This window comes from Streptomyces paradoxus, from assembly GCF_014202475.1.
In the GTDB taxonomy this organism is placed as follows: Bacteria; Actinomycetota; Actinomycetes; order Streptomycetales; family Streptomycetaceae; genus Streptomyces; species Streptomyces paradoxus.
Genome location: NZ_JACHGV010000009.1, coordinates 113,208 through 224,665 on the forward strand (window position 1 = coordinate 113,208; position 111,458 = coordinate 224,665).

108 protein-coding genes (2 of these 108 cut by a window edge) are annotated in these 111,458 nt (G+C 71.4%); 44 read left to right on the forward strand and 64 right to left on the reverse strand.

Annotation, left to right across the window (positions count from 1 at the left end; translation table 11 throughout):
* The 3 genes from dapD to HNR57_RS27475 form a co-directional block, all read right to left on the reverse strand.
* A protein-coding gene (gene dapD / locus HNR57_RS27465) for a 2,3,4,5-tetrahydropyridine-2,6-dicarboxylate N-succinyltransferase (protein WP_184563971.1) crosses the window boundary here: on the reverse strand, positions 1–257 show its 5' portion. It extends 733 nt beyond the left edge of the window; 257 of the gene's 990 nt are visible here — the first part of the coding sequence; its start codon is at positions 255–257; the stop codon falls past the left edge of the window.
* A 144-nt stretch (positions 258–401) separates the two neighbouring features.
* Entirely contained in the window at positions 402–950 is a 549-nt protein-coding gene (locus HNR57_RS27470; RefSeq protein ID WP_184563973.1) for a TetR/AcrR family transcriptional regulator, read from the reverse strand.
* Positions 950–1,270 (reverse strand): DMT family transporter, encoded by a 321-nt coding sequence (locus HNR57_RS27475; protein ID WP_184563975.1) that lies wholly within the window; start codon positions 1,268–1,270, stop codon positions 950–952. Before HNR57_RS27475 ends, HNR57_RS27470 begins: the two co-directional genes overlap by 1 nt.
* A 181-nt stretch (positions 1,271–1,451) precedes the next feature.
* Here HNR57_RS27475 and HNR57_RS27480 point away from each other — a divergent pair, with 181 nt between their 5' ends.
* On the forward strand, positions 1,452–2,285 hold the full coding sequence (locus tag HNR57_RS27480; RefSeq protein WP_184563977.1) for an AbfB domain-containing protein: 834 nt from the start codon (positions 1,452–1,454) through the stop codon (positions 2,283–2,285).
* 56 nt (positions 2,286–2,341) lie between these two features.
* On the opposite strand, the gene HNR57_RS27485 is transcribed toward HNR57_RS27480, so the two are convergent.
* The 8 genes from HNR57_RS27485 to HNR57_RS27520 are packed head-to-tail and all read right to left on the reverse strand — an operon-like array spanning position 2,342 to position 8,874.
* A complete protein-coding gene (locus HNR57_RS27485) occupies positions 2,342–2,674 on the reverse strand; it encodes a metal-sulfur cluster assembly factor (protein WP_028809645.1) in 333 nt (110 codons plus the stop codon).
* Entirely contained in the window at positions 2,671–3,141 is a 471-nt protein-coding gene (gene sufU / locus HNR57_RS27490) for a Fe-S cluster assembly sulfur transfer protein SufU (RefSeq protein WP_033310795.1), read from the reverse strand. The genes HNR57_RS27485 and sufU overlap by 4 nt, the downstream gene beginning before the upstream one ends.
* A 15-nt stretch (positions 3,142–3,156) precedes the next feature.
* Positions 3,157–4,413, reverse strand: coding sequence for a cysteine desulfurase (locus tag HNR57_RS27495; RefSeq protein ID WP_184563979.1), 1,257 nt, complete (start codon positions 4,411–4,413; stop codon positions 3,157–3,159).
* A complete protein-coding gene (sufC, locus tag HNR57_RS27500; RefSeq protein ID WP_184563981.1) occupies positions 4,410–5,174 on the reverse strand; it encodes a Fe-S cluster assembly ATPase SufC in 765 nt (254 codons plus the stop codon). The genes HNR57_RS27495 and sufC overlap by 4 nt, the downstream gene beginning before the upstream one ends.
* 7 nt (positions 5,175–5,181) lie before the next feature.
* Entirely contained in the window at positions 5,182–5,499 is a 318-nt protein-coding gene (locus HNR57_RS27505) for a non-heme iron oxygenase ferredoxin subunit (protein ID WP_030852669.1), read from the reverse strand.
* Complete coding sequence (gene sufD / locus HNR57_RS27510) at positions 5,496–6,680, reverse strand: Fe-S cluster assembly protein SufD (protein ID WP_184563983.1); 1,185 nt, start codon at positions 6,678–6,680, stop codon at positions 5,496–5,498. Before sufD ends, HNR57_RS27505 begins: the two co-directional genes overlap by 4 nt.
* A gap of 53 nt (positions 6,681–6,733) precedes the next feature.
* A complete protein-coding gene (gene sufB / locus HNR57_RS27515) occupies positions 6,734–8,155 on the reverse strand; it encodes a Fe-S cluster assembly protein SufB (RefSeq protein ID WP_033310787.1) in 1,422 nt (473 codons plus the stop codon).
* Complete coding sequence (locus HNR57_RS27520) at positions 8,152–8,874, reverse strand: helix-turn-helix transcriptional regulator (protein ID WP_184563985.1); 723 nt, start codon at positions 8,872–8,874, stop codon at positions 8,152–8,154. Before HNR57_RS27520 ends, sufB begins: the two co-directional genes overlap by 4 nt.
* Positions 8,875–9,035: 161 nt before the next feature.
* On the opposite strand from HNR57_RS27520, the gene HNR57_RS27525 reads away from it, so the two are divergent.
* From HNR57_RS27525 to HNR57_RS27540, 4 genes are read left to right on the forward strand one after another with little or no spacing between them, the layout of a single operon-like run.
* On the forward strand, positions 9,036–9,848 hold the full coding sequence (locus tag HNR57_RS27525; RefSeq protein ID WP_184563987.1) for an AAC(3) family N-acetyltransferase: 813 nt from the start codon (positions 9,036–9,038) through the stop codon (positions 9,846–9,848).
* 31 nt (positions 9,849–9,879) lie between these two features.
* Positions 9,880–10,803 (forward strand): ABC transporter ATP-binding protein, encoded by a 924-nt coding sequence (locus HNR57_RS27530; RefSeq protein ID WP_184563989.1) that lies wholly within the window; start codon positions 9,880–9,882, stop codon positions 10,801–10,803.
* Positions 10,800–11,576 (forward strand): ABC transporter permease, encoded by a 777-nt coding sequence (locus tag HNR57_RS27535; protein ID WP_184563991.1) that lies wholly within the window; start codon positions 10,800–10,802, stop codon positions 11,574–11,576. Before HNR57_RS27530 ends, HNR57_RS27535 begins: the two co-directional genes overlap by 4 nt.
* 51 nt (positions 11,577–11,627) lie before the next feature.
* Positions 11,628–12,635: a COX15/CtaA family protein gene (locus HNR57_RS27540; protein ID WP_184563993.1), complete on the forward strand. Its 1,008-nt coding sequence runs from the start codon at positions 11,628–11,630 to the stop codon at positions 12,633–12,635.
* A 19-nt stretch (positions 12,636–12,654) separates the two neighbouring features.
* On the opposite strand, the gene HNR57_RS27545 is transcribed toward HNR57_RS27540, so the two are convergent.
* The 3 genes from HNR57_RS27545 to HNR57_RS27555 all read right to left on the reverse strand — a co-directional run bounded on the left by HNR57_RS27545 (position 12,655) and on the right by HNR57_RS27555 (position 15,227).
* Positions 12,655–13,770: an amidohydrolase family protein gene (locus HNR57_RS27545; protein ID WP_184563995.1), complete on the reverse strand. Its 1,116-nt coding sequence runs from the start codon at positions 13,768–13,770 to the stop codon at positions 12,655–12,657.
* 148 nt (positions 13,771–13,918) lie between these two features.
* Positions 13,919–14,251 (reverse strand): hypothetical protein, encoded by a 333-nt coding sequence (locus HNR57_RS27550; protein WP_184563997.1) that lies wholly within the window; start codon positions 14,249–14,251, stop codon positions 13,919–13,921.
* A gap of 58 nt (positions 14,252–14,309) precedes the next feature.
* Complete coding sequence (locus HNR57_RS27555) at positions 14,310–15,227, reverse strand: heme o synthase (RefSeq protein WP_184564438.1); 918 nt, start codon at positions 15,225–15,227, stop codon at positions 14,310–14,312.
* Positions 15,228–15,610: 383 nt separating this feature from the next.
* On the opposite strand from HNR57_RS27555, the gene tkt reads away from it, so the two are divergent.
* From tkt to pgl, 5 genes are read left to right on the forward strand one after another with little or no spacing between them, the layout of a single operon-like run.
* Positions 15,611–17,698 carry a transketolase gene (gene tkt, locus HNR57_RS27560; protein WP_184563999.1) on the forward strand — a complete coding sequence of 696 codons (2,088 nt, stop codon included), beginning with the start codon at positions 15,611–15,613 and terminating at the stop codon, positions 17,696–17,698.
* Positions 17,699–17,732: 34 nt separating this feature from the next.
* The gene (gene tal, locus HNR57_RS27565) at positions 17,733–18,851 is read left to right on the forward strand and encodes a transaldolase (RefSeq protein WP_184564001.1); all 1,119 of its coding nucleotides are present in this window, start codon (positions 17,733–17,735) and stop codon (positions 18,849–18,851) included.
* A gap of 4 nt (positions 18,852–18,855) precedes the next feature.
* Positions 18,856–20,379: a glucose-6-phosphate dehydrogenase gene (gene zwf, locus HNR57_RS27570; protein WP_184564003.1), complete on the forward strand. Its 1,524-nt coding sequence runs from the start codon at positions 18,856–18,858 to the stop codon at positions 20,377–20,379.
* On the forward strand, positions 20,376–21,476 hold the full coding sequence (gene opcA, locus HNR57_RS27575) for a glucose-6-phosphate dehydrogenase assembly protein OpcA (protein ID WP_184564005.1): 1,101 nt from the start codon (positions 20,376–20,378) through the stop codon (positions 21,474–21,476). Before zwf ends, opcA begins: the two co-directional genes overlap by 4 nt.
* Positions 21,473–22,258 (forward strand): 6-phosphogluconolactonase, encoded by a 786-nt coding sequence (pgl, locus tag HNR57_RS27580; protein WP_184564007.1) that lies wholly within the window; start codon positions 21,473–21,475, stop codon positions 22,256–22,258. The genes opcA and pgl overlap by 4 nt, the downstream gene beginning before the upstream one ends.
* Before the next feature lie 49 nt (positions 22,259–22,307).
* Here pgl and HNR57_RS27585 read toward each other — a convergent pair whose 3' ends face one another.
* The 5 genes from HNR57_RS27585 to HNR57_RS27605 form a co-directional block, all read right to left on the reverse strand.
* On the reverse strand, positions 22,308–23,147 hold the full coding sequence (locus HNR57_RS27585; RefSeq protein ID WP_184564009.1) for a carbohydrate ABC transporter permease: 840 nt from the start codon (positions 23,145–23,147) through the stop codon (positions 22,308–22,310).
* Positions 23,144–24,505: an ABC transporter permease subunit gene (locus HNR57_RS27590; RefSeq protein WP_184564011.1), complete on the reverse strand. Its 1,362-nt coding sequence runs from the start codon at positions 24,503–24,505 to the stop codon at positions 23,144–23,146. Before HNR57_RS27590 ends, HNR57_RS27585 begins: the two co-directional genes overlap by 4 nt.
* A gap of 6 nt (positions 24,506–24,511) precedes the next feature.
* Positions 24,512–25,837, reverse strand: coding sequence for an ABC transporter substrate-binding protein (locus HNR57_RS27595; RefSeq protein ID WP_184564013.1), 1,326 nt, complete (start codon positions 25,835–25,837; stop codon positions 24,512–24,514).
* Positions 25,838–25,875: 38 nt separating this feature from the next.
* Positions 25,876–27,531, reverse strand: coding sequence for a glycoside hydrolase family 13 protein (locus HNR57_RS27600; protein ID WP_184564015.1), 1,656 nt, complete (start codon positions 27,529–27,531; stop codon positions 25,876–25,878).
* Positions 27,532–27,684: 153 nt separating this feature from the next.
* On the reverse strand, positions 27,685–28,956 hold the full coding sequence (locus HNR57_RS27605) for an ABC transporter substrate-binding protein (RefSeq protein WP_184564017.1): 1,272 nt from the start codon (positions 28,954–28,956) through the stop codon (positions 27,685–27,687).
* 122 nt (positions 28,957–29,078) lie between these two features.
* Between HNR57_RS27605 and HNR57_RS27610 the strand changes: the two genes are divergently transcribed.
* The 3 genes from HNR57_RS27610 to HNR57_RS27620 all read left to right on the forward strand — a co-directional run bounded on the left by HNR57_RS27610 (position 29,079) and on the right by HNR57_RS27620 (position 32,713).
* Complete coding sequence (locus HNR57_RS27610) at positions 29,079–29,594, forward strand: PadR family transcriptional regulator (protein ID WP_033310756.1); 516 nt, start codon at positions 29,079–29,081, stop codon at positions 29,592–29,594.
* A 41-nt stretch (positions 29,595–29,635) separates the two neighbouring features.
* Positions 29,636–30,349: an ABC transporter ATP-binding protein gene (locus HNR57_RS27615; protein ID WP_246555042.1), complete on the forward strand. Its 714-nt coding sequence runs from the start codon at positions 29,636–29,638 to the stop codon at positions 30,347–30,349.
* Positions 30,350–30,430: 81 nt separating this feature from the next.
* A complete protein-coding gene (locus HNR57_RS27620; protein ID WP_184564019.1) occupies positions 30,431–32,713 on the forward strand; it encodes an ABC transporter permease in 2,283 nt (760 codons plus the stop codon).
* A 367-nt stretch (positions 32,714–33,080) separates the two neighbouring features.
* Here HNR57_RS27620 and pgi read toward each other — a convergent pair whose 3' ends face one another.
* From pgi to uvrC, 12 genes are all read right to left on the reverse strand, one after another.
* On the reverse strand, positions 33,081–34,736 hold the full coding sequence (gene pgi, locus HNR57_RS27625; protein ID WP_184564021.1) for a glucose-6-phosphate isomerase: 1,656 nt from the start codon (positions 34,734–34,736) through the stop codon (positions 33,081–33,083).
* Positions 34,737–34,810: 74 nt separating this feature from the next.
* Complete coding sequence (locus HNR57_RS27630; RefSeq protein WP_184564023.1) at positions 34,811–36,079, reverse strand: MFS transporter; 1,269 nt, start codon at positions 36,077–36,079, stop codon at positions 34,811–34,813.
* Between the two features lie 123 nt (positions 36,080–36,202).
* Positions 36,203–36,538, reverse strand: a complete 336-nt coding sequence (locus HNR57_RS27635; RefSeq protein WP_010352468.1) for an RNA polymerase-binding protein RbpA — start codon at positions 36,536–36,538, stop codon at positions 36,203–36,205.
* 208 nt (positions 36,539–36,746) lie between these two features.
* Complete coding sequence (gene secG, locus HNR57_RS27640) at positions 36,747–36,983, reverse strand: preprotein translocase subunit SecG (RefSeq protein ID WP_184564025.1); 237 nt, start codon at positions 36,981–36,983, stop codon at positions 36,747–36,749.
* Between the two features lie 212 nt (positions 36,984–37,195).
* Positions 37,196–37,972, reverse strand: a complete 777-nt coding sequence (tpiA, locus tag HNR57_RS27645; protein WP_033310745.1) for a triose-phosphate isomerase — start codon at positions 37,970–37,972, stop codon at positions 37,196–37,198.
* A gap of 6 nt (positions 37,973–37,978) precedes the next feature.
* On the reverse strand, positions 37,979–39,190 hold the full coding sequence (locus tag HNR57_RS27650) for a phosphoglycerate kinase (RefSeq protein WP_184564027.1): 1,212 nt from the start codon (positions 39,188–39,190) through the stop codon (positions 37,979–37,981).
* Between the two features lie 143 nt (positions 39,191–39,333).
* Positions 39,334–40,341, reverse strand: coding sequence for a type I glyceraldehyde-3-phosphate dehydrogenase (gap, locus tag HNR57_RS27655; RefSeq protein WP_053671195.1), 1,008 nt, complete (start codon positions 40,339–40,341; stop codon positions 39,334–39,336).
* Positions 40,342–40,568: 227 nt separating this feature from the next.
* Positions 40,569–43,523, reverse strand: a complete 2,955-nt coding sequence (locus tag HNR57_RS27660; protein WP_184564029.1) for a M14 family metallopeptidase — start codon at positions 43,521–43,523, stop codon at positions 40,569–40,571.
* Between the two features lie 151 nt (positions 43,524–43,674).
* Positions 43,675–44,664, reverse strand: a complete 990-nt coding sequence (gene whiA / locus HNR57_RS27665) for a DNA-binding protein WhiA (RefSeq protein WP_184564031.1) — start codon at positions 44,662–44,664, stop codon at positions 43,675–43,677.
* Positions 44,655–45,731 carry a gluconeogenesis factor YvcK family protein gene (locus HNR57_RS27670; protein ID WP_184564033.1) on the reverse strand — a complete coding sequence of 359 codons (1,077 nt, stop codon included), beginning with the start codon at positions 45,729–45,731 and terminating at the stop codon, positions 44,655–44,657. Before HNR57_RS27670 ends, whiA begins: the two co-directional genes overlap by 10 nt.
* The gene (rapZ, locus tag HNR57_RS27675) at positions 45,728–46,687 is read right to left on the reverse strand and encodes an RNase adapter RapZ (RefSeq protein WP_184564035.1); all 960 of its coding nucleotides are present in this window, start codon (positions 46,685–46,687) and stop codon (positions 45,728–45,730) included. Before rapZ ends, HNR57_RS27670 begins: the two co-directional genes overlap by 4 nt.
* Positions 46,684–48,759, reverse strand: a complete 2,076-nt coding sequence (gene uvrC / locus HNR57_RS27680; RefSeq protein WP_184564038.1) for an excinuclease ABC subunit UvrC — start codon at positions 48,757–48,759, stop codon at positions 46,684–46,686. Before uvrC ends, rapZ begins: the two co-directional genes overlap by 4 nt.
* Before the next feature lie 254 nt (positions 48,760–49,013).
* Here uvrC and HNR57_RS27685 point away from each other — a divergent pair, with 254 nt between their 5' ends.
* The 4 genes from HNR57_RS27685 (at position 49,014) to HNR57_RS27700 (ending at position 52,458) form a co-directional block, all read left to right on the forward strand.
* The gene (locus tag HNR57_RS27685) at positions 49,014–49,175 is read left to right on the forward strand and encodes a hypothetical protein (RefSeq protein ID WP_167345916.1); all 162 of its coding nucleotides are present in this window, start codon (positions 49,014–49,016) and stop codon (positions 49,173–49,175) included.
* Between the two features lie 258 nt (positions 49,176–49,433).
* Positions 49,434–50,381 (forward strand): hypothetical protein, encoded by a 948-nt coding sequence (locus HNR57_RS27690; RefSeq protein WP_184564040.1) that lies wholly within the window; start codon positions 49,434–49,436, stop codon positions 50,379–50,381.
* Positions 50,382–50,509: 128 nt separating this feature from the next.
* Positions 50,510–51,553 carry a LacI family DNA-binding transcriptional regulator gene (locus HNR57_RS27695; RefSeq protein ID WP_184564042.1) on the forward strand — a complete coding sequence of 348 codons (1,044 nt, stop codon included), beginning with the start codon at positions 50,510–50,512 and terminating at the stop codon, positions 51,551–51,553.
* Positions 51,550–52,458: a carbohydrate kinase family protein gene (locus HNR57_RS27700; protein WP_184564044.1), complete on the forward strand. Its 909-nt coding sequence runs from the start codon at positions 51,550–51,552 to the stop codon at positions 52,456–52,458. The genes HNR57_RS27695 and HNR57_RS27700 overlap by 4 nt, the downstream gene beginning before the upstream one ends.
* Positions 52,459–52,501: 43 nt before the next feature.
* On the opposite strand, the gene HNR57_RS27705 is transcribed toward HNR57_RS27700, so the two are convergent.
* The gene (locus HNR57_RS27705) at positions 52,502–53,368 is read right to left on the reverse strand and encodes a helix-turn-helix domain-containing protein (protein WP_184564046.1); all 867 of its coding nucleotides are present in this window, start codon (positions 53,366–53,368) and stop codon (positions 52,502–52,504) included.
* Positions 53,369–53,470: 102 nt separating this feature from the next.
* Between HNR57_RS27705 and HNR57_RS27710 the strand changes: the two genes are divergently transcribed.
* The gene (locus HNR57_RS27710; RefSeq protein ID WP_184564048.1) at positions 53,471–54,022 is read left to right on the forward strand and encodes a YceI family protein; all 552 of its coding nucleotides are present in this window, start codon (positions 53,471–53,473) and stop codon (positions 54,020–54,022) included.
* A 69-nt stretch (positions 54,023–54,091) separates the two neighbouring features.
* Here HNR57_RS27710 and uvrA read toward each other — a convergent pair whose 3' ends face one another.
* Positions 54,092–57,118 carry an excinuclease ABC subunit UvrA gene (uvrA, locus tag HNR57_RS27715; protein ID WP_184564050.1) on the reverse strand — a complete coding sequence of 1,009 codons (3,027 nt, stop codon included), beginning with the start codon at positions 57,116–57,118 and terminating at the stop codon, positions 54,092–54,094.
* A gap of 222 nt (positions 57,119–57,340) precedes the next feature.
* Here uvrA and HNR57_RS27720 point away from each other — a divergent pair, with 222 nt between their 5' ends.
* The 5 genes from HNR57_RS27720 (at position 57,341) to HNR57_RS27740 (ending at position 61,575) form a co-directional block, all read left to right on the forward strand.
* Positions 57,341–58,033, forward strand: a complete 693-nt coding sequence (locus tag HNR57_RS27720; protein ID WP_184564052.1) for a maleylpyruvate isomerase family mycothiol-dependent enzyme — start codon at positions 57,341–57,343, stop codon at positions 58,031–58,033.
* Positions 58,034–58,042: 9 nt separating this feature from the next.
* The gene (locus HNR57_RS27725) at positions 58,043–58,699 is read left to right on the forward strand and encodes an MBL fold metallo-hydrolase (RefSeq protein ID WP_184564054.1); all 657 of its coding nucleotides are present in this window, start codon (positions 58,043–58,045) and stop codon (positions 58,697–58,699) included.
* A 361-nt stretch (positions 58,700–59,060) separates the two neighbouring features.
* Positions 59,061–59,933: an ABC transporter substrate-binding protein gene (locus tag HNR57_RS27730; RefSeq protein ID WP_184564056.1), complete on the forward strand. Its 873-nt coding sequence runs from the start codon at positions 59,061–59,063 to the stop codon at positions 59,931–59,933.
* Positions 59,930–60,826 carry an amino acid ABC transporter permease gene (locus tag HNR57_RS27735; RefSeq protein ID WP_184564058.1) on the forward strand — a complete coding sequence of 299 codons (897 nt, stop codon included), beginning with the start codon at positions 59,930–59,932 and terminating at the stop codon, positions 60,824–60,826. The genes HNR57_RS27730 and HNR57_RS27735 overlap by 4 nt, the downstream gene beginning before the upstream one ends.
* Complete coding sequence (locus HNR57_RS27740) at positions 60,823–61,575, forward strand: amino acid ABC transporter ATP-binding protein (RefSeq protein WP_184564060.1); 753 nt, start codon at positions 60,823–60,825, stop codon at positions 61,573–61,575. The genes HNR57_RS27735 and HNR57_RS27740 overlap by 4 nt, the downstream gene beginning before the upstream one ends.
* 76 nt (positions 61,576–61,651) lie before the next feature.
* Here HNR57_RS27740 and aroQ read toward each other — a convergent pair whose 3' ends face one another.
* Entirely contained in the window at positions 61,652–62,125 is a 474-nt protein-coding gene (aroQ, locus tag HNR57_RS27745; protein WP_184564062.1) for a type II 3-dehydroquinate dehydratase, read from the reverse strand.
* A gap of 280 nt (positions 62,126–62,405) precedes the next feature.
* On the opposite strand from aroQ, the gene HNR57_RS27750 reads away from it, so the two are divergent.
* Together HNR57_RS27750 and HNR57_RS27755 are read left to right on the forward strand one after the other, a co-directional pair.
* Positions 62,406–63,461, forward strand: a complete 1,056-nt coding sequence (locus tag HNR57_RS27750) for a S66 family peptidase (protein ID WP_184564064.1) — start codon at positions 62,406–62,408, stop codon at positions 63,459–63,461.
* A gap of 95 nt (positions 63,462–63,556) precedes the next feature.
* Positions 63,557–64,831, forward strand: coding sequence for an MFS transporter (locus tag HNR57_RS27755; protein ID WP_184564066.1), 1,275 nt, complete (start codon positions 63,557–63,559; stop codon positions 64,829–64,831).
* Between the two features lie 60 nt (positions 64,832–64,891).
* On the opposite strand, the gene HNR57_RS27760 is transcribed toward HNR57_RS27755, so the two are convergent.
* The 7 genes from HNR57_RS27760 to HNR57_RS27790 form a co-directional block, all read right to left on the reverse strand.
* The gene (locus HNR57_RS27760; RefSeq protein ID WP_184564068.1) at positions 64,892–65,992 is read right to left on the reverse strand and encodes a calcium:cation antiporter; all 1,101 of its coding nucleotides are present in this window, start codon (positions 65,990–65,992) and stop codon (positions 64,892–64,894) included.
* Between the two features lie 72 nt (positions 65,993–66,064).
* Entirely contained in the window at positions 66,065–66,358 is a 294-nt protein-coding gene (locus HNR57_RS27765) for a hypothetical protein (RefSeq protein ID WP_313674932.1), read from the reverse strand.
* Between the two features lie 147 nt (positions 66,359–66,505).
* The gene (locus HNR57_RS27770; RefSeq protein ID WP_184564079.1) at positions 66,506–67,507 is read right to left on the reverse strand and encodes a TerC/Alx family metal homeostasis membrane protein; all 1,002 of its coding nucleotides are present in this window, start codon (positions 67,505–67,507) and stop codon (positions 66,506–66,508) included.
* A gap of 223 nt (positions 67,508–67,730) precedes the next feature.
* Positions 67,731–69,749 (reverse strand): TerD family protein, encoded by a 2,019-nt coding sequence (locus tag HNR57_RS27775; protein ID WP_184564081.1) that lies wholly within the window; start codon positions 69,747–69,749, stop codon positions 67,731–67,733.
* Between the two features lie 79 nt (positions 69,750–69,828).
* Entirely contained in the window at positions 69,829–70,407 is a 579-nt protein-coding gene (locus tag HNR57_RS27780) for a TerD family protein (RefSeq protein ID WP_033310696.1), read from the reverse strand.
* A 139-nt stretch (positions 70,408–70,546) separates the two neighbouring features.
* The gene (uvrB, locus tag HNR57_RS27785; RefSeq protein WP_184564083.1) at positions 70,547–72,688 is read right to left on the reverse strand and encodes an excinuclease ABC subunit UvrB; all 2,142 of its coding nucleotides are present in this window, start codon (positions 72,686–72,688) and stop codon (positions 70,547–70,549) included.
* A gap of 40 nt (positions 72,689–72,728) precedes the next feature.
* Positions 72,729–73,595: an MHYT domain-containing protein gene (locus HNR57_RS27790; protein WP_184564085.1), complete on the reverse strand. Its 867-nt coding sequence runs from the start codon at positions 73,593–73,595 to the stop codon at positions 72,729–72,731.
* Between the two features lie 289 nt (positions 73,596–73,884).
* Between HNR57_RS27790 and HNR57_RS27795 the strand changes: the two genes are divergently transcribed.
* Both HNR57_RS27795 and HNR57_RS27800 read left to right on the forward strand, forming a co-directional pair.
* Positions 73,885–74,757: a glycerophosphodiester phosphodiesterase gene (locus tag HNR57_RS27795; RefSeq protein ID WP_184564087.1), complete on the forward strand. Its 873-nt coding sequence runs from the start codon at positions 73,885–73,887 to the stop codon at positions 74,755–74,757.
* 53 nt (positions 74,758–74,810) lie between these two features.
* The gene (locus tag HNR57_RS27800; protein ID WP_184564088.1) at positions 74,811–75,365 is read left to right on the forward strand and encodes a methylated-DNA--[protein]-cysteine S-methyltransferase; all 555 of its coding nucleotides are present in this window, start codon (positions 74,811–74,813) and stop codon (positions 75,363–75,365) included.
* Between the two features lie 20 nt (positions 75,366–75,385).
* On the opposite strand, the gene HNR57_RS27805 is transcribed toward HNR57_RS27800, so the two are convergent.
* Positions 75,386–75,814 carry a VOC family protein gene (locus HNR57_RS27805; protein ID WP_184564090.1) on the reverse strand — a complete coding sequence of 143 codons (429 nt, stop codon included), beginning with the start codon at positions 75,812–75,814 and terminating at the stop codon, positions 75,386–75,388.
* Positions 75,815–75,922: 108 nt separating this feature from the next.
* Between HNR57_RS27805 and HNR57_RS27810 the strand changes: the two genes are divergently transcribed.
* Both HNR57_RS27810 and HNR57_RS27815 read left to right on the forward strand, forming a co-directional pair.
* Positions 75,923–76,831, forward strand: coding sequence for a pseudouridine-5'-phosphate glycosidase (locus HNR57_RS27810; RefSeq protein ID WP_184564092.1), 909 nt, complete (start codon positions 75,923–75,925; stop codon positions 76,829–76,831).
* Positions 76,828–77,808, forward strand: a complete 981-nt coding sequence (locus HNR57_RS27815) for a carbohydrate kinase family protein (RefSeq protein ID WP_184564094.1) — start codon at positions 76,828–76,830, stop codon at positions 77,806–77,808. Before HNR57_RS27810 ends, HNR57_RS27815 begins: the two co-directional genes overlap by 4 nt.
* A gap of 75 nt (positions 77,809–77,883) precedes the next feature.
* On the opposite strand, the gene HNR57_RS27820 is transcribed toward HNR57_RS27815, so the two are convergent.
* On the reverse strand, positions 77,884–78,675 hold the full coding sequence (locus HNR57_RS27820) for a methyltransferase (RefSeq protein ID WP_184564096.1): 792 nt from the start codon (positions 78,673–78,675) through the stop codon (positions 77,884–77,886).
* Between the two features lie 299 nt (positions 78,676–78,974).
* Between HNR57_RS27820 and HNR57_RS27825 the strand changes: the two genes are divergently transcribed.
* A complete protein-coding gene (locus HNR57_RS27825) occupies positions 78,975–80,102 on the forward strand; it encodes a magnesium and cobalt transport protein CorA (protein WP_184564098.1) in 1,128 nt (375 codons plus the stop codon).
* 56 nt (positions 80,103–80,158) lie between these two features.
* Here HNR57_RS27825 and HNR57_RS27830 read toward each other — a convergent pair whose 3' ends face one another.
* Both HNR57_RS27830 and HNR57_RS27835 read right to left on the reverse strand, forming a co-directional pair.
* Positions 80,159–80,587, reverse strand: coding sequence for a CBS domain-containing protein (locus tag HNR57_RS27830; RefSeq protein WP_184564100.1), 429 nt, complete (start codon positions 80,585–80,587; stop codon positions 80,159–80,161).
* A 192-nt stretch (positions 80,588–80,779) separates the two neighbouring features.
* Positions 80,780–81,421: a nucleoside/nucleotide kinase family protein gene (locus tag HNR57_RS27835; protein ID WP_184564102.1), complete on the reverse strand. Its 642-nt coding sequence runs from the start codon at positions 81,419–81,421 to the stop codon at positions 80,780–80,782.
* A 123-nt stretch (positions 81,422–81,544) separates the two neighbouring features.
* Between HNR57_RS27835 and HNR57_RS27840 the strand changes: the two genes are divergently transcribed.
* From HNR57_RS27840 to HNR57_RS27850, 3 genes are all read left to right on the forward strand, one after another.
* Entirely contained in the window at positions 81,545–82,243 is a 699-nt protein-coding gene (locus HNR57_RS27840) for a DUF2293 domain-containing protein (RefSeq protein WP_184564104.1), read from the forward strand.
* Positions 82,244–82,419: 176 nt separating this feature from the next.
* Entirely contained in the window at positions 82,420–82,899 is a 480-nt protein-coding gene (locus tag HNR57_RS27845) for an anthrone oxygenase family protein (RefSeq protein ID WP_184564106.1), read from the forward strand.
* Positions 82,900–83,033: 134 nt separating this feature from the next.
* Positions 83,034–84,524: a glutamate synthase subunit beta gene (locus HNR57_RS27850; RefSeq protein WP_184564108.1), complete on the forward strand. Its 1,491-nt coding sequence runs from the start codon at positions 83,034–83,036 to the stop codon at positions 84,522–84,524.
* A gap of 26 nt (positions 84,525–84,550) precedes the next feature.
* Here the strand turns inward: HNR57_RS27850 and HNR57_RS27855 are convergent, their stop codons facing one another.
* A complete protein-coding gene (locus HNR57_RS27855; RefSeq protein ID WP_184564110.1) occupies positions 84,551–85,036 on the reverse strand; it encodes a carboxymuconolactone decarboxylase family protein in 486 nt (161 codons plus the stop codon).
* Between the two features lie 47 nt (positions 85,037–85,083).
* Here HNR57_RS27855 and pdxR point away from each other — a divergent pair, with 47 nt between their 5' ends.
* Positions 85,084–86,496, forward strand: a complete 1,413-nt coding sequence (pdxR, locus tag HNR57_RS27860; RefSeq protein ID WP_184564112.1) for a MocR-like pyridoxine biosynthesis transcription factor PdxR — start codon at positions 85,084–85,086, stop codon at positions 86,494–86,496.
* Between the two features lie 23 nt (positions 86,497–86,519).
* On the opposite strand, the gene HNR57_RS27865 is transcribed toward pdxR, so the two are convergent.
* From HNR57_RS27865 to HNR57_RS27875, 3 genes are all read right to left on the reverse strand, one after another.
* Positions 86,520–87,332, reverse strand: a complete 813-nt coding sequence (locus HNR57_RS27865; RefSeq protein WP_184564114.1) for an SAM-dependent methyltransferase — start codon at positions 87,330–87,332, stop codon at positions 86,520–86,522.
* Positions 87,333–87,412: 80 nt separating this feature from the next.
* Positions 87,413–87,667 (reverse strand): DUF397 domain-containing protein, encoded by a 255-nt coding sequence (locus HNR57_RS27870; protein ID WP_033310663.1) that lies wholly within the window; start codon positions 87,665–87,667, stop codon positions 87,413–87,415.
* Positions 87,668–88,528, reverse strand: coding sequence for a Sco1979 family transcriptional regulator (locus HNR57_RS27875; protein WP_184564116.1), 861 nt, complete (start codon positions 88,526–88,528; stop codon positions 87,668–87,670). It lies immediately after the preceding gene.
* Between the two features lie 243 nt (positions 88,529–88,771).
* Between HNR57_RS27875 and HNR57_RS27880 the strand changes: the two genes are divergently transcribed.
* The 3 genes from HNR57_RS27880 (at position 88,772) to HNR57_RS27890 (ending at position 92,065) form a co-directional block, all read left to right on the forward strand.
* Positions 88,772–89,446 carry an ATP-binding protein gene (locus tag HNR57_RS27880; protein WP_184564118.1) on the forward strand — a complete coding sequence of 225 codons (675 nt, stop codon included), beginning with the start codon at positions 88,772–88,774 and terminating at the stop codon, positions 89,444–89,446.
* Positions 89,443–89,877 (forward strand): hypothetical protein, encoded by a 435-nt coding sequence (locus tag HNR57_RS27885; RefSeq protein WP_184564120.1) that lies wholly within the window; start codon positions 89,443–89,445, stop codon positions 89,875–89,877. Before HNR57_RS27880 ends, HNR57_RS27885 begins: the two co-directional genes overlap by 4 nt.
* 232 nt (positions 89,878–90,109) lie before the next feature.
* Positions 90,110–92,065, forward strand: a complete 1,956-nt coding sequence (locus tag HNR57_RS27890; RefSeq protein WP_184564122.1) for an ABC transporter ATP-binding protein — start codon at positions 90,110–90,112, stop codon at positions 92,063–92,065.
* A 9-nt stretch (positions 92,066–92,074) separates the two neighbouring features.
* Here the strand turns inward: HNR57_RS27890 and HNR57_RS27895 are convergent, their stop codons facing one another.
* Together HNR57_RS27895 and HNR57_RS27900 are read right to left on the reverse strand one after the other, a co-directional pair.
* Positions 92,075–92,257, reverse strand: coding sequence for a DUF8839 family protein (locus HNR57_RS27895; protein ID WP_010039591.1), 183 nt, complete (start codon positions 92,255–92,257; stop codon positions 92,075–92,077).
* A gap of 230 nt (positions 92,258–92,487) precedes the next feature.
* Positions 92,488–93,852: an amidohydrolase gene (locus HNR57_RS27900; RefSeq protein ID WP_184564124.1), complete on the reverse strand. Its 1,365-nt coding sequence runs from the start codon at positions 93,850–93,852 to the stop codon at positions 92,488–92,490.
* A 137-nt stretch (positions 93,853–93,989) separates the two neighbouring features.
* Between HNR57_RS27900 and HNR57_RS27905 the strand changes: the two genes are divergently transcribed.
* Positions 93,990–94,943, forward strand: a complete 954-nt coding sequence (locus HNR57_RS27905; RefSeq protein WP_184564443.1) for an endonuclease/exonuclease/phosphatase family protein — start codon at positions 93,990–93,992, stop codon at positions 94,941–94,943.
* Between the two features lie 79 nt (positions 94,944–95,022).
* Here the strand turns inward: HNR57_RS27905 and HNR57_RS27910 are convergent, their stop codons facing one another.
* Positions 95,023–96,918 carry an FUSC family protein gene (locus HNR57_RS27910; RefSeq protein ID WP_184564126.1) on the reverse strand — a complete coding sequence of 632 codons (1,896 nt, stop codon included), beginning with the start codon at positions 96,916–96,918 and terminating at the stop codon, positions 95,023–95,025.
* A gap of 251 nt (positions 96,919–97,169) precedes the next feature.
* On the opposite strand from HNR57_RS27910, the gene HNR57_RS27915 reads away from it, so the two are divergent.
* Positions 97,170–98,123, forward strand: a complete 954-nt coding sequence (locus tag HNR57_RS27915) for an expansin EXLX1 family cellulose-binding protein (protein WP_184564127.1) — start codon at positions 97,170–97,172, stop codon at positions 98,121–98,123.
* Here HNR57_RS27915 and HNR57_RS27920 read toward each other — a convergent pair.
* The gene (locus HNR57_RS27920) at positions 98,110–98,889 is read right to left on the reverse strand and encodes a nucleotidyltransferase domain-containing protein (protein ID WP_184564129.1); all 780 of its coding nucleotides are present in this window, start codon (positions 98,887–98,889) and stop codon (positions 98,110–98,112) included. The two genes, HNR57_RS27915 and HNR57_RS27920, sit on opposite strands and share 14 nt — an antisense overlap.
* A gap of 142 nt (positions 98,890–99,031) precedes the next feature.
* On the opposite strand from HNR57_RS27920, the gene HNR57_RS27925 reads away from it, so the two are divergent.
* Positions 99,032–99,433, forward strand: a complete 402-nt coding sequence (locus HNR57_RS27925) for a RidA family protein (RefSeq protein ID WP_184564131.1) — start codon at positions 99,032–99,034, stop codon at positions 99,431–99,433.
* Between the two features lie 12 nt (positions 99,434–99,445).
* The gene (locus tag HNR57_RS27930; RefSeq protein WP_184564133.1) at positions 99,446–100,051 is read left to right on the forward strand and encodes a gamma carbonic anhydrase family protein; all 606 of its coding nucleotides are present in this window, start codon (positions 99,446–99,448) and stop codon (positions 100,049–100,051) included.
* Position 100,052: 1 nt separating this feature from the next.
* On the opposite strand, the gene HNR57_RS27935 is transcribed toward HNR57_RS27930, so the two are convergent.
* Positions 100,053–100,775: an aspartate/glutamate racemase family protein gene (locus HNR57_RS27935; protein WP_184564135.1), complete on the reverse strand. Its 723-nt coding sequence runs from the start codon at positions 100,773–100,775 to the stop codon at positions 100,053–100,055.
* Between the two features lie 5 nt (positions 100,776–100,780).
* Positions 100,781–102,232 (reverse strand): NCS1 family nucleobase:cation symporter-1, encoded by a 1,452-nt coding sequence (locus HNR57_RS27940; protein WP_184564137.1) that lies wholly within the window; start codon positions 102,230–102,232, stop codon positions 100,781–100,783.
* Positions 102,233–102,408: 176 nt separating this feature from the next.
* On the opposite strand from HNR57_RS27940, the gene HNR57_RS27945 reads away from it, so the two are divergent.
* Positions 102,409–103,062 carry a GntR family transcriptional regulator gene (locus HNR57_RS27945; RefSeq protein WP_184564139.1) on the forward strand — a complete coding sequence of 218 codons (654 nt, stop codon included), beginning with the start codon at positions 102,409–102,411 and terminating at the stop codon, positions 103,060–103,062.
* Here the strand turns inward: HNR57_RS27945 and HNR57_RS27950 are convergent.
* From HNR57_RS27950 to HNR57_RS27960, 3 genes are read right to left on the reverse strand one after another with little or no spacing between them, the layout of a single operon-like run.
* Entirely contained in the window at positions 103,059–103,763 is a 705-nt protein-coding gene (locus HNR57_RS27950; RefSeq protein ID WP_184564141.1) for a uracil-DNA glycosylase, read from the reverse strand. The two genes, HNR57_RS27945 and HNR57_RS27950, sit on opposite strands and share 4 nt — an antisense overlap.
* Positions 103,764–103,797: 34 nt before the next feature.
* The gene (locus HNR57_RS27955; protein ID WP_184564143.1) at positions 103,798–105,150 is read right to left on the reverse strand and encodes an MFS transporter; all 1,353 of its coding nucleotides are present in this window, start codon (positions 105,148–105,150) and stop codon (positions 103,798–103,800) included.
* A gap of 8 nt (positions 105,151–105,158) precedes the next feature.
* Positions 105,159–105,884, reverse strand: a complete 726-nt coding sequence (locus HNR57_RS27960) for a helix-turn-helix domain-containing protein (protein WP_184564145.1) — start codon at positions 105,882–105,884, stop codon at positions 105,159–105,161.
* 122 nt (positions 105,885–106,006) lie between these two features.
* On the opposite strand from HNR57_RS27960, the gene hslR reads away from it, so the two are divergent.
* Complete coding sequence (hslR, locus tag HNR57_RS27965; RefSeq protein WP_221343076.1) at positions 106,007–106,612, forward strand: Hsp15 family ribosome-associated heat shock protein; 606 nt, start codon at positions 106,007–106,009, stop codon at positions 106,610–106,612.
* 99 nt (positions 106,613–106,711) lie between these two features.
* Here hslR and HNR57_RS27970 read toward each other — a convergent pair whose 3' ends face one another.
* From HNR57_RS27970 to HNR57_RS27980, 3 genes are all read right to left on the reverse strand, one after another.
* On the reverse strand, positions 106,712–107,170 hold the full coding sequence (locus HNR57_RS27970) for a DoxX family protein (protein ID WP_184564147.1): 459 nt from the start codon (positions 107,168–107,170) through the stop codon (positions 106,712–106,714).
* A gap of 226 nt (positions 107,171–107,396) precedes the next feature.
* Entirely contained in the window at positions 107,397–108,077 is a 681-nt protein-coding gene (locus HNR57_RS27975) for a class I SAM-dependent methyltransferase (RefSeq protein ID WP_246555033.1), read from the reverse strand.
* Between the two features lie 114 nt (positions 108,078–108,191).
* Positions 108,192–109,103 (reverse strand): acyltransferase domain-containing protein, encoded by a 912-nt coding sequence (locus HNR57_RS27980; protein ID WP_184564151.1) that lies wholly within the window; start codon positions 109,101–109,103, stop codon positions 108,192–108,194.
* 75 nt (positions 109,104–109,178) lie between these two features.
* Here HNR57_RS27980 and HNR57_RS27985 point away from each other — a divergent pair, with 75 nt between their 5' ends.
* Entirely contained in the window at positions 109,179–109,439 is a 261-nt protein-coding gene (locus HNR57_RS27985; protein ID WP_184564153.1) for a DUF6343 family protein, read from the forward strand.
* Positions 109,440–109,455: 16 nt separating this feature from the next.
* Here HNR57_RS27985 and HNR57_RS27990 read toward each other — a convergent pair whose 3' ends face one another.
* The 3 genes in view from HNR57_RS27990 to HNR57_RS28000 are tightly spaced (at most 55 nt apart) and all read right to left on the reverse strand, a layout consistent with a single transcriptional unit that may run on beyond the window.
* A complete protein-coding gene (locus HNR57_RS27990) occupies positions 109,456–109,836 on the reverse strand; it encodes a tetratricopeptide repeat protein (protein WP_033310634.1) in 381 nt (126 codons plus the stop codon).
* A 50-nt stretch (positions 109,837–109,886) separates the two neighbouring features.
* A complete protein-coding gene (gene coaE / locus HNR57_RS27995) occupies positions 109,887–110,507 on the reverse strand; it encodes a dephospho-CoA kinase (protein WP_184564155.1) in 621 nt (206 codons plus the stop codon).
* Between the two features lie 55 nt (positions 110,508–110,562).
* Positions 110,563–111,458: the 3' portion of a PAC2 family protein gene (locus tag HNR57_RS28000; RefSeq protein ID WP_184564157.1), read on the reverse strand. The gene runs 43 nt beyond the window's last position; 896 of the gene's 939 nt are visible here — the last part of the coding sequence; the start codon falls outside the window, past its right edge — the gene reads right to left on this strand; the stop codon is at positions 110,563–110,565.

Sequence of the window (111,458 nt, forward strand, 5' to 3'; positions counted from 1 at the left end):
TCGAGCGAGGCGATGACCGTGCGGACCGCGACCACCTCGACGCCCCGGCGGGCGTCCGGGCCGATCGCCGCGGTCGCGCCACCGCCGAGCAGCTCCGCGGCACGCTCGGCGGACAGCCGCTCGGTGCCGGACGGGCCGGGCTCGGCGACGAGCTCGGGCGCGGGGAACCAGGTGTCGAGAACGGTGCCGTCGGCGGCGATCGTGGCGAGGCCGGCGGCCACGGCGCCGGTGGTGCGAGGAGCAGTCGTGTCGGTCATGAGGGCAACCTAACCGGCGGACGCCGATGGATGCGAACCCGTGCGGGGCCGTCTCACGGGACGGGCGGTATCCACCCCCCGAAGCCGCCCCTCAGCAGCACGGACACCGGCCCCCGGGACGACTCCCTCACGAAGCACCGCGCCTCAATCAGCCGCCCCCGCAAGCACCCGCCCCAGCAGTTCCCGCGCGTACTCCTCGTCGTACGGCACGCCCGTCAGCAGCACCTGCAGGCAGATGCCGTCGACGACCGCGACCAGTGCGCGCGCGGTGACGGGATCCGTTCGCGGGGACAGCAGTTCGGCGACGCCCTCGGCCCACTCGGCGGCGACGGGCCGCAGGGCCGGCCGGCGCAGGGCGGCCAGGTACAGCTCGTACTCCAGCTCCACACCCGTACGGTCACCGGAGAGCCACTCGCCGATCCACCCGGCGAGTTCGGCGGCCAGATCGGCCCGGGGATCCTCCAGGCCGCCGCACGAGGCGACCATCTTGGCGAAGCCCTCGTTGGTCTGCCGCAACGCGGCGACCATCAGCTCGTCGAGGGTCCTGAAGTGGTACGTCGTGGAGCCGAGCGGCACGTCCGCCTCGGCGGCGACGCTGCGGTGGCTCAGTCCGGCGATGCCCTTGGAGCCGACGACCCGGATCGCCGCGTCGATGATCCGCTGCCGCCGCTCGGGGTCGTGCCGCCTGGGCATCAGTGCGCACCTCCCAGGTTCAGCACCACGACCCCGACGATGATCAGCGCGATCCCGGCAGCTTTGGCGGCGGTCATGCCCTCCCCCATGAAGACGATCCCGATCGTGGCGATGGCGGCGGTGCCGACCCCGGCCCAGATCGCGTAGGCCGCGCCGACCGACACGGTCTTCAGGGTCTGCGCGAGCAGCCCGAAGGAGAGGACGTAGCCGACGAGCGTGAGCAGCGAGGGGCCGAGCCTGCTGAACCCGTCGCTGTACTTCATGGCGGTGGTCGCGCCCACTTCGGCGGCTATGGCACCGGCCAGCAGCAGATAACCCATGTGTACGAGCGTACACAACATCTGTACAGCCGTACACAACGGCGCCCCGGATATCGGAGAGAAACCGCTCTCACCAAATGAGCCACAGGCGCCCCACCAGTCCACTACGGTGTCCACCGATCACACACCGGGCCACCACAACTGCGCCGCCGTCAAGGGTGCCCCGCCGGAGGAACAGCGCATGTCAGAACAGAAGTCCCGGCCGCCGCAGGACCGCCCCTGGGAGAGCGGCTGGGCCCCGGACACCACCCGGGCTCCGGGCACGCGAAGGCTCTGGCTGGCGGGCGCGCTGGCCCTGGCCACGATCACCGCGTGCCTCACGGCCGTCACCGTGATGGACCAGGAGTCCGGAGAGCAGGAGAACCGGGCGGCGGAGCCGACCACCCTCAGCAGCTCGGCCCCGGGCGGCCTGATCTCCTTCGCGACGCCGTCCAAGGGCGGCGCCGAAAAGGCCGGAGCGGACCGCGCCCATCCGTCCCCCACCCCGACCAGCAGCGCTCCCACCGCCTCCCCGAGCCCGACACCCCGGAAGAAGGCCCCGAAGCCGCCGAAGGCGTCCCCCGCTCCGTCGAAGGAGCCGAAGCCCCCGTCCTCCCACGGCATATCCATACGCTCGGTCAACTTCTCCGACCGCTACTGGCGGGTGCGCGACGGCTATGTGCGCCTCGACCGGATCGGATCGGGTCCCGAGCAGCGCGAGGACGCCACCTTCCAGCGCGTCGCCGGTCTCTCCGACTCCTCCTGCTACTCCTTCACCACCGCGGACGGCCGCTACCTGCGCCACCGCAGCTTCGTCCTGGTCGCGAACAGCAACGACGGCTCGTCCCTCTTCCGGCAGGACGCCACGTTCTGTCCCCGCGTCTGGTCCCGCTCGGGAACGCTCACGCTGGAGTCGGTCAACTACCCGGGCCGCTTCCTGCGCCACCGCAACTTCCAGCTCCGCCTGGACCCCTTCGAGAACAGTCACCAGTTCTACGCGGACGCGTCGTTCCAGATCGTGTCCGGGCTGGACTGAACATGCGTGAGGGCGGCACCCGGACCGGGTGCCGCCCTCACGCGCGTCAGTGGATCTCAGACGTTGAACCCGAGAGCACGCAGCTGCTCGCGCCCGTCGTCCGTGATCTTGTCGGGGCCCCACGGCGGCATCCAGACCCAGTTGATGCGCAGTTCGCTCACGAGGCCGTCCGTGGCGGACTTCGCCTGGTCCTCGATGACGTCCGTCAGCGGGCAGGCCGCCGAGGTCAGGGTCATGTCGAGCGTCGCGATGTTCGCGTCGTCGATGTGGATGCCGTAGATCAGGCCGAGGTTGACGACGTCGATGCCCAGTTCGGGGTCGACGACGTCGTACAGCGCCTCACGGACCTCTTCCTCCGAGGCCGGCTTCATCTCAACGGTCTCGCTCATGCCGTCGTCTCCTTCTCGGCGTCGGCTCCGCCCAGCACCTGGGCCGTCGCGTCCTTCCAGGCCATCCAGCTCAGCAGGGCGCACTTCACCCGGGCCGGGTACTTGGACACCCCGGCGAACGCGACCGCGTCCTCCAGGATGTCCTCCATCGCGTCGTCGGGCTCGAGCTTCCCCTTGGACTGCATCAGCTCCAGGAAGGTCTCCTGGATCTTCCGCGCGTCGGAGAGGTCCTTGCCGACGAGGAGGTCGTTCAGTACGGACGCGCTCGCCTGGCTGATCGAACAGCCCTGGCCTTCGTACGAGACGTCCTCGATCGTGGTGCCGTCGTACTTCACGCGCAGCGTGATCTCGTCACCGCACGTCGGGTTGACGTGGTGCACCTCGGCGTCGCCATCCCGCAAGCCCCGCCCGTGCGGGTTCTTGTAGTGGTCCAGGATGACTTCCTGGTACATGGAGTCCAGTTTCACCGTCTAGCACGCCCCTCAGCCGAAGAAGTTCCGTACGTGCTCCAGGCCGTCGACGAGCGCGTCGATCTCGGCCGGCGTGGAGTACAGATAGAACGACGCTCGCGTGGTCGCAGGAATTCCGTAGCGCAGGCACACCGGCCGCGCGCAGTGGTGGCCGACCCGGACCGCTATGCCCTGCTCGTCGAGGACCTGGCCCACGTCGTGCGGGTGGATGTCCCCGAGGGTGAAGCTGATCGCCGCGCCGCGGTCCTCGGCCGTGGTCGGGCCGATGATGCGCAGGTCGGGGACCTCCAGCAGCCGCTTGACCGCGTACTCGGTGAGCGCGTGCTCGTGGGCGAGGATCTTGTCCATGCCGATCGAGTTGAGGTAGTCGATCGCCGCACCGAGACCGACCGCCTGGGCGATCGGAGGCGTGCCCGCCTCGAACTTGTGGGGCGCCGGGGCGTACGTCGAGGAGTGCATCGACACCGTCTCGATCATCTCGCCGCCGCCGAGGAACGGGGGCAGGTCCTCCAGCAGCTCCTGGCGGCCCCAGAGGACGCCGATGCCGGTCGGGCCGCACATCTTGTGGCCGGTGAAGGCCACGAAGTCGGCCTGCAGGGCCTGCACGTCCAGCGGCATGTGCGGCGCGGCCTGGGAGGCGTCGACGCACACCAGCGCACCGACCTCCTGGGCGCGGCGCACGATCGCCTCGACGGGGTTCTGGGTGCCGAGGATGTTGGAGACCAGCACGAAGGAGACGATCTTCGTCTTCTCGGTGATGACCTCTTCGATGTTCGACAGGTCCAGGCGGCCGTCGTCGGTGAGGCCGAACCACTTCAGCTTCGCGCCCGTGCGCTGCGCGAGCAGCTGCCACGGCACGATGTTGGAGTGGTGCTCCATCTCCGTGATGACGATCTCGGTCTCGGAGTCCACGCGGTAGGGCTCGTCGGCCCAGCCCAGCATGTTCGCCACGAGGTTGAGCGACTCGGAGGCGTTCTTGGTGAAGATCACCTCGTCGCGGCTCGGCGCGTTGATGAACTCAGCGACCTTGTCGCGCGCGCCCTCGTACAGCGCCGTGGCCTCCTCGGCGAGCACATGCACACCGCGGTGGACGTTGGCGTTGTAGCGCTCGTAGTACTCGCTCAAAGCGTCCAGCACCTGGCGCGGCTTCTGGCTGGTCGCCGCGTTGTCCAGGTACACGAGCTTCCGGCCTTCGTGGACCTGGCGGTCCAGGATGGGGAAGTCCTTGCGGATCGCCTCTGTGTCGAGGAGGCCCGGCAGCAATGTCACGCGGATGCGCCACCCTTCGTGTATCCCTCGTAGCCCTCGTTCTCCAGCTTGTCGGCGAGCTCGGCGCCGCCGGACTCGACGATCCGGCCGCCGGAGAAGACGTGCACGTGGTCGGGCTTGATGTAGCGGAGGATGCGCGTGTAGTGCGTGATCAGCAGGGTGCCGACCTCGCCCGTCTCGCGGACGCGGTTCACACCCTCCGACACGACGCGCAGGGCGTCGACGTCCAGACCGGAGTCGGTCTCGTCGAGGATCGCCATCTTGGGCTTGAGGAGCTCCAGCTGGAGGATCTCGTGGCGCTTCTTCTCACCGCCGGAGAAGCCCTCGTTGACGTTGCGCTCGGCGAAGGAGGGGTCCATGTTGAGGCGCTGCATGGCCTCCTTGACCTCCTTCACCCAGGTGCGCAGCTTGGGGGCCTCGCCGCGGATGGCGGTGGCGGAGGTGCGCAGGAAGTTCGACACGGACACACCCGGCACCTCGACCGGGTACTGCATCGCGAGGAACAGGCCGGCGCGGGCGCGCTCGTCGACGGACATCTCCAGGACGTCCTCGCCGTCGAGGGTGACGGTGCCGCTGGTGATGGTGTACTTCGGGTGACCCGCGAGGGAGTAGGCGAGGGTCGACTTGCCGGAGCCGTTGGGGCCCATGATGGCGTGCGTCTCGCCCTGCTTCACGGTGAGGTCGACGCCCTTGAGGATCTCCTTCGTGGCGTTGTCGGCCTCGACGGTGACGTGCAGGTCTCGGATTTCAAGCGTTGCCATGGATGCCTCAGGACTCCTGGGTGAGGGAGACGAGTACGTCGTCCCCATCGATCTGTACGGGGTAAACGGGGACGGGGCGCGTCGCCGGGAGGGCGTCGGGCTTGCCGGAACGGAGGTCGAAGCGCGAGCCGTGCAGCCAGCACTCGATGTGGCAGTCGTCGACCTCGCCCTCCGACAGGGAGACGTTCGCGTGCGAGCAGATGTCGTGGATCGCGAACACCTCGCCCTCGGTCTGCACGATGGACAGGGGCGTGCCGTCGAGTTCCACCCGCTTCGGGGTGTCCTCCTCCAGCTCGCCCAGTCCACAGGCGCGTACGAAGGTCATGCGACCGCCGCCTCCAGCTCCTCCTCGATCTTGGCGATCAGGCGCTCCTCGATGTCGGGGAGGCCGATCTGCTGGACCAGCTCGGCGAAGAAGCCGCGGACCACCAGGCGGCGGGCCTCGTGCTCCGGGATGCCGCGGGCCATGAGGTAGAAGAGCTGCTCGTCGTCGAAGCGGCCGGTCGCCGAGGCGTGGCCGGCGCCGACGATCTCGCCGGTCTCGATCTCCAGGTTCGGTACGGAGTCCACGCGCGCCCCGTCCGTGAGAACCAGGTTGCGGTTCATCTCGTACGTGTCCGTGCCCTCGGCCTTGGCCTCGATGAGCACGTCGCCGATCCACACCGCGTGCGCGTCGTCACCCTGGAGCGCGCCCTTGTAGACGACGTTCGACTTGCAGTGCGGGACGTTGTGGTCGACCAGGAGGCGGTGCTCCTGGTGCTGGCCCTGGTCGGTGAAGTACAGGCCGAACAGCTCGGCCTCGCCGCCGGGGCCCGCGTACTGCACGCGCGGGTGCAGCCGCACGACGTCACCGCCGAAGGTGACGACGACGGACTTGAAGGAGGCGTCGCGGCCGATGAGCGCGTTGTGCTGGGCGACGTGGACGGCCTTGTCGTCCCAGTCCTGGACGGAGACGACGGTGAGCTTGGCACCGTCGCCCAGGACGTAGTCGACGTTGGCGGCGAGCACCGCGTCGCCGGTGTGGTCGATGACCACGACGGCCTCGGCGAAGGCACCCAGTTCGATCACCTGGTGGCCGAAGGCGGTGCCGCCCTCGCCGTGCACCGAGATACGGATGGGCTCGGTGAGGACGGTCTCCTTGGGGACGGTCACGACCGAGGCCTTCTCGAACGCCGAGTAGGCCTGGGCGGCGACGCGGTCCGCCGGGGTGCCGGCCTTGCCGAGCCGGGCGTCGTCGCGTCCGACGGCCTCGACGGTGACGCCCTGGGGGGCCTGGACGTCGACCTTCACGCCGTCGCCGTTCGCGACGGCGGTGCCGTCGTGCAGACCGCGCAGGCGCTCCAGCGGGGTGAACCGCCACTCCTCCTCACGGCCGTGCGGGACGGGGAAGTCCGCCACGTCGAAGGAGGGGGGCGCGCTCATGCGCGTGGCGACGGTCGACTCCGCGGCGACCGCGATCGAGCCGGCGGTGGTGGAGCCCACCGGGATGTTCTGGGCCTCAGCCATGGCTGTCGTAGTGCTCTCTTTCCTGAGTGGGACGTCTGCTGTCGAGGGGGCGGTCAGCCGACCGCGCCCTCCATCTGCAGCTCGATCAGCCGGTTGAGCTCCAGCGCGTACTCCATGGGGAGCTCCTTGGCGATGGGCTCGACGAAGCCGCGCACGATCATCGCCATGGCCTCGTCCTCGCTCAGGCCGCGGCTCATCAGGTAGAAGAGCTGGTCCTCGGAGACCTTGGAGACGGTCGCCTCGTGGCCCATGGACACGTCGTCCTCGCGGACGTCCACGTAGGGGTAGGTGTCCGAGCGGGAGATGGTGTCGACGAGCAGCGCGTCGCAGAGCACGTTCGACTTGGAGCCCGGGGCGCCCTCGCCGATCTCGATGAGACCGCGGTAGGAGGTGCGGCCACCGCCGCGCGCGACGGACTTCGAGACGATGTTGGACGACGTGTTCGGCGCCATGTGGACCATCTTGGCGCCCGCGTCCTGGTGCTGGCCCTCGCCCGCGAAGGCGATGGACAGGGTCTCGCCCTTGGCGTGCTCGCCCATCAGGTAGACGGCCGGGTACTTCATCGTCACCTTGGAGCCGATGTTGCCGTCGACCCACTCCATGGTCGCGCCCTCGTAGGCGACGGCGCGCTTGGTGACCAGGTTGTAGACGTTGTTCGACCAGTTCTGGATGGTCGTGTAGCGGCAGCGGGCGTTCTTCTTGACGATGATCTCGACGACCGCGGAGTGCAGCGAGTCCGACTTGTAGATCGGGGCGGTGCAGCCCTCGACGTAGTGCACGTAGGCACCCTCGTCGACGATGATCAGGGTCCGCTCGAACTGGCCCATGTTCTCCGTGTTGATGCGGAAGTAGGCCTGGAGCGGGATCTCCACGTGGACGCCCGGCGGCACGTAGATGAAGGAGCCGCCCGACCACACGGCGGAGTTCAGCGACGCGAACTTGTTGTCACCGACGGGGATGACGGTCCCGAAGTACTCCTTGAAGAGCTCCGGGTGCTCCTTCAGCGCGGTGTCGGTGTCGAGGAAGATGACGCCCTGCTCCTCCAGGTCCTCGCGGATCTGGTGGTAGACGACCTCCGACTCGTACTGCGCGGCGACACCGGCGACGAGGCGCTGCTTCTCCGCCTCGGGGATGCCGAGCTTGTCGTACGTGGCCTTGATGTCCTCGGGCAGGTCCTCCCAGGACTCCGCCTGCTTCTCCGTGGAGCGCACGAAGTACTTGATGTTGTCGAAGTCGATGCCCGACAGGTCCGAGCCCCAGTTCGGCATGGGCTTCTTCTCGAACAGGCGCAGGCCCTTGAGGCGGAGCTTGGTCATCCACTCCGGCTCGCTCTTCTTCGAGGAGATGTCCCGGACGACGTCCTCGTTGATGCCGCGCTTGGCAGAGGCGCCGGCCGTGTCGGAGTCGGCCCAGCCGTACTCGTACTTGCCCAGGCCCTCCAGCTCAGGGTGGGCAGTCTCCGTGGGGAGAGTCATGCGGGGTTCCTCCCGGCCGTGCTTGCAGATGCGTTGTGGGAAATCTTGGGGATGAACGTCGTGCAGACGCCGTCGCCGTGCGCGATGGTGGCGAGCCGCTGCACGTGCGTACCGAGCAGCTCGGCGAAAAATTCCGTCTCCGCCTCGCACAGTTGGGGGAACTGCTCGGCGACGTGGGCGACCGGGCAGTGGTGCTGGCAGAGCTGCTCACCCTGTTGCGGGTGGGGCGCGCTGCGCGCAGTGGCAGCGTACCCGTCGGCACTCAGGGCCTTGGCCAGCGCTTCGGTCCGCTTCTCGGGCGGCGCCGTCTCCACCGCCCGGCGGTAGGCGCCCGCCTGTGCGGCGATCCTGGCGCGGGCGAACGCGGCGATCGCCTCGTTGCCCCCCTCGCGGTCGGCGATCCAGCGCAGGGCGTCCGCCGCGAGCTTGTCGTAGGACTGGTCGAAGGCGTCCCGGCCGCAGTCCGTCAGGGCGAACACCTTGGCCGGGCGTCCGCGGGTCCGCGCGCCGTACACCCGCTGCTCGCGCGCCTCCACGACACCGTCGCCCGTGAGGGCGTCGAGATGCCGGCGCACGGCCGCCTGGGTGAGGCCCAGCCGCTCGGCGAGTTCGGCGACGGTCGAGGGGCCGTGGTCCAGGATGGACCGCGCGACGCGGTTGCGGGTGGACCGCTCACCGGTCGCCAGCTCCTCGTGGGGTGCCTCGCCGACGTTTTTCACAACGCCATTGTTGCGTAATTCTTCCGGACCGGGCAAGCCGCGCATGCCGCACTCGACGGTGCCCTGCGTCACTTAGGTAAACCTAATCTGACCTGCGGAAACGATCTCTGATCGATCAAACCGCTGGCATGCGGCAGCGGCTTCGGGGACACTCCACAACCATGCCCACACCCCCTCCGACCGGCCCTCTTGTCACCCGCGAGACCCTCCGGACCCAGCTCGCCGAGCTTGGTGTACGCCCCGGTGAGACCCTCCTCGCGCACTCTTCGCTCAGTGCCCTCGGCTGGGTGAACGGCGGTGCCGTCGCGGTGGTGCGGGGACTGCTCGACGCGCTCGGCCCGCAGGGCACGCTCGTGGTCCCCACCCAGACCGGCGACCTGTCCGACCCGGCCCTGTGGAGCAACCCGCCCGTGCCCCCGCAATGGTGGGCGGCCATCCGGGCCACCATGCCCGCCTACGACCCTCGGATCACGCCCGCCCGCGGGGTCGGCGTCGTCCCGGAGACCGTGCGGACCTGGCCCGGCGCACTGCGCAGCGCGCATCCGCAGACCTCGTTCGCGGCGCTCGGGCCCCGCGCGGCCGAGGTGCTCGACGGGCACGCGCCCGACTGCCGGCTCGGTGAGCGCAGCCCGCTGGCGAAACTGGAGGCGATGGGCGCCCGGGTGCTGCTGCTCGGCGCCGGCTACGCCTCCTGCACGAGCTTCCACCTCGCCGAGTACCGGATCCCGTCCCCCCGCGTCGCCGTGGGCCGGCCCGGCCCCGAGGGCTGGGAGACCGTCACCGAGGTGTCGATCAGCTCGGACCGTTTCGACGAGCTGGGCTACGACTTCGAGCGGGACCGCCCCGTCGTCCGCGGCAAGGTCGGAGCGGCCGAGGCGCGGCTGTTCCCGGTGGCGGACGCCGTGGCCTACGCCGAGCGGTGGCTGGCGGTCCACCGCCCCCGTGACGAGGAATTCCTCCACCCGCCGGTCTGAGGTCCGATCCTCCTACCTAGACTCTGGACCCATGCGAAGTGAGCCCGTGGTCCAGGTCCAGGCCCTGGTGAAGCGGTACGGCACGAAGACCGCGGTGGACGGGCTCGACCTGGTGGCCCGGGCGGGTGTGACCGCCGTGCTCGGCCCCAACGGGGCGGGCAAGACGACCACGGTCGAGACCTGCGAGGGGTACCGGAAGCCGGACTCCGGCACGGTGCGCGTCCTGGGCCTCGACCCGGTGCGACAGTCCGCCGGCCTGCGGCCCCGCATCGGCGTGATGCTCCAGTCCGGCGGCGTCTACTCCGGCTCCCGGGCCGACGAGATGCTCCGCCACGTGGCCAGGCTGCACGCGCACCCGCTGGACGTGGACGCGCTGATCGAGCGTCTGGGCCTCGGCTCCTGCGGCCGTACGACGTACCGGCGCCTGTCGGGCGGGCAGCAGCAGCGGCTCGCCCTGGCCATGGCCGTGGTGGGGCGCCCGGAGCTGGTCTTCCTCGACGAGCCGACCGCCGGACTCGACCCGCAGGCCCGCCGCGCCACGTGGGACCTGGTCCGGGACCTGCGGGCCGACGGCGTCTCCGTCATCCTCACCACGCACTACATGGACGAGGCCGAGCAGCTCGCCGACGACGTGGCGATCATCGACGCGGGCCGGGTCATCGCCCAGGGCTCCCCGGAGGAGCTGTGCCGCGGCGGCGCGGAGAACACGCTCCGCTTCTCGGGGCGGCCGGGCCTGGACGTGGGCTCGCTGCTCAAGGCCCTGCCCGCCGACTGCTCGGCCGCCGAGCTGACGCCGGGTTCCTACCGCGTCGTCGGCAAGGTCGACCCCCAGCTGCTCGCGACGGTCACCTCCTGGTGCGCCCAGCACGGCGTCATGCCGGAGAAGATCTCGGTCGAGCGGCACACCCTGGAGGACGTCTTCTTGGAGCTCACCGGCAAGGAGCTGCGCTCATGACCGCCACCGGCACCGGGATGTACACGCCGAAGCCCGGCGCGGCCCCGCTCCCCCGCATGATCGCGGCCCAGGCCCTGCTCGAAACGAAGATGCTGCTGCGCAACGGCGAGCAGCTGCTGCTGACCGTCGTCATCCCGGCCCTGCTCCTGGTGCTCTTCAGCACCGTGGACATCGTCGACACGGGCGCCGGCGAGGCCGTCGACTTCCTCACCCCCGGCGTCCTCGCGCTCGCGGTGATGTCGACGGCGTTCACCGGCCAGGCCATCGCCACCGGCTTCGAGCGCCGCTACGGCGTGCTGAAGCGGCTGGCCTCCTCGCCCCTGCCGCGCTGGGGCCTGATGACGGCCAAGACGCTGTCGGTCCTGGTCACCGAAGTGCTCCAGGTGATCCTGCTCACGGTGATCGCCTTCGCGCTCGGCTGGTCGCCGCAGGGCAACCCGTTCGCCGTCCTGCTGCTCCTGGTCCTCGGCACGGCGGCCTTCTCAGGCCTCGGGCTGCTGATGGCCGGGACGCTGAAGGCCGAGGCGACGCTGGCCGCGGCCAACCTGGTGTTCCTGCTGCTGCTGGTCGGCGGCGGGGTCATCGTGCCGCTCGACAAGTTCCCCTCCGCCGCCCAGGACGTGCTCGGTCTGCTGCCGATCTCGGCCCTGTCCGACGGGCTGCGGGACGTGCTCCAGCACGGCGCCGGGATGCCCTGGGGCAATCTGGGGATCCTGGCCGTCTGGGCGGTCGCCGGGCTGGCGGCGGCCGGGAAGTTCTTCCGCTGGGAGTAGGGAAGGTGCCCTGTGACGGACCCTCGTGAAAGCGTGCACAAGCGGCCTACGATGGTTCGCGTGCCAAACGTGACCCGCGCCGACGCTCAGGCCGCCCTGCGCAACCCGCTCGCCTTCATCGCCGAGCGCTGGACCCCGAAACCCCGGACGGTCCGGCGCGCGGCCCTCTCCGCGCTCCTGATGTCGGTGTTCATCGTCGTCACCGGGGGCGCCGTACGGCTGACCGGCTCGGGCCTGGGCTGCCCGACCTGGCCCAAGTGCACCGACGACTCGCTGACCACCACCAGCGCGATGGGCTTCCACGGCGCCATCGAGTTCGGCAACCGCATGCTGACGTACGCGCTGTGCGCGGCCGTCGGCTGGGCGATCATCGCCGCGCGCTCGCAGAAGCCGTACCGGCGCGGCCTCGTGCGGCTGGGCTGGGCGCAGTTCTGGATCGTGATGAGCAACGCGGTGCTGGGCGGCATCGTGGTGCTGGTCGGTCTCAACCCGTACACGGTGGCGGCTCACTTCGTGGCGACGTCCGCGCTGATCGCGGTGGCCACGGTGATGTGGCAGCGCACCCGTGAAGGGGACACCCCGCCCCGTCCGCTGGTCGGCAAGGCCGTGCAGCAGCTGGTGTGGTTCCTGACCGCGGCGGCCGTCCTGCTCATCCTGGTCGGCACCGTCGTCACCGGCGCGGGCCCGCACGCGGGCGACTCCAGCGAGGTCGAGCGGATGCCGGTCGACTGGGAGACGGTGAGCAAGCTGCACGCCGTGCTGGCGTGGATCGTGGTGACGCTGACGTTCGCCCTGTGGTTCGTCCTCAAGGCGGTCGACGCGCCGAAGAACCCGCTGAACCGCACCCGCGAGCTGTTCCTGATCCTGCTCGCGCAGGGCGTCATCGGTTACGTCCAGTACTTCACGGACCTGCCCGAGGTCCTGGTCGGCCTGCACATGCTGGGCTCGGCCGTGATGTGGATCTGGGTGCTGCGGGTGGTGCTGTCGCTGCGCGAGCGGCCGGAGGCCGTGGCCGGCCTGCCCGGCCCCACGGCCGAGGCGACCCTGACCAAGGCCTAGGGGCCACCCTGTCCGAGGCCTAGGTGCCCTGGTCCAGCCCGTACACTCTGCGCGCGTTTCCCGACGCCAGCATGCCCGCCACCCGCTGGGCGTCGGCCAGGGACCACGCCCCCTCGTCGACCCAGGTGCCGAGCACCCGGCCGAGGGCCTCGCGGAACAGGCGGGCGCCCACGACGTGCAGCTCGGGCAGGCCCTGCGCGCCGGTGGAGAAGAGGATCTTGCCGAAGGGCGCCAGTTCCAGGATCTCGGCGAGGACGGTCGCGGCCCGGGCGCCCGTGCGCACCAGGGCGGCGCCGCAGTCGACGTGGACGTGCGGGAAGACCCCGGCGAGATGGGCGGCGTTGCGGTGGTAGGGGTAGCCGTGCAGCAGGACCAGGTCCGTGCCGAGCCCGGCCGTGGCCCGCACGAAGTCCGTCAGCAGCACCGGGTCCGTACGGTCGGTCCGCAGCCCCGGCGCGCCCAGCCCCGCGTGCAGCTGGAGCGGCAGGCCCGAGGCGACCGCGCTCCACAGCAGATGCCGCAGCAGCACCGGGTCGCTCAGCTCCCCGCCGACCCCGCGCCCGGCGAGCCAGCGGCCGGCCGCCCCGCGCACCTCCCCCGGCCCGGGCGGCTCCGGCGCGAGCGCGAGGCCGTGCCGTACGCCCGCGACCGAGGTGAAGGCGACGGCGTTCGCGGCGGCCGCGTGCACCGACTCGGCGAGGTTGGCCAGGAAGGACTCGACGGTTCCGGAGGTGTCGGCGACCTGCTCGGCGAGGAGTTCCAGGCGCACGATCTCGCGGGCCTCGGCGGCTCCGGCACAGGCCAGCTCGCCGGGTTCCGTCAGATCGCCGGGCAGGCCCGTGTCGACCAGGTACGTCGTGATGCCGCTGCCCCGCAGGAGCCGGCGGCCGGACGCCAGAACGCCCAGTTCCCGGCGCCGGGCCAGGTAGCGGGCGGGCGCGCAGTGCGGTTCGAGGCCCAGCAGGGGCGGGCACCAGCGCCGGACGGCGAAGCCGGTCTGGGTGTCGAAGAGGGTGGTGCCGGGGGCGGGTGGGCCCTCGGTGTGGCTGAGGTGGGCCTCGAAGGTGCCGAGGCCCAGCTCCGTGCGGAGCACTCCGTGGCAGTACTGGTCCACCAGTGACGGCGTTTCGATCATCCGGGCCTCCCGGTGTGGACCCTGTTGCTCTCAAGGGTCCTAACGGGTGAACCGGGTTCGAGGTGGCGGTCCCGAGGGGGGTGCGGGTGATTCGGCGACTGCGGGCGGAGTGTGGCGTGTCGCGCAGTTCCCCGCGCCCCCAAGAGGGTCAGTCGTTCTTGGGGCCGCCTACCTGGATGCCCGCCATACGCGACCACTCGTAGCGGCCCGTCTTGACCTTGGCGGCGAATTCACCGTCGAAGGACTCGTGGCGGGTGATGCCCGCCTTCTCCACGGCCTTCTCGGCGATCTCGTAGGAGGGGGCGACCAGGTCGCCCCAGTTGCCGTCCTCGCCGACCAGGACGATGCGGGCGCCGCGCTCGCCGAGGTAGGCGACCTGGCCCTCGGCGCCGCCGTGGGTCCTGGAGAAGGAGGAGATCTGCTTGGCCAGCCGGGCCACCTTGCGCTCGGCCTTCGGGTCAACCTGCTGCGTGTCTGCCATGGCCAGGATGCTACTCACGGGTAGATCGTCTCGCGAGGGCAGGGCGGTGTGACGTACGTCAGCGCAGGAACGGGTCGACCGCGACCGCCACGAACAGCAGCGAGACGTAGGTGATCGACCAGTGGAACAGGCGCATCTCCTTCAGCTTCGCGCCCGTCACCTCCGCCTTCGCGCGGTTCTGCAGGCCGTGCGCCTCCCAGAGCCAGAAGCCACCCGCGAGCAGCGCGACCGACGTGTAGAACCAGCCCGTGTAACCGAGCGGGGTCAGCAGCAGCGAGACGGCGACCATGACCCAGCTGTAGATCACGATCTGCTTGGCGACGACCTTGTTGGAGGCGACCACCGGCAGCATCGGCACGCCCACGCGCGCGTAGTCCTCCTTGACCTTCATGGACAGCGGCCAGTAGTGCGGCGGCGTCCAGAAGAACATGACGAGGAACAGGATGACCGGCGCCCACGACATCGAGTTCGTGACCGAGGACCAGCCGATCAGCACCGGCAGACAGCCCGCGATGCCGCCCCACACGATGTTCTGCGAGGTCCGGCGCTTGAGGATCATCGTGTAGACGACCACGTAGAAGAGGAGCGCGCCGAGGGAGAGCCAGGCGCTCAGCCAGTTCACGGTCAGGCCGAAGAGCAGGGTGGAGGTGATCGCCAGGGTGATGCCGAAGACGAGGCATTCGCGCGGGCTGACCATGCCGGTGACCAGCGGCCGCTGCGAGGTGCGGTCCATCAGCGCGTCGATGTCGCGGTCGATGTACATGTTGAGGGCGTTGGCGCCGCCCGCGGACATGTAGCCGCCGAGGCACGTCAGCAGCACCAGCGTCAGGTCGGGCACGCCCTGCTGCGCCAGGAACATCACCGGCACCGTGGTGATCAGCAGCAGCTCGATGATCCGCGGCTTGGTGAGAGCCACGAAGGCCATCACACGGGCCCCGAACGGCCGGTGGGCCGGGCTCTGGTCCGTCCCGAGCATCCCCGCTGGACGGGATTCAACGGCCGTCACGCACACCCCTACAGAGACATCCCAGCAAGCCTCAGCCGTGTGAAGTCCCGGTAAAGGCTCGCGCGTACCACGCCACTTTAGACGTTGCCCAGACTCGGACATTCGCGGGGGTCGCCTCGTGTTGGAGGGCGGCTTCCGACGGGCGGCCGGAAGCTCGATTGAGCACCCGGATGAGCGGCTCCGTATTCACCTGTCGAATGCGGTACGGCCCAGTCAGGAGGCGGATCGGGATCAGTCCCGGCACTCTGGAGTGACTCGAAAAAACGCACGTCCCACGGGGGTAGGCTCGACTGCGGCCGGTGGGCGCCCCGATACACCGGCATCCGACATGTGGAGAGGAGCCCTGACCCAGGGTGAGCACCAAGCCGACCACCACAGACCTCGAGTGGACCGAGTTGGACCAGCGGTCCGTCGACACCGCGCGTGTCCTGGCCGCCGATGCCGTACAGAAGGTCGGTAACGGCCATCCGGGTACGGCGATGAGCCTGGCGCCTGCCGCCTACACCCTCTTCCAGAAGGTGATGCGGCACGACCCGGCGGACGCCGACTGGGTCGGGCGGGACCGCTTCGTGCTGTCCGCCGGCCACTCGTCCCTGACCCTCTACACCCAGCTGTACCTGGCCGGCTTCGGCCTGGAGCTGGACGACCTGAAGTCCTTCCGCACCTGGGGCTCGAAGACCCCCGGGCACCCGGAGTACGGGCACACGACCGGTGTGGAGACGACGACCGGCCCGCTCGGCCAGGGCGTCGCCAACGCGGTGGGCATGGCGATGGCCGCCCGCTACGAGCGCGGTCTGTTCGACCCGGAGGCCCCGGAGGGCGAGTCGCCCTTCGACCACTTCATCTACTGCATCGCCGGTGACGGCTGCCTCCAGGAGGGCATCTCCGCCGAGGCGTCCTCGCTGGCCGGCCACCAGAAGCTCGGCAACCTGATCCTGCTGTGGGACGACAACCACATCTCGATCGAGGGCGACACCGAGACGGCCGTCTCCGAGGACACCGCTCTGCGGTACGAGGCCTACGGCTGGCATGTGCAGCGGGTCGAGCCACAGGAGAACGGCGACCTGGACCCGGCCGCGATCTACGAGGCGATCCAGCAGGCCAAGGCCGTCACGGACCGGCCCTCGTTCATCGCGATGCGCTCGATCATCGCCTGGCCGGCCCCGAACGCGCAGAACACCGAGGCCGCGCACGGCTCGGCCCTCGGCGACGACGAGGTCGCGGCCACCAAGCGCGTCCTGGGCTTCGACCCGGAGCAGAGCTTCGAGGTCTCCGACGAGGTCATCACGCACACCCGCAAGGCGCTGGAGCGGGGCCAGGCGGCCCGCGCGGTGTGGGAGAAGGCGTACCAGCAGTGGCGGGACAACAACCCCGAGCGTGCCGCGGAGTACGACCGCGTCGCCCAGGGTGAGCTGCCCACCGGCTGGGAGGAGAAAATCCCGGTCTTCGAGGTCGGCAAGGGCGTGGCCACGCGTGCCGCCTCCGGCAAGATCCTCCAGTCCCTCGGCGCGGTCATCCCCGAGCTGTGGGGCGGCTCGGCGGACCTGGCCGGCTCCAACAACACCACGATCGACAAGACCAGCTCCTTCCTCCCGGCGGACAACCCGCTGCCGGAGGCGGACCCGTACGGCCGCACGATCCACTTCGGTATCCGCGAGCACGCGATGGCCGCCGAGATGAACGGCATCGCGCTGCACGGCAACACCCGGATCTACGGCGGCACCTTCCTGGTGTTCTCCGACTACATGCGCAACGCGGTGCGGCTGTCGGCGCTGATGCACCTGCCGGTGACGTACGTGTGGACGCACGACTCCATCGGCCTCGGCGAGGACGGCCCGACGCACCAGCCCGTCGAGCACCTGGCGTCGCTGCGCGCGATCCCGGGCCTGAACGTCGTGCGCCCGGCGGACGCCAACGAGACCGCGGTCGCCTGGCGCGAGATCCTCAGGCGCTGGACGAAGGAGTTCGGCAAGGGCCAGCCGCACGGCCTGGCGCTGACCCGTCAGGGCGTCCCGACGTACGAGCCCAACGACGATGCCGCCAAGGGCGGTTACGTCCTGTTCGAGGCCGACGGCGGTGAGCCCGAGGTCATCCTGATCGCCACCGGTTCCGAGGTGCACGTCGCCGTCGAGGCGCGCGAGCAGCTCCAGGGCGCCGGCGTGCCCACGCGCGTCGTGTCCATGCCGTCGGTGGAGTGGTTCGAGCAGCAGGACCAGGGGTACCGGGACAGCGTCCTGCCGCCGTCCGTCCGGGCCCGTGTCGCGGTGGAGGCCGGTATCGGTCTCACGTGGCACAAGTACGTGGGGGACGCCGGCCGCATCGTTTCCCTGGAGCACTTCGGTGCTTCGGCCGACGGCAAGGTGCTCTTCCGCGAGTTCGGCTTCACTCCCGAGAACGTGGCCGCCGCCGCGCGGGAATCGATCGCCGCAGCTCAGCGCTGACGCTCATATACGACACGTAGGAGATGGAATTTCCATGACAGACGCACTCAAGCGCCTCTCCGAGGAAGGCGTGGCGATCTGGCTGGACGACCTGTCGCGCAAGCGGATCACGTCCGGCAACCTCGCCGAGCTGATCGACCAGCAGCACGTCGTGGGCGTCACCACCAACCCGTCGATCTTCCAGAAGGCGATCTCGCAGGGCGACGGCTACGACACGCAGCTGACCGACCTCGCCGCCCGCAGGGTCACCGTCGAAGAGGCCATCCGCATGATCACGACGGCGGACGTCCGTGACGCCGCCGACATCCTGCGCCCGGTCTTCGACGCCACCGGCGGCAAGGACGGCCGGGTCTCGATCGAGGTCGACCCGCGCCTGGCGCACAACACGCGGGCCACGGTCGCCGAGGCCAAGCAGCTCGCCTGGCTGGTGGACCGGCCCAACACCCTCATCAAGATCCCGGCGACCGAGGCGGGCATCCCGGCCATCGCCGAGACCATCGGCCTGGGCATCAGCGTCAATGTCACGCTGATCTTCTCCCTGGAGCGCTACCGCCTGGTCATGGACGCGTTCCTGGAAGGCCTGGAGAAGGCCAAGGAGCGCGGCCTGGATCTGTCGCAGATCCACTCCGTGGCCTCGTTCTTCGTGTCCCGTGTGGACACCGAGATCGACAAGCGGATCGACGCGCTGGGCACCGACGAGGCCAAGGCCGCGCGCGGCAAGGCCGGTGTCGCCAACGCCCGGCTGGCCTACCAGGCGTACGAGGAGGTCTTCTCCTCGGACCGCTGGAGCGCCCTGGAGAAGGCGGGCGCCAACAAGCAGCGTCCGCTGTGGGCGTCCACCGGCGTGAAGGACAAGGCCTACAAGCCCACCCTCTACGTCGACGAACTGGTCGCGCCCAACACGGTGAACACCATGCCGGAGGCGACCCTGTTCGCCACCGAGGAGCAGGGCGAGATCCGCGGCAACGCCGTCGCCGGCACCTACGAGCAGGCCCGCGCCGACCTCGACGCGGTCGAGAAGCTCGGGATCAAGTACGACGACGTGGTCCAGCTGCTGGAAGAAGAGGGCGTCGAGAAGTTCGAGGCGTCCTGGACCGACCTGCTGAAGTCGACCGAGGCCGAGCTCAAGCGCCTCGCCCCCTCGGAGGGCTGAACAGGTGTCGAGCAGCAACCCGCTGCGTGACCCCGCGGACCGACGGCTCCCGCGTATCGCGGGGCCGTCGGGCCTGGTCATCTTCGGCGTCACGGGCGACCTGTCCCGGAAGAAGCTCATGCCCGCCGTGTACGACCTCGCCAACCGGGGTCTGCTGCCGCCGGGCTTCTCGCTCGTGGGCTTCGCCCGCCGCGAGTGGGCGCACGAGGACTTCGCCCAGGAGGTCCACGACGCGGTCAAGGAGCACGCCCGCACGCCCTTCCGCGAGGAGGTCTGGCAGCAGCTCATCCAGGGCATGCGCTTCGTGCAGGGCACGTTCGACGACGACGACGCGTTCGAGCGGCTGCGCTCCACGATCGAGGAGCTGGACAAGGCGCAGGGCACGGGCGGCAACTTCGCCTTCTACCTGTCCGTTCCGCCGTCGGCCTTCCCGGTGGTCATCCAGCAGCTGAAGAAGCACCAGCTGGCCGACCAGACGAGCGGTTCCTGGCGGCGCGCGGTCATCGAGAAGCCGTTCGGCCACAACCTGGAGTCGGCCGAGGAGCTCAACAAGGTCGTCCACGAGGTCTTCGCCCCGGACCAGGTCTTCCGCATCGACCACTACCTGGGCAAGGAGACCGTCCAGAACATCCTGGCGCTGCGCTTCGCCAACACGATGTTCGAACCGATCTGGAACCGGTCCTTCGTGGACCACGTGCAGATCACCATGGCCGAGGACATCGGCATCGGCGGCCGGGCCGGGTACTACGACGGCATCGGCGCCGCCCGTGACGTCATCCAGAACCACCTGCTCCAGCTCATGGCCCTGACGGCCATGGAGGAGCCGGCCTCCTTCGACGCGGACGCGCTGGCCGCCGAGAAGACCAAGGTCCTCGGCGCCGTGAAGCTGCCGCAGGACCTGGGCCGGGACACCGTGCGCGGGCAGTACTCCGCGGGCTGGCAGGGCGGCGCGAAGGTGATCGGCTATCTCGACGAGGACGGCATCGACGCCTCGTCGAAGACCGACACCTACGCCGCGATCAAGCTGGAGATCGACAACCGCCGCTGGGCGGGCGTCCCCTTCTACCTGCGCACCGGCAAGCGGCTGGGCCGCCGGGTGACGGAGATCGCCGTCGTGTTCCAGCGGGCCCCGCACTCCCCCTTCGACTCCACCGCGACCGAGGAGCTCGGCTCCAACGCGATCGTCATCCGGGTCCAGCCGGACGAGGGCGTCACGGTCCGCTTCGGCTCGAAGGTGCCGGGCACGTCGATGGAGATCCGGGACGTGTCGATGGACTTCGCGTACGGCGAGTCCTTCACGGAGTCGAGCCCGGAGGCCTACGAGCGTCTGATCCTGGACGTTCTGCTCGGTGACTCGAACCTCTTCCCGCGCACCGAGGAGGTCGAGCTGTCCTGGAAGATCCTCGACCCGATCGAGGAGTACTGGGACAAGAACGGCAAGCCCGCCCAGTACCAGGCCGGTACCTGGGGGCCCGTCGAGGCGGACGAAATGCTCGAGCGACACGGACGGAGCTGGCGCCGGCCATGAAGATAGACCTCACGGACACCACCGCCAGCAAGGTCAACAAGGCGCTGGTGCAGGGCCGCCGTGCGATCGGCACCCCGGCGGTCGGCATGGTGCTCACGCTGGTCATCGTGACGGACGAGGAGAACGCCTACGACGCGCTGAAGGCCGCGAGCGACGCCGCGCACGAGCATCCCTCGCGCACGCTCGTGGTCATCCGGCGCGTCTCCCGCTCGCCCCGTGACCGTACGCAGTCCCGCCTCGACGCGGAGGTCCGGGTCGGTGCCGACGCCGGCTCCGGTGAGACGGTGGTGCTCCGGCTGTACGGCGAGGTCGCGGACCACGCCCAGTCGGTGGTGCTGCCGCTGCTGCTGCCGGACGCCCCGGTGGTGGTGTGGTGGCCGGTGAACGCGCCGCTCGACCCGGCGAAGGACCCCCTGGGGGCCCTCGCGCAGCGCCGCGTCACCGACACGTACGCCTCCGAGCAGCCGGTGCGGGACCTGGCCACCCGGTCCGGGACCTACACCCCCGGCGACACGGACCTGTCCTGGACGCGCATCACGCCCTGGCGTTCCATGCTGGCGGCGGCGCTCGACCAGGTGGCCTGCGAGGTCCGGGCCGTCGAGGTGGAGGGCGAGGAGTTCAACCCGAGCTGTGAGCTGCTGGCGATGTGGCTCGCGGACCGGCTGGACGTCCCCGTGAAGCGGTCGCTGTCCGGCGGACCCGGTCTGACGGCGGTCCGGATGGACACCAACTGCGGCCCGATCAAGCTGGACCGTGCCGACGGCTCGCTGGCGACACTCTCCATCGAGGGCCAGCCGGACCGGGCGGTGGCGCTCAAGCGCCGGGAGACCGCCGAGCTGATGGCAGAGGAACTGCGGCGCCTGGACCCGGACGACACGTACGCGTCCGCGCTGCGGTACGGGGTGGACCGGCTGAAGTCCCCGTCGTCGGCGCAGTCGGTGCAGTCGGTGCCCAAAAGTGAAGGGCGAGCAGGACTCGCCCTCCCCGCTCCCGTTGAAGCGGCTGCGAAAGCACCCGCTGCGGAAGCGACGGCGCAGGCACCGGTGAGGCGGGAACCGCCCGAGCTGGAGCCGGTACGGAAGGCGACGAGCAAGTGAGTACGGCACCGCAGTTGGTCGTGCACCGCGACAAGGAGCTGATGGCGCAGGCCGCGGCGGCCCGGCTGATCACCAAGATCGTGGACGCGCAGGCCTCCCGGGGCTCGGCGTCCGTGGTCCTGACGGGCGGCCGCAACGGCAACGGCCTGCTGGCCGCCCTGGCCGCGGCGCCCGCCCGGGACGCGATCGACTGGAGCCGGCTCGACCTCTGGTGGGGCGACGAGCGGTTCCTGCCCGAGGGCGACCCGGAGCGCAACGTCACCCAGGCGCGGGAGGCTCTCCTCGACTCGGTGCCGGTCGATCCGAAGCGGGTGCACGCGATGCCCGCGTCGGACGGGCCGCACGGCACCGACGTGGACGCGGCGGCCGCCGCGTACGCGGAGGAACTGGCGCAGGCGGCGGGCCCGGAGAACCACGGCCCCGTTCCCACGTTCGACGTGCTGATGCTGGGCGTCGGGCCGGACACGCATGTGGCGTCGCTGTTCCCGGAGTTGCCGGCGGTCAGGGAGACCGACCGCACGGTGGTCGGCGTCCACGGCGCGCCCAAGCCGCCGCCGACCCGGGTGACGCTGACGCTGCCGGCGATTCGCGCCGCCCGTGAGGTATGGCTTCTCGCGGCCGGGGAGGACAAGGCCCAGGCGGCCGCCATCGCCCTCTCGGGCGCGGGCGAGATCCAGGCCCCGGCAGCGGGGGCGTACGGCAGGAGCCGGACGCTGTGGCTGCTGGACGGGGCGGCGGCCTCGCAACTGCCCCGGTCGCTGTATCCGCCAGCGTCTCCGTGAACGCCTTCGGGCCCCACTTCGTAGCGAAGTGGGGCCCGAAACGCATGCGCTACTTCACCGACCCCGCCATCACGCCCTGCACGAAGTGCCGCTGGAACGCGAAGAACACGACCACCGGAACCACCAGGGACACGAACGCCCCGGGGGCCAAAACATCGATGTTGCTGCCGAACTGGCGTATCTGGGACTGGAGTTCCACGGTCAGCGGCTGCGACGCACTGTCCGCGAACAGCAGCGCCACCAGCATGTCGTTCCACACCCACAGGAACTGGAAGATGGCCAGGGAGGCGATCGCCGGCCGCCCCACGGGCAGGACGAGCCGTGTGAAGATCCGCCACTCGGTGCCGCCGTCCATGCGCGCGGCCTCCAGCATCTCCTTCGGCATCTCGGCGAAGTAGTTCCGCAGCAGGAACACCGCGAAGGGAAGGCCGTACGCCACGTGGAAGAGCACGACCCCGGGGATGGTGCCGAACAGGCCCAGCTGGCCGAAGAGTTTGGCGACCGGCAGCAGACCGATCTGCACCGGCACCACCAGCAGCGCGACCACGACCAGGAAGATCGCCTCCCGCCCGGGGAAGTCCAGCCACGCGAAGGCGTACCCCGCGAGTGCCGCGACGACCACGACCAGCACCGTCGTCGGCACCGAGATCAGCACCGTGTTCCAGAACGCCTGTGTGATGCCGGCGTTCCCCAGCAGCGCGGAGTAGTTGTCGAAGGACAGCTGCCCGGGGCTGGTGAACACCGTCCACCAGCCGCCCTTCGCCGTGTCCTCGGCGGACCGCAGGGAGGACAGGAACAGCCCGGCCAGGGGCGTCATCCACACCAGGCCGACCACCACGAGGAAGGCCTGGACGACCCCGTTGCCCAACCCGCGCCGAACCGCGTTCATCGCTGACTCCTTCGGAAACGGCGGACGTTGAACACCATGGCCGGGACGACCAGCAGCAGGAGCAGCACGCCCAGCGCGCTGCCGAGCCCCTGGTTGTTGCCGCCGCCGAACGACACCAGCCACATCTGGGTCGCGAGCACGGTCGCGTCCTCCTGCACGGGCCCGGGCGCGATGATGTAGACGAGGTCGAAGACCTTCATCACGTTGATGACGAGGGTGATGAAGACGACCGACAGGACGGGTGCCAGCAGCGGCACCGTGATCCGGCGGAAGATCTGCCACTCGTTCGCGCCGTCCATCCGTGCCGCCTCCAGCGCGTCCCGCGGCAGCGTCGACAGACCCGCCCCGATCAGCACCATGGCGAAGCCGGTCCAGATCCACAGGTACGCGCCGATGATCGCCGGGGTGACCAGCGCCGGACCGAGCCAGGAGACACCCTCGTAGGGCGGGGCGAAGTTCGACGACGGCAGTCTCACCTCGTAGGAGCCCGCTTCGAGCCCCTCGAAGCGGAAGGAGCCGTCGGCGGCGGTGGTCGCCGAGGCGACCTGCTTGCCGTCGCGGACCGCCTCGACCTTCATCTGGGGCAGTCCGCTCTCCCGGCGGTCGACCTTGCCCTGCTCCCCTCCCCCGCCGGGGGTGAAGTCCAGGTAGACGACACCGCGCAGTTCGTCGGCGGCGGCCTCGCGCCCCGCCGCCGGGTACGCCGGCTCGGCCCCGCCCGGCAGTTCGCCGGGCTGCACGCCGACCAGGCCCAGCGCCACCGCGTCCCCGGGCGACACGCTCGTGCTCGTGCGGTAGGAGCCGTCCTTGTCCTTCGTCAGGCCCTGGCCGTCCCGCGCCCGGGCCGTCGGGTAGGAGGACTCCCCCTTGAAGGCGTCGTGGACGGAGACCACCGCCGCGTTGAGCACGCCCTTGTCGGGGTCCTCGTCGTAGGCCAGGCGGAAGATGATGCCGGCGGCGAGGAAGGAGACCGCCATCGGCATGAAGAGCAGCAGCTTGAAGGCCGTCGCCCAGCGGACCTTCTCCACCAGCACGGCGAGGATCAGCCCGAGGCCGGTGAGCAGGGCCGGGGCGATGACGACCCAGATGGCCGTGTTGCGGACGGCCTTGAGGGTCGCCGGGTCACGGAACATCTCGGCGTAGTTGCCGCCGCCGACGAAGCTCGTCCCGGAGGCGTCGAAGAAGCTGCGGCCGATGCTGAACAGCACGGGGTAGACGACGAGCGCGCCGAGCAGCAGCAGCGCGGGCAGCACGAACAGCAGGGCGATGATCTTCCCGCGCCGGCGCAGCCGCCGGGTGCGGTCGGCGACCGGGCCGGGTGGTGAGGAGCTCGTCTCTTGCACGAGGGTCGCTGTCATGGCGTATCAGTCCTGGTACGCCTTGGCCGCCGCGGCCTCCAGCTTCGCCGCGGTGCCCTTCGGGTCCGACGGGTCGCGCAGGAAGTCCTGGAGCAGCTTCCACTCGCCGGCGCCCTTCGTGCCGCCGAACGCGGCCGGGGCCTGGTCGGACATGTCGAAGCGGACCGAGTCCCCGGCCTGGACGAGGGACTTGGCGGTGGCGCGGGTGACGTCGTCGCCGTAGGAGGCGAGGTCGAGCTTCTTGTTCGGGGAGAGGAAGCCGCCCGCCTCGGCCCAGACCGCGGAGGCCTCGGGGGTCGAGAGGTACTCCAGGAGGGCCTGGGCGGCCTTCTGGTTCTTGCCGTCCTTGAGGACGACGGCGGCGTCTCCGCCGCTGACGACCGGTGCCTCGCCGCCGCCGACGGCCGGGAACGGGAAGAAGTTGGCGTCCTCGCCGACCTTCTTACCGAACTGGTCCTTGGCGACACCGGCCACGAAGTCGCCCTCGTAGACCATGCCGGCCTCGGGCTCCGGCCCGAAGACCTTCTCGACCGAGCCGGGGAAGTCGGTGTTCAGGGCGCCCTTCTGGCCGCCGGCGATGAGCTGCTTGTCCTTGAAGAGCTTGCCGAGGGTGGTGAGGGCGTCGACGACGGACGCGTCGGTCCACTTCAGCTCGTGGGCGGCGAGGGCGTCGTACTTCTCGGGCCCGGCCTGGGAGAGGTAGACGTTCTCGAACCAGTCGGTGAGGGTCCAGCCGTCCTGCCCGGCCACGGAGAACGCGGCGAGGCCGGAGTCGGACACGGTCTGCCCGGCCTTGAGCATCTCGTCGTAGCTCTTCGGGGGCTTCACGCCGGCCTGTTCCAGGGCGTCGGGGCTGTACCAGACGGTCGACTTGTGGGCGGCCTTGAAGTAGAGGCCGTAGAGGGTGCCGTCGACGCTGCCGTACTTCTTCCAGACGGGGGCGTAGCCCGCGTCGACGGCCTGCTCGGTCTTCTTCGACAGCGGCTTGAGCCAGCCCTGCTGCGCGAACTGCTTGAGCACGCCGACCTGCGGGACCATCACGACGTCGGGGGCGTTGCCGCCCTCGATCTTGCTGCCGACGACGGTGGAGACGTTGTCACCGGTGGACGTGAACTGCGTCTTGGCGCCGGTCTTCTCGGTGAAGGCGTCCAGCACCTTCTGGAAGTTCTTCTGCTCGGTGCCGGACCAGACGCCGGCCACGGTGACCGTCTGGCCGCCGAGCGCCTTGTCGCCGCCGCCGGCCGAGACGGGCCCGCCGCCGCAGGCGGTCGCGCCGAGCGCCAGGACGAGGGCGGTGCAGCCGGTGAGCAGGGTGGTACGTCGTCGCATCATCGTTGATGTCCCTTCGGGAAGTTGACTTGCGCGGGAGTTCAGGAACGGATCCACCAGGCGGCCGTCGAGCCGGAGAGCACTCCGGCCGGGCAGGGGCCGCTGGCGAGCAGGGGGGCGCCGGGGACCGGCGCGGGGGTGGGGGCCGTACCGAAGTTGACGGCGCACACCAGGTCGCCGCGTTCGAAGGCCAGGACGCCGGGCGGGGCGTCCACCCAGCGCAGCGTGCCCTCGCCCAACTGGGGCAGTGCGGCGCGCAGTTGCAGGCCGTCGCGGTACAGGTGCCAGAAGGAGCGGGTGTCGGCGAGGGCGCGGTCGGTGGCGTACTCGGCGAAGTACTCCGGCTGCGGCAGCCACGGCTTGGCGCTCTCGACGCCCGATGTGAAGCCGAACGGCGAGGCCTGGCCGGACCAGGGCAGCGGGACCCGGCAGCCGTCGCGGATGCGGGCCCTGCTGCCGGTGCGGCGGAAGATCGGGTCGGTGAGCACGTCGTCGGGCAGGTCCACGACCTCCGGCAGGCCGAGCTCCTCGCCCTGGTAGATGTACGCGGCGCCGGGCAGGGCCAGCATGAGCAGCGCGGCGGCGCGGGCGCGGGCGGCGCCGAGGCCGCTGCCCTCGGTGGCGGGTTCGCCGTAACGGGTGACGGTGCGGACCTGGTCGTGGTTGTTGAGGACCCAGGTGACGGTCGAGCCGGTGCCGGCGATGTCCTGCATGGCCTCGGAGATGACCTTCTGGAAGGCATCGGCCTCCCAGGGGGCGCTGAGCAGGTCGAAGAAGAAGGCCTGGTGCAGCTCGTCGGGGCGGACGTACTGGGCGTGCTCGCGGGCGGTGGGGACGGACACCTCCCCGACGAGGAGGCGCTCGGAGCCGTCGCGCTCGGTGTACTCCTCGCATATGGAGCGCCAGCGCCGCCACACGTCGTGCACCTCGGGCTGGTTCCAGGCGAGCGGGTTGACCGAGTCGCGGGTGCGGGCGTCGGCCTCCGGGTCGTCGGAGTCGGGCAGCTCGGGGTGCTTGTAGAGGCCGGCGGCGACATCGATGCGGAAGCCGTCGACCCCCCGGTCGAGCCAGAAACGCAGCACCCGGTCGAACTCGGCGGCGACCTCGGGGTCGCGCCAGTTCCAGTCGGGCTGCTCGGGCGTGAACATGTGCAGGTACCACTGGCCGGGCGTCCCGTCCGGCTCGGTCACCCGGCTCCATGCCGGGCCGCCGAACATGGCGTGCCAGTTGTTGGGCGGCTCGGCGCCGTCCGGGCCGCGGCCGTCGGCGAAGTGGAAGCGAGCCCGGGCCGGGCTGCCGGCGGGGGCGGCGAGCGCCTCGCGGAACCAGGGGTGCTCGCTGGAGCAGTGGTTCGGGACGATGTCGAGCAGCACCTTGACGCCGAGCCGCCGCGCGGCCCCCACCAGCTGGTCGAACTCGCCGAGGTCGCCGAAGAGCGGGTCGACGTCGCAGTAGTCGGCCACGTCGTAGCCGTGGTCGTGCTGGGGCGAGGGATAGAAGGGGCTCAGCCAGATCCCGTCGACGCCGAGCTTCTTGAGGTACGGCAGTCCGGCCCGGACGCCGGCGAGGTCGCCGATGCCGTCGCCGGTGCTGTCGAGGAAGCTGCGGACGTAGACCTGATAGATCACTGCGTCACGCCACCAGTGGTGCCTGTTCAACCCATCGACCTGTCTCTGAGAAGGGCAGCGGTTATGCATGCATGTTAAGTAGGCGTGTCGAGAGGGTGTCAATGAAAAGGCAGAAGCAACTGACTGGTTGAGGCGGCTGAACCAGGACTTATCGGGCGCTATGAAGCAAGATGAGACCCGCGCGTTACCTAACAAGTAACTAGAGGGAATCTGCGGGCGGAGCTAGCGGTGCGAGATGACCGCGAGCTCTCGCGCCAGCCGCCGCACCGCCGCCGCGGGCGTCTGGTGCCCGGCCATCGCGTCGTGCACGACCGCCTGCACGACAAGGCTGACCTGGTCGTAGCGCGGGCTCTTGGGGCGCGGCTCGGCCGCGAGCACACTCGTCCGCAGGGTCGGCAGGTACGGGAACCTGCGGATGAGAGCCGGGTCCTGGTAGAGATCGGCCCGTACGGGCGGCAGCGCGCCACGGGTGAGGACCTGGCGCTGGACACGCTCACTGGTGAGGTACGCGATCAGGCGGGCCGCCGAGTCGGGATGCCGCGCGTGGGCGCTGACGGCCAGGTTGGAGCCGCCCAGGACGCTGGTTCCCGGCCCGTCGGGTCCGGGCAGGGGTACGGCGCCGATCTTCCCGGCGACCTTCGAACCCGGGGCGGAGGCACCGACGTAGGCGTACGGCCAGTTCCGCAGGAAGAGCAGCCGGCCGTCCTGGAAGGCCTGCTTGGACTCCTCCTCCTTGTACGTCAGCGCCTGTCGGGGGATCCACCCCTCTCGCACTCCGCGCGCCAGGAACCCGATGCCCTCCCGGGCCGCGGCCGAGTCGACGGTGACGCGCTCGCCCTCGTCACCGAGGATCGAGCCGCCCGCCGAGTAGACGGCCTCGGCCGCGTTGACGGTGAGGCCCTCGTAGGGCAGGAACTGTCCGGCGTAACCGTCGAGGCCGTGCTTCGGGGCGATGGTCTTGGCGTACCGCTCCAGCTCCGCCCAGGTGCGCGGTGGCTCGACGCCCTCCTTCGCGAGGACGTCCTTGCGGTACAGGAGCAGGCCGGCGTTGGTGACGTAGGGCACGGCGTAGAGCTGCCCGTCGTAGGTCGCCGTGTCCACGACCGGCTGGAGGAAGCTCTTCAGCGGGAAGCGGTCCCGGGGCAGGGGCCTGATCCAGCCCGCCGCGGCGAACTCCGGGGTCCAGTTGACGTCGATGTTGAGCACGTCGAACCGGCTGCGGTCGCCGTCGCGCAGGTCGGTGATCATCTGGGCCTGGGTCTCGTCGGCCGAGTCCGGCAGCTCGACGAGGGTCACCTTCTCGCCGGGATGGGTGCGATTCCAGCCCTCCAGCAGGGGGCCGAGGTAGCCGGTGAGGTCCCCGGCGGTGGCCAGGGTGAGGGGGCCGCGGCCGCCCTCCGGGGGCTCGCCCGCCTGCGCCCCGGCGGCAACGTAGCCTGTCAGGACCACGACGAGAACGAGAAGGCCCCTACCCGCGGCATGGATCCACCGCATAGGTTCCTCCCTGTACACCGGCGCTGGGCACCCTTGCCCGGAATCAGAGGCCATGTATACCTGTTAGGTATGGGCGATACTAGGGCCTGGAGCACATTGGACCGGACAGGAGGACTGCACGCGTGCGCCTGCCCCTCCTGGCCCTCCTCGCCCGCGGACCAGCCCACGGCTACGAGCTCAAGCAGGACCTTGAGCAACTGCTGGGCTCCGCGTACCCTCAGCCGAATGTCGGCCAGATCTATGTGACGCTCGGCCGCCTCGAGAAGTCGGGACTGATCGAGGGCGAGGACGTGGCGCAGTCCAGCCGGCCCAACAAAAAGGTCTACCACCTCACCGACGCCGGGCGGGAGGCGCTGCGCGCCTGGTTCGAGGAGCCCGAGGACGAGCCGCGGGTGCGGGACGAGTTCTTCATGAAGCTGGCGCTCGCTCCGCAGACCGGTCTCGCCGAGCAGATCTCCCTGATCAACCAGCAGCGGCGCCAGTACCTGAACACCATGCGGCAGCTGTCGAAGCTGGCCGCAGCAGAAGACCGCGACAACCGCATCGCCCATCTGCTGATCGAGGGCGCGATGCTGCACCTGCAGGCCGACCTCGACTGGCTGGAACGGTGCCAGGAAGAGCTGGAGGAGCTGGAGTGAGCGACGACCGTCCCGCTCCTGTGCTGCGCGCCGAGGGCCTGATGAAGACCCACCACGGCGAGGGCGCCCCGGCGCGTGCCGTGCGCGGGGTCGACCTGTGCGTACGGCAGGGCGAGTTCGTGGCGATCACCGGCCCGTCCGGCGCCGGCAAGTCGACGCTGCTGCACCTGCTCGGCGGGCTCCAGCGGCCGGACGCGGGCAGCATCTGGCTCGACGGCGAGTCCACCGACACCTACGGCGAGGCCCGCTGGGCGGTGGAGCGCCGCAAGCGCATCGGCATCGTCTTCCAGTTCTTCAACCTCGTCTCGAACCTGTCCGTCGCCGACAACGTGGAACTGCCCGCCCTGCTCGCGGGCACCTCGCCGAAGCAGGCGCGCACCGAGCGTGAGGCGCTGCTGGCCGAGCTGGGCCTGACGGGCAAGGAGCGCAGCATGCCGGGCGAGCTGTCCGGTGGCGAGCAGCAGCGCGTCGCCCTGGCCCGGGCCCTGGTCAACCACCCGCCGCTGCTGCTGGCCGACGAGCCGGCGGGCAGCCTCGACAGCAAGGGCACCCGCGAGGTGATGCGGCTGCTGTCCCGCTTCCACCAGCGCGGTCAGACGATCGTGCTGGTCACCCACGACGCCCGGCTGGCGAGTGCCGCGGACCGGGTGATCAGCTTCTTCGACGGCCGGATCGCCGACGACGCGGAACTCGACGGCGGTACCACCCCGCCGCGCCGCTCCGGGATATCCGGTGTGCTGGAGCTCAAGGACTGACATGCGCGACGTCCACGACCACGGTGCGGACCTGCGCCTCCACGACGGCCGCGCGGCCCGCGGGCCGAGGGACTGAGGCCCGTGCGAGCCACCCTGCGCTGGGCACACTCCGATCTGCGCACGCACCGCGGCGAGGCGCTGTTCCTCGTCCTCGCCACCGCGGGCATCGTCGCGTCCCTGCTGCTGGCCACGGCCTTGTTCGGCTACGCGACCAACCCCTGGCAGCGCGTCTTCACACAGTCGCACGGCGCCCATGTGTGGCTGCACACCGACAAGGCGGCAGACACCGGGAAGCTGGCCGGTCTGGACGGCGTGGACACCGTCGCCGGCCCCTATCCCACCGCCGCCGTCACCGTCTCCGCGCGCGGCAGCCGCGCCTCCGTCGAGCTGCGCGGCACCCCGGAGCGGCCCTCGGTCGGCCGCCCGCCGATCGTCTCCGGCCACTGGCTGGACCCCTCGGCCCCGAACGGCGTGGTCCTGGAGAGCCGTCTCGCCCGGGCCCTGCTGGCCGAGCCCGGCGACACCCTCACCGTGCCCGGCACTGCCCGCGAGCTGACCGTCGTGGGCCTCGCCGACAGCGCCGAGCCGCGCTACCGGCCCGGTGAGCAGCCGGGCCTGGTGTGGGCACTGCCGTCGGCCGTGCCGGACCCCGGCGGCCAGGTCATCGGGCTGCGGCTGACGGACCCCGGCGACACGTCCTACATCGTCCAGCGCGCCGTGACGGTGCTGGGCTCCGGGGCGATCGGCGAGGTCTCGACCTGGCAGCAGGCGCGGGCCGAGGCGCAGGGCGACAACCGGCTGCTCGGCCAGGTGCTGGGGCTGTTCGGGCTGGGCGCACTGGTCGCGGCCGGGCTCGCCGTGCACGGGGCGATCGGCACCCGCATCCGCGGACACCTGCGCGATCTCTCCGTCCTGAAGGCCATCGGCTTCACTCCCGGCCAGGTCGTCCGCGTCTTCCTGCTCCAACACCTCGCCTACGCCCTGCTCGGCGCCCTGGCCGCCGCCGGTCTCGCCGAGGCCCTGGGCAGCCGGATCCCCGGGCGGCTCGGGGACGCGGTCGGCGTGTGGCAGGGGCTGCCCGGGCACACCGTGGCGCTGATCGTGGTGCCGGCCGGCGCGGTGCTGTTCATCGGCGCGACCACCGGGCTTGCCGCCTGGCGGGCCGGGCGCGTGCCGCCGGTACCGCTGCCGCGACCCGCCGCGACCTCGGGCGGACGGCTGTCCGGCGTGTCGCGCCGGGCCCTGGGCGTGCGGATTCCGCCCGCGCTGGTGCTGGGCTGGCACACGGCGTTCACCCGCCGCCCCCGCTCCCTGGCCACCGTCGCCCGTCTCACCCTGCCGCTGCTGCTGATCGTCGTCGCGATGAGCGCCTGGACCACCATCGACCGCTTCCACAGCCGACCCGAACAGGTCGGCCTGCCCGCCGCGCTCAGCGTCCGAGCCGACGCCGGGCACAGCGAGCAGCAGACCCGCGCGCTGCTGGAACGCGACCCGGGGGTGGCCGCCGCCTACCCGGGCGTCGAGACGGCCGCCCTGGGTCCGAGCCAGACGTCGACCATCGCGCTGCGCGGCCTCGGCACCCACCTGGACCCCTACCCGCACACCCTCGCCGAGGGCCGCCCCGCCCGCGGCGCCGACGAGGCCGTGGCCGGTCAGGGGCTGCTCGACCTGCTGGACGCGCGGGTCGGCGACTGGGTCCGGATGACCGTCGGCGACCAGCCGCTGATCCTGCACATCGTGGGACGCAGCATCGAGCCGGAGAACGCCGGCCGAGTGATCTCCACGTCCCTCGACACCCTCCGCGAGAGCGACCCGGGGCTCCGCCCGACCCTCTACGAACTCCGCCTGCACCCCGGCGCCGACCCACGGGAGGTCGCCGACCGGCTCACCGCGGCCGGGGACGGCCACCTGGACGTGCACACGGTCGCCAACCCGGCCGACGGGCTGTCCCCGCTGCGCGCGGTCGTGGCCGGGCTGACCGCCGTGCTCGCCCTCATCGGGCTCATCGAGTTGCTGACCGCGATCGGCGGTACCGTCCGCGAGGGCGAGCGGGACCTGCTGGCCCTGAAGGCCATCGGCCTGTCCCCCCGGCAGATCACGGCTATCACCGTCACCGCCACCGGGCTCACGGCCTTGGCGGCCGTCCTCGCCGCCACCGCCCTGGGACTGCCGCTCGCCCACTGGCTGATCGACGCCCAGGGCCGCTCCAGCGGTATCGGCGCGGGCATCGCCCAGGGCCCCTCCGCGATGCTCGTGGTGCCGCTCGGGGCGGCGGCGGTCCTGTGCGCCGCCGCGCTGGCAGCCGTCCCCGCGGCCAGGGCCGCCCGCCGGCGCCTCGCGGACACGCTGAGCGCGGTGGCCTGACGTCGACGCCGGTCAGCCGCCGTACGGGTGCTGCGGGCCGTACGGTGGCGGCGGGTGCGGCGCGTACGGATGCTGCCCGCCCGGCACGTGGCGCGGCCGTACCGGTTCCCTTGCGGCGGCAGGTACGGCGCTCCCGGCGGGGGGATCCCCGCAGGCATCGGCGGGACCGGCCCGGGCGCCGGTGCCTGCGTCGCCGGATGGGCCTTCAGCCGGATGCCGTACCGCCGCTTCAGCCGCCCGGTCTCCAGCAGCGCGATGGCGGTGACCGTCACCGGCGCGCCCGGGATGAAGATGATCCCCATGATGATCGTCCGGGAGTCCACGGGAAGCGGACGGCGCACTGCCGTCCGCTTCCCGTCCGCTCTCGTCACTGCCGGCCGCGCAGCTCCCGGTAGGTGGCGACCAGCGCGGTGGTGGAGGCGTCCAGGCCCTCGACCTCGGCGCCCTCGGTCAGCGCGGGTTCGACGCGCTTGGCGAGGACCTTGCCGAGCTCCACGCCCCATTGGTCGAAGGAGTCGATGTTCCACACCGCGCCCTGCACGAACACCTTGTGCTCGTAGAGGGCGACCAGCTGGCCGAGGACCGACGGGGTCAGCTCGGGCGCGAGGATCGTCGTCGTCGGGTGGTTGCCCTGGAACGTCTTGTGCGGCACCAGCTCCTGCGGCACGCCCTCGGCCCGCACCTCCTCGGGCGTCTTGCCGAAGGCGAGCGCCTGCGTCTGGGCGAAGAAGTTGGCCATCAGCAGGTCGTGCTGCGCCTTCAGCTCCTCGCTCAGCTCGGCGACCGGCCGGGCGAAGCCGATGAAGTCCGCCGGGATGAGCTTCGTGCCCTGGTGGATCAACTGGTAGTAGGCGTGCTGTCCGTTGGTGCCCGGCGTGCCCCACACCACCGGCCCGGTCTGCCAGTCCACCGGGTTCCCGTCGCGGTCCACCGACTTGCCGTTGGACTCCATGTCGAGCTGCTGGAGGTAGGCGGTGAACTTGGACAGGTAGTGACTGTAGGGCAGCACCGCGTGCGACTGGGCGTCGTGGAAGTTGCCGTACCAGATGCCCAGCAGGCCCAGCAGCAGGGGCACGTTGGCCTCGGCGGGCGCGGTCCGGAAGTGCTCGTCGACGATGCGGAAGCCGTCGAGCATCTCCCGGAAGCGGTCCGGGCCGATCGCGATCATCAGGGCCAGGCCGATCGCGGAGTCGTACGAGTAGCGCCCGCCGACCCAGTCCCAGAACTCGAACATGTTGGCCGTGTCGATGCCGAACTCGGCGACCTTCTCGGCGTTCGTCGACAGCGCCACGAAGTGCCTCGCGACGGCGGCCTCTCCCCCAGCGAGCGCGTCCAGCAGCCAGGAGCGCGCGGATGTGGCGTTGGTGACCGTCTCGATGGTGGTGAAGGTCTTGGAGGCGATGACGAACAGCGTCTCCGCCGGGTCCAGGTCCCGTACCGCCTCGTGCAGGTCGGCGCCGTCCACGTTCGACACGAAACGCACCGTCAGCGCGCGGTCGGTGAAGGCCCGAAGCACCTCGTAGGCCATCGCCGGGCCGAGGTCGGAGCCGCCGATGCCGATGTTGACGACGTTCCGGATGCGCTTGCCGGTGTGGCCGGTCCACTCGCCCGAACGCACCCGGTCCGCGAAGTCCGCCATCTTGTCGAGCACGGCGTGCACGTCGGGCACCACGTTCTCGCCGTCGGCCTCGATCACGGCGTCCCGCGGGGCGCGCAGCGCGGTGTGCAGCACGGCCCGGTCCTCGGTGGTGTTGATCTTCTCGCCGCGGAGCATGGCGTCCCGGAGCCCGAAGACACCGGTGGCGGCGGCCAGTTCGCGCAGCAGCCGCAGGGTGTCGTCGGTGACGAGGTGCTTGGAGTAGTCGACGTACAGGTCTCCGACCCGGAGGGTGTACGCGGTGCCGCGGCCTGAGTCGGCTGCGAACAGCTCGCGCAGCCCGATGTCGCCCAGCTCCTCGCGGTGCTTGGCCAGTGCCGTCCACTCGGGCGTCTGGTTGAGCCTGGTACGGCCGTCTGCGTTCATCTCGGACTTCAGCCTTCTTCCTTGCCTGCCTGTGCTGCTGCGTACCTGCCCCGCTGCCGGTCCAACCTAGTTGATCAGCGGTTGCCGTGGCCTGTCGTGGCGCCGTCGTCCGGCGCAACAACAGGTACGTCCGCCTGGCGCGCGGGTATCAGCGCGGTGACGGACAGGACGAAGAAGGCGGCCGCGAGCAGCGCCGGGGTGTTCTCCCCCCAGGCGCCGGCGACGGCTCCGCCCAGCAGCGCGCCCAGGGGTGTGCCCGCGACCGCGAGCGTCCGGAAGGCGGAGCTCACACGGCCCAGCAGCTCGGCGGGGCTGCGCTGCTGCATCAGCGTCGTGGTGTTGACGTTCCACACCATGCCCATGAACCCGAGGACGGCCAGGGCGGCCACCAGCGCGACCATGCTGCGCACCGAGCCCATGACGAGGAGGGCGGCGGTCTGAGCCGTCCCGGCGAGGAGCACCAGGCGCATCCGTCCGAAGCGGGCGACGAGCCGGCCGCCGGCCACTCCCCCGGTCAGGCTGCCGACCGTGTAGGCGGTCGTCGCCACCGCGTATCCGGCGTTGCCCGCGTCGAGCCAGCCGGTCACCAGGATCACGAGGGTGGCGATGAGGGCGCCCATGCCGATGTTGCACAGGGCGGTGGCGGTGCACAGTCCGCGCAGGGCCTTGTCGCGGGTCAGGACGCGCAGTCCCTCGGCGATCTCCCGCCGCAGTGTGCTGCCCGCCGGCCTCGGCTCGCGGTCCGGCGCGGCGGCCGGGAGCGTGGCGATCAGCGCGGCGGCCACCAGGAAGGTCACCGCGTCCGCCGCGAACGGCACCGCCACCCCTGCCGCCAGCAGCAGCGGCACGACCGGCCCGCCCAGCAGGCCGCCGGCGATGCGCTGGCCGGTCAGCAGCCGGGCGTTGGCACTGCCCAGCCCCTCCCGGTCGACCAGGGCGGGCAGCAGCGCGGTCGCGGCGTTGTCGAAGAGGGTCTGGAGGGTGGTCAGTGCGAAGGCCAGCACGATCAGCAGACCGATCGAGGCGTGTCCGAGCGCGACGGCGACCGCGAAAGCGGCGACCAGCAGCCCGCGTAACGCGTCGACCATCCACATGGCCCGCCGCTGGTCCACCCGGTCGGCGACGGCCCCGCCGAGCAGGCCGAAGACGATCCAGGGCAGATACCCGCAGGCCGTGACGGAGGCGATGAGCAGCGGATCGTCGGTCAGCGTGACGGCCAGCAGGGGTAGTGCGGCCGTCCGCAGCGCGTCGCCGAAGCTGGACAGCACGGCGGCACTCCACAGCCGTCCGAAGCCTCCGCGCCATGCGGGCGGTGCGCTGCTCCCCACCCCGACCGTCGCCACCGCTCCCCCTCATGGTTCGTCCGATGCACAAACCGTAGAGGGCACCACTGACAATCGGTCGGCGGTGAAGGCGGGGAGGCAGCTCCGGCCGGGCACCTGCTGGTGCCCGGCCGGTCTCGACTTCTAGATCTCGCCCCGCAGTTTGGCGAGCGCCTCGGCGAGGATGGCCTCGCCGTCGGCGTCGCTGCGCCGCTCACGCACATACGCCAGGTGCGTCTTGTAGGGCTCGGTGCGCGGCGGGGCCGGGGGGTTGTCCCGGTCCTGGCCTGCCGGAAAGCCGCAGCGGGGACAGTCCCAGGTATCGGGCACCTGCGCGTCGCTGGCGAAGCTCGGCTGGGTCTCGTGTCCGTTGGAGCACCAGAAGGAGATGCGCAGCCGCGGCGCGGACTCGCCGCGCTCGGCCTCGCCCATCGGCCCCGCCCCGACCCGGCTCCCCCGGATCGCGTTGCCACTTGCCACGGTCGTAACTCCCTGCGTGATGGTGCCGCGAAGCGAGTCGGCGTTCCGCTTCGCTGCGAGCGCCTCAGTCTACGTAAGGCCCAACGCGCGTCCAGTGATTGGAGTTACAACCCTCACACCTAGACGCAAGCCCCATGATAGGCCGCGCTGTGCTGCGCGTACCGAACATGGGGCCTTACGTACGGGTTCCGTGCGGATTGCGGCTCGGTCAGGTGTTCACCTTCATCAGAATGCCGAGCACGACAATGCACGCGAACCACAACAGACCGATCACGACGGTGATCCGGTCGAGGTTGCGCTCGGCGACCGAGGAGCCGCCGACGGAGGACTGCATGCCGCCGCCGAACATGTCGGAGAGGCCGCCGCCCTTCCCCTTGTGCATCAGCACCAGCAGCATCAGCAGCAGGCTGAAGACGATCAGGGCGATCGAGAACCCCAAAACCACGGCTGGACCAACTTCCTCGGATTCGGATGGACGACGCGGGGCCCAGCACAGAGCTGGACCCCGCAAGGGTACGACGGATCGCCGCTACCGCATACTCGCGATTGGCCGGGTCGCCTCCGGGGCGCTCCATGCCGGTGTCGAGAGGTCGACCGTGCTCAGCCCTTCGGGCCTCCGCGCGCTCGACCTCTCGACACCGGCCGCGCCCCTGCGGCTCACTGGTCGCGGAAGCGCACGATCTTGACGAACTCGTCGGCGTCCAGCGAGGCGCCGCCGACCAGGGCGCCGTCGATGTCGGCCTGGGCCATGATCTCCGCGACGTTGCCCGCCTTGACGGAGCCGCCGTACTGGATGCGGACCTTGTCGGCCAGGTCCTGCGAGTACAGCTCGGCGATCTTGCCGCGGATCGCCGCGCAGACCTCCTGGGCGTCCTCGGCGCCGCAGACCTTGCCGGTGCCGATGGCCCAGACGGGCTCGTAGGCGATCACGACGGTCTCGGCCTGCTCGGCGGGGAGGTCCTTCAGACCGCCCTCGACCTGGGCGAGGGTGTGGGAGACGTGGTTGCCCGCCTCGCGGACCTCCAGTTCCTCACCGACGCACAGGATCGGGGTCAGACCGTGCTTGTAGGCGGCCTTGACCTTGGCGTTGACCAGCTCGTCGGTCTCGGCGTGGTACTGGCGGCGCTCGCTGTGGCCGATGGCGACGTACGTGCACTTCAGCTTGGCCAGCATCGGGCCGGAGATCTCGCCGGTGAAGGCACCGCTGTCGTGCGCCGAGATGTCCTGGGCGCCGTACTTGATCTTGAGCTTGTCGCCGTCGACCAGGGTCTGCACGGAGCGCAGGTCGGTGAAGGGCGGCAGGACGGCGACCTCGACGGCCTCGTAGTCCTTGTCGGCCAGGGCGAAGGCGAGCTTCTGGACGTGCGCGATGGCCTCGAGGTGGTTGAGGTTCATCTTCCAGTTGCCCGCCATCAGCGGCGTGCGCGTGCTCATATGGGGTCAGTCCTCCAGTGCGGCGAGGCCGGGGAGCGTCTTGCCCTCGAGGTATTCGAGGGAGGCGCCGCCACCGGTCGAGATGTGGCCGAATGCGTTCTCGTCGAAGCCCAGGATGCGGACGGCGGCGGCGGAGTCGCCACCACCGACCACCGTGAAGGCCTGGGAGTCGAGGAGGGCCTGGGCGACCGCCTTGGTGCCCTCGGCGAAATCGGGGTGCTCGAAGACGCCCATGGGGCCGTTCCAGAAGACGGTGGCGGCGTCGGCGATCTTCGAGGCGTACAGCTTGCGGGACTCCGGGCCGATGTCCAGGCCCATCTGCCCGGCCGGCATGGCGTCCGCGGCGACCGTGCTGGGCCGGCCCGGGGCCTTGGTCTTGAGGTCCGGGAACTCCGGCGCGACCACGACGTCCAAGGGCAGGACCAGCTCGACGCCGTTCTTCTCGGCGCGCTCGATGTACTCCCGGACGACCGGGAGCTGGTCCTCCTGGACCAGGGACGAGCCGATCTCGTGCCCCTTGGCCTTGAGGAAGGTGAAGACCATGCCGCCGCCGATGAGCAGACGGTCGGCCTTGCCGAGCAGTTGGTCGATGACGGCGAGCTTGTCGGAGACCTTGGCGCCGCCCAGGACGACGGCGTAGGGCCGCTTGACGTCGTCGGTGAGCTTCCTCAGGACGCCGACCTCGGTGGCGATGAGGTAGCCGGCGTAGTGCGGCAGCCGGGCCGGGAGGTCGAAGACGGAGGCGTGCTTGCGGTGCACCGCGCCGAACCCGTCACCGACGTAGACGTCCGCGAGGGCGGCGAGCTCGTCGGCGAAGGCGCCGCGCTCGGCGTCGTCCTTGCTGGTCTCGCCGGCGTTGAAGCGCAGGTTCTCCACGACCGCCACCCGGCCGTCGGCGAGGCCGGCGACGGTGGTCCGGGCGGACTCGCCGACCGTGTCGCCCGCGAAGGCGACGTCCGCCCCGAGGAGTTCCCCGAGGCGTGCGGCGGCCGGGGCGAGGGAGAAGGCAGGGTCCGGGGCGCCCTTGGGGCGGCCCAGGTGGGAGGCGACGACGACCCGGGCGCCCGCGTCGGCGAGGGCCTTGACCGTGGGCAGCACGGCGCGGATGCGGCCGTCGTCGGTGATGCGCGTGCCGTCCAGCGGCACGTTCAGGTCGGCGCGGACGAAGACCCGCTTGCCCGCCACTCCCTCGGAGAGTAGTTCGTCGATCGTCTTCATGAAGGGGACTCCTGAAAGAGCTCGTGATCGCTCGTAAGCGCTCGTGATCGAACAGCTCTGATCTGTACGTGAGTCAGGGCTCGGACGGCGCGTCCTCGCGCCGCCCGAGCCCTGCTCTCACACCGTGGTGCCCGTCTATTCGATCAGAGCTGGTTACCGACGAAGACCGTGAGGTCGACGAGACGGTTGGAGTAGCCCCACTCGTTGTCGTACCAGCCGATGACCTTCACGTTCTTGCCCTCCTGGACCATCGTCAGGGAGGAGTCGAAGGTGCAGGACGCCGGGGCGTTCACGATGTCGGAGGAGACGATCGGGTCCTCGGTGTACTCGAGGATGCCCTTCAGCTCGCCCTCGGCCGCCTTCTGGAAGGCGGCGTTGACCTCTTCCTTGGTGACCTCGCGGCCCAGCTCCAGGACGAGGTCGGTGACCGAGCCGGTCGGGACCGGGACGCGCATGGCGATGCCGTCCAGCTTGCCCTTGAGCTGCGGCAGCACCAGCGCGGTGGCCTTGGCCGCACCGGTGGTGGTGGGAATGATGTTCTCGGCGGCGGCACGGGCGCGGCGCAGGTCCTTGTGCGGGAAGTCCAGGATGCGCTGGTCGTTCGTGTACGCGTGCACCGTCGTCATCAGGCCCTTGACGATGCCGAAGTTCTCGTCGAGGACCTTCGCCATCGGCGCCACACAGTTGGTGGTGCAGGAGGCGTTGGAGATGACGTGGTGGTTCGCCGGGTCGTACTTGTCCTGGTTGACGCCCATCACGATGGTGACGTCCTCGTCCTTGGCCGGAGCCGAGATGAGGACCTTCTTCGCGCCACCGGCGAGGTGCTTCTCGGCGTCGGCCTTCTTGGTGAAGATGCCGGTCGACTCGATGACGATGTCGACGCCCAGCTCACCCCACGGGATGTCGGCGGGGTTGCGCTCGGCCAGCACCTTGATGGTCTTGCCGTCGACCGTGATCGTGTCGGCGGTGTGGGTGACCTCCTGCTTCAGGCGGCCCAGGATCGTGTCGTACTTCAGCAGGTGGGCGGTGGTCGCGGTGTCACCCAGGTCGTTGACAGCCACGATCTCGATGTCCGCACCCTGCTCCAGCAGCGCGCGGAAGTAGTTACGACCGATGCGGCCGAAGCCGTTGATGCCTACGCGGATCGTCACGAACCGATCTCCTCGTTGGTACGCCGGCCATGAAGTGCCGGCGAGCTCTGTTTGGGATGTCCCCGACCGCCTACGACCCTACCTCCCTGAAGCGGCGGTGGTGACATCCAGATGCCTCATACACGGCAGGGCGGTCCGTACCCGCCAGTAGGGGTACGGACCGCCCATGGCCGAGAGCAGGATCACTCGATTTCGCTGTCGGGCGGGTTCCCCGTTGACCAGGGATGTCACCCGTCCAGGGAAGCCAGTGCCTTCCTCATCAGTGCCGTCCGGTCGGCCGCCGCGGTGACGTGCTCCAGGCCGAAGCCCAGCAGCACGGTGTCGTCCGTGGTGACCGCGCCGTACGTCTGGAACAGGGCGCCGGTGCGTGCCCAGTCCTTGAGGACGGCCGGGCTGCCCGCGGGCGGTCCGGCGACCTTCCAGGCACCGAGGGAGGTCTCGAAGCCCTCGGTCTCCTTCGCCGTGCCGCCGACGACCAGCGAGGCGTCGTCGGCGAGGACGCCGTGCCCGCCGCTGCCCGGATCGGTGACGTAGCTGATCGAGACCTCGACCGTCTTGCCGGCGTAGGCGCTCAGGTCGAAGTTCACCTGCTGCCAGCCCTTGGAGGCACCGGTCAGGCTGTTCCAGGTGCCGGTGGTGCCGGTCGCGGTGCAGCCGTCGTCCGCCACGGTCAGGTAGTGCTTCAGCCAGGGGTGCTCGTCGACGTAGAACCCGGCCTGGCACTCCGCCGGAACGGCCGTCCGGGTGGCGCCCCCCGCCTCGGGAAGGGTCGTCCAGTCGTCGGCGCCCGAGGTCCGGGCCTCGACGATGGCGTGGTCGTAGCCGGACTCGGTGTCCCACAGGAGCTGGGTGCGCAGGGTCGGCTTCTCGGCGGCGGTGGTGCCGGTGAGGTTCACGGTGCGGGTGAGGCGCTTGTAGGAGTCGTCCGTGTGGACGGCGGCGGCCATCGACGAGCCCGCGTACGGGCCGTACGGGTTGGCCGTGCCGGCGAACTGCCCGGCGCCCTTGCTCGCGAACTGCGGGAACGCGTCGGTCCTCAGTTCGTCGGAGGTGACGCTGTAGGTGCCGGCCTTGTCCAGCGGGTTGCCGGGGGCGGCGCCCAGCGGGCTGGTGACGCCGCCCAGCTCTCCGGAGCCGGTGAAGCCGGTTGCCCCGGGGGTGGCGGTGCGGGTGTAGGCGCCCAGGTAGTACTGGCTGAAGTCGTTCGACAGCGCGCCGCCGCCGAGGTCCACGTTGCCGCCGGCCTGTTCACCGGCCTCGATCAGCCGGCCGCCCTCGTTGAGGAAGGCCCGCAGCTGGAGCTGGGTGGCGACGCCCGGCACGCTCGCGCCCGTGTAGTGGACGACGGTGTCGAAGTGGCTCAGCACGCCGAGCGCGTCGGGCGCGCCCTGCTTGGCCACGTCCCAGACGACCGCCTTGCGGCCGCTCGCCCTGAGCGCGTCCACGTACGTCTGTGCGTGCGCGGCGGCATCGCCCTCCTCGGCGACTACGAGGGTGCCGGCCCGGGGCCGCTCGGCGACGGTGTAGGTGAAGCGCTCGCTGGAGAGCTTCTTCCCGCTCTTCGCCTCGCCGGTGAACCACACCTCGACCTTGTCGCCCGGCTCGCCGTCCTTCACCTTCGCCCGGTACTCGTCGAAGTAGAGGTTGTCCTCACCGCCGTAGGTCTCACCGCCCTTCCAGGGCTTGAGCGCCATGTCCTCGGTGCGGCCGCCGTTGACGCGGTACTTGAGCTCCTTGTCGCGCACGGCCTTCCGTACGACGACGGAGACCTCCTGGTCGGCGCCGCGGGAGTACGACGTGCCGAACGCGGCCGGGGTGAAGTCGGCGGCGTTCAGGCCGACCGACGAGACCGGCCGGTCGGGACGGGCGGCGGACTCGGCGACGGAGAGCGCGAACGGGACGTTCTTGGCGTACTCCTGCTGGATCAGCTTCTCGTCGTCCGGGAAGGTGAAGACCGACTGGCAGTCGGCCGCCTTCCACTCGTCGTCGGGGTAGAGGTCCGAGACCGTCTGGCAGGTCGACATCTCGGGGGTGAACATCGCCAGGCCGTTGACGTTCGCCGCGTGGCCGTCCGCCTCGCCGTTGGTGGTGTACAGCTCCGAGGAGAGCTGCGGGTGGTAGCCCGGGACGGCGGAGTTGCCGGGCGTGCCGGCGAGCGCCTCGTACACGACGTCGTCCGGGGTGTGCGTGGCCACCTGCCAGCCGACTCCGTAGAGGATGAGTTCGGCGGCGGAGTGGTAGTTGATGCCGTAGGTGAAGCCGATCCGCTTCTGGAAGGCGTCCAGGGCCTTGGTCTCCGGCTCGGAGTTCGGGCCCGCCCCGCGGTAGGTCTGGCTGGTGGGGTTGGGGGACGAGCCCTCGTCGTCGTAGCCCCACTTGTAGGCGAAGTTGCGGTTGAGGTCGACGCCGTCGCCGGTGGTGATGGTGCCGTCGCCGTTGACGTCCCGCAGGTTCTTGCGCCACTGGCGGTTGGCGGGGTCGGCGAAGGTGAAGTCGTAGCCGTCGGGGTTGGCCGACAGCAGGAACCACAGTTCGGTGGAGTCGACGATCTTCTTGACGCGCCGGTCCTTCTTGTAGTTGTCCAGGTAGTGGTGCATCAGGCGCCGGGTCATCTCCGGCGTGATCCACTCGCGCGCGTGCTGGTTGGACATGTAGAGGACGGCGGGCTTGGAGCCGTCCTTCGTCTTCTTCGCGCCCCTGGTGAGCTTCAGCGCGAGGATGTCCTGGCCCTTGACCGTCTTGCCGATGGAGACGACCTTGGTGAGGCCCGGGTTCTCCTGCGCGGTCCGCAGGATCTCCTCCCGCAGGCCGCCCTTGCCGCTGTACGGGCGGAACACGCCCTCGGCGGCTTCCTCGACGCGGGCCTCGGCCCGGGCGGAGATCTCGTGCTCGGTGAGGCCGACGCCCTGCTTCTCCAGCTTCTCGGCCTGCTGGTCCGTCAGGTAGACCTCGACGGTCGCGGTGCCCTTCTCGGGTACCCGCTCACTCAGTTCGTGGCCGTCCTGGCCGGCGGCCAGCAGCAGGGGTACCTGCTGCTGGGTGACCTCGGCGCGGAACACCTTGACCTCGTCCAGGTCGGACGGGTCCGAACTTCCCGGCTGTGCTTGGGCGATGGGTGCGAAGCTCGCTCCGCCGATCAGGAGCGCGCCGACAGCGAGGATCGATCTCGCTCTTCGTCTCATGAACCCCCCTAGCGTGGGTCCGCCACAGCAGCGAACAGATGCCAGGCTCATGACAGACCATGATCGAGTCAAGGGCGCCTCAGCGACACGCGAAAGCCGGTGCAGGTCACCCAATCGGGCTCCTGCACCGGCTTCTTGACGTCGTGTGGGATCAGCACACCAGGTTGTCGGCCAGCTCCTCGCTGAGGTTGGCCTCCGTGCCCGGGATGCCGAGGTCGGAGGCGCGCTTGTCGGCCATGGCCAGCAGGCGGCGGATCCGGCCGGCGACCGCGTCCTTGGTCAGCGGCGGGTCGGCGAGCGCGCCCAGCTCCTCCAGGGAGGCCTGCTTGTGCTCCATGCGCAGCCGGCCGGCGGCGGCCAGGTGCTCGGGCACGTCGTCGGCGAGGATCTCCAGGGCGCGCTGCACCCGGGCGCCCGCGGCGACGGCCGCGCGGGCCGAGCGGCGCAGGTTGGCGTCGTCGAAGTTGGCGAGCCGGTTCGCCGTGGCGCGCACCTCGCGGCGCATCCGGCGCTCCTCCCAGGCCAGCACCGACTCGTGCGCGCCGAGGCGGGTCAGCAGGGCGCCGATCGCGTCACCGTCCCGGACGACGACCCGGTCCACGCCGCGCACCTCACGGGCCTTGGCCCCGATCGACAGCCGGCGGGCGGCGCCCACCAGGGCGAGCGCGGCCTCGGGACCCGGGCAGGTCACCTCCAGGGAGGAGGAGCGGCCGGGCTCGGTGAGCGAGCCGTGCGCCAGGAACGCGCCACGCCAGGCGGCCTCGGCGTCGCAGGTGGCCCCCGAGACCACCTGCGGCGGCAGGCCGCGGATCGGGCGGCCCCGCCCGTCGACCAGGCCGGTCTGGCGCGCCAGCTGGTCCCCGCCCGCCACCACCCGCACGACGTAGCGCGAGCCGCGGCGCAGCCCGCCGGGGGCCATCACGATCAGTTCGGAGCTGTGGCCGAAGATCTCCAGGATGTCCCGCTTGAGACGGCGGGCCGCCATCGCCGTGTCCAGCTCCGCCTCGATCACGATCCGACCGCTCACCAGGTGAAGGCCGCCGGCGAACCGCAGAATGGCGGAGACCTCCGCCTTTCTGCAGCAGGTCCGGGTGACGGGGAGCCGGGAGATCTCGTCCTTCACCGCTGCCGTCATCGCCATGGGCCGATCCTTCCATGCATCCGAAAAATACGGTCGTACGCGGCGGCCAACAGCTCCGGGTCGTGCCTCGGGGTTCCGTCGGGTCTGGCCACCGGCGCCAGCTCGACCGCGGCCCCGAACCGCTTGGCGGCATCGGTCAGGGAGTCACGGTCGGGCACGGCGGCCTCGTCGGCCAGCACCACGTCCAGGGCGAGTTTAGGGGCGTGTCGTCCCAAAACCTCCAAATGACGCTGCGGGGAGAAGCCGTCGGTTTCTCCGGGCTGGGGCGCGAGGTTCAGGGAGAGTACCCGGCGGGCCTTCGTCTGGCTGAGCGCGTCCAGCAGCTCGGGCACGAGCAGGTGCGGAATGACCGAGGAGAACCAGGAGCCGGGGCCGAGCACCACCCAGTCCGCGTCCAGGACGGCCTCGACCGCCTCGGGCACCGCCGGCGGGTCGTTCGGCACGAGGTGCACGGACTGCACCTCGCCCGGGGTGAGGGCGACGGTCGCCTGGCCGCGGACCGTGTCGACCTCCTCCGGGCGCGCCGGGTCGTGGCCCTTGACCAGGGCCTGGAGCTCCAGCGGCACGGCGGACATCGGCAGCACGCGGCCCTGGGCGCCCAGCAGCCGTCCGACCAGGTCGAGGGCCTGCACGTGGTCGCCGAGCTGCTCCCACAGGGCGACGATCAGCAGGTTGCCGACCGCGTGCTCGTGCAGGTCGCCCTGCGACTGGAAGCGGTGCTGGATGACCCGGGCCCAGGTCTGGCCCCAGTCGTCGTCACCGCACAGCGCGGCCAGCGCCTTGCGCAGGTCGCCGGGCGGCAGCACGCCGAGCTCGTCGCGCAGCCGGCCGCTGGAGCCGCCGTCGTCGGCCACGGTGACGACGGCGGTGAGGTCGCCGGTGATGCGGCGCAGCGCGGCGAGCGAGGCGGACAGGCCCATGCCGCCGCCGAGGGCGACGACCTTGGGCTGGGTGCCCCGCCGGCGCGCTCTGCCGCCCCGGGCCTCGGCGGGCCGGCCGCCCTTGCCGCCGTTGCCCTCGGGCACCACCCGGCGCAGCCGGCTCAGCCGCGGTGTACGTGGTGTCATTCGCGTCCCATGTCCCGGTGTACGACCACCGTCTCCACGCCCTCGGCGGCGAGCCGGGCGGCGAGCTTCTCCGACATGGCGACCGAGCGGTGCTTGCCGCCCGTGCAGCCCACGGCGATCGTCACATAGCGCTTGCCCTCACGGCGGTAACCGGTGGCGACGAGCTGGAGGAGCTCCGTGTAGCGGTCGAGGAACTCCTTGGCGCCGGGCTGGTTGAAGACGTACCCGGCGACCTCGTCGTTGAGGCCGGTGTACGGGCGCAGCTCCGGGACCCAGTGCGGGTTCGGCAGGAAGCGGCAGTCGACGACGAGGTCGGCGTCGACGGGCAGGCCGTACTTGTAGCCGAACGACATGACCGTGGCCCGCAGCTCCGGCTCCTCCTCGCCGGCGAACTGGGCGTCCATCTTGGCGCGCAGCTCGTGCACGTTCAGGCTGGAGGTGTCGATCACCAGGTCGGCGTCGCCGCGCAGCTCGCGCAGCAGCTCGCGTTCGGCGGCGATGCCGTCGACGATGCGGCCGTCGCCCTGCAGGGGGTGCGGGCGGCGCACCGACTCGAAGCGGCGGACCAGGGCCTCGTCGGAGGACTCCAGGAAGACGATCCGCCGTGTGACGTTCTTCGCCTCCAGGTCGGCGAGGGACTCGCGCAGGTTGTCGAAGAAGCGACGGCCCCGGACGTCGACGACGACCGCGATCCGCGCCACGTTGCCCTGGGAGCGGGCGCCGAGCTCCACCATGGTGGGGATCAGCGCGGGCGGCAGGTTGTCGACGACGAACCAGCCGAGGTCCTCCAGGCACTTCGCCGCCGTGGAGCGCCCGGCTCCGGACATGCCGGAGATGATCACCAGCTCGGGGATGGCCGCGTCCGGGACCGGGGTCTTCTCGTTGGGCGTGCCCGTACTCACCTGTGCTCCGTCTCCGGCGTGCTCTGTGCGGCCGTCGTGCTCGTTCACATTCATGTCTCCTGCCCCCGTCGTTCGTCCGGGGCTCCCATCCTCACGGGTTCCCCACCGGGACCCATGGTGCCGGGTTCCTCTTCCATGATCTCGCCGGTCGCCGTGTTGACGGCGGGTGCGGCCGGCGCCGAGCGGGCGAGGGCCACGGCGATCGTCTCGGCCGTCTTGCGGCCTATGCCGGGGACCTCGCAGATCTGGTCGATGGTGGCGGCCCGCAGTTTCTTCAACGAACCGAAGTGCTTCAGAAGTGCCTGCTTGCGGGTGTCCCCGAGGCCGGGGACGTCGTCCAGGGGGCTGGAGCGGAAGCGCTTGGACCGCTTGGTGCGCTGGTAGCTGATCGCGAACCTGTGGGCCTCGTCACGGACGCGCTGGAGCAGGTACAGGCCCTCGCTGGTGCGGGGCAGGACCACCGGGTCGTCGTCGCCGGGCAGCCAGACCTCCTCCAGGCGCTTGGCGAGGCCGCACACGGCGATGTCGTCGATGCCGAGCTCGTCCATGGCGCGCCGGGCGGCCGCGACCTGCGGGGCGCCACCGTCGACGACCACGAGCTGGGGCGGGTAGGCGAACTTCTTGGGGCGGCCGTCGTCCTCGGTGAGGCCGGTCCCGACGATCTCGCCGTTCCTGTCGATCTCAGGGGCCTCGGCGTTCTCCCCGTCGGTCCACTCGCCCGTCTTCTCCTTCTCGGCGAGATAGCGCCGGAAGCGGCGGGTGATCACCTCGTGCATCGAGCGGACGTCGTCCTGTCCAGCGAAGCCCTTGATCTGGAAGCGGCGGTACTCGCTCTTGCGGGCGAGCCCGTCCTCGAAGACGACCATGGAGGCCACGACGTCGTCGCCCTGGAGGTGGGAGATGTCGTAGCACTCGATCCTGAGCGGGGCGCTGTCCAGGTCGAGCGCGTCGGCGATCTCCTCCAGGGCTCGCGAGCGCGTGGTCAGGTCGGAGGCCCGCTTGGTCTTGTGCAGCACGAGCGCCTGCTGGGCGTTGCGCTGCACGGTCTCCATGAGGGCCTTCTTGTCGCCGCGCTGCGGGATACGCAGGGAGACGCCCGAGCCGCGCCGCCCGGCCAGCCACTCCTGGACGGGCTCCACGGGGTCGGGCAGGGCCGGAACCAGGACCTCCTTGGGGACGGCGTCACCCGTCTCCTCCCCGTACAGCTGCTGCAGGGCGTGCTCGACGAGGGCGCCGGTGGTGATCTCCTCCACCTTGTCGGTGACCCAGCCGCGCTGGCCGCGCACACGTCCGCCGCGCACGTGGAAGATCTGGACGGCCGCCTCCAGCTCGTCCTCCGCGACCGCGATCAGGTCGGCGTCGGTCGCGTCGGCGAGGACGACCGCGTTCTTCTCCATAGCCTTCTTCAAGGCCTCGATGTCGTCGCGCAGCCGGGCCGCCCGCTCGTACTCCATGTCCTCGGCCGCCTCGCCCATCTGCTTCTCCAGGCGGCGGATGTAGGTGTTCGTCCGGCCGGTCATGAAGTCGCAGAACTCGTCGGCCAGTTCGCGGTGCTCCTCGGCGGAGACCCGGTCGACGCAGGGGGCCGAGCACTTGCCGATGTAGCCGAGCAGGCAGGGGCGGCCGGTGCGGGCGGCGTTCTTGAAGACGCCGGCCGAGCACGTGCGCACGGGGAAGACGCGCAGCAGCAGGTCGACCGTGTCCCGGATCGCCCACGCGTGCGCGTACGGCCCGAAGTAGCGGACTCCCTTCTTCTTGTGACCGCGCATCACCTGCACGCGCGGGTACTCCTCGTTCATCGTCACCGCGAGGTAGGGGTAGCTCTTGTCGTCGCGGTACTTGACGTTGAACCGGGGGTCGTACTCCTTGATCCACGAGTACTCCAGCTGGAGCGCCTCGACCTCCGTGGACACCACCGTCCACTCCACGGACGCGGCCGTGGTGACCATGGAGCGGGTGCGCGGGTGCAGGCCCGCCAGGTCCTGGAAGTAGTTCGCCAGGCGCTGGCGCAGGCTCTTCGCCTTTCCGACGTAGATCACCCGGCGGTGCTCGTCACGGAACCTGTAGACCCCCGGCGAGTCGGGGATCTCACCCGGTTTGGGGCGGTAGCTGGAGGGGTCGGCCATGTCTCACACCCTACTGGCGAGCACCGACAGTCCGGCGCGGCCGCGGGTCACGATCACGGCCCCGGCGGGGAGGCAGTTTCCAACGGCATGTCCCGCCCCGGGGTTACGGCCCCCCGGGAGCGGGAATGGGGCTCACCCACGGGACACGGCGACGTCCGGCGGACGGAGTCCGTCCCGGTGCAGGCACAGGTTGTCGGTGCGGACCGTCGTTCCCGGTGCGGAGCGGACGGGCCACGGGTCGGAGGGCTGCGCACATGAAGCAGATGCGGATCGAGAAAACCCGGCGGGCGGTCCGTGCCCGCCGGTACACGGACGAGCCGTTGGCGCTGCGCGACGCCCTGGACCCGCGCGATCCCGACATCACGCGCGCCAAGCGCCTGGCCCTGCGGGAACAGGGCGGCAGCGACCGCTCCTAGAAGCACACCTCCTACGCGAACGCCCGGGGCGCACGCCCCGGGCGTTCGCATGTCCGGACGGCGCCGGGGGGTGCGCGTACGTCACTGTCCGGCATCAGGTGTTGTCGGGACCAGGTCAACACGCTTCAATGCGGGGGAACTCGGGCCCTGAACGACGGCGTACGCATGTGAAGACCTGCCCCGCGCCGGCGGGACGCACCCGGGCGGCCCGTGCGAACGGTCTGACCAGCCGTCGCCGACTCACAGAGAGGCCCCTGCATGTCGCACGCGACACAGCACGCGGACGTCGCCACCGCTGAACTGGACTCGGCCCTGCGGGGCGGCCCCTTCCACGTCGCCCTGCGGGCCGCGATCGCCGCCCGCGGACTGCCGTTGCAGCGCGTGCAGCACCATCTGTCCCGCCACGGGGTGAAGGTCGGCGTCACGAGCCTCAGTTACTGGCAGCAAGGGGCCAGGCGCCCGCAGCGCCCCGAGTCGCTGCGGGCCGTACGCGCGCTGGAGGAGATCCTGGAGCTTCCCGAGGAGTCCCTGATCCGGCTGCTCGCGGAGGCCGGGGAGAGCACGTACGGGCTGCGGTCCGCCGCCCGCTCCTATCGCTCCCTCGTCGAGGCGTCCGGGGTCCTGGACCAGTTGCTGGCCGAGCTGGACTGCCCGCCGGACGGGGGCCTGCACACCCTCGCCCACCACGAACGGCTCCGGATCGGGGCGCGGCGCGAGCTGGCGGAGCGCGAGTCGCACCACATCGTGCGCGCCCACCGGGACGGCATCGACCGGTTCGTGGCCGTCCACCACGGAGACCGGGGAGCCACGCCCGAGCGCATGCGGGTGCACGCCCTTGAGAACTGCCGTACCGGACGCGTCCGTTGGCACCGCGACACGGGAGTGCTCGCGGCCGAGCTGCTCTTCGACACCCGGCTGCGGGCCGGGGACACCTTCCTGTTCCGCTACGGCGTCGAGGACGGCACGGCGGGCGCGTCACGCGAGTACGTGCGCGGCTTCGACTCCCCCGGCGGCCAGTACGCCCTCCAGGTGTGCTTCGACGCGGCGGCCCTGCCGGTGCGCTGCCACCGCTTCGCCCAGCACTCGGCGGCGGCGCCCCGCAGCGGATGCCAGGACCTGGCGCTGAGCGGCCGGCACCGGTCGGTCCACCTCGTCGAGCCACGGGTCAGGACGGGGTTCCTGGGGATCGGCTGGGACTGGGAGTAGCGGAACCCCCAGCCTGTCCGGAGTCCCCTTCGCACGGGCGGTCCGGCCGGCGTAAGCGATTGCGCAAACGTTTACGTCCGGCGCTATATGCGATACCTTCCCCGCCGTAAGCGGAGGAGGGAGCGTTCATGGCGACCATGGCCGACGTCGCGCGGAGCGCCGGTGTCTCCGTGGCGACGGTCTCGCACGTGCTGAACGGCACCCGGCCGGTGCTGCCGCACACCCGCCAGGCGGTCCTGGACGCCGTGGAGGAGCTCGGCTACACCCCGAACACCCTGGCCCGTTCCCTGGTGACGGCCCGCACCCGGTCCATCGGGCTGGCGGTGTCGGCGATCAGCAACCCGTACTTCACGGAGATCCTCCAGGGCGTCGAGGCCGCCGCACTGGAGGCCGGTTACAGCCTGCTGATCGCCGATCCGCACGACGACCCGGAGCACGAGCGCAAGGTCGTCCAGCTGCTGCACGAGCGCCGGGTGGACGGCGTGATCGTCGCGCCCTCGGCCGATCCGCGCGGGCTGCTCGCCTACCTGGGGCGGCACGAGGTGCCGGCCGTCTTCCTGGACCGGCTGGTGGACGGGCCCGGGACGGACGGCGGTCCGCGCTTCGACCAGGTGTGCGCCGACAACGCCGAGCCGACGTCCCGGCTGGTCACCCATCTCGCCGGGCTCGGTCACCGGCGGATCGGGCTGATTGCGGGGCGGCCGGGGCTCAGTACCACGAGCGAGCGGATCACCGGCTACCGCAGCGGTCTCGCGTTCGCGGGGCTGCCGTACGACGGGCGGCTGCTGGTGCACGGCGATTCGGAGTCCGCCGGTGCCGAGCAGGCCACCGAGTCCCTGCTCTCCCTCGGCGTGCCGCCCACCGCGCTGGTCACCGGCAACAACGCCATGACCATCGGGGTACTGCGTGCCCTGGGCACGCACGGCCTGTCGGTGCCGGACGACATCGCCCTGTGCTGCTTCGACGACTTCGCGTGGGCGGACCTGTTCTCGCCCCGCCTCACCGCGATCGCACAGCCCGGCAGGGACATCGGCGCCCGGGCCGTCCACGTGCTCCTGGAGCGTCTCGCCGAGCCGGACGGGCCCGCCCGGACCGTGCGGCTGCCCTGTGCCTTCGTCCACCGCACGTCGTGCGGCTGCCCCAGTACGTCCGAGGAAGGAACCCCGCCGTGATCGTCGTCGCCGGTGAAGCCCTGATCGACCTGGTACCGCGGGGCACGGGTGCCCTGGCGGCGCTGCAGCCGGCGCTCGGCGGCGGCCCGTACAACACGGCCGTGGCGCTGGGCCGCCTCGGCTCCCCCGCCGCCTTCTGCTCCCGGGTGTCGTCCGACGCCTTCGGGGAGGCCCTGCTGGACCGGCTGCGCGAGACCGGGGTCGGCGTGTCCTCGGTGCAGCGGGGCACCGAGCCGACGACCCTGGCCGTCGCCACGGTCGGCGCGGACGGCTCGGCGGCGTACTCCTTCTATGTCGACGGGACGGCGGACCGGCTGTTCGAGGCGCCCTCCGCGCTGCCCTCCGGGACCCGCGCGGTGTCGTTCGGCACCTGTTCGCTGGTGCTGGAGCCGGGGGCGAGCGCGTACGAGGAGCTGATGCGCCGGTCGGCCGCGCAGGGCATGTTCACCGCGCTGGACCCGAACATCAGGGCCGGGCTGATCCCGGACGCGGACGCCTACCGGGCACGGTTCAAGAGCTGGCTGCCGTCGGTGTCGCTGCTGAAGCTGTCCGCGGAGGACGCCGAGTGGCTCGGGGGCACGCCCCGGGAGTGGCTGACGGCCGGTCCGGCGGCCGTGGTGATCACCCGGGGCGGTGACGGGCTGACCGCCTTCACCGCCGACGGCGGCGAGTACGCGGTGCCGGGCGAACGCGTGGAGGTCGTGGACACCATCGGCGCGGGCGACACGGTCAACGCGGCCCTGCTGCACGGGCTCGCGGTACGCGACGCCCTCAGCGCCCGGGCGCTGGCCGAGCTGGGCCCCGGCGGCTGGACGGAACTGCTGGGTTTCGCGGCCCGCGCGGCGGCGATCACCTGCTCCCGGGCCGGGGCGGAGCCGCCGTACGTGCACGAGCTGGAGGGCTGACCCGGGCAGGCGGCCCCACCAGCGGCCGGGGCGAGGGGCTCCGTCAGCCGGTCTCCCCCATCGCCACCGCCCGCAGGGCACCCGGGCGGCGGCCGTTCAGCCGGTCCAGGGCGGCTGCCGTGGCGTCGTCCGCGGGCAGGTGGATGACGAGCCGCTGCCCCTCGTCGGGAAGGGCGAGCGTCTCCTGCAGCAGCCGCAGGGAACCGGCCTCCGGGTGCTCGATGTGCTGGGAGCCCGTCCGCCGCGGCGCCATGGTCAGATCGGCGAACCGGTCGGTGAAGTCCGCGCCCGCCGTCACGGTCAGCTCGTCGGCCAGCTCGGCGAGGTACGGGTCCCGCAGGGGGACGCCGTGCCGGAGCCGGGCGACGAGGTCGTCGGCCACCCGGTCCCAGTCACGGTAGGCGCTGCGCGCCCGCTCGTCGGTGAACAGGTACCGGAGCAGATTGGGCCTCTCATCGTCCAGCAGGCCGAGGGGGCCGGCCAGCCGCTCGTACCCGGCCGTGTGGGCGAGGACGTCACCGATCCAGTTGATCACCAGCGCGGGAGTCGGCTCCAGGCGGTCCAGCACGGCCCGTACGGTGGGGCGCGCCGCACGGCTGAGCGTCGGGGCGGCCGCACAGACCAGCGCGTCGCCGCTCGCCTCCTTGGTCAGGCGGCGCAGCAGCATCCGGTCGGTGAGCGAGAGGTTCAGGGCGTCCGCGAGGGAGCCGAGCACCTGGGCGGAGGGGTTGCGGTCGCGGCCCTGTTCCAGCCGGGTGAGGTACTCGACGCTGACGCCGGCGAGCGTGGCCAGTTCGGCGCGCCGCAGGCCGGGGGTACGGCGCCGGGGGCCCGTGGGCAGACCCGCCTCGGCCGGGGTGACGGCTTCGCGCCAGGTGCGCAGGAACGTGCCCAACTCGTTGTCGCTCACCCGTCCGAACGTACAGGGCCCCGGGGCGTGGAGGGTGGCCCCGTCACTACCAGGCTCCGGCCGGTCTCCCTGCGCGGCCGCGCAGCCCCCAGGGTGGAGGGCATGACGAATGACACCGCCATCACCGCCCTGCCGCTGGCCCCCGGTCAGTGGGCCCTCGACCCGTTCCACTCCTCCGTGAACTTCACCATCCGGCACCTGGGCATCGCCAAGGTGCGGGGGCGCTTCGAGCGGCTGGAGGCCGACCTGTTCGTCGGTGAGCGGATCGAGGACGTGCGTGTCTCCGCGACCGTCGACCTGGCCTCGGTCGACACCGGCAACGCCGACCGGGACGCGCACGTGCGGGCCTCCGACCTGCTGCACGTGGAGAAGCGCCCGACGATGACGTACCGCTCGACGAGGGTGTCGGGCGAGGGCGAGGACTGGACCATGGAGGGTGAGCTGACCATCGGCGACGTGACCCGCCCGGTGTCGTTCGCCGTGGAGTTCGGCGGGCTGGTCGATGTGCCCATGGACGGCAGCCGGCACGCCGGGTTCGAGGCGACGGGCGAGATCCGGCGCGGCGACTTCGGGCTGGACTTCGCCCCCGGTCTGCTCGGCGAAGTGGTCAAGATCCAGCTCGACATGCAGTTCGTGGAGCCGAAGGGCGCCTGACCCGCACACCGAACGCGCCGTGCCCCACAGGACGTTGCCTGTGGGGCACGGCGCGTGGAGCGGAAGACCTCAGCCCTTGCTGGTCCGGGTCGTCTTCTTCGCAGCGGCCTTGGTGGTCTTGGCCGCCGTCTTCTTGGCTGCCGTGCTGTTGACCCTCTTGGTGGCGGTGGTGCGGGCCGACCCCGTCTTGGCCGCGACCGTCTTGCGGGCGGCCGTCTTGCGCGGGGCCTTCACCGAGGACGCGTCGCTGACGCGGTCGGCACCGAGGATTTCCCGCAGGAACTTGCCCGTGTGGCTGGCCGGGACCCCGGCCACCTGCTCGGGCGTGCCCTCGGCGACGACCAGGCCGCCGCCGGCGCCGCCCTCGGGGCCCATGTCGACGATCCAGTCGGCGGTCTTGATCACGTCGAGGTTGTGCTCGATGACGATGACCGTGTTGCCCTTGTCGACCAGGCCGGACAGGACCGTCAGCAGCTTGCTGATGTCCTCGAAGTGCAGACCGGTGGTCGGCTCGTCCAGGACGTAGACCGTACGGCCGGTGGAGCGCTTCTGCAGTTCGCTGGCGAGCTTCACGCGCTGCGCCTCGCCGCCGGACAGGGTCGTCGCGGCCTGGCCGAGGCGGACGTAGCCGAGGCCGACGTCCTTGAGCGTGTTGAGGTGCCGGGCGATCGCGGGGACCGCCTCGAAGAAGGCGGTGGCCTCCTCGATCGGCATGTTCAGGACCTCGGCGATGGACTTGCCCTTGTAGTGGACCTCCAAGGTCTCCCGGTTGTACCGGGCGCCGTGGCAGACCTCGCACGGGACGTAGACGTCCGGGAGGAAGTTCATCTCGATCTTGATCGTGCCGTCGCCCGCGCAGTTCTCGCAGCGGCCGCCCTTGACGTTGAAGGAGAAGCGGCCGGGCATGTAGCCGCGGACCTTCGCCTCGGTGGTCTCGGCGAACAGCTTGCGGATGTGGTCGAAGACGCCGGTGTACGTGGCCGGGTTGGAGCGGGGGGTGCGGCCGATGGGCGACTGGTCCACGTGCACGACCTTGTCCACCAGGTCGTCGCCGTCCACGCGCGTGTGCCGGCCGGGCACGCTCCGCGCGCCGTTCAGCTCGCGGGCCAGGTGCGTGTACAGGATGTCGTTGACCAGCGTCGACTTGCCCGAGCCGGACACGCCGGTGACGGCGGTGAACACGCCCAGCGGGAAGGACACGTCGATGTCCTGGAGGTTGTTCTCCCGGGCGCCGTGCACCGTGAGCTGCCGGGACGGGTCCAGCGGGCGCCGGATGTCGGGCAGCGGGATGGCCTTCCTGCCGGACAGGTACTGACCGGTCTGCGACTCGGTGTTGGCGAGCAGTTCCTTCAGGGAGCCGCTGTGCACGACCTTGCCGCCGTGCTCACCGGCGCCGGGGCCGATGTCGACGACCCAGTCGGCCATCTTGATCGTGTCCTCGTCGTGCTCGACGACGATGAGCGTGTTGCCCATGTCGCGCAGCCGGACCAGGGTTTCGATCAGCCGGTGGTTGTCGCGCTGGTGCAGACCGATGGACGGCTCGTCGAGGACGTACAGGACGCCGACGAGGCCGGAGCCGATCTGGGTGGCCAGGCGGATGCGCTGGGCCTCGCCGCCGGACAGGGTGCCGGCCGCGCGGTTCAGCGAGAGGTAGTCCAGGCCGACGTCGACCAGGAACCGCAGCCGCTCGTTGACCTCCTTGAGCACGCGCTCGGCGATCTTCTTGTCGCGGGCGGTGAGCTTCAGCTCGCCCAGGAAGTCCGCGCAGTCGCTGATCGACATCGCGGAGACCTCGGCGATGGACTTGCCCATGACCGTGACCGCGAGGACGATCGGCTTCAGCCGCGTGCCCTCACAGGTGGGGCAGGGCACCTCGCGCATGTAGCCCTCGAAGCGCTCGCGGCTGGAGTCGCTCTCGGCTTCGCTGTGCCGGCGCTTGACGAAGGGGACGGCGCCCTCGAAGGCCGTGGTGTAGCGGCGCTCGCGCCCGTAGCGGTTGCGGTAGCGGACCTCGACCTGGGTCTTGTGGCCGTGCAGCAGGGCCTTCTTGGCACGCTGCGGCAGGCCGCCGAAGGGGATGTCCGTGCGGAAGCCCAGCGCGTCGGCGAGGGCGCCGATCAGACGGCCGAAGTAGTCCTTGGTGTGGCCGTGCGACCAGGGGTGGATGGCGCCCTCGTCGAGGCTCTTGTCCGGGTCCGGGACGATCAGCTCCGGGTCGACCTCCATGCGCGTGCCGATGCCGGTGCAGTCCGGGCAGGCGCCGAAGGGCGAGTTGAAGGAGAAGGAGCGGGGCTCCAGCTCCTCGAAGGACAGGTCGTCGTACGGGCAGTAGAGGTGCTCCGAGAACATGCGCTCGCGCTCGGGGTCGTCCTCGGGGAGGTCGACGAAGTCGAGCACGACCATGCCGCCGGACAGGCCGAGGGCGGTCTCCACGGAGTCGGTGAGGCGGCGCTTGGCGCCGTCCTTGACCGTGAGGCGGTCGACGACCACCTCGATGGTGTGCTTCTCCTGCTTCTTCAGCGTGGGCGGGTTCGACAGCTGGATCGTCTCGCCGTCCACGCGCGCGCGGGAGTAGCCCTTGGTCTGGAGGTCGGCGAAGAGGTCGACGAACTCGCCCTTGCGCTCGCGCACCAGCGGCGACAGCACCTGAAAGCGGCTGCCCTCCGGCAGCTCCAGGACCCGGTCGACGATGGCCTGCGGCGACTGGCGCGAGATCGGGCGGCTGCACTCGGGGCAGTGCGGCTTGCCGATGCGCGCGAAGAGCAGACGCAGGTAGTCGTAGACCTCGGTGATGGTGCCGACCGTGGAGCGCGGGTTGCGCGAGGTCGACTTCTGGTCGATGGAGACGGCCGGGGACAGGCCCTCGATGAAGTCGACGTCCGGCTTGTCCATCTGGCCGAGGAACTGCCGGGCGTACGAGGAGAGGGACTCCACGTAGCGCCGCTGCCCCTCCGCGAAGATGGTGTCGAAGGCCAGCGAGGACTTGCCCGACCCCGACAGGCCCGTGAAGACGATGAGCGAGTCGCGCGGGAGGTCGAGCGAGACGTTCTTGAGGTTGTGCTCGCGCGCTCCACGAACGATGAGACGGTCGGCCACGCCGGTCCGCACCTTTCTTGAGAGAAGTGACAGGGGCGGGGCCCCCGTCTTTCTCAGACTAGGGGGAGCCACTGACAACGCCGGACGGATTCACGGGTTGCCAACAAACCCCGGCTCTCCAGCATGCCCGACGCCACGTCCGACCATATAGCACGTGCTTTCGATTATCGGCACTGCTTCACCACCTTCACCCGAAGGAGTGGCGGAGCTAAGGTCAGCACCATGATTGATCACGCTCATGACCTGGTGTCTGTACGGGACGCGACGGAGCGGCTGCTGACCGCAGTCGGCAATCTGGACAACGCCTCTGTGACGCAGCCGTCACGGCTGCCCGGCTGGAGCCGCGGCCATGTCCTGGCCCACCTGGCGCGCAACGCGGACGCCCTCGTGAACGTGCTCGAAGGGCGCCCCATGTACGTCTCCGGCGAGGCCCGGGACACCGACATCGAGCGGGACGCCCCCCGTGCCCTCGACGTCCAGCTCGCCGACCTGCGCGAGAGCGCGGCCCGCTTCCAGGAGGCCGGGGACGCCCCCGCGGACTGGTCGCGCACGGTGGAGCTGCGCAACGGGGTCACGGACTCCGCGTCCCGGGTGCCGTTCCGGCGGTGGGTGGAGGTGGAACTGCACCACGTGGACCTGGGGATCGGATACGAGCTGGAGGATCTGCCGGCGGAGTTCACCGAGCGGGAGATCGGCTTCCTCGCCGACCGGTTCTCCGGGCATCCCGACGTACCGGCCACCCGCGTCACGGACGGCACGCGCGCGTGGAGCACCGGGCGGCAGCCGGGCGGGCAGGCGCCCGAGGTCACCGTCACGGGCCCTCCGGCCGACCTGCTCGGCTGGCTCGCCGGCCGCCGCGACGGATCCGCGCTGGCCTCGGCCGGCGGCCCGCTTCCGGCGCTGCCGCCGCTATAGGCTGGCGACATGACGTACAGCGGAGAGGTGACGGTCGGCGGACCGGCCGATGTGCACGAGCTCAAGGACCTGATGATCACCAAGATTGCGGTGGGTCCGATGAACAACAACGCCTATCTGCTGCGCTGCCGGGCCACGGACGAGCAATTGCTCATCGACGCCGCGAACGAGGCGGACACGCTGCTCGGCATGATCGGTGGCGACGGCATCGCGTCCGTCGTCACCACCCACCGGCACGGCGACCACTGGCAGGCGCTCGCCGAAGTGGTGGCAGCCACCGGCGCCCGCACCTACGCGGGCCGGGAGGACGCCGAGGGCATCCCCGTACGGACCGACGTACCGGTCGACGACGGCGACACCATCCGGGTGGGGCGCGTGGAACTCACCGCGCGCCATCTGGTCGGGCACACGCCCGGTTCGATCGCCCTCGTCTACGACGACCCGCACGGGCATCCCCATGTGTTCACCGGGGACTGCCTGTTCCCCGGCGGTGTGGGCAACACCAACAAGGACCCCGAGGCGTTCGCCAGTCTCCTCCACGACGTCGAGACCAAGATCTTCGATGCCCTCCCGGACGAGACCTGGGTCTACCCGGGGCACGGCAACGACACGAGCCTGGGCGCGGAGCGCCCGCACCTGCCGGAGTGGCACGCGCGCGGGTGGTGAGGCAGGCGCACGGGGCGGTGAGCGGCTGCGCGGGTGGTGAAGGGCCGCGCGGGGCGCCATCACGTTGAGGGGTGAGCCGCGTACGCGCCCCGTGTGAATCGTTCGCACACTCCGGTGTCGCACGCGCGCTCCCCCCGAACCTGGTTGCGCAGTCAACTGATAGCAGCCCCGCGCAGGATGACGGCTCCTGGGCGGTTGGGCCGCCGGCCTGTCGTTCCCCGCCCTCGGCCGGCGGCCCCGGCACAGGCCAACACGGCCGCACCCGGGGCGTGTTCACAGGATTGCAACACCCGTTCCCACGATCCGGACATGTGGCGTCGTGACCTCGACAAACGGGACCCCCGGCTGTCAATCTCCCGCCATGCATCCTGCCCCGCGCGCCCTGCGCCGCGCCGCCGTCGCCGTCGTCCTCCTCGCCGCCGCTGTGAGCTGCGCTCCGCAGCCGGAGGAGTCGGGCAAGCCGTCGCCGTCCGCCGGGAGCGCGTGCGAGAAGGGCGAGTTGGCCACCCGGACCTCGGGCAAGCTGACGATCGCCACCGACGAGCCCGCCTACGAACCGTGGTTCAAGGACGGCAAGCCGGCCAACGGCAAGGGATTCGAGTCGGCCGTCGCCTACGCCGTCGCCGACCGGCTCGGCTACGCCAAGGACAAGGTCGCCTGGCAGACCGTCCCCTTCAACAAGGCCTTCGCGCCCGGTGAGAAGACCTTCGACTTCGACATCAACCAGGTGTCCATCAGCGAGGAGCGCAAGAAGGCCGTGGACTTCTCCTCCGGCTACTACGACGTGCGCCAGGCCGTCGTCGCGCTGAAGGACTCCAAGGCGGCGAAGGCGAACAGCATCGCGGAGCTGAAGGGCGTGAAGCTGGGCGCGCAGGTCGGCACCACCAGCCTCGGCTACATCGACGACGTGGTGCGGCCCACGCAGGCGGCAGCCGTGTACGCCAAGAACGACCAGGCCAAGTCCGCGCTCAAGAACGGCCAGGTCGACGCGATCGTCGTCGATCTGCCGACCGCGTTCTACATCACCGGGGCCGAGGTCACCGACGCGACGATCGTCGGTCAGTTCGAGCAACAGGGCGGCACGCCCGAGCAGTTCGGCCTCGTGCTCGACAAGGGCAGCGCGCTCACGTCCTGCGTCTCGCGGGCCGTGGACACCCTGCGTGGGGACGGCACGCTCGCGAAGATCGAGCAGCAGTGGCTGTCGGACGCCGTCGACGCGCCGGTGCTCAAGTGACGCTCGGCAAGGAGGAGCTGGGCTCCGGCGAGCGCGACGCGGCGGACGACTACGTCCCGTCGCAGCGGCGCCGGGACCGGGAGCGGTACAAGCGCGCCCGCGCCCGGCGCGCGACGGCGATCGGCGCGCTCTCCACCCTCGTCACCGCGGTCGTCCTCTACCTGGTCGTCGTCAGCGCCCCGGGCTGGCCGCGCACCAAGGAGACCTTCTTCGACCCGGGATACGCGCGCGAGGCGCTCCCGAAGGTCCTGGAAGGGCTGTGGCTGAACGTCCGGCTGCTGCTGATCTGCGGTGCCGCCGTGCTCGTCCTCGGCATGCTGATCGCCGTCGCCCGCACGCTGCGCGGCCCGGTGTTCTTCCCCCTGCGGTTCCTGGCCGCCGCGTACACGGACTTCTTCCGGGGGCTGCCGCTCATCATCAACCTGATGATCGTGGTCCTCGGCGTCCCGGCGCTGCGGCTGCAGGGCGTGACCGTCGACCCGGTGCTGCTCGGCGGCACCGCGCTCACCCTGACGTACTCGGCGTACGTGGCCGAGGTGTTCCGCGCCGGCATCGAGTCCGTGCACCCCTCGCAGCGCGCAGCGGCCCGCTCGCTGGGGCTGAGCAACCGGCAGGCACTGCGGTACGTGGTACTGCCCCAGGCGGTGCGCCGCCAGGTGCCGCCGCTGCTGAACGACCTGGTGTCGCTGCAGAAGGACACCGGGCTCGTCTCGATCGGCGGTGCGGTGGACGCCGTACGGGCCGCCGACATCATCGTGGGCCGCAGCCTCAACTACACGCCGTACATCGTGGCGGGGCTGGTCTTCGTCGCGCTGACGATCCCCATGACCCGCTTCACGGACTGGGTGACGGCCCGGATGGACCGCCGGCAGGCCCAGGGAGGAGCCATATGAGCGGGACCCCCGTGCTGCGCATGGAGTCCGTCCGCAAGACCTTCGGCGGCTCGGTCGTCCTGCGGGACGTCGCCCTTGAGGTCGCCCCGCACACCGTCACCGCGCTGATCGGCGCCTCCGGCTCCGGCAAGTCCACGCTGCTGCGGTGCGCCAACCTGCTGGAGGAGATCGACGACGGGGCGATCTGGCTGGACGACGAGGAGATCACCGACCCGCGGGCCGACCAGGACGCGGTGCGGCGCCGGATCGGCGTGGTCTTCCAGGCGTACAACCTGTTCCCGCACATGTCGGTCCTGGACAACATCACGCTCGCCCCGCGCCGTGTGCACGGTGTGCCCCGGGCCGAGGCCGAGGCCCGCGCGCGTGAACTGCTGGAGCGGCTGGGGCTCGGCGGGAAGGCGGGCGAGTATCCGGACCGGCTGAGCGGCGGACAGCAGCAGCGGGTGGCGATCGTGCGCGCCCTGGCCGTACGCCCCCGGCTGCTGCTGCTCGACGAGATCACCGCTGCGCTCGATCCCGAGCTGGTGGGCGAGGTGCTCACCGTCGTCCGCGATCTGAAGGACGAGGGCATGACCATGGTGCTGGCCACCCACGAGATGGCCTTCGCCCGGGAGGTCGCCGACCAGGTGTGCTTCCTTGAGGGCGGCGTGGTGCTGGAGCGCGGCACCGCCGAGCAGGTCTTCGGGGATCCGCGGCAGGAGCGCACGCGGCGCTTCCTGCGGCGGATCGTGGAGGCGGGGAGGCTGTAGGAAGCCGCCGGGCCGTGCGGGGCCGCCTGGATGTAAGGGGCGCCCGCCATGGTCGGCGGGCCTTACCCGCAACGGTTCACGCGTCCGCCGTGCCCGCTCCCGCCAGCGCCGCGACGCGCTCCACACCGAACACGTACCCCTGCACGCCGCAGCCCGCGATGACCCCGTCGGCGCGCAGCGAGACGTACGAGTGGTGCCGGAACGACTCGCGCTGGTGGATGTTGGAGATGTGGACCTCCAGCACCGGCAGCCCGTCGCAGGTGTTGAGGGCGTCCAGGATGGCGACGGAGGTGTGCGAATAGGCACCGGGGTTGATCACGATGCCGGAGTGGTTCAGCCGCGCCTCGTGGATCCAGTCGACCAGCTCGCCCTCGTGGTTGGACTGGCGGAAGTCGACGGTACCGCCGTGCGCTGCCGCCGCCTTGGCGCACAGGGCCTCGACGTCGGCGAGGGTGTCGGAGCCGTAGATCTCCGGCTGGCGCTGGCCGAGGAGGTTCAGGTTGGGCCCGTTGAGGATCATGATCGGGGCGTGGGCCAGGGTGCGGGGCACGGTTCCTCCGGTCCGTTCGGGGTCGGGCGGCCGGGGCGGACCGCCGCTCACAGCCGGTCTATCACGGTGCGCGGGCGGATACCGTCCCGGTCCGTGCACCGGTCCTGCCGGGTGCGCGGGCCGATGTCGCCCGGTGCGTGTGTCGATCCCGTCGTGCGCCGGCCGATCCGGCCCGGTGCGCAGGCCGGATTCATCACGGTGCACAGGCCGGATTCATCGCGGTGCGCAGGCCGGATTTATCACGGTGCGCCGGCAGCCCACCGGACCGTAGCCTCCCGGTATGACGAGCCCGAGCAGCCCGGCCTATCCCCCCAAGCCGTCCCCCGGTGACCGCATCGCCGTGATCTCGCCGTCCTCCGGCCTGCCGGGACTCTTCCCGCTCCCCTACGAACTCGGCCTGGAGCGGCTCCGCAAGGAGTACGGGCTGGAGCCGGTCGAGTATCCGGCGACCCTCACGATGGGCTCCACGCCCCAGGAGAGGGCCGCCGACATCCACGCGGCCTTCGCCGACCCGGGGATCAAGGCCGTCATCGCGTCGATCGGCGGCGACGACCAGATCACCGTGCTGCCGTACCTGGACCGCGAGTTGATCCGCGCCAACCCGAAGCCGTTCTTCGGGATGAGCGACAACACGAACCTGCTCGCGTTCCTGCGCACCTGCGGCGTCGTCGGCTTCCACGGGGGGAGCGTGATGTGCGAGCTGGGCCGCCCCGGGGCCATGCACCCGCAGACCGCCGAGTCCCTGCGGGCGGCCCTGTTCACCTCGGGGCCCTACGAGTTGAGGCCCGCCGGGCGGTGGCGTGACATCGACCGGGACTGGGCGGACCCGGCCACCTTCGACGCGGAGCCGGAGACCCGGCCCGGCACCGGCTGGACCTGGGTCAACCCCGACCGGGTCATCGAGGGCCGCAGTTGGGGCGGCTGCCTGGAGATCCTCGCCTGGCTGCTGATGGCCGACCGCGAGATCGCGCGCGACCCGTCCGAGTACGACGGCGGCGTGCTGCTCCTGGAGACCTCGGAAGGCATGCCGAGTGCCACAGAGGTCTTCACCACCCTGCGGAGCATGGGCGAGCGCGGACTGCTGGGGCGCTTCCCTGCCCTGCTGATGGGCCGGCCGAAGACATGGTCCTTCGAGCGGCCCAACACCCCGGAGGAGGCGGCTCGTTACGCGACCGACCAGCGGGAGGCAGTCCTGCGCGCCATGCGGACCTATGCCCCCGACACCACGATCGTCTTCGACGTGGACTTCGGGCACACCGATCCGCAACTGGTGATCCCGTACGGCGGCACCGTGCGCGTGGACGGACCCGCCCGGCGCATCACGGTCACGTACTGAAGGCCCCCCAAGCCCTCCGCGCGCCCCCGTAACTCGCGATCACGGTGGGTAGTTGACGCGGCATGCACGACGTACGCATCGTAAGAACACCCTCCATGCCACGCCTCGCGGCCGCCTCGCTCGCCGGCACGGCCATCGAGTTCTACGACTTCTTCGTCTACGGCACCGCGGCGGCCCTGATCCTGGGGCCGCTGTTCTTCCCGACCTTCTCCCCGGTGGCCGGGACACTGGCCGCCTTCGCCACCTTCGGTGTGGGTTTCGTGGCCCGGCCGCTCGGGTCGGTGCTGTTCGGGCACATCGGGGACCGGCGCGGGCGGCGCCTGGTGCTCGTCGCCTCCCTGCTGCTGACCGGGGCCTCCACGGTCGCGGTCGGCTGCGTGCCGACGTACGACTCGATCGGCGTGGTCGCTCCGCTGCTTCTCCTGGTGCTGCGCTTCCTCCAGGGGCTGGGGCTCGGCGGGGAGTGGGGCGGGGCGGTACTGCTGGCCGTGGAGCACGCTCCGGCCGAGCGGCGCGCCCTGTGGTCGAGCTTCCCGCAGGTCGGGCCCGCGCTGGGGTTCCTGCTCGCCAACGGGGTGGTGCTGGGGCTGTCCTCGGCGCTGACCGAGGCGCAGTTCGCCGCGTGGGGGTGGCGGGTGCCGTTCTGGGCGGCGGGAGTGCTGGCCGTCGTGGGGCTATGGCTGCGGTCGTCGCTGGCCGAGAGCCCCTCCTTCCTCGAGATCGACGACCACGCGCGCGTGCCGCTCGCCGAAGTCGTACGCGACCACTGGCGGCTCCTCCTGCTGACCGGCGGAGGACTCGCGATCGGCTACGCGATCTTCTACGCCGTGACGACCTGGTCCCTCGCCTACGGGACGGAACGGCTCGGGGTGAGCCGCAGCGTCATGCTGACCTGCATCATGGGCGCGGTGCTCGTGAAGGGTGCGCTCACCCCGCTGATGGCGTTGCTCGGGGACCGCTACGGCCGGCGGCCCCTGTGCCTGGCCGGGTGTGCGGCCGCCGCGCTGTGGATGTTCCCCATGGTCGCGCTGCTCGCCACGGGGGCGCCTCTGCCGATGTTCCTCGGCTTCCTGGGTGCGATGCTCGCGTTCATCACCATGTTCGCCGTGATCGCCGCGTATCTGCCGGAGCTGTACGAGCCGCGGGTGCGTTGCACCGGTGCCGCCGTCGGATACAACCTCGGCGGGGTCGTGGGGGGTGCGCTCACACCGGTCGTGGCGACGGCCCTGGCCGAGCAGGGCGGGCGGGTGCCGTGGGGCGTGGCCGCGTACCTGACGGCGATCGCGCTGTTCAGCCTCGGGTGCTTCGCGATGCTGCCGGAGACGCGTCCGGTGCGGGTGGGTGCGGCTGCGGAGGCCCCCGCGGGGTGAGCCGCGGTGCTGGTGTCATTGGCGGCTGCGCGCAGCCGCCTCCCGTGGGCGTCTGCTCGCCTACGGGTTGATCGCCAGCTCCAGGTACGCCGCGAACAGCACCAGGTGGACCCCGCCCTGGAGCGGTGTGGCCCGGCCCGGCACCACGGTCAGTGAGGCGACCACCACGGTCAGGGCGAGCAGCACCATGTGGGTCGCGCCCAGGCCGAGGACCAGGGGGCCGGAGAGCCATACCGAGGCCAGGGCGACGGCGGGGATGGTCAGGCCGATGCTGGCCATGGCGGAGCCGAGGGCAAGGTTGAGACTGGTCTGCACCCGGTCGCGTCGGGCGGAGCGCAGTGCGGCGATGGTCTCCGGGAGCAGCACCAGCAGTGCGATGACCACGCCGACCACGGCCTGGGGCAGTCCGGCCGCCTCCACCCCGGACTCGATGGTCGGCGAGACCCCCTTGGCCAGGCCGACCACGCCGATCAGGGCGAGGCCCAGCAGGCCCAGGCTGATCAGGGCGGTGCGGGCGCTCGGCGCCTCGGCGTGCTCCTCTTCGGTGATCACCTCTCCGTGGCGGGTGATCGGCAGGAAGTAGTCCCGGTGCCGCCGGGTCTGTGTGGTGACGAAGAGGCCGTACAGGATGAGCGAGGAGAGCGCCGCGAAGGTCAGCTGGACGGTGGAGAACTCCGGCCCCGGCTTGCTGGTGGTGAAGGTCGGCAGGACCAGGCTGAGGGTGGCGAGGGTCGCGACGGTCGCCAGTGCGGCGCCGGTGCCTTCGGGGTTGAAAATGGCTGTACCGTGCCGCAGCGAGGCGACCAGCAGGCACAGGCCGACGATGCCGTTGCATGTGATCATCACGGCTGCGAAGACCGTGTCCCGGGCCAGCGTCGCGCTCTTGTCCCCGCCGTCGATCATCAGGGTCACGATGAGGGCGACCTCGATGATCGTGACGGCGACGGCGAGCACGAGGGAGCCGAACGGTTCACCGACCCGGTGGGCCACCACTTCGGCGTGATGCACTGCGGCCAGAACGGCGCCCGCGAGGACCAGCGTCACCAGCACGACGATGCCCGCCGGCAGATCACGCCCCCAGGTGAAGACCAGCAGCACGGCCGCGAGCAGGGGGACCAGAGTCGTCCACTGTGCCGTGAGCGGCCTGCGCCGAGCGGTCATGCCGTGATCGTCGCAGACGTGAAGAGGCCTCGCACTGCGGTCGCGCGATGCCCCTGAACCTGTGCCGCGGAGCTACTCGAGGTCACGCGCGTCCACGAGGTCGCAGTTGGTGAACACCCGCTCGTTGAGGGAGAGGGCGTCCAGTCGCTCCGCCATCCGGCTGGTTTCGGGGTCATCACTGTTACGCATGGCCTCCTCGAACGATGCGAACTCGATGAGCGCGAGATAGCGGTTGGGCCTGTCCCGGTCCTTCAGGAGCATGCTGCGGGTGGGACCGCCCGTCCGGCCGGCGGAGCGCTGCCCGGCTTCCTCGATCACCTGCTGCATGTCTGCCAGGCGGTCGGTCTCGAAGTCGATGATCTGCACGAATTTCACGGTGCCTCCAACCGGCCTCCGCGTTCCCCGGAGGAGGAACGCACCCAGGAACAAGCAAGCACCAGGAGCGGTGGTCGGCAATTCGCCGAGCACCGCTCCCGAGCATGATTCTCCTTGGTCCGATGGGGCCGGACGGGGTCAGACGTCGATGCTGTCCTTGCTGGCGCCGTCGCTCTTCTCCTGAGCCGCCTCGGCCGCCGCCTGCTTCTTGGAAGCGCGCAGGCTGGTGATCGTGGTGACGATCAGGACGGCGCAGATCACGCCGAGCGAGACCGGAATGCTGATCTCGGGGACGTGTACCCCGGACTCGTGCAGCGCGTGCAGCACCAGCTTCACGCCGATGAAGCCCAGGATGATCGACAGTCCGTAGCTGAGGTGGACCAGCTTCTTGAGCAGGCCGCCGATGAGGAAGTACAGCTGGCGCAGACCCATCAGGGCGAACGCGTTGGCCGTGAAGACGATGTACGGGTCCTGTGTCAGGCCGAAGATCGCGGGGATGGAGTCCAGGGCGAAGAGGACATCGGTGGTGCCGATGGCCAGCATCACGACCAGCATCGGGGTCATGACCCGCTTGCCGTTCTCCTGGATCCACAGCTTGGTGCCGTGGTAGCGGTCGGCTACGCCGAAGCGGCGCTCGGCCGCCTTGAGCAGCTTGTTCTCCTCCCAGTCCTCATCGTCCTCGTCCGCCCGGGCCTCCTGGATGAGCTTCCAGGCGGTGTAGATGAGGAACGCGCCGAAGATGTAGAACACCCAGGCGAAGCTGGCGAGGATCGCCGCACCGGCGGCGATGAAGATCGCTCGCAGGACCAAGGCTATGAGGACACCGATCAGCAGCACACGCTGCTGGTACTGCGACGGCACCGCGAACTTCGCCATGATCAGGACGAAGACGAAGAGGTTGTCGACGCTGAGTGACTTCTCGGTGATGAAGCCGGCGAAGAACTCACCGGCGGGCTGGCCGCCGGCGAACAGGAGCAGGCCGAGGCCGAAGAGCGCGGCCAGGACGATCCATACGATCGTCCAGATCCCGGCTTCCTTGATCGAAACGTCGTGCGGCTTGCGGCCGATGAAGAAGTCGACCGCGATGAGGGCGGCAAGGCCCACGATCGTCAGGACCCATAGGGTCATGGAAACATCCACTGCGCCTCCGGCAGTCGTAACGGCAAATGTCAGCGTCGTCGCTGCCGGAGGTCTCTTCCACCCAAGGATGGGCCGACGCCCCGGGATCTGGCCTGATCCGTATTGACGGGTACGCCGCAGCAGACAGGGAGTACTCCCCTCCGTGCCGTCAACAGTACCCCAAATACCAAGAACAGGTAAAGCAATTGGCAAAAGGAAGGCCAAAACCCCTGATCAGAGAGCTTTACGTGTACTTGGTACGGGCGGTGGCCACCTGGGAGAGCACCTGCTGGAGGACCTGGCTGCCGGGCGGCACGAGCGACGGCTCGTACGTCCAGGCGTGACCGACCCACGGGTCGGCGAGGTGATCGTCGGCCACCGGCGTCAGTCGCAGCAGCGAACGCCACAGCGGGTCGAGCAAAGGCCCGTACCCGGAGGACTGCTCACGGTCGGCCACCATCATCAGGTGGACGCCGAAGGCGGGACCCTCGTCGGCGAGGTAGCGCAGCTGGTTCACGGCCCGGTCGTCGAAGCCGTGCGGGAAGTCGTTGACGATCAGGAGCTGCTGGGAGGTGTCGAAGCCGGGCGGGAGGGAGTCGGCGGCGCCGCCCCGGACCGCCATCTGCACCAGGTCGACCCGCTGGGTGAGCCGGCCCAGCACGTCCGCCACCCCGGCGGCCCCGAGCGCGGGCGGGGCCGCGAGCACACCGGTCTGCACGAGGGGCGCCAGCGGTTGCGCCCCCGAACCGGCCGGGTCGATGACGTGGACGGTGAACTCGCCCGCCGGGTAGACGGCGAGCAGCCGGGCCGCGTGCGCGACCGCCGTCTCCATGGCGAGACAGCTCATGGCGTGGGAATCGGTGAACGAACCGTCGGACGATCCGGCCGAGCCGCTGTCGATCCACAGGCCGCGCTCCAGCGGCAGCCGGACCAGCATCGGAATGCGGATCCGCTCCGCCTCGGGGAGGTGGAGGTCGCCCAGGCGCAGGGCCATGGGGATCTCCATCGGCACCCGATAGGCGTGCCACGCCGGGTTGTCCCAGCGGGCGTACGCCGGCGGCAGTGCCGGTTCGACGACGTCGGCCTCGGCGGCGAGCTGCGCGAGGTCCCGGTCGAGGGCCTCCCGGGCCTGGGAGACGAGCTGGGCGTGCCGGGCCCGGGCCGCCTCGCGGGCGGCGTCACCCTGCCCGCCGATCCGGCTGCGCGGGTCGGAGAGGACCTGCTCCAGCTCCTTGTCCATGCGTGACTCGGCGAAGTCGACGGCGCTGCGGTAGGCGGCGGTGGTGCGGGCCAGGTCCTCGAACATGCCCCACACCTGGTTGTAGAGCCGCTCCTCCATCGACCAGCCGGTCGCGTCACCCGCGACGGGCTGTGCGGGCTGCCCGGGTGCGGCCGGGGGCGCGGTCGGCGGAGGCGGGGGCGGAGCGGCGTTCTGGCGGCGCGGGTGGCTGTAGTCGATGGGGCCGCCGGACGTGGGGGCGGAGGGCTGGGTGACGGCGTCGGGGTCCGGCGCGGAGCCGGGATACGACGGCTGCTGCGGAGCGGGCTGCCCGGGACCGCCGGGCGTCTGGCCGCCGTAGGGCGACACCGGTGGCACGGGCCCCGGCTGAGGCGCGGTGCCCCCCTGGTCCGGGCCGAGGGCGGGAGCCGCCGCCTGCCGGGAGCGGTCGCCGTCCGCCGTGCGCGGCGGGGGCGCCTGCACCGAGCGGGCCAGCCCCTGGGACACCGCGTCGTTGATGCTGCCGGCGAGCTGGTGGGCCTGCGGCAGTTCCTGGTCGGTGAGGAGTTCGGCGAGGCCTCCCGCATAGCCCTGGCCGACGGCGCGCACCTTCCAGGCGCCCTGCCGGCGGTAGAGCTCCAGGGCGACGACGGCCGACTCGGCCTCCAGGCCGGTGATGGTGTAGCTGGCGACCTCGCCGCCGTCGAGACCGGTGACCGCGACGAAGGGGGCCGCCACCGCACCGAAACGGACCGGCCCCGACCCCCCGACGGGGAGGGCGAGCAGCACGCTCACCCGGTGGACGGCCTCCGGCACGGCGTCCAGGTCCACCGCGAGGCGATGGTCCGCGGCGGCCTGCCGGGAGACCTCGAGACCCGGCTGGGTGGGTGCGCCCGGGTGGGCCACCCACTCCGCGCCGTGGATCCGGCCGTTCTCGTCACCGAGCGCGGCCACGGCCACGATCGGCGTACCGGCCGAGATCCGGATCTCGAGACGGGCCTGGGAGAGCGGGTGGTTCTGCCCCCGCACCAGCTCGGCCGTCATCGCCTTCGTCCCCCATGTGTCGTTGTGTGGAGTCGGGTACTGCTCGCCTGGCCCGCCGGTCCGGGCCCGGGCGCCGCGCTCAGAGCACCGGCAGGATCGCCGGCATCAGGTCCTGGAAGGTACGGCCGTTGGCCGGGTTGCCCAGGGCCGTCATCGTCCAGCCCTGGCCCGTGCGGTGGACCTTGGCCATGATCTGGGCCGTGTACTGGCCGCCGCCGGCGAGCGTGTAGCGGGCGAGCTCCTGGCCGTTGGTCTCGTCGACCAGGCGGCAGAACGCGTTCTGCACTTCCTGGAAGGTCTGGCCGGTGAAGGAGTTGACGGTGAAGACGATCTGGTCGATGTGGACCGGGACCCGCGCGAGGTCCACGAGGATCGCCTCGTCGTCGCCGCCCTGGCCGACACCGCCGACGAGGTTGTCGCCGGTGTGGCGCACCGAGCCGTCGTCGCTCACCAGGTGACGGAAGAAGACGACGTCGACCGGCTGCTTGTCCGCGAACAGGACGGCGGAGGCGTCGAGGTCGATCTCTCGCGTGCGCGAGCCGAACAGGCCGCGCCGGGGAGCCGCCTGCCAGCCGAGACCCATGCGAACCGCGGTCAGACTGCCACCGTCGTTCTTCTGCAGACTGATGGCCTGACCCTTGGTCATGTTGACGGTCACGCGCTGATTCCCCTCTCGAACGTCCCCTGTTGCCGCGTGGTCGCGGTTGACCAGAACCCTACGCAGGGGCACTGACAGCGACGTACCCTGCTCCGCACTTTGTGTCGGTCTTGCAACACTGCGCGTACGCGGCACGCTGTCAGGCCAGGCCCGCCTCCTTCATCTGACGCAGTTCCTTCTTCATCTCGGAGACCTCGTCGCGCAGCCGGGCCGCGATCTCGAACTGGAGCTCCGCGGCGGCCGCCCTCATCCGTGCGGTGAGCTCCTCGATCTGCCCGGCCAGTTCGGCCGCGGGTCGGTCGGTCGGCACGGTCTCCGCGGCCTTGCCCTTGGCCGACTTGCCGCTGCCGGCCGCCGCCTTGCCGAGGGAGGGCACGGGCGCCTTGGTGCCCCCGCCGTCCTTCTTCGCCTTGCGGTAGCCCGAGCCGAGCAGCTGCTCGGTGTCGATGTCCTCGCGGGCGATCTGGGCGACGATGTCGTTGATCTTCTTGCGGAGCGGCTGGGGGTCGATGCCCCGCTCCGTGTTGTACGCGATCTGCTTCTCGCGGCGCCGGTTGGTCTCGTCGATGGCCTTCTCCATCGCCGGGGTGATCTTGTCGGCGTACATGTGGACCTGTCCGGACACGTTGCGCGCGGCGCGGCCGATGGTCTGGATCAGGGACGTGCCCGAGCGCAGGAAGCCCTCCTTGTCGGCGTCCAGGATCGCCACCAGCGACACCTCGGGCAGGTCGAGGCCCTCACGCAGGAGGTTGATGCCCACCAGCACGTCGTACTCACCGGCGCGCAGTTCACGCAGCAGTTCGACGCGGCGCAGGGTGTCGACGTCGCTGTGCAGGTAGCGGACCTGGATGCCCAGCTCCAGGAAGTAGTCCGTGAGGTCCTCGGCCATCTTCTTGGTGAGCGTGGTGACCAGGACGCGCTCGTCCTTCTCGGTGCGCTGCCGGATCTCGTGCACCAGGTCGTCGATCTGGCCCTCGGTGGGCTTGACGACGACCTCCGGGTCCACGAGGCCGGTGGGGCGGATGATCTGCTCGACGAAGCCGTCCGAGCGGGACATCTCGTAGTTGCCCGGGGTGGCCGACAGATAGACCGTCTGGCCGATGCGCTCCTGGAACTCCTCCCACTTCAACGGGCGGTTGTCCAGGGCGGAGGGCAGCCGGAAGCCGTGGTCGACGAGGGTGCGCTTGCGGGAGGCGTCGCCTTCGTACATGGCGCCGATCTGCGGGACGGTGACATGGGACTCGTCGATGACGAGGAGGAAGTCGTCCGGGAAGTAGTCCAGCAGGGTGTTGGGCGGGGAGCCGGGGACGCGGCCGTCGAAGTGCATCGAGTAGTTCTCGACGCCCGAGCAGCTGCCGATCTGGCGGAGCATCTCGATGTCGTACGTGGTCCGCATGCGCAGGCGCTGGGCCTCCAGCAGCTTGCCCTGCTTCTCCAGCTCCGTCAGGCGCTCGGCCAGCTCCTTCTCGATGTCGTTGACAGCCCGCTCCAGGCGCTCGGGGCCTGCGACGTAGTGGGAGGCCGGGAAGACGTAGAGGTGCTCGTCGTCGCTGATGATCTCGCCGGTGAGCGGGTGCAGCGTGGACAGCGCCTCGATCTCGTCGCCGAACATCTCGATGCGGACGGCCAGCTCCTCGTAGACCGGGAAGATCTCGATGGTGTCGCCGCGGACACGGAAGGTGCCGCGGGTGAAGGCCATGTCGTTGCGCGTGTACTGGATGTCCACGAAGCGGCGCAGCAGCTCGTCGCGGTCGATCTCCTCGCCGACGCGCAGGGGGACCATGCGGTCCACGTACTCCTGCGGGGTGCCGAGGCCGTAGATGCAGGAGACCGAGGCGACCACGACGACGTCGCGGCGGGTGAGCAGCGAGTTGGTCGCGGAGTGGCGCAGGCGCTCGACCTCCTCGTTGATCGAGGAGTCCTTCTCGATGTAGGTGTCCGACTGCGGGACGTACGCCTCGGGCTGGTAGTAGTCGTAGTACGAGACGAAGTACTCGACGGCGTTGTTCGGGAGCAGCTCGCGGAACTCGTTGGCCAGCTGGGCGGCCAGCGTCTTGTTCGGCGCCATCACGAGCGTGGGGCGCTGGAGCTTCTCGATCATCCACGCGGTGGTGGCGGACTTGCCGGTGCCGGTCGCGCCGAGCAGTACGACGTCCTTCTCGCCCGCTTGGACGCGCCGGGCGAGGTCGGCGATGGCCGTCGGCTGGTCGCCGTTCGGCTGGTAGGGGCTGACGACCTCGAAGGGCGCCACCGTGCGTTCGATCTTTGAAACGGGCCGCATGGGTTCCACCGTACGACCCCGCACTGACAACGGGCTCTGATCAGCGGTTCTGCGGGGTACGGGACCCTCGGTGCTCCACGGTGCGGCGGGGGCGGAACCGCAGGCGGCCGGCGGAGTGGCGGACGTGGGTGTGGGCGGGGATGCCGGGCTTCTGCTCGACGGGGGCGACGGTGGGTTTGCCCATGACCATCAGCGGGTCGAACATCACCACGACGGCCGCGAGGAGCAGGAAGGCGAGCGGCCCGATCAGCATGGGTGCCAGCAGGGCCGCGGGCGACTCTCCCGACGCGGGTGCGGCCGTGCCGTGCAGATGGACGCTGAGGGCGGCCATGCCGGTGTAGTGCATGCCGCTGACGGCCAGGCCCATGACGAGGCTGGCGCCCACGCTCCACACGAAGCCCCTGACCTGGCCGGCGGCCCACAGGGCGGCGGTGGCCGCGCCCATGGCGATGGCGACCGAGATGCCGACGGTGACGGTGTTGTACTCCAGCTTTCCGTCCAGGCTCATGCTGGCCATGCCGAGGTAGTGCATCGACGCGATGCCGAGGCCCGTGATGGTGCCGCCGGTGAACAGGGCCGTACCGCGCGCTCCCTTGTAGCCGACGATGAAGATCCCGACACCCACCATGACGATCGCGACGGCCAGGCTCGCGAAGGTCATCGCCTTGTCGTAGTGGATCGGGGTCCCGCGGACCGTGAATCCCATCATCGCGACGAAGTGCATGGTCCATATGCCGGAGCCGATGGCGGCGGAGCCGAGCGCGAGCCAGCCGGGGCGCCAGGAGTGGGAGACGAGCATCGATCTCGTGGTGCAGCGCAGACCCAGAGCGCCGCCGAGACAGGCCATGAAGTAGGCCACGAGGGGTGTGACCAAGCCATAGCTGAATCCGTCGATCGTGCCCTGCATGCGCGGCTGCCCTTCCCGCCCGTTTGCGTCCCGGAATTCCCGATGTGCGCCCCCTCCCAGGACCGCACGAGCGGTCAGGGTTGACGCAGAGAGTATGACCCCCACCGGAATGGTCGAACGACTTTCCGGCAAAGAAACACGCCCCTGTCGCAGTTGTGCGGTAGCAGTGAGCGGAGTTGGGAGATCCCCGTTCAACGTGTGGTCATCCTGTACCCCTCTGGCGTTGACCCTCTGCTGTCACAGTTGTGCTGTCTGTGATGTCGCCGATCGCTCGTCGCGAGGAGTACGCATGCACGCGCGCGCTGTTGCCGCCTCCACCACCGCACTCCTGGGGACCGCAGTCCTGCTGTTCCCCGCCTCCCCCGCGCGGGCCGCGGGAGGCGGCGCCTCGCCGCTGGTCATCGCCCATCGGGGTGCCTCCGCGTACGCGCCGGAGAACACTCTGGCCGCCGTGGACAGAGCGGCGGAACTGGGCATCCGCTGGGTGGAGAACGACGTGCAGCGGACCCGGGACGGCGAGCTGGTCGTTCTCCACGACGACAACCTGCGGCGCACCACCGACGCCGAGGAGGTCTTCCCCGGCCGGGCTCCCTGGAAGGTGAAGGACTTCACCGCCGCGGAGATCGCCCGGCTGGACGCCGGCAGCTGGTTCGGACCCGCGTACGCGGGCGCGCGCGTGCCGACGCTGGAGCAGTTCGTGCACCGCCTGGAACGGCATCACCAGAAGCTCCTTCTGGAGATCAAGAATCCGGAGCTGTACCCCGGCATCGAGCGGCAGACGCTGAAGGTCCTCAGCAACGAGGGCTGGCTCGACCGGTCGCATATGGCGGGCCGGCTGATCGTGCAGAGCTTCAGCGCGGACAGCGTGCGGACCGTGCACGAGCTGAAGCCCGGCGTGAAGACGGGCCTCCTGGGCACTCCGCGGGTGTCGGACCTGTTCGACGTCGCCGAGTTCGCCGACCAGGTCAACCCCTCGCACGGCTCGCTCTCACCGGCCTACGTGTCTGCCGTGCGGGCGTTCGACGGACCGCACGGCAGGCGGATGGAGGTCTTCGCCTGGACGGTCGACGACGCCAGGACGGCCCGGCGGATCGCGGGGTACGGGGTCGACGGGATCATCACGAACAAGCCGGATGTGGTGCGCAAGGCCGTGGGCGGCTGATCCGGCGTTCCGGCAGGGCGGCGTTGTCAGTGCCGGGTTCTACTGTGGGGCGCATGGACAGCCAAGGGCAGGGCGGGCCGCGGGTCGTGTGGGCGGTCGTCGAGAGCGGAATCGGGCCGCTGCTGCTGGCCGCGAGCCGGGAGGGCCTGATCAACGTCGTGTTCCACGCCACGGACGCCGTGCGGGACCGGGCGGTCGAGCGGCTGGCCTCGCGCCTGGGCACCGAGCCCGTCGAGGCGCCCGGCTCCCCGCTGCTGGCCGAGGCGATACGCCAGGTCGAGGCGTACTTCGCGGGTGAGCGACGCGACTTCGACCTGCCGCTGGACTGGTCCCTGATCTCCGGCTTCAACCGGGAGGTCCTGCGCGAACTGGCCTCGGGCGTGCCGTACGGAACGGTCGTCGGGTACGGCGACCTGGCCGGGCGGGTCGGTCAGCCGGGCGCCGCCCAGGCCGTGGGCATGGCCATGGGCGCCAATCCGCTGCCGGTGGTGGTGCCCTGTCACCGGGTCGTCGAGAGCGGCGGCGGAATCGGTGGCTTCGGCGGCGGCCTGGAGACCAAGCGGAGGCTGCTCGCCCTGGAAGGGGTGCTGCCCGAGCCGCTCTTCTGAAGCGGAGAGCCACGGCCCGGTCAGTCGTAGTGCCTGGCTTCGAAGACGTTGCCGTCCGGATCCCGGAAGTAGAAGCTGCGTGTGGCCTCGCCCCGGGCTCCGAAGGAGTCGTGCGCGAGGTCGGACACCGGTACGGCGTATTCCGCCAGCCGGCTCAGAAGGGCGTCGAAGTCGTCGCGGGGCAGCGACAGGCAGACGTGGTTGACCGGGTGTCCCGCACTCTCGGCGGAGCCGGGCAGCATCGTCATGCGCTCCGCGAAGCTCAGCGGCATGAGGTCGAGGATGGTCTCGTCGTTGACCCGCACGGACGGGAAGGGCACCTCACCCGCCGCGTATGCGGCGAGCCTGACGGCTTCCAGGCCGACGGCCTTCTCGTAGAAGTCGGCGGCGGCGAGCGGGTCACGCACCCAGAGGACGACGTGGTCGAGACGAGGTATGTGGTCCGTCATGCACTCCAGGCTGGTGACGACGCCGTCGGCCCGCAAGGGTTTGGCCCGGCGCGCCGCCCGCCAGAGATGAGGGTGGGGAACGACTGACCGACGACAGGAGGCAGGCTCGTGGTGCTGGTGGTGTCCGAGGAAGTGCGGGAGGCGATCGACGCGCGCCGGCCGGTCGTGGCCCTGGAGTCCACGATCATCGCCCACGGGCTGCCGCGGCCGCGCAATCTCCAGGTGGCGCTGGAGCTGGAGACGGCCGTCCGGCAGGAGGGCGCGGTGCCCGCCACGATCGCCGTGCTGGACGGGCGTCCTCACGTGGGCCTGGACAAGGAGCAGCTGGAGCGGGTCGCGAACGAGGACGGGATCCGCAAGCTCGGCCACCGTGATCTGCCGCTCGCGGTGGCGTCCGGGGCGAGCGGGGCGACCACGGTGTCGGCTACCGCGGCGCTGGCGGCGCTGGCGGGCGTGCGGGTCTTCGCGACGGGTGGGCTCGGCGGGGTGCACCGGGAGTGGACGGCGACGCAGGACGAGTCGGCCGACCTGGGGCTGCTGGCGCGCACACGCATCACGGTGGTGTGCGCCGGGGTGAAGTCGATCCTGGACGTGCCTGCGACCCTGCAGCGGCTGGAGACGCTGGGTGTCGCGGTGGCCGGCTATGGCACGGACCGGTTCCCCGGCTTCTACCTCTCCGACTCGGGGCATCCGGTGGACTGGACGCTGGGTACGCCGGAGCAGGTGGCGGGCGTCATGGTGGCCCAGGACGCCCTCGACGGGCCGGGATCGGCGCTGATCGTCGCCAACCCCGTCCCCGAGGAGGAGCAGCTCGATCCGGACCTGCACGCACGCGTGCTCGCGGACGCGTTGCACGCCTGTGAAGAGCAGCAGATCACCGGTCAGGCGGTCACGCCCTTCCTGCTCGACTATCTGGTGCGGCACACGGACGGCGCCTCCCTGAACGCCAACCTGGCGGCGGTACGCGGCAACGTGCGCCTGGCGGCGCGGATCGCGGCGGCCTGGGTCCGGGGATGACTGCGGACGGCCGGCTCGGGCGGGGAGAGGGAACGGTCCCAGGAGGAACGGACTCGGGGGGTACGGGCGGGGCGGCAGGCCGCGGGCTGCTGGTCGTCGGGGACGTCATCACGGATGTCGTCGCGCTGCACGCGGGGCCGCTCGCGCCCGGCACGGACACGACTGCGTCGATCCGGACGGTGGCGGGCGGCGCGGGCGCCAACGTGGCGTGCTGGGCGGCCCACCGGGGAGCGGCGGACGTACGGCTGCTCGGGCGGGTCGGGAAGGATGCGGCTGCCTGGCACGAGCGGGAGCTGGCCGCCCAGGGGGTGCGGCCGCAGCTCGTGGTCGACCCGCTGGCGCCGACCGGAACGGTGATCTGCATGGTCGACGGGGGCGCCGCGGCGGAGCGGACGTTCCTCACCGACAGCGGCGCGGCGGTGCGGCTCGAACCCGCGGACTGGTCGGACGGGCTGCTCGACGGCGTGGCCCGCCTGCACCTGTCGGGCTACCTGCTGTTCTCCGAGTCGGGCCGGGCTCTGGTGACGGTGGCCCTGAAAGCCGCCCGCGCGCGTGGGGTGCCCGTGAGTCTGGACCCGGCTTCGGCCGGCTTCCTCGCGGAGCTGGGCGCCGAGCGGTTCCTGGCGCTCGTCGAGGGCGTGGACGTACTGCTTCCCAGCCGGGACGAGGCGCGCCTGCTGACGGGGCTGGCGGACGCGGCCGAGGCGGCGGCCGAGCTGAGCCGGCGGGTGCCGCTGGTCGTCGCCAAGCAGGGCCATGAGGGGGCACTCGTGGCCCGCTCGGGGGAGGTGAGTGCGCGCGTCCCGGCCGTACCCGCGACACCACGGGACACGACAGGAGCCGGTGACGCCTTCACCGGTGCGTTCCTCGCCGCCCTGCTCGCGGGTGCCGGGCCGGAGGACGCAGCGGCGGAGGGCTGCCGGGCGGGCGCGCGAGCGGTGGAGCGGGTGGGCGGCAGACCGCCCCTGCCCAGCTGACGGTTGCTGCCCGGCCGACCACCCCTGCCCAGCTACCCACCCCTGCCCGGCTGACCATCCCCGCCGCTCCCTCCGCTACTGCTTCCGCCCCCATGCCGAGATCATGGGCGCCGTCGTCAGATCGAGCGCACCGGACGTGACATTCACCAGGTGCCGGTCGATCTCCTGGTCCGTGGCGAGGCCCGCCGTGACGAGCTGGTCGCGGATCTGCCGGATCGTCACGGACTCCAGGGCCGCACAGGCCGGCGAGGCGAGGGGGAAGTAGGCGTCGGCCTGGACCCGGGCCAGTCCGGCGTCCCGCAGCAGCCGCGGCAGGGTGCGGCCGCACGGCAGGTCGGTCCCACGATCGGCGAGCAGACTGCGAAAGCCCTGCCGCAGCCGGTTCGCGAGCTGCTGCTCGGGGCCGTACTCGTCAGGGCAGAGCAGGGGCTGAAGGGCGGGGTCGGCGTCCTCGACAAGGAGGCGGCCGCCGGGGCGCAGCGCCTTGGCCATGGAGCGCAACGCCCGTTCCCGGTCGGTCACATGAACGAGGGCGAGGCGGGCGTGCACCAGGTCGAAGCCCTCCCCCGGCGGGTCCTGCGCGCCGAGGTCGTGGACCTTCACCTCGACGGGTGGCCGGGCCGCGGAGGCGAGCCGTGAGGTGTCGGTGTCGGTCGCGACGACGCGTCCGGTGGGGCCGACCTTCTTCGCCAGCCAGGACACCACGCTGGTACCGGCGCCGACCTCCCAGCACCGCCAGCCGGATCCGACGCCGAGCGCTTCGAGGTGCCGGAACGTCGTGGGATCGAAGAGAGCGGCGAAGGCGCTGAAGTGCTCTGCCGCCTCGGTCTGCCGGTTGTCGAGGAGGTACCCGTCGGTTCGCGTCATGTCACGATCATCCCAGTTATCCGACTTATCCGTACTCGTCGACTCTCCGGCGCGGGGACCGCTTCGTCACGGAGACCCGCTTCGTCACGGAGACCCTTGCGCTCCCTTGCCGAGAACCGCCCGGCACGGGAATGCGTCGATGCAGCAGGGCCACAGGCCCGGGAACGTCGTCCGTCCACAGCCGGGAACCAAGCGGAATGAGTCGTATCCACAGGCTTACCCGCAGCTCACGCGGGCCTGGCAGACTGGCGCGGCAAGGCGCGGGAACGGCGCGAGAGGGTCCACGCAAGGAGATCCGGATGTCCATGGCAGGGAATCTGCGGAAGGTCACGAGCCTCGGCGGCGTCGGCGGCCTGCGCAAGGTGGCTCGGCTGGCCCGGCGGCGCCCGCGCGTCGACCTGAGCCACCCGGCCCGGTCCCCGCTGGGCTCCTCGGTGGTGAACTGTGTGACGTACCGGGATGGCGTCCGCACCCCCGCGCGCGGCGATCTGGTGGACACCGTGCAGCGGGTGCGCAAGAGCCGGGAGGGCTTCGTCTGGCTCGGTCTGCACGAGCCCACCGACCAGGAGTTCGCGGGCATCGCCGAGCTCTTCGACCTGCACCCGCTGGCCGTCGAGGACGCGATCGAGGCCCACCAGCGCCCCAAGCTGGAGCGCTACGGCGAGACGCTGTTCGCGGTGTTCAAGACGGTCTGTTACGTCGAGCACGAGGAACTGACGGCCACCAGTGAGGTGGTCGACACCGGTGAGATCATGCTGTTCGTCGGCGCCGACTTCGTGATCACGGTGCGGCACGGCCGGCACGGCTCGCTCGGCCCGCTGCGCGAGGAGCTGGAGTCCGATCCCGGCCAGCTGGCCAAGGGCCCGTCGGCGGTGCTGCACGCGATCGCGGACCACGTGGTCGACGACTACCTGACCGTCACGGACTCGGTGCAGGGGGACATCGACCAGGTCGAGACGGACGTGTTCTCGGAGTCCGGCGCGCGGACCGACCCGGGGCGCATCTACCAGCTCAAGCGTGAACTGCTGGAGCTGAAGCGGGCGGTGGTGCCGCTCAGCCGGCCGCTGGAGGATCTCGCCACCCGGCCGATCCGGGCGGTCGACCCGGAGATACAGGCGTACTTCCGCGACGTCTCGGACCATCTGCTGCGGGCGAAGGAGCAGATCGCCGCCTTCGACGAACTGCTCAACTCCATCCTGCAGGCGCACCTCGCGCAGGTCACGGTCGCGCAGAACGAGGACATGCGGAAAATCACGGCGTGGGCCGCGATCGTCGCCGTGCCGACGATGGTGTGCGGGGTCTACGGCATGAACTTCGACCACATGCCGGAGCTGCACTGGCGGTACGGCTACGGCATGGTGATCGGCGTGATATCCGCCGCGTGTCTCGCCCTGTACCGGGGTTTCCGGCGCAGCGGCTGGCTCTGATGCGGGCCGGGACCCGCACAGGGTCTCCGGAGCGCCGGTGGGCGTGATCCGCGAGGTCAGTGCATGGCGGTAGTGGCGTAGACGCTCTGCGCCCAGGAGGCGATCTGGTCCTTCGCGAGGTGCCGGGCCAGGTCGGCTTCGCTGATCATGCCGACCAGGCGCTTGTCCCGGATCACGGGCAGCCTGCGGATCCGGTGCTCCCCCATCTCGCGGAGCACCTCGCCGACATCGGCGTCCGCGTCGATCCAGCGGGGCGTTCCCTTGGCCATCTCGCCCGCGGTGACCCGGGCGGGGTCGTGACCCATGGCCACGCAGCCGACGACGATGTCGCGGTCGGTGAGGATGCCGCAGAGGCGCTCGTTCTCGTCGCTGATGGGCAGGGCGCCGACGTTCAGTTCGCGCATGAGCTGGGCGGCGCGGTCGAGGGTTTCGTGGGCGGGGATCCACTGGGCGCCGCGGTGCATGATGTCTCCGGCGGTGGTCATGGAGTACCTCCCGGTGCCGGACGGCCGGCGCGGCGCGGGAGGCACCGCGAGTCCCGGCGCCCCTCATTCTCGCCGGGCCACCGGATGCCCGCACACGGAAGCCCGTACCGGAGCCCACCGGAGCACCCACCCGGCCAGTACCCGCCCCCGGCAAGCCCGGCACCCGTCCGGCGCCGGACGGCGGGCCCTGGCTCAGCCGCCCCACGCCGGACGGCGCGGATCGTCGGCCCGCACCAGGACGTCCGCCGTCCCCACCGGGTCCGTCTCCCGCTCGTAGCGCTCGAAGGCCGGGAGGGTCCAGTGCTCGGCCTCGGGGGTGCGGCGGCGCAGGGCGCCCGGGGAGAGGAGGACGTGGACGCTCAGATCGAAGGGGAACCAGTGCCGAAGGAGGAAGGGCCCATGCAGCAACAGCACGCCGCCGGGCGGGAGTTCGACGTAGGGGCTGCGGGTCGCGCGGTCGGCGGCCGGGTCCCACAGGTCGGGCAGGACGCGGCCGTCGCCGTCCGCTTCGAGCGGGCCGAACACCTCGCGCCACAGGGCGCCGGTGTCGTACCAGCCGCCGTAGTAGGCCTCGACGTCCTGGTGGCCGTACTCGAGCCGTACGGAGGCGGGGCGCAGAAAGCCCTCCGTGCCCACGACGAGCGAGGAGCGGCCGCGTACGCGCAGCGCCTCACCGACCCGGTGGGCGAGGTCTCCAGGGCGGGCGGCGGGGGCGCCGTCGAAGGCGATGCGCGGCCAGGGGCTGCCGTCGGCGGGCTTCAGGTCGAGCAGGCGCTCGGCGAGCAGGTCGCCGAGCCGTTCCCAGGTGATCGCTTCGAGTCGCACACGGCCCATGATGCGTCAGGCCGGGGCAGAAGGTGTCCCGCCCGCGGGGGCCGGGAAGAGGTGGCGACCAGACCGCCAGGGTCCGTCATGTCGTGCGCAGTTCGCGCTGCCGTCAGGGGGAATGAATCCCCTATGGTCCCCCGTTCGACGCTCCCGCCTCTCACCGGACTTCTCGTCTTCCAGCCCCTCAAGCGGCGGTACTGCGCCGAGTGCCGGCGTGGACCGCTGCCGCTGCTCGTCCTCGAAGACCGGGCCCCACGCTGTCTCGACTGTGCCGATCTCGGGCATCTGGTGTTCCTGCCGAGCGGCGACACCGCCCTGACGCGCAGATCGCGGGAGGAGAGCACGCTGTCGGCGGTGGTCGTGCGGTTCAACCGGCGCAAGAGCCGGTACGAGCGGCAGGGCGTTCTGGTCGAGGAGGCGGCGCTCGCGCGGGCCGAGCAGCGGTGCCTCGCGGACGCCGAGGCACGGCGGCGGCGCCGGGTGCGGGACGCGCGGCGGCGGGCGGCTCAGGACGCCCTGTTCGCCCAGGCGTTCGCGGCGGAGATACGCCGGCTCTTCCCCGGGTGCCCGGCCGCTCGGGCGCGGGCCATCGCCCTGCACGCCTCGGAGCGGGGCAGCGGACGGGTGGGCCGCAGCGCGGCGGGGCGCGCGCTGACCGAGGGGGCGGTGACGTCGGCGGTCGTGGCGTCCGTACGGCATCTGGACACGCCGTACGACCGGCTGCTGATGAGCGGCGTGCCCAGGCACGAGGCGCGACGGCGGATCTCGGCTGCGGTGGCGACGGTGCTGCGGGGGTGGACGGAGGCGGGGCTCGGTTCCACGGGGTGACGTGAGAGGCCCCGGGGCATTGGGCCGCCGATCCGACGACTCGGCCGTTCGACGGCCCGTGGACGTTCGCTTATGGCGCCGCGCCGTACGGCCATGGTCACTGTGCCCGTACGGGAATTCACTAGGGGCGAGGAAGGGTGCCGGGCGGGGTTCCGGCCAGACGGCGGGAGAGACAGATGATCAGCGGACCGTACTTCGTGCTGACGGTGCTGGGGGTGCTCGGGACCGGCCTGGTGGCCGGGGTGTTCTGCGGGTTCTCGACCTTCGTGATGCGGGGCCTGGGCATGCTGCCGCCCGCGCAGGGGGTCGCCGCGATGAAGGCGGTCAACGTGGCGGCGGTGACTTTGCCGTTCATGATCGTGTTCCTGGGGTCGGCCGTGCTGTGCGTGGTGATCGCCGTGGTGACGTTCGTGCTGTGGCCGGCCGAGGGGACGGTGGAGCTGCTGGTGGGCAGCGCTCTGTATCTGTTCGGGTCGTTCGGGCTGACCATGGTCGCGAACGTGCCGCGCAACGACGCCCTGGCCGAGCTGGAGCCGGGCACCCCGGAGGCGGCGGCGTACTGGCCGGTGTACCTGCGCGAGTGGACGCTGTGGAACCACGTCCGGACGGCGGCCTCGGCCGGGGCGGCGCTGGCGTACGTGCTGGCGCTCACCTGACGCCCGTGCCACGCGGCGGACAGGCACCGGCCGGGAGGCGGACGTATCGTGGCGAAAAGAGCGCCGCCGACGAGTGAGAAGAGCGCCGCCCGACGACGCACGGCCTGTCACACGCGCACGCAAGGAAGACGGCCATGGCAGATCCCAAGGGTTTCATGACCACGCCCCGCCAGGACTGGCCGCGTCGGCCGGTGGAGGAACGGGCGCGGGACTGGGACGAGGTCTACGTCCCCGGGGCACTGCTGCCGATCATCAGCAAGCAGGCCGACCGCTGCATGGACTGCGGCATCCCCTTCTGCCACGACGCCTGCCCGCTGGGCAATCTGATCCCCGAGTGGAACGACCTGGTGTCCAGGGAGGACTGGCGGGCGGCCGCCGACCGGCTGCACGCCACGAACAACTTCCCGGAGTTCACCGGCCGGCTCTGCCCCGCGCCGTGCGAGGCGGGATGTGTGCTGGCCATCAACCAGCCGGCCGTCACCATCAAGAACGTCGAGTGCGCGATCGCCGACCGGGCCTGGGAGGAGGGGTTCGCGCCGCCGAGGCCGCCGGAGCGGCTGTCCGGCAAGACGGTCGCGGTGATCGGTTCGGGCCCGACCGGGCTGGCCGCGGCGCAGCAGCTGACGAGGGCCGGGCACACGGTCGCCGTGTACGAGCGGGACGACCGGCTCGGCGGGCTGATGCGGTACGGCATTCCCGCCTTCAAGATGGAGAAGCACCATCTGGAGCGGCGGCTGGAGCAGATGCGGGCCGAGGGGACGAAGTTCCGGACGTCGACGGCGGTCGGGCGTGACATCGGGGCCGACGAGCTGCGGACCCGCTACGACGCCGTGGTGCTGGCCACGGGAGCGACCGCGTGGCGTGAACTCCCGGTGCCGGGGCGGGAGCTGACGGGTATTCATCAGGCGATGGAGTACCTGCCGCTGGCCAACCGGGTGCGCGAGGGTGATATGGAGACGTCCCCGCTGTCGGCGGCCGGGAAGCACGTCGTCATCGTCGGCGGCGGCGACACCGGGGCGGACTGCCTGGGCACGGCCGTCCGGGAGGGCGCCGCGTCCGTGACCCAGCTGGACATCTACGCGCTGCCGGACGCGGAGCGCGACGAGGACGCCGAGCCCTGGCCGACGTACCCGATGCGGGTCTACCGGCTGTCCGCCGCCCATGAAGAGGCCCGTGACCTGCGGACCGCCCCGGTCGCGGACGCGGATGCGCGCCTGTTCGCGGCGTCCACGCTGCGCTTTGACGGCGACGCGCAGGGGCGGGTGCGCTCGCTGCACCTGGTCGAGGTGGACGCGCGGCGCCGTCCGATGGAAGGCACGGGCCGGACGCTCCCCGCCGACCTCGTGCTGCTCGCCCTCGGCTTCTCCGGGCCCGACCGGGAGGACGGCCTCGTCGACCAGCTGGAACTGGAGTTGGAGCCGCGCGGGACGATCGCGCGGGACTCCGGGTTCGCCACGAACGTGCCCGGGGTGTTCGCCGCGGGGGACGCGGCCCGGGGGCAGTCGCTCATCGTGTGGGCGATCGCCGAGGGGCGGGCGGTGGCGGCGGCCGTCGACCGTCATCTCACGGGCAGTGCCCGGCTGCCGGCACCGATCGGGCCGTACGACCGGCCCATGGCGGTGTAGCGCCCGGCCGCCGGGTCTCCCGGACGTCAGCGCTCGTCCGTCCCCGCGACCTTCCCCGTCGACAGCGCCACCCGGTTCCATGTGTTGATCGTGCAGATCAGGGCGAGCACCTGGGCCAGTTCCCGCTCGTCGAACAGTGCGGCGGCCCGAGCGTAGACGTCGTCCGGAACGCCGGCGTCGGCGACGAGGGTCACCGCGTCGGTGAGGGCGAGAGCCGCCTGCTCCCGCTCGGTGAAGAAGTGACGGGCCTCGCGCCACACGGCGACCATGTGCAGCCGGTCCTCGCTCTCGCCGGCCTTGCGGGCGTCGCCCGTGTGCATGTGCAGGCAGTAGGCGCAGTGGTTGAGGTGCGAGGAGCGGATCTGGATCAGCTCGACGAGGGCCGGGTCGATGCCCTCACGGGCGGCGGCGTCGAAGGCGACGAGGGCCCGGAAGGCCTTCGGGGCCGACGCGCCGAACTCCAGCCGGGCGGATGTCGCGTGGGTGCTGCTCGTGTTCGTGGTCGTCGTCATGCCCTTCAACCTACGAGCCGGAAAGACCCGCTGTAGGGTGCATTTCCATGGGGACATCGTGGGTCAATTCCGCGGAGCGGATCGGGTCCGACCTGCATCTGGAGCTGACCGGGCCGGGCGGCCGGCGGGCGGCGCTGATCAGGGCCCTGCGCGAGGCCGTACGCAGCGGACGGCTCGCTCCGGGCACGCGGCTGCCGCCGTACCGCTCGCTCGCGGCGGACCTCGGCGTCGCCCGCAACACGGTGGCGGACGCGTACGCGGAGCTCGTCGCGGAGGGCTGGCTCACCGCCCGGCAGGGCTCCGGCACCCGGGTCGCGGAGCGCGCCGAGCCGCTGCGGCCCGCCGCTCGCGTGCCCAAGAAGGCACCGCCGCGCGCGCGTGGCCCCCGGCACGATCTGACGCAGGGCACGCCGGACGTCTCGGCGTTCCCGCGCACCGCCTGGCTGGCCTCCTACCGGCGGGCCCTGCAGCAGGCGCCCAACGAGGTGTTCGGGCCGGGCGACCCCGCCGGCCGGCCGGAACTGCGGGAGGCACTCACGGAGTACCTGGCACGCGCGCGTGGCGTGCGGACCGAGCCGGGCCGGATCGTGATCTGCTCCGGCTTCGCGCACGCACTGCGGCTGCTGTTCGGCGGCGGCGTCCTGCGCGGCCCCCTGGCGGTGGAGGCGTACGGGCTCGGGTTCCACCGGCAGGTCCTGGCCGCGGCCGGGGTGCGGACGGTACCGCTCCCCCTCGACGAACACGGCGCGCGGATCGACCGGTTGGCGCGCGAGCGGGCCGTGCTGCTCACGCCGGCGCACCAGTTCCCGACCGGCGGCCCGCTGCACCCCACGCGCCGGACCGCAGTGATCGACTGGGCACGCGCGCGTGACGGGCTGGTCCTGGAGGACGACTACGACGGGGAGTTCCGCTACGACCGCAAGCCGGTCGGCGCCGTCCAGGGGCTCGACCCCGAGCGCGTGATCCACATCGGCTCGGTCAGCAAGAGCCTGTCGCCGGCGGTGCGGCTGGGCTGGATGGTCCTCCCGGAGCGGTACGTGGACGCGGTCCTGGCCGTCAAGGGAGAGCGCGAGGCGTGGGCGAGCGTCCTCGACCAGCTGAGCCTCGCGGACTTCATCGCTTCGGGATCGTACGACCGTCACGTACGCCGGATGCGGCAGCGCTACCGCGGCCGCCGGGACCGGCTCGTCGCGGCGCTCGCCGAGCACGCACCGCACATCGAGGTCACCGGCGTCGCGGCCGGGCTGCACGCCGTGCTGCGGCTGCCGCCGGGAACCGAGGCGTCCGCGGTCAAGGCCGCCGCCTGGCAGGGCATCGCCCTCGACGGCCTCGCCGCGTTCCGGCACCCGGACACGGACATGCCGGTCGGTGACGGGCTCGTCGTGGGGTATGCGACCCCCTCCGAGCACGCCTACGGGCCGGCCCTGGAGGCACTGCGCGGTGCGCTGCCGCCGCCATGACCGACCCGGGGGCTCCGTGAGTGCTACGGCTTGCGCCCCACCGCCCCGTACCCCGGGATCACTCCGTCGTCCTGCCCAGGCACGGGCTCGCCCAGCTCGGGGTGCCAGCGGTGGGGCACCTCGACACCGGGCTCGACGAGGTCGAGGCCGTCGAAGAAGCGGGTGAACTCCTCGCGGGAGCGCAGGGCCAGGGTGACGCCGGCGGCGCGCAGCTTCTCGGTGGCCGCCTTCGACTCCTCCGGGGTGAAGTCGGCGGTCGCGTGGGTCATCACCAGGTGGCTGCCGGAGGGCAGTTCGGCGAGCAGCCGCCGGACCAGGTCGTGGGCGCCGTCCTCGTCGGGGACGAAGTGCAGCAGCGCGACGAGCGACAGTGCGACGGGCCGGGTGAGGTCCAGGACCTTCCTCGCGCCCTCCAGGATGGCGTCCGGGTCGCGCACGTCGGCCTGGAGATACTCGGTCGCGCCCTCGTCCGTGCCGCGCAGCAGGGCCGCCGCGTGGGCCAGGACGATGGGGTCGTTGTCGCAGTAGACGACCCGGGCGCCGGGCGCGGTCTCCTGGGCGATCTGATGGAGGTTGGGCTCGGTCGGGATTCCGGTGCCGATGTCCAGGAACTGCCGTACGCCACTGCCGGCCAGCCAGCGTGTGGCCCGGTGCATGAACGCGCGGTTGACCCGGGCCATCACCGGCACCCGCGGGTCGAGGGTGAGCATCTGCCGGCCCATCGCCTCGTCGACCGGGTAGTTGTCCTTGCCTCCGAGGTACCAGTCGTACATCCGCGCGGGATGGGGTCTGGTCGTGTCGATCTGGACGGCCGACGTGGGGTCCTGCCCGGTCATGAGGCACTCCGTAAGGCGCAAGGTGTGGTCAATTCAGCACCAGATTAGGAGAGTTGAGGCCAGAAAACGGCACGTACGCATCAGGACAGCAGGAAGTCCGCCTCCCCCGACTTCGCCCCCTCGATGAAGGCCGTCATCTCGTCGGTGGTGTAGATCAGCGCCGGGCCGTCGGGGTCGGTGGACTGACGGAGGGCGATCCGGCCGTCGGCGAGCTTCATCGCCTCCAGGCAGTTGCCTCCGTTCCCGCCGCTCCACGGCTTGTGCCAGCCTTCGCTGCCCAAGTCACGCGCGGGCATGCCGTTGTAGACGTGTTTGCGCGGCTTGATGCGATCCATTCACAGCTCCTTGCGGAGATCCCGGAGGATCTCCTTCGTGCGATGTGCCGTAGCGGCCTGCGCCGCCATGCGGTCCATGACCTCCAGGTGGGTCGCCACCTCGGTGCGCGCGTCGAGATAGACCGCGCCGGTCAGGTACTCGCTGTAGACCATGTCCGGAAGTTCGGGCACGGCGAATCGGAACAGCACGAACGGCCCGTAGGTCCCCGGGTGCGGCCCATTGGCGAACGGGGCGATCTGCAGCGTCACGTTGGGCAGCTGCGTGGCGTCGAGCAGCTTGTCGATCTGGGCACGCATCACCTCGGGGCCGCCGGCCGGGCGACGCAGCGCGGTCTCGTCCATCACGACCCACAGCCGGGGCGCGTCCTCGCGGGTGAGCAGGTCCTGGCGCCGCATGCGCAGGGCGACATGGCGCTCGATGTCCTCGGGCCGGGTCTGGCCGATGGCGCCCGACCGGAGCACCCCGCGCGCGTAATCCTCGGTCTGCAGCAGCCCGGGGACGAAGTGGGGCTCGTAACTGCGGATGACGCTCGCCGCGCCCTCCAGGCTCACGTACATCGAGAACCAGCCGGGCAGGATGTCGTGGAAACGCTGCCACCAGCCGGGCCGGTTGGCCTCCTCGGCCAGCCGGACGAAGGCCTCGGCCTCCTCGTCGGAGATTCCGTAGGCCTTGAGGAGCAGTTGCAGATACGGGATTTTGAGGGCGACCTCGGCCATCTCCATACGGCGGACCGTGGCGGGGGCGACACGGAGGATGCGCGCGGCCTCCTCACGCTTCATGCCCGCGCGTTCCCGCAGGTCCAACAGGCGTCGGCCGAGCACGACCTGACCGACCGTCGGTGCGGACCGCGGTTCACTCACGCTCCACCTCCACGAAGAGTTCTGACGAGCCGGCCACAAAGGAACGCTGACAGCCCGGCGGCGCCATTCGAGGACCTTTTCGAAGAGCTGATCCGAACAAACGTTTCGAACGAACCTTCGACGATCTCAACTGGCGCCGCGCGGGGTGCTGTTGCGAGCAGTGTGCCACGGCCTTCCAGACCGTCACACAGCACTCTGCAATTTTCAGAGTGACACTTGCCAAGTGTTCACGCCGGGGCGATAGTGGCAAGCGTGATTCCGTCCGCGCCCTTAGGAACAGACGCCGCCGCAGGCCCTCCCGGGCTTGGCGCCGCCACGGAAGAGGCCTCCCTCGGGGCCGCTGCCGGGCGCCGGTTCCGTTTCGAGCTGGCCGCACATTCGGGTTCTCCCGCGCAGGCCAGACGCCTGACGCGGGCCCGGCTGACCGGCTGGTCGGTGGGCGAGGACACGTGCGACAGCGCCGCCCTGGTGGTTTCCGAACTGGTCACCAACGCCATCGTGCACACGGCGAGCACCCACATAGTGTGCGAGCTGCACGACGGTGACGACCTCGTGCGAATAGCCGTGCGCGACGAGGGCTGCGCCCCGGGCCAGCCCCACGCCGCCAGCCGGACCCGGCCCGAGGAGGAGCACGGGAGGGGACTGCTTCTCGTCGACGCCCTCTGCCATTCCTGGGGTGCCCAGGAGGACGGCCCCGGGCTGCTGGTCTGGGCGGAGCTGCCGCGCACGGCGGACACCCCGAACGATCCGGCCGAGCCCCGCGCCGACCTGGGCTGGGGCGCCCGCCCCAAGCGCGGCCCGTCCGACGATCCATCCGACGACCCGGACGACGGGGACGGGCCCCGCCAGGCACGCCATACGCGGGACGCCCCGGAGGTTCCCGCGCAGGCGCGCCGCCGAGAGCAGGGGCACGCATGAGTCCCGCGCGGGGCGGCAGCGTGCTGAACCTGGACACGCTGGTGCGCGTCCGGCGCGGGCTGCGGACGTCCGTCCCGGCCCTGCGGCTGCCCGTGCCCGACGGCATGACCGCCCCGCTCGGCTGCGACGCGGTCGCGGTCCCCGCCCACGTCGGCCCGCTGATCATGCCCCGGCTGCCCCGCGTGGGCTGCCTCTACGCGGACGAGACGCACTGGTGGTGGCTGGTGCCGTCCGACTCCGACCACGCCCTGGAGTGGCCCGCCCCGGCGCGGTACGTCACCGGCGCGGTCGTCCCGGACCTGCTGGAGGTCCCCGACCTGATCCACCGCCCGGACGGCACGCTTCCCTACACCCCGCCGATCCCCCTCTACCTGGCCCTGTGCCGCGCGACGGGGACTGCCCCGTCCTGGTCGCGGCCGGTCAGCGCGTAAGCAGAGCCTGGCCGACCGACCCGGCTCCGGCTCCAGTCCGACGACCGACCGCTGCGCACACCACCACCGCCCGCACCACCCCGCACCCCCGCGCCGCCCCGCACCTCCTCCCGGCCAGGTCGTGCGCCCGCGCGCATCCGGCGCCCCGGGCTGCGCCCTGCCCGCGGCGGGTTCCGCCCCGCAATAGTGGGCCGCTCACAGGCGGGGCACGAGGCGGGGAGGTCGGTCGACGGTGGGGAAGAAGCGGACCGCGCCGGAGGTGTCCGAGTCGGAGCGGCTGCTCTTCGGCGGGCCGCTGCGCTACGACATGGGCTGGAACAGTCACGCCGACGCGTTCCTGGAGCTGAACTTCCGCGCCATGATCACCCGGCTGCCGTCCCTGCTCGCGGCCAGCCTCCGGCTCGCCCGGCAGGCCGACCGGGGCGCCGCGCGGATCGTGCTGGCCGCCGAGGCGGGCCGGGGCGTGGCACAGGCGGTGAGCCTGCTCGCGGTGAACAGCGTGCTGGCCCGGCTGATGGGCGGCGGCCCGATCGACGACCGGCTGCGCGGAGCCGTCCCCGCCCTGGTCACGGTGGCCGTCGTGATGTTCCTCGCGGCCCTGCTGCGGGCCGCGAGCACGTACGCCACCGGCCGGCTGGAGCCCAAGGTCGAGCGGGTGGCGACCGAGCGGTACCTGGAGCGGGCGGCGGCCGTCGAGCTGGCCGCGATCGAGGACCACGCCTTTCACAAGCTCCTCGACACCGCGCAGTACGGCGCCGCCTCCGCGCGCCGGATGATCTCCTACGGGACCCGCGTGATCAACGCGATGATCTCGCTGATCGCGGCGGCGGGCGTGCTGACCGTGCTGCACCCCGCCCTGCTGCCGCTGCTGGTGACGATGACCCTGCCGAGCGCCTGGAGCGCGCTGACCGTCGCGCGTCGGCGCTACGAGTCGTTCCACGCCTGGGTGCAGCACGCCCGGGCGGGCCGGCTGCTCGGCAGCCTGCTGATCGAGCCCGAGGCGGCCCCCGAGATCCGGGTGCACGGGGTGGGCTCCTTCCTGCTGCGGCACTTCCGCGCGATGTCGGAGACGGCCGAGGCCGAGCAGGCCCGCCTGGCCAGGCTCGCCGCTCGCACGGGCCTGATCGCGGCGGCGTGGACGGGCCTGGCGACGGTGGCGACGTACGCGACGCTGGGCGGGCTGCTGCTGGCGGGCGCGATGGCCCTGTCGGTCGCGGGGACGGCCGTGATCGCGATCCGGACCGGCTCGCAGAGCCTCGACACGCTCGTGGTGGAGGTCAACGCGCTGCACGAGGAGGCGCTGTTCGTCGGGGACCTGCACCGGCTGTACACCGAGGCGGACCAGTGGGCGATCCCCGCGGGCGGTGCGCCGCTGCCGGAGGATCCGCGCGAGATCCGCTTCGAGAACGTCACCTTCCGCTACCCGGGCGATTCGGCCCGCCCCGCTCTCGACGACGTGACGCTGAGCCTGCCGCTGGGCCGGATCGTGGCTCTGGTCGGCGAGAACGGCTCCGGCAAGACGACCCTGGTCAAGCTGCTCGCCGGGCTCTACACGCCGGAGCGGGGGCGGATCCTGTGGGACGACGTGGACGCGGCGACCGCGGACCGGCGTCTGCTGGCCGAGCGGATCGCGATGGTGGCGCAGGACTTCAAGCGGTGGCCGTTCACGGCCCGGGTGAACGTCGCCCTGGGGCGTCCGTCGGTGCCCTTGTGCGAGGACCGGCTGGGCGCGGCGGTCGCCGACGCGGGGGCGGAGACGGTGGTGGCGGACCTGCCGCGCGGGCTGGACACGCTGCTCGCCCGCAACTTCAGCGGCGGTCACGAACTGTCGGGCGGCCAGTGGCAGCGGCTCGGCATCGCCCGGGCGGCCTACCGCAGGGGCCGCATCCTGATCGTGGACGAGCCGACGGCGGCTCTGGACGCCCGGGCCGAGCTGGAGGTCTTCGAGCGGATCCGCGCCCTGGCCGACAGCGGCCAGACGGTCGTACTGATCACGCACCGGCTGGCGTCCGTGCGGCACGCGGATCTGGTGCACGTCCTGGACCACGGCCGGCTCGTGGAGTCCGGGACGCCGGAGGAGCTGCTGGCCACCGGTGGCGTCTACGCCGAGCTCTACGCGCTCCAGGCGGAGCAGTTCGCCTCGTCACCCGCGCCGGCCAGGAAGGTGCCGGCGCCCAAGGCGGACTGACGGCACACGTCAGGCGGTGGCGTCGGCCACGTCCCCGCTGCGCACGATCACCAGGAACATGTCCGTGGCGAGGTCCATGACGACCTCCGCGGGCAGGCCTTCGCTGCGCCGCGCCTGCGCGAACTCCTCCGCAGGCCAGGAGCCACGCGGCCCACCGGCAGGAAAGCGTTCGAGCACCGTTCGCCCGTTCACCCTGCACCTCCATGTAGCGCTGTACTCGTAGAGTTAAACGCCAACCATGGGGTGAACGGCTCGCGAAGTGACGGTACTGAGACGTAGTTGACACGCGTTCACCGCCAAGTGTGACCAACTTCTCAGCCTCTTGGCCTATGTGTTCACATTCCGTATCAGTCGTCGTACTCGTCGTGACGCCAGATGCTCACTTCTCACAGGCGCCCCACAGGTGCCGGGGACGCGTGCCGTCAGGTGTCGTACCGCTGGATGCGCCGGCCGTGGGTGCGGTCGACGAGTGCGGGCAGGCGCTCCTGCAGCTCCCGTACCACCGTCGGCACGTCGATCGTCAGGAGCTCCCGGTCTCGCATCAGGATCCGTCCGTCGACGATCGTGGTGCGGACGTCGGCGGAGCGGGCGCTGTGCACGAGCGTGGCGGCGAGGTCGTGGACGGGCTGGGTGTGCGGCCCGGTGAGGTCGACCAGGACGATGTCGGCCCGCCGGCCGGGCGCGATGCTGCCGACGCTGTCCCCGAGGCCCACGGCACGGGCGCTCTGCAGCGTGGCGTGGTGCAGGGCCTGCCGGGAGGTCAGCCAGCGGGGGTCGCCCTCGGCCGAATCCGGGACCAGCGAGGTGAGGGCCATGGACTCCCACACGTCGAGGCTGTTGTTGGAGGCGGCGCCGTCGGTGGCGAGTCCCACGTCGACGCCGATGTCGCCGAGGGCGCGGACCGGCGTGGTGTCGGGCCAGGCGAACTTGAGGTAGCCGCGGGGAGCGCTGGCGACGGCCGTGCGGCCGTCGGCCTGCTCCAAGAGGGGGAGGTCGCTGTCGACGATGCCGGTGCCGTGGGCGAGGAGCAGGTCCGTGTGGAGGAGGGTGGTGCGTTCCAGGACCTCGATCGGGGTGACGCCATGGCGTGCCAGGCTGGTCTCGGTCTGGTCGCGGTTCTCGGCGGCGTGGAGGTGCACGGGCAGGCCGTACGTGCGGGCGAGCTCGGCGGTGGCGGCGAGGTCGGCGTCGTCGACCGTGTAGGGCGCGTGGGGCGCGAGCGCGGTGGTGATCCGGCCGCCGGCCGCTCCGCGGTGGCGCAGCGCGAACTCCAGCGACCGCTCCCGGCCTTCGGGGCCCTGCGAGGAGAAGAAGGCCTCGCCGAGCAGCGCCCGCATACCGGAATCCTCGACCACCCGGGCCACCGCGTCCATGGCGAAGTAGTGGTCGGCGAAGCAGGTGACGCCCGCGCGGATCATCTCGGCGCAGGCGAGCCGCGCCCCCAACTCGACGTCCGTCGCTGCGAGGTTGGACTCGACGGGCCAGACGACGTCGTTGAACCACTCCTCGGTCGGCAGGTCCTCGGCGAGGCCGCGCAGCGCGACCATCGGCGCGTGCGTGTGGCAGTTGATCAGGCCGGGCAGGGCGACCTGGCCGGGGGCGTCGATCCGCTCGGCGGCGGGCAGGTGCGCGGCCCCGGCGGTGGTCGTGACGGCCTCGACGATCCCGCCGCGTACGACGATCGCGGCGTCCTCCGCGAACCCGGCCCGCTCTTGATCGTCGTGCACGAGGACCGTACATGCGCTGATGATGAGGTCGGCGGGATCGTCCGCGGCAGAAGGCGTCATCACGCCAACGTACGACGGCGTCGTAGGGCGGCATGAGCCGAACCGCACTTCCCGTCACGGCTCTGTCGCGGGGCGGGCCGGGCGCGCACCCTGGCCTCACCACCCCGTCTGTCGGCTTCTGAAAGGAGCCCGGCATGATGCTCCTCGGCACCTGGAACCTGGAGAACCTCTACCGGCCCGGCGGCCCGTACGGCCCGCCGGACGAGGCCGGGTACGAGGCGAAGCTCGCCGCGCTCGCCGCCGTGATCACGGAACTCGATCCGACCCTGCTCGGCGTGCAGGAGGTCGGCGACCCCGAGGCCCTGAAGGACCTGGCCGGCATGCTCGACGACGACTGGCACGTCGCCCTGTCCGAGCATCCGGACAGCCGGGGCATACGGGTCGGGTTCCTGAGCCGTACGCCGCTGACGGTGGTGGCCGACACACGGGCGTTCCCGGCGGAGCTGCGTCCCGTCCAGGCGGACGACGCGGGACTGACGGCGGGGCAGGCGGGGCGGGGCGTCCTGGCCGTGGAGGCCGAGGGCGGGGAGGGGCCCCTGCGGGTGGCCGTCTGCCATCTGAAGTCGAAGCTGCTGACGTACCCGAACGGCCGGTTCCAGCCGCGCGACGAGGGCGAACGGGCCCGCTACGGCGCCTATGCCCTGTACCGGCGGGCCGCCGAGGCGACGGCGCTGCGCGCGCTGGCGGACGAGCTGCTGGCCGGTGACGGGCAGGGGCGGGACGTGGCGATACTGGGCGACCTCAACGACGAGGTGCAGGCGGCGACCACGCAGATCCTGCTCGGCCCGCCCGGCTCGGAGATCGGCACCCCGGGCTACGACCGGCCCGACCGGGGCGACGCGACGCGGCTGTGGGACGTGGCCCCGCTCATCCCGCCCGGGCAGCGCTGGTCCCGGGTGAACTCCGGGCGGCGCGAGCTGATCGACCACGTGCTGCTGAGCCACCGTCTGGTGCGCCGGGCGACGGGGGCGGGCACGGGTCTGCCCGGCGAGGGCCCGCCCGGCCTGCCGTCGGTCGGCCCCGATCCGGCGGAGCGCCGCGGCGAGCCCGGGTCGGACCACGCCCCCGTGTGGGTACGGGTCGGCGGCTGAGCGGGGCGACGGCGCCGGAGTGCCTGCCGCGGCCGACGGGCCGCGGGCGGACCGCGATGCCCGCGCTGGCGGGTGGGTGCTAGCCGGCGAGGGGTGTCCGGGGCGGTGGCCGTAGTCCCACCCGCTCTCCCCGGCGGGAGAGTTCGGTGAGGACGGCCGCGAGGCGTTCCTCGTGGCGGGGCCCGATCCGGCCCGTGTCGTCCAGGTGCACGGCGCAGGCGGTGGTGGTGTCGACCAGGCGTTCGAGGAGGTCGGCCACCTCGTCCGCGCCCTCGGTGTGCCGGGCGAGGGCGGGCAGTTCGTGCGCGGAGAGGGAGATGGCCGAGCGGGCCTCGGCGAGGGTGCGGTAGGCCTCGCGGCGCAGGGTCCAGCGCGTGGCCCGGTGGTCGGAGGGGGTGCCCGAGGTGCCGATGCGGGGGGCGACGGCCTCGTCGAGGACGTGCGTGACGTAGGCGTGCGCGGCGTCGCTCGCCGCCGCGAGCCGGGCCCGCACTCCCCCGCCGCCCTGGCCGGGCATCGGCAGGTGCCCGACGATCAGCACGATGGCGCAGGCCAGCAGCGTCTCGCCGATCCGGCCGGCGGAGGCCTGGGGCTCGCCGCCGACCATGACGAGCGCGAGGACCAGGACGGTGACGACGGCGGTCTGGGCGGCGAAGTGGCGGGTGGCCACGGGTATGAGCGCGCCGCTGAGGGCGACGAGCACGATGAGCCCTTCCGGGCGGGGCAGGATGGCGGCGAGCCCCGCGAAGAGCAGCGCCCCGAAGACGGTCCCGGCGGCCCGGTTCAGCAGGCGCGAGGCCAGCGGCCCCAGGTCGGGCTTGACCAGGAACACGGCGGTGGCGGGCAGCCAGTACCAGTGCTCGTGCTGCCCGTACCACTGGCTCTGGTGCAGGGCCTGGGCGACCGCCGAGCTGGCGCCGAAGCAGAGGGCGACGCGGAGCCCGTACTCGCGTCCGGCACTGCCGAAGGCGGCGCGCAGCCGGTCACCAGCGCTGCGGGGACGGGTGTGCAGATCGCCGCCCCGGCCCTGGTCGAACACCTCGGCGGCGTGCAGGAGGGCGTCGTCGAGGGCGCGCAGGGCGGGTGCCGAACGGGACGGGGCGGGCAGCGGCCCGGTGTGGGTGTTGCCGCGTACGGCGGCGGCGAGCCGCCGGGGGCCTTCGGAGGCCCGTTCGGCGATGGGTTCCTCGGCCCAGGCGAGGGCGGTGGCGGCCTCGGCGAGGGGCAGGGCAGCGGCGTACTGCGCGTGCAGCCGCCGCTCGGCGGAGGAGGAGGCGTACCTCCGCAGCCGGGGCCCGGCGAGGGCGTCCTGGGCATGGTCGAGGGCGGCGGTCAGGGCGGCCCGGCGGCGGATGGCGTCCGGCCCGCCGACGGCGTCGAGCAGTTCGGCGACGGCCTCGTACACCCCGGCCACGGCCGCGCGCTCCCCGTCGAAGCGGAAGTCACCGGCGAGGGAGCCGGGCGTGGGCAGGACGAGCCGCAGCACGAGCAGCCATCCCGCCCCGGCGAGATAGGCGAGCGCCCGCTCCCAGCCCGGCTCGGGCAGGGGCATTCCGGCGCCGATCGCCGCGCCGACCAGCAGCTGCGTCCCGGCGGCGGACGCGACGGGTCCGACGGCGCTCATCCCTCCGGCGACGAGCCCCACAGCCGTGAGGACGACGGTGAGCACCACCGCCCCGGTCTCCTGCCCGGTGTACGTCCCGGCCACGAGCCCCAGCGCACCGCCGAAGGCGGGCACCCCGATCCGCTTGACCGAGACGCGCCGGCTCCCGGGCCGGTCGTTGATGCCGGCCAGCATGGCGGCGACGGCGGCGACGACGCCGAGTGAGGTGAGACCGGTCTGCACGGCCACAAACAGCAACGGCCCGGCGGACAGGGCCCCCCGCGTGACCGCGCTCCAGGGCACCGGCCCCCGCTGTGCGCTCAGGGTGTGCGCGAGCCAGGGCGGTAGATGCGGGGCGATGCGGCGGGACACGGTGCTCCTGTCGTCTCGACGAGGGCAGGGGAGAGCCTTCGGGCGACGGCGGCCGGGGCGGGGTGTGGCTGCCCACGGTAGGCGGGGTTCCTGGAGGATAGGTTTCCGGAACGTGTCGGGCCGCTCGGAACCGGCGTTCTTTATGTACGCAATCCGGAAACGAGCCCGGCAACCTTTCCGGCCCCGGCGACCACTGGTGAGTCGTGAGCGCGCGTTCTCCTGAACCACGCAAGGACTCGAAGGACTCATCCGTGGCATCCGCATCCCATCGCCGTCCCCTCCGCAAGCGGCGCACGGCCCTCGTCTGGACCGTCGCCGTGGCGGCCGTGGGGCTCCTCGTCTCTCTCGTGATCGCCCTGCGCCCGGACGGCGAGCCGGACACGGTACGGACGTCCGCCGGGACGGCCGCCACCCGCCCGGGCGCCTCGCCGACGACGCACAAGCCCACACCGGCACCGAAGCCCTCGGCGGCCTCCCCCGCTCCGAGGCGCACCCCCGCCGCGCCCTCCGCGACCACCCCGCCGGCGCGGCCCTCGCCCGCCCCCACCCGGTCGTCCGCGGCGCGGCCGGAGTCCGGCACCGCGCCCCTGGCGGGGCGGATCAAGCCCGGGACCGCCTACACCGGCGTCGCCACCCACTACGACGCAAAGGACGGTGACGGCGCCTGCCTGTACGGCCCGAGCCCCGACCTCATGGTCGCGGCGATGAACCACACCGACTACGAGACGTCCCAGGCGTGCGGGGCGTACCTCCAGGTCCGCGCCGCGAGCGGGGCCTCCGTCACCGTCCGGGTCACCAACGAGTGCCCGCTGCCCTGCGCCCCCGGGCAACTCGACCTCAGCAAGGAGGCCTTCGCGAAGCTCGCCGGTCTGTCCGCGGGACGGATACCGATCACCTGGAGCCTACTGAGCCCCGGCACGTCCGACACGGTCTCGATCCGCTACAAGACCGGTTCCAGCCGCCACTGGTGCGGCATCCAGGCACTCGGCCACCGCAACCCGCTGGCCCGGCTGGAGGTCAGGACCGGCGGCGGCTGGAGCCGGCTGACCCGCACCGAGTACAACTACTTCCTCTCCCCCGGCGGCACCGGCTGCGGCGGCGCCCTCAGGCTCACCGACATCTACGGCGAACAGCTCACCATCGACGGCCTCGCGATCCGCCCGGACACCGTCCAGCCGACCCGCGTTCAGTTCACCCGCCGGTGACGGCGCGCACGGCCCGGGCGAGGAGCCTCTCCACGTCGGCGACGGCCCGGGTCAGCCCGGCCGGGTCGTCCGGGAGGTTCCGCACGACCGTGTCCACCTCTTGCAGCCCCGCCCGCGCCACCAGCGCCTTGTCGTTGGTGACCCACTCCCCGCGCGCCGCCAGCACCGCGTGTGCGGTCTGGGTCGCGGCGAGGGCGATCGCGCCCGCGACCTGGGTGGCGGCGTTCTTCGGTGCGTGTCCCGCCCTGGTGTAGGCAAGCGTGGCCGCGGCCATGCCGTGCCAGTGCGCCGGGGCGCTGACGCGCAGTGCCGGCGGATAGGCGCCCGGGCGGGGCAGTTCGCCCCGCAGCACCTGGTTGATCGCGAGTTCGGCGACGAGGAGGTAGGTCGGGATGCCGGCCAGGTGGAACATCAGGGGCTCGACACGGAAGCGGCCCTGTTCCGCCTCGGCCCGTTCGTGTTCGACGACGGCCAGGTCGCGGTAGTGGACGTCCACCCTCCTGCCCTCGATCGTCAGCCAGGCGCCGGAGTTGAAGACGCCGCCGCCCCAGGCGCCGAGCTCGCAGACCTCGCTCTCCCAGCCGACCGCGCGGAGATCGGCCGGGTCGAAGGCGCCGCGGTAGTAGACCGCCAGATCCCAGTCGCTGTCGGGCCGTTCGGTGCCCAGGGCCCGGGAGCCACCGAGGGCGACGGCTTCCACGGCGGGCAGGGCGGCGAGACGGTCGGCGGTGGTGGCGAGGAAGGTGTGGTCCGGGGCGGTGGGCACGGCTGGCTCCTGGGCAGACGGGGTCCGGGAAGCGTAGGGGGACGGCCCGGTCGCCGGGAACCGAAATACGGGTGCGTGCGCGTGCCGGGGCCCCCATGATCGGTGGGTTGTCCTGTCGCCGCCCGCAGATCGGAGACCGCACGTGATCCGCCGCGTCACCGTCCCCACCCTCTTCCCGCCTCCCACCTACTCCCACGCGTCGGTCGTCGAGGCCGGCACGCGGCTGGCGTTCCTCGCCGGTTCCGTACCACTGGGCCCGGACGGCACTCTCGTCGGGCCGGGGGATCCGGTGCGGCAGGCCGAGCAGGTCATCGCCAACCTGCGGGAACAACTGGACGCCGTCGGGAGCGATCTGGCCCATGTCGTGGCGACCGACGTGTACGTGGTGAGCGGTGAACCGGCCGTGCTGTCCGCCGTCTGGAGTGTGGTCGAGTCGTCCGGCCTCAGTGCGGGTCCGCACTCGTCGACGCTGATCGGCGTGGCGTGCCTCGGGTACACGGGGCAGTTGGTGGAGATTACGGCGACAGCCGTCGTTCCCGAGTAGGCGAGGACCCCCATGTTGATCGAGCACCGCGGGCGGCGCCCCGTCGTCCCCGGGTCCGCGTACGTCGCCCCGACGGCCGTCCTGTGCGGGGCCGTCGTCCTCGGTGAGCGCAGCCGGGTGCTGCACGGGGCCGTGCTCACCGCGGAGGACGGGGAGGTGCGGGTCGGGTCGGACGTCGTCGTGATGGAGAACGCGCTGGTGCGGGGGCGGTCCGCGCACCCCGCGGTGATCGGTGACGCGGTGCTCGTCGGCCCGCACGCCCATGTCAACGGGGCGACTCTGGAGGACGAGGTCTTCGTGGCCACGGGCGCCTGCGTCTTCCCGGGGGCCGTCGCGGGTGCCGGTGCGGAGCTGCGGATCCACAGCGTGCTGCACGTCAACTCCGTGCTGCCGCCCGGCACCGTCCTGCCCATCGGCTGGATCGCGGCGGGCGCGCCCCGGGCCCGGCTCTTCGCCCCCGGGGAACACGACGAACTGTGGCAGATCCAGGAGGCGCTGGACTTCCCCGGCACGGTGTACGGCATCCCGCGGGGCACGCCGATGCGGGAGGTGATGGCCCGGCAGGCGGCGTTCTACGGGGCCCATCACGACGACGTCACCCTCGACGGCCCGGCATGAGCTACCGCCCCGCCGGCCTGCCCCACGCCCTCCGCTTCGGGAGCGGCCCGGCGTAGCTCCCCACCCGGCTCGTGGTCAGCCCCAGTGCCACCAGGGACTCCGCCAGTTTGACCGCCGCGGCGACCCCGTCGACGACCGGCAGGCCCAGCTTGTCCCCGACGGCCCCTTGCAGCCCCGTCATGCCGGCGCAGCCGAGGACGAGCACCTCCGCCCCGGCCGCGCAGGCCCGTTCGGCGGCGGCCAGGAATGCCGTCTCGGTGCGTTCTTCGTCGCCGAGGTCGAGTACGTTCAGGCCCGTTCCCACGATCGCCGCGCAGTTCCGCGCCACGCCCGCCGTCTCCAGGCTGTCCTCGATCTGGCCGCGCGAGCGCTCCAGCGTGGTCACGACGCCGTAGCGGCGGCCCAGCAGGCAGGCGAGGTGCGCGGCGGCCTCGGTGATGTCGACGACCGGTACGTCCACCAGTTCCCGCACGCCCTCCCTGCCGTGCTCCCCGAACCCGGCCATGACCACGGCGTCGTACGGCGCTCCGTCATGGGTCCGCAGCGTGTCCAGGACGGCCGCGGCGGACAGGTAGCTGTCGAGCCAGCCCTCCGCGGACGCCGGCCCCCAGGCGGGGGTCAGTCCGGTCACGGTGGTGCCCGGACCTGCGGCGGCCCGGGCACCTCGTACGATCTCCTCGGTCATCTCCTGCGTGGTGTTGCAGTTGGTGACGACGATTCGCACGTCTCTCAGACCTCCGCGGTGGCGCGCTCGGGACGGCACAGGACGGCGTACAGCCCGGCGGCGATCGCCGTGCCGATGAACCAGGAGTACGGGGCCACGTCGCTGAAGGTCTTCACCAGCGCGAGCACCGCCGCGACACCGGCCGCGGGCAGGAACGCCCACAGCGCCTTGGGGTTGAAGCCCTTGCGGTAGTGGTAGCGGGCGCCGGGAGAGGCGTCGAACAGCTCGTTCACGTTCACGCGGCCGCGCTTGACCCAGTAGTAGTCGACCATGATCACGCCGAACAGCGGGCCGAGGAAGGCACCGAGGCCGCCGAGGAAATAGTTCACGACGGTCGGGTTGGAGAACAGGTTCCAGGGGGTGACGAGCAGGGCCGCGACCGTGCTGATCATGCCGCCGATCTTGAAGGTGATCTTCTGCGGCCACACGTTGGCCAGGTCGTACGCCGGGGAGACGAAGTTCGCGACGATGTTGACGCCCATGGTGGCGATGGCGAAGGTCAGCGCGCCCAGCACCAGCACCCAGGTGTTGCCGATCTCGGCGACCAGGTAGGCGGGGTCGGTGATCTCCTTGCCGAAGACCTCGAAGGCGCCCGCGGTGACGATGACGGACACGATCACGAAGGCCGTGGAGTTGATCGGCAGGCCCCAGAAGTTGCCGCGCCTGACGGACTTGTAGTCGGGGGCGAAGCGGGAGAAGTCGCAGAAGTTGAGCATCAGGGTGCCGTACGTGGCGAGGACCAGGCCGATCGCGCCGAACCACTGGCGCCACTGCTCGCCGACGGAGACGGGGTGCGGGGTGGAGGTGAGCGAGATCGTCCAGCCGGCCTTGTGGAGGATCCACACGGCCAGCGCGATCATCACGAACCAGATGGCCGGGCCGCAGAAGTCCTGGAACTTGCGGACGGACTCCATGCCCCGGCTGATGATCGCCGCCTGCACCAGCCACAGCGCGACGAAGGAGAACCAGCCGAGCGCGTCCAGGCCGAGGAAGGAGTTGTGGGTCCACGACTCCAGGCCCGGCCAGGCCGCCAGCAGCATCACGTTGACGGCGACGGAGGCGAGGTAGGTCTGGATGCCGTACCACATGATGGCGATCACGGCCCTGATCAGCGCCGGGATGTTGGCGCCCCAGATGCCGAAGGCGATCCGGCTGACCACCGGGAAGGGCACGCCGTGGCGCTGGCCGATCTTCCCCATCCAGTTCATGCCGATGTAGATGATCACGAACCCGACGAGCAGGGAAGTGAAGATCTGCCAGACGTTCATGCCGAGGAAGAGCAGCCCGGCGGCGAAGGTGTAGTTGCCGAGGTTGTGGACGTCGGACATCCACATGGCGAAGAGGTCGAAGACCTTCCAGTTGCGCTTCTTGGCGGGCGCGAGGTCTTCATTGGTGAGCCGGGGATCGGGGACGAACGCTGGGGTGCCGGTGGCTGCGGCACGGTCGGCGAGGGACACGGGGCCTCCATGAGCAAGGGGACGACGGAGGACTGCTCCGCAGGGTTGTGGGGGGCCGCCCTGCGGTGTGTTTGGTATACCAAACTGCGCCATGGTCCCCCCGTCAACCGTTCTGACCGATGTCGCTCTCGTTAACGCTCCGTAAAAGACCCCTCGCGTCGACGAAGATGGGCTGCATGACGAAGATCGAACCTCTCGGAGCGGTCCGCGAACGCGTCACGGCCGATCTGCGCCAGGAGATCATCGCGGGCAGCCTCCGTCCCGGCGACCGCCTGGTGGAACGCGAGCTGGCGGAGCGTTTCGGTGTCTCGCGCGTACCGGTCCGGGAGGCGATCCGGGCTCTGGTGGCCGAGGGCTTCGTCCACTTCGAGACACCCCGCCGCACGGTGGTACGCCGCCTCACCCCGACCGACGTCAAGGAACTGTTCGAACTGCGAGAAGCCCTGGAGGTCTACGCCGCCGGACTCGCCGCGTCCCGCGCGACACCGGAGGACCTGGCGGAGGTCCAGGAACTCATCGACCGTGCGGCCACCGCGACCGAGGCCGGGGACGCCGAGGTGATCACCGACGTCAACAGCCGCCTGCACGACCGCATCATCGCGATGGCGGGCAACAGCCTGCTGACCGAGGCCCTGGAACCGGTCGCCGGCCGGCTGCGCTGGATGACCCGGCGCAACGAGGAGTGGCCGCAGCTCCTCGTGGAGCACCGCGAGCTGTACGAGGCCATCGCCTCGGGCGACCCGGACCGGGCCCGCGCGCACGCGCTGACGCACGTGCGGACCAACTACCGCTCCACGGTCCGCCACCTGTTCGGCGAGGAGGCTCCCTAAGGAGTGCCGGTGGCCAGGCCCGCCGCCCGCCCGGCCGTGCGCAGGACGTCACGCAGCATGGTGGGGGTGAGCCGGCCGGTGAAGGTGTTGCGCTGGCTGACGTGGAAGCAGCCGAAGAGTTCCAGGCCGTCGAGGGGGTACCGCGCGCCGTGGGAGAAGGCGGGACGGGGCCGGGGCACGGGCCAGCCGGCCGCGGCGAGCGCCGGCAGTGTGGCCTGCCATCCGAAGGCGCCGAGCACGACCACGGCCCGCAGTGTCGGGCTCAGCAGCCGCAGTTCCTGCACGAGCCAGGGGCGGCAGGTGTCCCGCTCCTCGGGGGTGGGCTTGTTGGCGGGCGGGGCGCAGTGCACGGGCGAGGTGACGCGCACGCCGTACAGCTCCAGGCCGTCATGGGCGTGCTCGGCGGTCGGCTGGGAAGCGAGGCCCACGTCGTACAGCGCCTCGTAGAGGACGTCTCCGGAGCGGTCGCCGGTGAACATCCGGCCGGTGCGGTTGCCGCCGTGGGCGGCGGGGGCGAGTCCCACGATCAGCAGCCGGGCGTCCGCCGGCCCGAAGCCGGGCACCGGCCGGCCCCAGTACGTCCAGTCCGCGTAGGCGGCTCGCTTGACGCGCGCCGCCTCCTCGCGCCAGGAGACCAGTCGCGGGCAGGCCCGGCAGTCGGCGATGCGCCGGTCGAGGAGGGTGAGTCCGCTGGCGTCCATCACTCCACCGTAGGCGCAGGCGGGGTCGCAGTCGTCACGAGGGAGAGATCCGCGCGGACCGCCGCGGACTCGCCCTCCGCCGGGCTCGGACGCCGGTGACCTGCACGGCCCGTTCGCCGCTCCGGCGCAGCCAGAGCAGGGCCCCGGCCAGCAGCACGGCGCCCGTCAGGAGCCAGGGCAGGGGGCCCGGCCGCAGTACCCCGACGGCCAGGCCGGTGAGCGCGCCGACCAGTTGCTGGGCGAGGGACTGGACGGACAGGGCGGTGGCGCGGCCCGCTCGGGAGACCTGGCGGTGCAGCAGGTCGTTCTCGTTGGGCGCCGCCGCGCCGAGCCCGAGGTAGACCAGCCCGAAGCCGGTGACCGCGAGGGCCGTGGCCGCCGGGTGGACGGAGGTGGCGGTGACCCCGAGCAGCAGCAGGCCGCCCGCACCGGCCGTGAGGCTGACCAGCACGGCGCGTTCGCCACTGCCCGCGATCCGGGCGGTGAGCGGGGCGAGGTGGCTGCCGAGGCCGGAGCAGACGAAGCCCGCGCAGGACAGTGCGGCATAGACCATCGCTCCGGAGGCGTTCGAGCCGGTCAGCTCCGTGGTACGGCCCGGTACGAGCAGTTCGACGGCGGCCAGGGCGCTTCCGGCGGCCGCGGCGGCGAGCAGGATCCGGCGGACCAGCGCGTCCCGTCCGCCCAGCCGGAGCCCCTCGACGACCGTGACCGGGACGCCGCGCAGCACCGAACGCAGGGTGGCCGGCGGCCTCGGGGGCTCCCGCAGGGCGGCGAGCACGTACGCGACGAACACGAGCCTGAGCCCGGCTCCCAGCAGCAGGGGGACGGACAGGGGCAGCACCGCACCGGACGTCGCCTCGCTCAGCCGGGCACCGAGGTCGGACCCCGGACCGAGCAGCCAGGGCAGGGCACCGCCGAGCAGGATGCCGGCCGCGAGCGCGGCGGAGGTCGCGGATCCGCCCCGGGCCAGGCCCGTGCGCAGTTCGGCGTCCGGGCCGGAGCACGCCTGGACGGTGTCGACGAACCAGGCCTCGGCGGTTCCGCTGGCCAGGGCCCGGGCCACGCCCATGAGCACCATGCCGGCGGTGAGCAGCCAGGCGGAGGTGCCGAGGCCGATCAACGCGAAGGCGACGACGCCGAGTCCTCCGGCCGCGGCCAGGACCGGTCGGCGCCCGAGGACGTCCGAGAGGCCTCCCGTGGGCAGCTCCAGTGCGGCGACGGTCAGCGAGTGCGCGGCGAACAGCCCCGCGACCGCGGCGAGGGACATGCCGCGCTCGGTGAACAGCAGGACCATCGTGGCCATACCCAGCCCTGGCGGCAGCCAGAGCAGCGCGCAGACGGTGACGTAGCGGCGACGAGCGGCCCGCTCCCGGGGCGGCTCGGTCATGAGCGGAGTCACCGGGTGAGATCTTCGGGTTCGTGGTCGCTGGTGTCGCGGTCTTCGGTCTCGGGGCCTTCGGTCTCGGGGCCTTCGGTCTCGCGGTCTTCCGGGTCGCGGTCTTGCGTCTCGCGGTCGGCGTGTTCGTGGGCCCCGTGTTCGTGAGCGGCGAGGGGAAGTCCGGCCGCGACGAACACGACGTGTTCGGCGCGCGGATCGTCCGCGTCCCGCGCGGTCAGCTCCTCCAGCTTCCCGGCGACGGTGTCGAAGAGCTCGGTGAGCGACGCGGCCGTCAGCCGGGGCATGAGGTCGGTGATCCCGGACGGCTCCACCCACTCCTGGCCGAGCCGCCCTGCGGCCAGGTCCGCCTCGTACCGGGCGAGGGATCTCTCCAGGTGCTCGATCTGCCGCCGCCGCGCCAGGCCGACGAAGGCCCGGCCCGCCTCGGTGGACTCCATCGACTCGTTGCTCCAGGACGTCACGGTGTGCAGCGCCCGCCAGCGCCGTTCCCGCCCGTCGCGGTGCTCCGCCTCGGCGATGAACGCGTACTTCGCCAGCACCCGCAGGTGGTAGCTGGTCGACGCCGACGACTCCCCCGTCCGCGCGGCCAGCTCACTCGCCGTGGCGGGCCCGTCCTGCCGCAGCAGCCCGAGCAGCTGGATGCGCAGGGGGTGGGTGAGTGCCTTGAGGGCGGCGGTGTCGCGCTCGGGATCGAGTACGCGCTTGTGCTCGTCGCTGTCCATGCCGGGAGGTTAGGCCGCAGGACGACTCAACAAAAGAGTTTTTGCAAAACTTGTTTGGCAGAGTCCGCTTGGGGGCCGATATTCCGCCCGGTGGGACGACTCGGAGGACTAAGGTCGGTGGCATGGCTTCTCAGGGTGCGCAGCACGACAGGACGGACGGGACCGACGAATCGGCGGCCGAGTCCCCCGAGCCCGTCGGCAGCTCAGCGGGGAGCGAGACCCAACCCCCCGACCCCAAGGTGGCCGCCGCGATCGCCGCTGCCGAGGCGGCGGGCCCGCAGGGCGGCACGACCGTCCGCGTGGACAGCTGGATCTGGTCCGTACGCCTGGTCAAGACCCGTTCCATGGGAGCCACCGCCTGCCGGGGCGGCCACGTGCGCGTCAACGGCGAGCGTGTGAAGCCCGCGCACGGCGTCCGCGTCGGCGACGAAGTGCGTCTTCGGCACGAGGGCCGCGAGCGGGTCGTCGTCGTCACGCGGCTGATCCGCAAGCGGGTCGGGGCCCCCGTGGCCATCCAGTGCTACGTCGACAACTCTCCGCCGCCCCCGCCCCGCGAGGCCGTCGCCCCCGCCGGCATCCGCGACCGCGGCGCGGGCAGGCCGACGAAACGCGATCGCCGCGACATGGAACGCCTCCGCGGCGCGACGGGCCCCGGCAGCATGCCCGGCTTCGGCCCTGGTCCGGGTGGATCGGGCTTCGGAAGCGGCTCACGCGAACCGAGGCCGTGAGCCGGCCGAGGAACCGGCGCCCAACGCACCGGCGTCCGGGACGGGCCCTCGGCCCCTCCCCGACGCCGCCGAAGCCGCAGTCGACACGGCCCCATCCGGTCACGCCCGCCGCAGCAGCCGGAGCAGATCCGCGTTGTGCTCCCGCCGTGCCCACGCGATGAGAGTGAGCGGCACGATCAGGATCACCGGCGTCGCCGCGTACTGCCCGTCGAAGACGGATATCTGCACGACGAACGCGCCCACCATCAACGCGCCCAGAGCCATCGCCGCCACCGACTGAAGCACCGGGGTCAACAGGGCGATCGCCCCGGCCAGTTCGAGGGCGCCGATGGTGTACATCCCCGCGCTCCCCCAGCCGAGCCGCTCGAAGGACTCGGCAGCCGACGCGTGTCCGATCAGCTTGGGCAGGGCGCTGGCGATCGCGTAGAAGAGGGCGAGCAGAACCTGCAGAGCGCGCAGGGCGATCCGGGCACGCCGCCCGCGAGCGGTCGCGGACTCGGCGATGACGACGGCGGCCGGGGTGGAGTCGGCGGTGACGGCAGCGGTGGTCTCGGACATGAGGTCTCCTCGGCGCAGCGGTCCGTGTGGTGTCACGGTGTGTCGGAGAGACAGACCGGCGCTCGCCCCGGAACTCATCGCTGCCGAGGCGCCATCGAGCAGATCGTCACCGCGACGCCCTCGCCGCGCCGATGGCAGTCCGAACAGGTCGGCCGTCGACCGGCGGTGTTCGGGCAGCAGTTCCAGGGGGCAGGCCTCATACACCCCCACCGCCCGGACCCACCGACTAGACCGTCGCCACCGCCCGCACCCATATCCGATCCTCTGTCAGATAGCGGTCCACCTTCAGGCCCGCCTCCAGGAGGGCATCCTCGAACTGCTCCTTCGTCAGGGGTCGCGCCCGGAACGTCTGGGTCCAGACGGCGTCCGGGAACTCGTACTCCGCACGCACCGCGTTGACCCCGTCCACGGCCGGCTCCGACGACGCGATCCGTACGGTGAAGCCGCTGGGGTCCTTGCGCTCGCGTGGCACGTTCTCGTGGTAATCCTCGCCCTCCCGCTGGATCAGCACGCAGCCGCCCTGCGCGACATGGCGTGCGCAGGTGCGCAGCATGCCGCGCCGCACCTCGGTGTCGCCCGTGTGCACGAGGAACGACGCGAGCAGCACCACGTCGAACGTCTCGCCCAGCTCCAGCTCCTCGATCGGGCCGCATATCGTCCGCGCGCCGCGCACGCGCTCCAGCATCGGGGCGGACTCGTCCACCGCCGTGACCGTGAATCCGCGCTCCAGCAGTGCGTGGGTCACACGTCCGACCCCGCTGCCGAGCTCCAGGATGCGCGCGCCCGCGGGGACGGCGGCGGCGATGACATCCGGTTCGTCTCCGACGGGCAACCGGGAGTAGAGCTCCACCGCGCAGCCGTCCGGGGTGATGGCCCCGGGTCCCGTCCCCTCGTACCCCTCACGCATTTTCATCTCCATGCCCGTCCAACGGGCCGCATCCGCACGCCCGTTCCCGTGACAGCGGTGTTCACCCGACCGAGTGAAGGGGAGGGCGCTTGCGGGGAGGTGAGAGCGCGGCGGCTACAGCGGGAACCAGCCGTGCCGTACGTACCAGTGACCGCCCGCCCGCAGGTGGTCCCCCACCGCCCGTTCCACCGCCGTGCGCCTCGGCAGACCGGCCACCGGCAGGTCCGGGTCCCCGAAGACGAAGCGGACGGGCTCGGTGTCCTCCGGTTCCGGGTCCTCACCGGGGTCGCGGCCGGGCCGGAAGCGGTCCTGGAAGCGGACGATGTTGGAGTCCGGGCCCAGATGGTGCTTCAACTGCGGGTCGAGCAGCCAGGAATGGCACACCGCCACCCGGTACCGTTCGCGCGGGAAGTGGCGGGCGAAGAACTCCCGCGCCAGTGCCAGGGAACGGTCGCAGGCCGCCGGTGACAGCGGCCCGTGGAAGTCGGGGATGTGCAGGTTCAGGCAGGGCTCCCCCGGCGCCGCGTCCTGCCCGGCGAGCGCCACCGCCCGCGCCGTCCGCTGCCCGAGGCGGGCCCGTTCGAACTGGAGCCGCCCCAGCTGGTACAGCTCCCCCCGGAAGTGGTGCGTGAGCCACTGCGGGACCTCCACCCCTCCCCTGCCGTGCCGTCGTCGGTGGAACGCCATGTTCCGTCCGAGGTCGGCGAGGGTGCGGCGGCTGACGTCGGCCGTGATGCCCCGCTCACGGTGGTACGAGCGCGTGTACGGCAACGCCGCGACGAACACGTACACGGCGAAGTACCGGCCCAGCGCGGCCGGGGCTTCGGCGACGCGCTCGGCGAGCGGCACCTCGACCCCGGCCTCCCCGATGTCCCGTACCAGCTCCTCGACGCACTCCTCCACGAGCCTCATGGCCCCGGAGTCCGTGGTGAGCGTCCGCCGCAGGGCGACCAGGTCGTTGATGTCCTCGTGCGGCACCGCCAGGTCGAGCAGGGTCTCGGGCAGTGTGTCGGCGTCCGGCAGCATGGGCGGCTCCCCCTGTCGGCCTTGGTGAACCCTCGCCACGAAGAGTACGTTGCAAGCAGGAGTGGTGATCGAAGGATGCGTACAGGCAGTGAACCGCGGACCGCGCGCAGTGCCCTGCGGGCGCGCTTCTGGCTGAGTGTGTGGGGGCTGGTCTGGGCGCTCTTGGGGACGGTGGCGTTCGCGCTCGCCGGCCGGAACGGGTGGGCCATCGCCTGCGGTGTGCTGCTGCTGATCGTCACGATCGACCTGGCCGTCGTCCTGCGGCACATCCGGCAGGGCCCGCACTACCAGCCGGGCCCCGGCATCCCGCCCTATCAGCCGCCGGACCGCCCCTGAGGCGGACGAGGCCGGCTCACGAGTCGAAGTTCGCCGCCTTCAGGAACTCCGGGTTCGGGTCGAGCGCGGCCGCCAGCCGGAAGTGGCGCTTCGCCTGGTCGGGACGGCCCTGACGCTCATAGGTGCGGGCGAGCGCGAAGTGCGCGAACGCGTTGTCCGGCTCCCGCTCCAGGACGATCTGGAACTCCAGCTCCGCCGGCCTCAGCTGCGCCGCGGCGAAGAAGGCACGCGCCCGCAGCAGCCGCGCCGCGGTGTTCTCCGGGTGCGTGGCGATGACCCCGTCGAGCAGCTTCACCGCGCCCCGCGGGTCGCGCGCCGCGAGCAGTTGCTCGGCGGCGCGGAAGTCGATGACATGCGTCTCCGGGGTACGTCCGGTGGAACCGCTGGTCTCGGGCACGGCAGAGTCCTTCCCTCACTGGACGGGTTCAACGCCCCGGCCGGGTGCCGCTATTCCACGGGAGACGGCCGGGGCGCCTGCGACCTGCGCACCAGCTCGGCCCACACGTCCTTCACCCGCTGCTCCAGCTCCTCCAGCGGGACGTCGTTGTCGATCACGATGTCCGCGATCTCCCGGCGCTGCTCGCGCGTCGCCTGGGCGGCCATCCGCGCGCGGGCGTCCTCCTCGGTCATGCCGCGCAGCCGGACGAGCCGGTCGAGCTGGGTCTCGGGGGCCGTATCGACGACGATCACCAGGTCGTACAGCGGTGCCAGGCCGTTCTCCGTGAGGAGCGGGACGTCGTGGATGACGACCGCGTCCTCGGCGGCGGCCTCCTCCAGCTCGCGGGAGCGGGCGCCCACCAGGGGGTGCACGATCGAGTTGAGGGTGGCGAGCTTGTCCGCGTCGGCGAAGACGATGGCGCCGAGGCGGGGCCGGTCCAGGCTGCCGTCGGCGGCCAGGATCTCCTCCCCGAAGGCCTCGACGACCGAGGCGAGCCCCGGCGTCCCCGGTGCGACGACCTCCCGCGCGATGCGGTCCGCGTCGATCAGCACGGCCCCGCGCTCGACGAGCAGCCGTGACACCTCACTCTTGCCGGCACCGATGCCGCCGGTCAGGCCCACCTTCAGCATGTCCGGCAGCTTAGGCCCTGCCACTGACAGGGCCATCGGCCGGGCCGTACCGGGGTCAGTTGTCGCCTTCTCGTTCCGCCAGGAACTTCTCGAACTCCTGGCCGATCTCGTCCGCCGACGGGATGTCCACCGGCTCGGCGAGCATGTTGCCCCGGGACTCGGCGCCCGCGACGGCGTCGTACTGGTGCTCCAGGCCGTCGATGAGCGCGGTGAGGTCCTCGTCGCCCTCGCGGATCTGCCGGTCGATCTCCGTCTGGGTGCGGTGGGCGTCCGACCGCAGCGCGTGGGCGATGCCCGGCAGGACCAGTCCGGTCGCCGCCGTGATGGCCTCCAGGACCGTCAGGGCCGCGTCCGGGTAGGGCGAGCGGGCGATGTAGTGCGGGACGTGGGCGGCCACGCCCAGGACGTCGTGCCCTGCCTGGAGCAGGCGGTACTCGATGAGGGACTCGGCACTGCCGGGCACCTGCGCCTCCTCGAACGGGCTGGGGTGGCCCGGGACGAGGTCGGTGCGGTTGCCGTGCGGGGTGAGGCCCACGGGCCGGGTGTGCGGGACACCCATGGGGATGCCGTGGAAGTTCACGGAGAGGCGGACGCCGAGCCGCTCCACGATCTGCTTCACGGCGGCGGCGAAGCGCTCCCACTCCACGTCCGGCTCGGGGCCGGACAGCAGCAGGAAGGGTGCGCCGGTGGCGTCCTGCACGAGCCGGACCTCAAGGGCGGGGTCCTCGTAGCCGCTCCAGCGGTCGCGCTTGAACGTCAGCAGCGGGCGGCGGGCCCGGTAGTCGACGAGCCGGTCGTGGTCGAAACGGGCGACCACCTGGTGGGGCAGCGAGTCGAGCACCCGGTCGACGATCTGGTCGCCCGTCTCGCCGGCGTCGATGTATCCGTCGAAGTGGTAGAGCATGACAAGTCCGGCCGACTCCTGGGCGAGCGCCATGTCGACGACGGCCA

Excerpts from the sequence above, each read along its gene's own strand:
- HNR57_RS27470 (WP_184563973.1), bottom strand. The coding sequence starts at position 950 with ATGCCCAGGCGGCACGACCCCGAGCGGCGGCAGCGGATCATCGACGCG.
- HNR57_RS27475 (WP_184563975.1), bottom strand. The coding sequence starts at position 1,270 with ATGGGTTATCTGCTGCTGGCCGGTGCCATAGCCGCCGAAGTGGGCGCG.
- HNR57_RS27480 (WP_184563977.1), top strand. The coding sequence starts at position 1,452 with ATGTCAGAACAGAAGTCCCGGCCGCCGCAGGACCGCCCCTGGGAGAGC.
- HNR57_RS27485 (WP_028809645.1), bottom strand. The coding sequence starts at position 2,674 with ATGAGCGAGACCGTTGAGATGAAGCCGGCCTCGGAGGAAGAGGTCCGT.
- sufC (WP_184563981.1), bottom strand. The coding sequence starts at position 5,174 with ATGGCAACGCTTGAAATCCGAGACCTGCACGTCACCGTCGAGGCCGAC.
- HNR57_RS27505 (WP_030852669.1), bottom strand. The coding sequence starts at position 5,499 with ATGACCTTCGTACGCGCCTGTGGACTGGGCGAGCTGGAGGAGGACACC.
- sufD (WP_184563983.1), bottom strand. The coding sequence starts at position 6,680 with ATGGCTGAGGCCCAGAACATCCCGGTGGGCTCCACCACCGCCGGCTCG.
- sufB (WP_033310787.1), bottom strand. The coding sequence starts at position 8,155 with ATGACTCTCCCCACGGAGACTGCCCACCCTGAGCTGGAGGGCCTGGGC.
- HNR57_RS27525 (WP_184563987.1), top strand. The coding sequence starts at position 9,036 with ATGCCCACACCCCCTCCGACCGGCCCTCTTGTCACCCGCGAGACCCTC.
- HNR57_RS27530 (WP_184563989.1), top strand. The coding sequence starts at position 9,880 with ATGCGAAGTGAGCCCGTGGTCCAGGTCCAGGCCCTGGTGAAGCGGTAC.
- HNR57_RS27535 (WP_184563991.1), top strand. The coding sequence starts at position 10,800 with ATGACCGCCACCGGCACCGGGATGTACACGCCGAAGCCCGGCGCGGCC.
- HNR57_RS27540 (WP_184563993.1), top strand. The coding sequence starts at position 11,628 with ATGGTTCGCGTGCCAAACGTGACCCGCGCCGACGCTCAGGCCGCCCTG.
- HNR57_RS27545 (WP_184563995.1), bottom strand. The coding sequence starts at position 13,770 with ATGATCGAAACGCCGTCACTGGTGGACCAGTACTGCCACGGAGTGCTC.
- HNR57_RS27550 (WP_184563997.1), bottom strand. The coding sequence starts at position 14,251 with ATGGCAGACACGCAGCAGGTTGACCCGAAGGCCGAGCGCAAGGTGGCC.
- HNR57_RS27555 (WP_184564438.1), bottom strand. The coding sequence starts at position 15,227 with ATGCTCGGGACGGACCAGAGCCCGGCCCACCGGCCGTTCGGGGCCCGT.
- tal (WP_184564001.1), top strand. The coding sequence starts at position 17,733 with ATGACAGACGCACTCAAGCGCCTCTCCGAGGAAGGCGTGGCGATCTGG.
- opcA (WP_184564005.1), top strand. The coding sequence starts at position 20,376 with ATGAAGATAGACCTCACGGACACCACCGCCAGCAAGGTCAACAAGGCG.
- HNR57_RS27585 (WP_184564009.1), bottom strand. The coding sequence starts at position 23,147 with ATGAACGCGGTTCGGCGCGGGTTGGGCAACGGGGTCGTCCAGGCCTTC.
- HNR57_RS27590 (WP_184564011.1), bottom strand. The coding sequence starts at position 24,505 with ATGACAGCGACCCTCGTGCAAGAGACGAGCTCCTCACCACCCGGCCCG.
- HNR57_RS27595 (WP_184564013.1), bottom strand. The coding sequence starts at position 25,837 with ATGATGCGACGACGTACCACCCTGCTCACCGGCTGCACCGCCCTCGTC.
- HNR57_RS27600 (WP_184564015.1), bottom strand. The coding sequence starts at position 27,531 with ATGCATAACCGCTGCCCTTCTCAGAGACAGGTCGATGGGTTGAACAGG.
- HNR57_RS27605 (WP_184564017.1), bottom strand. The coding sequence starts at position 28,956 with ATGCGGTGGATCCATGCCGCGGGTAGGGGCCTTCTCGTTCTCGTCGTG.
- HNR57_RS27615 (WP_246555042.1), top strand. The coding sequence starts at position 29,636 with ATGAAGACCCACCACGGCGAGGGCGCCCCGGCGCGTGCCGTGCGCGGG.
- pgi (WP_184564021.1), bottom strand. The coding sequence starts at position 34,736 with ATGAACGCAGACGGCCGTACCAGGCTCAACCAGACGCCCGAGTGGACG.
- tpiA (WP_033310745.1), bottom strand. The coding sequence starts at position 37,972 with ATGAGCACGCGCACGCCGCTGATGGCGGGCAACTGGAAGATGAACCTC.
- HNR57_RS27650 (WP_184564027.1), bottom strand. The coding sequence starts at position 39,190 with ATGAAGACGATCGACGAACTACTCTCCGAGGGAGTGGCGGGCAAGCGG.
- HNR57_RS27660 (WP_184564029.1), bottom strand. The coding sequence starts at position 43,523 with ATGAGACGAAGAGCGAGATCGATCCTCGCTGTCGGCGCGCTCCTGATC.
- whiA (WP_184564031.1), bottom strand. The coding sequence starts at position 44,664 with ATGGCGATGACGGCAGCGGTGAAGGACGAGATCTCCCGGCTCCCCGTC.
- HNR57_RS27670 (WP_184564033.1), bottom strand. The coding sequence starts at position 45,731 with ATGACACCACGTACACCGCGGCTGAGCCGGCTGCGCCGGGTGGTGCCC.
- rapZ (WP_184564035.1), bottom strand. The coding sequence starts at position 46,687 with ATGAATGTGAACGAGCACGACGGCCGCACAGAGCACGCCGGAGACGGA.
- uvrC (WP_184564038.1), bottom strand. The coding sequence starts at position 48,759 with ATGGCCGACCCCTCCAGCTACCGCCCCAAACCGGGTGAGATCCCCGAC.
- HNR57_RS27685 (WP_167345916.1), top strand. The coding sequence starts at position 49,014 with ATGAAGCAGATGCGGATCGAGAAAACCCGGCGGGCGGTCCGTGCCCGC.
- HNR57_RS27690 (WP_184564040.1), top strand. The coding sequence starts at position 49,434 with ATGTCGCACGCGACACAGCACGCGGACGTCGCCACCGCTGAACTGGAC.
- HNR57_RS27695 (WP_184564042.1), top strand. The coding sequence starts at position 50,510 with ATGGCGACCATGGCCGACGTCGCGCGGAGCGCCGGTGTCTCCGTGGCG.
- HNR57_RS27710 (WP_184564048.1), top strand. The coding sequence starts at position 53,471 with ATGACGAATGACACCGCCATCACCGCCCTGCCGCTGGCCCCCGGTCAG.
- HNR57_RS27720 (WP_184564052.1), top strand. The coding sequence starts at position 57,341 with ATGATTGATCACGCTCATGACCTGGTGTCTGTACGGGACGCGACGGAG.
- HNR57_RS27725 (WP_184564054.1), top strand. The coding sequence starts at position 58,043 with ATGACGTACAGCGGAGAGGTGACGGTCGGCGGACCGGCCGATGTGCAC.
- HNR57_RS27730 (WP_184564056.1), top strand. The coding sequence starts at position 59,061 with ATGCATCCTGCCCCGCGCGCCCTGCGCCGCGCCGCCGTCGCCGTCGTC.
- HNR57_RS27740 (WP_184564060.1), top strand. The coding sequence starts at position 60,823 with ATGAGCGGGACCCCCGTGCTGCGCATGGAGTCCGTCCGCAAGACCTTC.
- HNR57_RS27750 (WP_184564064.1), top strand. The coding sequence starts at position 62,406 with ATGACGAGCCCGAGCAGCCCGGCCTATCCCCCCAAGCCGTCCCCCGGT.
- HNR57_RS27755 (WP_184564066.1), top strand. The coding sequence starts at position 63,557 with ATGCCACGCCTCGCGGCCGCCTCGCTCGCCGGCACGGCCATCGAGTTC.
- HNR57_RS27760 (WP_184564068.1), bottom strand. The coding sequence starts at position 65,992 with ATGACCGCTCGGCGCAGGCCGCTCACGGCACAGTGGACGACTCTGGTC.
- HNR57_RS27775 (WP_184564081.1), bottom strand. The coding sequence starts at position 69,749 with ATGACGGCCGAGCTGGTGCGGGGGCAGAACCACCCGCTCTCCCAGGCC.
- uvrB (WP_184564083.1), bottom strand. The coding sequence starts at position 72,688 with ATGCGGCCCGTTTCAAAGATCGAACGCACGGTGGCGCCCTTCGAGGTC.
- HNR57_RS27790 (WP_184564085.1), bottom strand. The coding sequence starts at position 73,595 with ATGCAGGGCACGATCGACGGATTCAGCTATGGCTTGGTCACACCCCTC.
- HNR57_RS27795 (WP_184564087.1), top strand. The coding sequence starts at position 73,885 with ATGCACGCGCGCGCTGTTGCCGCCTCCACCACCGCACTCCTGGGGACC.
- HNR57_RS27800 (WP_184564088.1), top strand. The coding sequence starts at position 74,811 with ATGGACAGCCAAGGGCAGGGCGGGCCGCGGGTCGTGTGGGCGGTCGTC.
- HNR57_RS27805 (WP_184564090.1), bottom strand. The coding sequence starts at position 75,814 with ATGACGGACCACATACCTCGTCTCGACCACGTCGTCCTCTGGGTGCGT.
- HNR57_RS27815 (WP_184564094.1), top strand. The coding sequence starts at position 76,828 with ATGACTGCGGACGGCCGGCTCGGGCGGGGAGAGGGAACGGTCCCAGGA.
- HNR57_RS27820 (WP_184564096.1), bottom strand. The coding sequence starts at position 78,675 with ATGACGCGAACCGACGGGTACCTCCTCGACAACCGGCAGACCGAGGCG.
- HNR57_RS27825 (WP_184564098.1), top strand. The coding sequence starts at position 78,975 with ATGTCCATGGCAGGGAATCTGCGGAAGGTCACGAGCCTCGGCGGCGTC.
- HNR57_RS27830 (WP_184564100.1), bottom strand. The coding sequence starts at position 80,587 with ATGACCACCGCCGGAGACATCATGCACCGCGGCGCCCAGTGGATCCCC.
- HNR57_RS27835 (WP_184564102.1), bottom strand. The coding sequence starts at position 81,421 with ATGGGCCGTGTGCGACTCGAAGCGATCACCTGGGAACGGCTCGGCGAC.
- HNR57_RS27840 (WP_184564104.1), top strand. The coding sequence starts at position 81,545 with ATGGTCCCCCGTTCGACGCTCCCGCCTCTCACCGGACTTCTCGTCTTC.
- HNR57_RS27845 (WP_184564106.1), top strand. The coding sequence starts at position 82,420 with ATGATCAGCGGACCGTACTTCGTGCTGACGGTGCTGGGGGTGCTCGGG.
- HNR57_RS27850 (WP_184564108.1), top strand. The coding sequence starts at position 83,034 with ATGGCAGATCCCAAGGGTTTCATGACCACGCCCCGCCAGGACTGGCCG.
- HNR57_RS27855 (WP_184564110.1), bottom strand. The coding sequence starts at position 85,036 with ATGACGACGACCACGAACACGAGCAGCACCCACGCGACATCCGCCCGG.
- pdxR (WP_184564112.1), top strand. The coding sequence starts at position 85,084 with ATGGGGACATCGTGGGTCAATTCCGCGGAGCGGATCGGGTCCGACCTG.
- HNR57_RS27865 (WP_184564114.1), bottom strand. The coding sequence starts at position 87,332 with ATGACCGGGCAGGACCCCACGTCGGCCGTCCAGATCGACACGACCAGA.
- HNR57_RS27870 (WP_033310663.1), bottom strand. The coding sequence starts at position 87,667 with ATGGATCGCATCAAGCCGCGCAAACACGTCTACAACGGCATGCCCGCG.
- HNR57_RS27885 (WP_184564120.1), top strand. The coding sequence starts at position 89,443 with ATGAGTCCCGCGCGGGGCGGCAGCGTGCTGAACCTGGACACGCTGGTG.
- HNR57_RS27900 (WP_184564124.1), bottom strand. The coding sequence starts at position 93,852 with ATGACGCCTTCTGCCGCGGACGATCCCGCCGACCTCATCATCAGCGCA.
- HNR57_RS27905 (WP_184564443.1), top strand. The coding sequence starts at position 93,990 with ATGCTCCTCGGCACCTGGAACCTGGAGAACCTCTACCGGCCCGGCGGC.
- HNR57_RS27930 (WP_184564133.1), top strand. The coding sequence starts at position 99,446 with ATGTTGATCGAGCACCGCGGGCGGCGCCCCGTCGTCCCCGGGTCCGCG.
- HNR57_RS27945 (WP_184564139.1), top strand. The coding sequence starts at position 102,409 with ATGACGAAGATCGAACCTCTCGGAGCGGTCCGCGAACGCGTCACGGCC.
- HNR57_RS27950 (WP_184564141.1), bottom strand. The coding sequence starts at position 103,763 with ATGGACGCCAGCGGACTCACCCTCCTCGACCGGCGCATCGCCGACTGC.
- HNR57_RS27955 (WP_184564143.1), bottom strand. The coding sequence starts at position 105,150 with ATGACCGAGCCGCCCCGGGAGCGGGCCGCTCGTCGCCGCTACGTCACC.
- HNR57_RS27960 (WP_184564145.1), bottom strand. The coding sequence starts at position 105,884 with ATGGACAGCGACGAGCACAAGCGCGTACTCGATCCCGAGCGCGACACC.
- hslR (WP_221343076.1), top strand. The coding sequence starts at position 106,007 with ATGGCTTCTCAGGGTGCGCAGCACGACAGGACGGACGGGACCGACGAA.
- HNR57_RS27970 (WP_184564147.1), bottom strand. The coding sequence starts at position 107,170 with ATGTCCGAGACCACCGCTGCCGTCACCGCCGACTCCACCCCGGCCGCC.
- HNR57_RS27975 (WP_246555033.1), bottom strand. The coding sequence starts at position 108,077 with ATGCGTGAGGGGTACGAGGGGACGGGACCCGGGGCCATCACCCCGGAC.
- HNR57_RS27980 (WP_184564151.1), bottom strand. The coding sequence starts at position 109,103 with ATGCTGCCGGACGCCGACACACTGCCCGAGACCCTGCTCGACCTGGCG.
- HNR57_RS27985 (WP_184564153.1), top strand. The coding sequence starts at position 109,179 with ATGCGTACAGGCAGTGAACCGCGGACCGCGCGCAGTGCCCTGCGGGCG.
- coaE (WP_184564155.1), bottom strand. The coding sequence starts at position 110,507 with ATGCTGAAGGTGGGCCTGACCGGCGGCATCGGTGCCGGCAAGAGTGAG.